This window comes from Pseudomonas sp. TE31087 (assembly GCF_057284075.1).
In genome coordinates, this window is record NZ_JBXVNN010000001.1 from 4,326,643 (window position 1) to 4,439,467 (window position 112,825).

At 64.5% G+C, this 112,825-nt stretch carries 103 protein-coding genes and 3 pseudogenes (2 of these 106 running past the window's edge); 57 read left to right on the forward strand and 49 right to left on the reverse strand.

Annotation, left to right across the window (positions count from 1 at the left end; translation table 11 throughout):
- From atpG to hcnC, 9 genes are all read left to right on the forward strand, one after another.
- Positions 1–786, forward strand: the 3' portion of a protein-coding gene (gene atpG / locus ACZ899_RS19545; RefSeq protein ID WP_028690020.1) for a F0F1 ATP synthase subunit gamma. It extends 75 nt beyond the left edge of the window; only the last 786 of its 861 coding nucleotides appear in the window; its start codon lies off the left edge, out of view; the stop codon is at positions 784–786.
- Positions 787–813: 27 nt separating this feature from the next.
- Positions 814–2,190: a F0F1 ATP synthase subunit beta gene (atpD, locus tag ACZ899_RS19550; RefSeq protein ID WP_028690019.1), complete on the forward strand. Its 1,377-nt coding sequence runs from the start codon at positions 814–816 to the stop codon at positions 2,188–2,190.
- A gap of 44 nt (positions 2,191–2,234) precedes the next feature.
- Entirely contained in the window at positions 2,235–2,654 is a 420-nt protein-coding gene (locus ACZ899_RS19555) for a F0F1 ATP synthase subunit epsilon (protein WP_011536500.1), read from the forward strand.
- A gap of 122 nt (positions 2,655–2,776) precedes the next feature.
- Positions 2,777–4,144, forward strand: a complete 1,368-nt coding sequence (gene glmU, locus ACZ899_RS19560) for a bifunctional UDP-N-acetylglucosamine diphosphorylase/glucosamine-1-phosphate N-acetyltransferase GlmU (RefSeq protein ID WP_234560800.1) — start codon at positions 2,777–2,779, stop codon at positions 4,142–4,144.
- Between the two features lie 215 nt (positions 4,145–4,359).
- Positions 4,360–5,127 (forward strand): DeoR/GlpR family DNA-binding transcription regulator, encoded by a 768-nt coding sequence (locus ACZ899_RS19565; RefSeq protein ID WP_234560801.1) that lies wholly within the window; start codon positions 4,360–4,362, stop codon positions 5,125–5,127.
- Positions 5,128–5,139: 12 nt separating this feature from the next.
- Positions 5,140–6,975 (forward strand): glutamine--fructose-6-phosphate transaminase (isomerizing), encoded by a 1,836-nt coding sequence (gene glmS, locus ACZ899_RS19570; RefSeq protein WP_234560802.1) that lies wholly within the window; start codon positions 5,140–5,142, stop codon positions 6,973–6,975.
- 220 nt (positions 6,976–7,195) lie between these two features.
- Positions 7,196–7,510, forward strand: coding sequence for a cyanide-forming glycine dehydrogenase subunit HcnA (gene hcnA, locus ACZ899_RS19575; protein WP_234560803.1), 315 nt, complete (start codon positions 7,196–7,198; stop codon positions 7,508–7,510).
- On the forward strand, positions 7,507–8,901 hold the full coding sequence (gene hcnB, locus ACZ899_RS19580; protein ID WP_186712253.1) for a cyanide-forming glycine dehydrogenase subunit HcnB: 1,395 nt from the start codon (positions 7,507–7,509) through the stop codon (positions 8,899–8,901). Before hcnA ends, hcnB begins: the two co-directional genes overlap by 4 nt.
- A 2-nt stretch (positions 8,902–8,903) precedes the next feature.
- A complete protein-coding gene (gene hcnC / locus ACZ899_RS19585) occupies positions 8,904–10,154 on the forward strand; it encodes a cyanide-forming glycine dehydrogenase subunit HcnC (protein ID WP_234560804.1) in 1,251 nt (416 codons plus the stop codon).
- A 155-nt stretch (positions 10,155–10,309) separates the two neighbouring features.
- Here hcnC and lpdA read toward each other — a convergent pair whose 3' ends face one another.
- Positions 10,310–11,710, reverse strand: coding sequence for a dihydrolipoyl dehydrogenase (gene lpdA, locus ACZ899_RS19590; protein ID WP_234560805.1), 1,401 nt, complete (start codon positions 11,708–11,710; stop codon positions 10,310–10,312).
- Between the two features lie 216 nt (positions 11,711–11,926).
- Here lpdA and cfaB point away from each other — a divergent pair, with 216 nt between their 5' ends.
- Positions 11,927–13,111: a C17 cyclopropane fatty acid synthase CfaB gene (cfaB, locus tag ACZ899_RS19595; protein ID WP_186712255.1), complete on the forward strand. Its 1,185-nt coding sequence runs from the start codon at positions 11,927–11,929 to the stop codon at positions 13,109–13,111.
- Positions 13,112–13,146: 35 nt separating this feature from the next.
- Here the strand turns inward: cfaB and cls are convergent, their stop codons facing one another.
- Positions 13,147–14,586, reverse strand: coding sequence for a cardiolipin synthase (gene cls, locus ACZ899_RS19600; RefSeq protein WP_234560806.1), 1,440 nt, complete (start codon positions 14,584–14,586; stop codon positions 13,147–13,149).
- 129 nt (positions 14,587–14,715) lie between these two features.
- On the opposite strand from cls, the gene ACZ899_RS19605 reads away from it, so the two are divergent.
- Positions 14,716–15,243, forward strand: coding sequence for a DUF3617 domain-containing protein (locus ACZ899_RS19605; RefSeq protein WP_234560807.1), 528 nt, complete (start codon positions 14,716–14,718; stop codon positions 15,241–15,243).
- 4 nt (positions 15,244–15,247) lie between these two features.
- Here ACZ899_RS19605 and folE2 read toward each other — a convergent pair whose 3' ends face one another.
- Together folE2 and ACZ899_RS19615 are read right to left on the reverse strand one after the other, a co-directional pair.
- The gene (gene folE2, locus ACZ899_RS19610; protein WP_234560808.1) at positions 15,248–16,129 is read right to left on the reverse strand and encodes a GTP cyclohydrolase FolE2; all 882 of its coding nucleotides are present in this window, start codon (positions 16,127–16,129) and stop codon (positions 15,248–15,250) included.
- A gap of 24 nt (positions 16,130–16,153) precedes the next feature.
- The gene (locus tag ACZ899_RS19615) at positions 16,154–16,531 is read right to left on the reverse strand and encodes a glutamine synthetase (RefSeq protein ID WP_203649300.1); all 378 of its coding nucleotides are present in this window, start codon (positions 16,529–16,531) and stop codon (positions 16,154–16,156) included.
- Between the two features lie 110 nt (positions 16,532–16,641).
- On the opposite strand from ACZ899_RS19615, the gene zigA reads away from it, so the two are divergent.
- The 3 genes from zigA to ACZ899_RS19630 are packed head-to-tail and all read left to right on the forward strand — an operon-like array spanning position 16,642 to position 19,491.
- Positions 16,642–17,850 (forward strand): zinc metallochaperone GTPase ZigA, encoded by a 1,209-nt coding sequence (zigA, locus tag ACZ899_RS19620; protein WP_203649302.1) that lies wholly within the window; start codon positions 16,642–16,644, stop codon positions 17,848–17,850.
- Positions 17,847–18,464, forward strand: coding sequence for a DUF1826 domain-containing protein (locus ACZ899_RS19625; protein WP_234560809.1), 618 nt, complete (start codon positions 17,847–17,849; stop codon positions 18,462–18,464). Before zigA ends, ACZ899_RS19625 begins: the two co-directional genes overlap by 4 nt.
- 52 nt (positions 18,465–18,516) lie before the next feature.
- Positions 18,517–19,491: a CobW family GTP-binding protein gene (locus ACZ899_RS19630; protein WP_234560810.1), complete on the forward strand. Its 975-nt coding sequence runs from the start codon at positions 18,517–18,519 to the stop codon at positions 19,489–19,491.
- Positions 19,492–19,499: 8 nt separating this feature from the next.
- Here ACZ899_RS19630 and ACZ899_RS19635 read toward each other — a convergent pair whose 3' ends face one another.
- Positions 19,500–19,892, reverse strand: a complete 393-nt coding sequence (locus tag ACZ899_RS19635; protein ID WP_023629680.1) for a DUF3301 domain-containing protein — start codon at positions 19,890–19,892, stop codon at positions 19,500–19,502.
- Positions 19,893–20,012: 120 nt separating this feature from the next.
- Between ACZ899_RS19635 and pdxY the strand changes: the two genes are divergently transcribed.
- Positions 20,013–20,885: a pyridoxal kinase PdxY gene (gene pdxY, locus ACZ899_RS19640; protein WP_203649315.1), complete on the forward strand. Its 873-nt coding sequence runs from the start codon at positions 20,013–20,015 to the stop codon at positions 20,883–20,885.
- Here pdxY and ACZ899_RS19645 read toward each other — a convergent pair.
- Positions 20,882–21,367 carry an acyl-CoA thioesterase gene (locus tag ACZ899_RS19645; protein WP_050707577.1) on the reverse strand — a complete coding sequence of 162 codons (486 nt, stop codon included), beginning with the start codon at positions 21,365–21,367 and terminating at the stop codon, positions 20,882–20,884. The two genes, pdxY and ACZ899_RS19645, sit on opposite strands and share 4 nt — an antisense overlap.
- Positions 21,368–21,693: 326 nt before the next feature.
- On the opposite strand from ACZ899_RS19645, the gene ACZ899_RS19650 reads away from it, so the two are divergent.
- Entirely contained in the window at positions 21,694–23,454 is a 1,761-nt protein-coding gene (locus tag ACZ899_RS19650; protein ID WP_203649317.1) for a cation:proton antiporter, read from the forward strand.
- 143 nt (positions 23,455–23,597) lie between these two features.
- On the opposite strand, the gene ACZ899_RS19655 is transcribed toward ACZ899_RS19650, so the two are convergent.
- The 3 genes from ACZ899_RS19655 to uvrD form a co-directional block, all read right to left on the reverse strand.
- Complete coding sequence (locus ACZ899_RS19655) at positions 23,598–24,005, reverse strand: SMI1/KNR4 family protein (protein ID WP_028689999.1); 408 nt, start codon at positions 24,003–24,005, stop codon at positions 23,598–23,600.
- A gap of 113 nt (positions 24,006–24,118) precedes the next feature.
- Entirely contained in the window at positions 24,119–24,967 is an 849-nt protein-coding gene (locus ACZ899_RS19660; protein ID WP_062360080.1) for a Tim44 domain-containing protein, read from the reverse strand.
- A gap of 232 nt (positions 24,968–25,199) precedes the next feature.
- A complete protein-coding gene (gene uvrD / locus ACZ899_RS19665; protein ID WP_203649319.1) occupies positions 25,200–27,383 on the reverse strand; it encodes a DNA helicase II in 2,184 nt (727 codons plus the stop codon).
- Between the two features lie 239 nt (positions 27,384–27,622).
- On the opposite strand from uvrD, the gene ACZ899_RS19670 reads away from it, so the two are divergent.
- Positions 27,623–30,499: an EAL domain-containing protein gene (locus tag ACZ899_RS19670; RefSeq protein WP_234560811.1), complete on the forward strand. Its 2,877-nt coding sequence runs from the start codon at positions 27,623–27,625 to the stop codon at positions 30,497–30,499.
- Between the two features lie 89 nt (positions 30,500–30,588).
- On the opposite strand, the gene zwf is transcribed toward ACZ899_RS19670, so the two are convergent.
- On the reverse strand, positions 30,589–32,031 hold the full coding sequence (gene zwf, locus ACZ899_RS19675) for a glucose-6-phosphate dehydrogenase (RefSeq protein ID WP_203649326.1): 1,443 nt from the start codon (positions 32,029–32,031) through the stop codon (positions 30,589–30,591).
- A 103-nt stretch (positions 32,032–32,134) separates the two neighbouring features.
- Here zwf and hexR point away from each other — a divergent pair, with 103 nt between their 5' ends.
- Both hexR and ACZ899_RS19685 read left to right on the forward strand, forming a co-directional pair.
- Positions 32,135–33,001, forward strand: a complete 867-nt coding sequence (gene hexR, locus ACZ899_RS19680) for a transcriptional regulator HexR (protein WP_023630201.1) — start codon at positions 32,135–32,137, stop codon at positions 32,999–33,001.
- A 160-nt stretch (positions 33,002–33,161) separates the two neighbouring features.
- Positions 33,162–33,380 (forward strand): PA3496 family putative envelope integrity protein, encoded by a 219-nt coding sequence (locus tag ACZ899_RS19685; RefSeq protein WP_203649329.1) that lies wholly within the window; start codon positions 33,162–33,164, stop codon positions 33,378–33,380.
- Here the strand turns inward: ACZ899_RS19685 and ACZ899_RS19690 are convergent.
- On the reverse strand, positions 33,322–34,269 hold the full coding sequence (locus tag ACZ899_RS19690) for a LysR family transcriptional regulator (RefSeq protein ID WP_203649331.1): 948 nt from the start codon (positions 34,267–34,269) through the stop codon (positions 33,322–33,324). The two genes, ACZ899_RS19685 and ACZ899_RS19690, sit on opposite strands and share 59 nt — an antisense overlap.
- A gap of 204 nt (positions 34,270–34,473) precedes the next feature.
- Here ACZ899_RS19690 and ACZ899_RS19695 point away from each other — a divergent pair, with 204 nt between their 5' ends.
- The 4 genes from ACZ899_RS19695 to ACZ899_RS19710 all read left to right on the forward strand — a co-directional run bounded on the left by ACZ899_RS19695 (position 34,474) and on the right by ACZ899_RS19710 (position 39,526).
- On the forward strand, positions 34,474–35,889 hold the full coding sequence (locus ACZ899_RS19695) for an acetyl-CoA carboxylase biotin carboxylase subunit (protein WP_203649333.1): 1,416 nt from the start codon (positions 34,474–34,476) through the stop codon (positions 35,887–35,889).
- A gap of 11 nt (positions 35,890–35,900) precedes the next feature.
- Positions 35,901–37,709 (forward strand): sodium-extruding oxaloacetate decarboxylase subunit alpha, encoded by a 1,809-nt coding sequence (oadA, locus tag ACZ899_RS19700; RefSeq protein ID WP_203649335.1) that lies wholly within the window; start codon positions 35,901–35,903, stop codon positions 37,707–37,709.
- 216 nt (positions 37,710–37,925) lie between these two features.
- Complete coding sequence (locus ACZ899_RS19705) at positions 37,926–39,251, forward strand: type II toxin-antitoxin system HipA family toxin (RefSeq protein WP_232855416.1); 1,326 nt, start codon at positions 37,926–37,928, stop codon at positions 39,249–39,251.
- A complete protein-coding gene (locus ACZ899_RS19710) occupies positions 39,248–39,526 on the forward strand; it encodes a helix-turn-helix domain-containing protein (protein ID WP_186712271.1) in 279 nt (92 codons plus the stop codon). The genes ACZ899_RS19705 and ACZ899_RS19710 overlap by 4 nt, the downstream gene beginning before the upstream one ends.
- Positions 39,527–39,645: 119 nt before the next feature.
- On the opposite strand, the gene ACZ899_RS19715 is transcribed toward ACZ899_RS19710, so the two are convergent.
- The 3 genes from ACZ899_RS19715 to ACZ899_RS19725 are packed head-to-tail and all read right to left on the reverse strand — an operon-like array spanning position 39,646 to position 41,412.
- Positions 39,646–40,317: a GNAT family N-acetyltransferase gene (locus ACZ899_RS19715; RefSeq protein WP_234562241.1), complete on the reverse strand. Its 672-nt coding sequence runs from the start codon at positions 40,315–40,317 to the stop codon at positions 39,646–39,648.
- A gap of 7 nt (positions 40,318–40,324) precedes the next feature.
- On the reverse strand, positions 40,325–40,771 hold the full coding sequence (locus ACZ899_RS19720; protein WP_203649339.1) for a GNAT family N-acetyltransferase: 447 nt from the start codon (positions 40,769–40,771) through the stop codon (positions 40,325–40,327).
- An 11-nt stretch (positions 40,772–40,782) separates the two neighbouring features.
- Positions 40,783–41,412 carry an FMN-binding negative transcriptional regulator gene (locus ACZ899_RS19725; protein WP_234562239.1) on the reverse strand — a complete coding sequence of 210 codons (630 nt, stop codon included), beginning with the start codon at positions 41,410–41,412 and terminating at the stop codon, positions 40,783–40,785.
- Positions 41,413–41,502: 90 nt separating this feature from the next.
- Here ACZ899_RS19725 and pdxR point away from each other — a divergent pair, with 90 nt between their 5' ends.
- Complete coding sequence (gene pdxR / locus ACZ899_RS19730; protein ID WP_234562237.1) at positions 41,503–43,029, forward strand: MocR-like pyridoxine biosynthesis transcription factor PdxR; 1,527 nt, start codon at positions 41,503–41,505, stop codon at positions 43,027–43,029.
- Positions 43,030–43,102: 73 nt separating this feature from the next.
- On the opposite strand, the gene ACZ899_RS19735 is transcribed toward pdxR, so the two are convergent.
- The 4 genes from ACZ899_RS19735 to aspA all read right to left on the reverse strand — a co-directional run bounded on the left by ACZ899_RS19735 (position 43,103) and on the right by aspA (position 48,036).
- Entirely contained in the window at positions 43,103–44,206 is a 1,104-nt protein-coding gene (locus ACZ899_RS19735; protein WP_234562235.1) for an extracellular solute-binding protein, read from the reverse strand.
- 2 nt (positions 44,207–44,208) lie between these two features.
- On the reverse strand, positions 44,209–45,249 hold the full coding sequence (locus ACZ899_RS19740) for a histone deacetylase family protein (protein WP_203649347.1): 1,041 nt from the start codon (positions 45,247–45,249) through the stop codon (positions 44,209–44,211).
- A gap of 189 nt (positions 45,250–45,438) precedes the next feature.
- The gene (locus tag ACZ899_RS19745) at positions 45,439–46,431 is read right to left on the reverse strand and encodes an AraC family transcriptional regulator (protein WP_186712278.1); all 993 of its coding nucleotides are present in this window, start codon (positions 46,429–46,431) and stop codon (positions 45,439–45,441) included.
- Positions 46,432–46,611: 180 nt separating this feature from the next.
- Positions 46,612–48,036 (reverse strand): aspartate ammonia-lyase, encoded by a 1,425-nt coding sequence (gene aspA, locus ACZ899_RS19750; RefSeq protein WP_110736208.1) that lies wholly within the window; start codon positions 48,034–48,036, stop codon positions 46,612–46,614.
- A 181-nt stretch (positions 48,037–48,217) separates the two neighbouring features.
- Here aspA and ACZ899_RS19755 point away from each other — a divergent pair, with 181 nt between their 5' ends.
- The 5 genes from ACZ899_RS19755 (at position 48,218) to ACZ899_RS19775 (ending at position 51,829) form a co-directional block, all read left to right on the forward strand.
- The gene (locus ACZ899_RS19755) at positions 48,218–49,147 is read left to right on the forward strand and encodes a LysR substrate-binding domain-containing protein (RefSeq protein WP_050707560.1); all 930 of its coding nucleotides are present in this window, start codon (positions 48,218–48,220) and stop codon (positions 49,145–49,147) included.
- A 171-nt stretch (positions 49,148–49,318) separates the two neighbouring features.
- On the forward strand, positions 49,319–49,810 hold the full coding sequence (gene purE / locus ACZ899_RS19760; RefSeq protein WP_050707559.1) for a 5-(carboxyamino)imidazole ribonucleotide mutase: 492 nt from the start codon (positions 49,319–49,321) through the stop codon (positions 49,808–49,810).
- Positions 49,811–49,820: 10 nt separating this feature from the next.
- A complete protein-coding gene (locus tag ACZ899_RS19765; protein WP_186712279.1) occupies positions 49,821–50,903 on the forward strand; it encodes a 5-(carboxyamino)imidazole ribonucleotide synthase in 1,083 nt (360 codons plus the stop codon).
- A gap of 96 nt (positions 50,904–50,999) precedes the next feature.
- Positions 51,000–51,245: a GlsB/YeaQ/YmgE family stress response membrane protein gene (locus ACZ899_RS19770; RefSeq protein ID WP_050707557.1), complete on the forward strand. Its 246-nt coding sequence runs from the start codon at positions 51,000–51,002 to the stop codon at positions 51,243–51,245.
- A 50-nt stretch (positions 51,246–51,295) separates the two neighbouring features.
- On the forward strand, positions 51,296–51,829 hold the full coding sequence (locus tag ACZ899_RS19775) for a DUF3299 domain-containing protein (protein ID WP_234562233.1): 534 nt from the start codon (positions 51,296–51,298) through the stop codon (positions 51,827–51,829).
- A 116-nt stretch (positions 51,830–51,945) separates the two neighbouring features.
- Here the strand turns inward: ACZ899_RS19775 and ACZ899_RS19780 are convergent, their stop codons facing one another.
- Positions 51,946–52,842 (reverse strand): D-hexose-6-phosphate mutarotase, encoded by an 897-nt coding sequence (locus tag ACZ899_RS19780; protein WP_234562231.1) that lies wholly within the window; start codon positions 52,840–52,842, stop codon positions 51,946–51,948.
- Between the two features lie 73 nt (positions 52,843–52,915).
- Positions 52,916–53,314 carry an acyl-CoA thioesterase gene (locus ACZ899_RS19785; protein ID WP_003253317.1) on the reverse strand — a complete coding sequence of 133 codons (399 nt, stop codon included), beginning with the start codon at positions 53,312–53,314 and terminating at the stop codon, positions 52,916–52,918.
- A gap of 362 nt (positions 53,315–53,676) precedes the next feature.
- Between ACZ899_RS19785 and ACZ899_RS19790 the strand changes: the two genes are divergently transcribed.
- The 8 genes and pseudogenes from ACZ899_RS19790 (at position 53,677) to ACZ899_RS19825 (ending at position 64,234) form a co-directional block, all read left to right on the forward strand.
- Positions 53,677–54,966, forward strand: a complete 1,290-nt coding sequence (locus ACZ899_RS19790; protein WP_062360101.1) for an MFS transporter — start codon at positions 53,677–53,679, stop codon at positions 54,964–54,966.
- Between the two features lie 168 nt (positions 54,967–55,134).
- Positions 55,135–56,133 (forward strand): phosphate ABC transporter substrate-binding protein PstS, encoded by a 999-nt coding sequence (locus ACZ899_RS19795; protein ID WP_062575623.1) that lies wholly within the window; start codon positions 55,135–55,137, stop codon positions 56,131–56,133.
- Positions 56,134–56,276: 143 nt separating this feature from the next.
- The gene (locus ACZ899_RS19800) at positions 56,277–58,565 is read left to right on the forward strand and encodes an ABC transporter permease subunit (protein ID WP_234562229.1); all 2,289 of its coding nucleotides are present in this window, start codon (positions 56,277–56,279) and stop codon (positions 58,563–58,565) included.
- 17 nt (positions 58,566–58,582) lie between these two features.
- Entirely contained in the window at positions 58,583–60,253 is a 1,671-nt protein-coding gene (gene pstA, locus ACZ899_RS19805) for a phosphate ABC transporter permease PstA (RefSeq protein WP_050707551.1), read from the forward strand.
- 72 nt (positions 60,254–60,325) lie between these two features.
- The gene (gene pstB / locus ACZ899_RS19810; protein ID WP_110736314.1) at positions 60,326–61,159 is read left to right on the forward strand and encodes a phosphate ABC transporter ATP-binding protein PstB; all 834 of its coding nucleotides are present in this window, start codon (positions 60,326–60,328) and stop codon (positions 61,157–61,159) included.
- Between the two features lie 122 nt (positions 61,160–61,281).
- Complete coding sequence (gene phoU / locus ACZ899_RS19815) at positions 61,282–62,052, forward strand: phosphate signaling complex protein PhoU (protein ID WP_023630537.1); 771 nt, start codon at positions 61,282–61,284, stop codon at positions 62,050–62,052.
- A 163-nt stretch (positions 62,053–62,215) separates the two neighbouring features.
- A pseudogene (locus ACZ899_RS19820) lies at positions 62,216–63,128 on the forward strand (response regulator).
- Between the two features lie 206 nt (positions 63,129–63,334).
- Positions 63,335–64,234, forward strand: coding sequence for a peptidoglycan DD-metalloendopeptidase family protein (locus tag ACZ899_RS19825; protein ID WP_234562227.1), 900 nt, complete (start codon positions 63,335–63,337; stop codon positions 64,232–64,234).
- A gap of 96 nt (positions 64,235–64,330) precedes the next feature.
- Here the strand turns inward: ACZ899_RS19825 and ACZ899_RS19830 are convergent, their stop codons facing one another.
- From ACZ899_RS19830 to phoB, 3 genes are all read right to left on the reverse strand, one after another.
- On the reverse strand, positions 64,331–65,671 hold the full coding sequence (locus ACZ899_RS19830; protein WP_203649361.1) for a hemolysin family protein: 1,341 nt from the start codon (positions 65,669–65,671) through the stop codon (positions 64,331–64,333).
- 184 nt (positions 65,672–65,855) lie between these two features.
- Positions 65,856–67,127 (reverse strand): phosphate regulon sensor histidine kinase PhoR, encoded by a 1,272-nt coding sequence (phoR, locus tag ACZ899_RS19835; RefSeq protein WP_232855495.1) that lies wholly within the window; start codon positions 67,125–67,127, stop codon positions 65,856–65,858.
- 72 nt (positions 67,128–67,199) lie between these two features.
- Positions 67,200–67,889 (reverse strand): phosphate regulon transcriptional regulator PhoB, encoded by a 690-nt coding sequence (gene phoB, locus ACZ899_RS19840; protein ID WP_003253341.1) that lies wholly within the window; start codon positions 67,887–67,889, stop codon positions 67,200–67,202.
- Positions 67,890–68,063: 174 nt separating this feature from the next.
- Here phoB and ACZ899_RS19845 point away from each other — a divergent pair, with 174 nt between their 5' ends.
- Entirely contained in the window at positions 68,064–68,432 is a 369-nt protein-coding gene (locus ACZ899_RS19845; RefSeq protein WP_203649365.1) for a COG4315 family predicted lipoprotein, read from the forward strand.
- Positions 68,433–68,534: 102 nt separating this feature from the next.
- Here ACZ899_RS19845 and ubiA read toward each other — a convergent pair whose 3' ends face one another.
- Both ubiA and ACZ899_RS19855 read right to left on the reverse strand, forming a co-directional pair.
- Positions 68,535–69,425, reverse strand: coding sequence for a 4-hydroxybenzoate octaprenyltransferase (ubiA, locus tag ACZ899_RS19850; protein ID WP_232855401.1), 891 nt, complete (start codon positions 69,423–69,425; stop codon positions 68,535–68,537).
- Entirely contained in the window at positions 69,425–69,982 is a 558-nt protein-coding gene (locus ACZ899_RS19855; protein ID WP_234562225.1) for a chorismate--pyruvate lyase family protein, read from the reverse strand. Before ACZ899_RS19855 ends, ubiA begins: the two co-directional genes overlap by 1 nt.
- 221 nt (positions 69,983–70,203) lie before the next feature.
- Here ACZ899_RS19855 and ACZ899_RS19860 point away from each other — a divergent pair, with 221 nt between their 5' ends.
- The 4 genes from ACZ899_RS19860 (at position 70,204) to ACZ899_RS19875 (ending at position 72,547) form a co-directional block, all read left to right on the forward strand.
- On the forward strand, positions 70,204–70,371 hold the full coding sequence (locus ACZ899_RS19860) for a rubredoxin (RefSeq protein ID WP_028689962.1): 168 nt from the start codon (positions 70,204–70,206) through the stop codon (positions 70,369–70,371).
- A 33-nt stretch (positions 70,372–70,404) separates the two neighbouring features.
- Positions 70,405–71,553 (forward strand): NAD(P)/FAD-dependent oxidoreductase, encoded by a 1,149-nt coding sequence (locus ACZ899_RS19865; RefSeq protein WP_234562223.1) that lies wholly within the window; start codon positions 70,405–70,407, stop codon positions 71,551–71,553.
- A gap of 188 nt (positions 71,554–71,741) precedes the next feature.
- Complete coding sequence (locus ACZ899_RS19870; protein WP_027917040.1) at positions 71,742–72,038, forward strand: HU family DNA-binding protein; 297 nt, start codon at positions 71,742–71,744, stop codon at positions 72,036–72,038.
- A gap of 134 nt (positions 72,039–72,172) precedes the next feature.
- Positions 72,173–72,547, forward strand: a complete 375-nt coding sequence (locus ACZ899_RS19875; RefSeq protein ID WP_050707542.1) for a hypothetical protein — start codon at positions 72,173–72,175, stop codon at positions 72,545–72,547.
- Positions 72,548–72,759: 212 nt separating this feature from the next.
- Here the strand turns inward: ACZ899_RS19875 and ACZ899_RS19880 are convergent, their stop codons facing one another.
- From ACZ899_RS19880 to exbB, 6 genes are all read right to left on the reverse strand, one after another.
- A complete protein-coding gene (locus tag ACZ899_RS19880) occupies positions 72,760–74,169 on the reverse strand; it encodes an aminoacyl-tRNA deacylase and HDOD domain-containing protein (RefSeq protein ID WP_234562221.1) in 1,410 nt (469 codons plus the stop codon).
- Positions 74,170–74,246: 77 nt separating this feature from the next.
- Positions 74,247–76,325: an ATP-dependent DNA helicase RecG gene (gene recG / locus ACZ899_RS19885; protein WP_234562219.1), complete on the reverse strand. Its 2,079-nt coding sequence runs from the start codon at positions 76,323–76,325 to the stop codon at positions 74,247–74,249.
- A gap of 4 nt (positions 76,326–76,329) precedes the next feature.
- Complete coding sequence (locus tag ACZ899_RS19890) at positions 76,330–77,256, reverse strand: hydrogen peroxide-inducible genes activator (protein ID WP_028689956.1); 927 nt, start codon at positions 77,254–77,256, stop codon at positions 76,330–76,332.
- Positions 77,257–77,350: 94 nt separating this feature from the next.
- Complete coding sequence (locus tag ACZ899_RS19895; protein ID WP_028689955.1) at positions 77,351–78,085, reverse strand: energy transducer TonB; 735 nt, start codon at positions 78,083–78,085, stop codon at positions 77,351–77,353.
- Positions 78,082–78,510, reverse strand: a complete 429-nt coding sequence (gene exbD / locus ACZ899_RS19900; protein WP_023632733.1) for a TonB system transport protein ExbD — start codon at positions 78,508–78,510, stop codon at positions 78,082–78,084. Before exbD ends, ACZ899_RS19895 begins: the two co-directional genes overlap by 4 nt.
- Positions 78,511–78,513: 3 nt before the next feature.
- Positions 78,514–79,500 (reverse strand): tonB-system energizer ExbB, encoded by a 987-nt coding sequence (gene exbB, locus ACZ899_RS19905; RefSeq protein ID WP_186712293.1) that lies wholly within the window; start codon positions 79,498–79,500, stop codon positions 78,514–78,516.
- Positions 79,501–79,692: 192 nt separating this feature from the next.
- Here exbB and ACZ899_RS19910 point away from each other — a divergent pair, with 192 nt between their 5' ends.
- Positions 79,693–80,550 carry an SDR family oxidoreductase gene (locus ACZ899_RS19910; protein ID WP_234562217.1) on the forward strand — a complete coding sequence of 286 codons (858 nt, stop codon included), beginning with the start codon at positions 79,693–79,695 and terminating at the stop codon, positions 80,548–80,550.
- Positions 80,551–80,623: 73 nt separating this feature from the next.
- On the opposite strand, the gene ACZ899_RS19915 is transcribed toward ACZ899_RS19910, so the two are convergent.
- The 5 genes and pseudogenes from ACZ899_RS19915 to ACZ899_RS19935 form a co-directional block, all read right to left on the reverse strand.
- Positions 80,624–81,349 (reverse strand): hypothetical protein, encoded by a 726-nt coding sequence (locus ACZ899_RS19915; protein WP_234562103.1) that lies wholly within the window; start codon positions 81,347–81,349, stop codon positions 80,624–80,626.
- Between the two features lie 59 nt (positions 81,350–81,408).
- Positions 81,409–81,789 (reverse strand): RidA family protein, encoded by a 381-nt coding sequence (locus ACZ899_RS19920; protein ID WP_028689951.1) that lies wholly within the window; start codon positions 81,787–81,789, stop codon positions 81,409–81,411.
- A gap of 23 nt (positions 81,790–81,812) precedes the next feature.
- A pseudogene (gene spoT, locus ACZ899_RS19925) lies at positions 81,813–83,922 on the reverse strand (bifunctional GTP diphosphokinase/guanosine-3',5'-bis pyrophosphate 3'-pyrophosphohydrolase).
- Positions 83,923–83,981: 59 nt separating this feature from the next.
- Positions 83,982–84,245, reverse strand: coding sequence for a DNA-directed RNA polymerase subunit omega (gene rpoZ / locus ACZ899_RS19930; RefSeq protein WP_008091595.1), 264 nt, complete (start codon positions 84,243–84,245; stop codon positions 83,982–83,984).
- Positions 84,246–84,523: 278 nt separating this feature from the next.
- Complete coding sequence (locus ACZ899_RS19935; protein WP_203649385.1) at positions 84,524–85,399, reverse strand: LysR family transcriptional regulator; 876 nt, start codon at positions 85,397–85,399, stop codon at positions 84,524–84,526.
- A 208-nt stretch (positions 85,400–85,607) separates the two neighbouring features.
- Between ACZ899_RS19935 and ACZ899_RS19940 the strand changes: the two genes are divergently transcribed.
- The 3 genes from ACZ899_RS19940 to ACZ899_RS19950 all read left to right on the forward strand — a co-directional run bounded on the left by ACZ899_RS19940 (position 85,608) and on the right by ACZ899_RS19950 (position 89,422).
- On the forward strand, positions 85,608–86,990 hold the full coding sequence (locus ACZ899_RS19940; protein WP_203649387.1) for a glutamine synthetase family protein: 1,383 nt from the start codon (positions 85,608–85,610) through the stop codon (positions 86,988–86,990).
- A 4-nt stretch (positions 86,991–86,994) separates the two neighbouring features.
- On the forward strand, positions 86,995–87,768 hold the full coding sequence (locus tag ACZ899_RS19945; RefSeq protein ID WP_203649389.1) for a gamma-glutamyl-gamma-aminobutyrate hydrolase family protein: 774 nt from the start codon (positions 86,995–86,997) through the stop codon (positions 87,766–87,768).
- Between the two features lie 112 nt (positions 87,769–87,880).
- Entirely contained in the window at positions 87,881–89,422 is a 1,542-nt protein-coding gene (locus tag ACZ899_RS19950) for an APC family permease (protein WP_203649391.1), read from the forward strand.
- Positions 89,423–89,556: 134 nt separating this feature from the next.
- Here the strand turns inward: ACZ899_RS19950 and gmk are convergent, their stop codons facing one another.
- A complete protein-coding gene (gene gmk / locus ACZ899_RS19955) occupies positions 89,557–90,177 on the reverse strand; it encodes a guanylate kinase (protein ID WP_234562101.1) in 621 nt (206 codons plus the stop codon).
- A gap of 13 nt (positions 90,178–90,190) precedes the next feature.
- Positions 90,191–91,054, reverse strand: a complete 864-nt coding sequence (locus tag ACZ899_RS19960) for a YicC/YloC family endoribonuclease (protein WP_186712300.1) — start codon at positions 91,052–91,054, stop codon at positions 90,191–90,193.
- A 224-nt stretch (positions 91,055–91,278) separates the two neighbouring features.
- On the opposite strand from ACZ899_RS19960, the gene rph reads away from it, so the two are divergent.
- Complete coding sequence (gene rph, locus ACZ899_RS19965; protein WP_009681991.1) at positions 91,279–92,001, forward strand: ribonuclease PH; 723 nt, start codon at positions 91,279–91,281, stop codon at positions 91,999–92,001.
- A gap of 61 nt (positions 92,002–92,062) precedes the next feature.
- Here rph and ACZ899_RS19970 read toward each other — a convergent pair whose 3' ends face one another.
- On the reverse strand, positions 92,063–92,842 hold the full coding sequence (locus ACZ899_RS19970; RefSeq protein WP_203649402.1) for an exodeoxyribonuclease III: 780 nt from the start codon (positions 92,840–92,842) through the stop codon (positions 92,063–92,065).
- Positions 92,843–92,922: 80 nt separating this feature from the next.
- Between ACZ899_RS19970 and pyrE the strand changes: the two genes are divergently transcribed.
- Positions 92,923–93,564 (forward strand): orotate phosphoribosyltransferase, encoded by a 642-nt coding sequence (gene pyrE / locus ACZ899_RS19975; RefSeq protein ID WP_011536401.1) that lies wholly within the window; start codon positions 92,923–92,925, stop codon positions 93,562–93,564.
- Between the two features lie 179 nt (positions 93,565–93,743).
- On the opposite strand, the gene argB is transcribed toward pyrE, so the two are convergent.
- From argB to coaBC, 4 genes and pseudogenes are all read right to left on the reverse strand, one after another.
- Positions 93,744–94,649, reverse strand: a complete 906-nt coding sequence (gene argB, locus ACZ899_RS19980; protein WP_028689938.1) for an acetylglutamate kinase — start codon at positions 94,647–94,649, stop codon at positions 93,744–93,746.
- Positions 94,650–94,679: 30 nt separating this feature from the next.
- A pseudogene (locus ACZ899_RS19985) lies at positions 94,680–96,053 on the reverse strand (phosphomannomutase/phosphoglucomutase); the annotation flags it as partial.
- 134 nt (positions 96,054–96,187) lie between these two features.
- Positions 96,188–96,643, reverse strand: coding sequence for a dUTP diphosphatase (dut, locus tag ACZ899_RS19990; protein WP_050707525.1), 456 nt, complete (start codon positions 96,641–96,643; stop codon positions 96,188–96,190).
- 5 nt (positions 96,644–96,648) lie between these two features.
- Positions 96,649–97,860: a bifunctional phosphopantothenoylcysteine decarboxylase/phosphopantothenate--cysteine ligase CoaBC gene (coaBC, locus tag ACZ899_RS19995; RefSeq protein ID WP_203649404.1), complete on the reverse strand. Its 1,212-nt coding sequence runs from the start codon at positions 97,858–97,860 to the stop codon at positions 96,649–96,651.
- Positions 97,861–97,987: 127 nt separating this feature from the next.
- On the opposite strand from coaBC, the gene radC reads away from it, so the two are divergent.
- Entirely contained in the window at positions 97,988–98,668 is a 681-nt protein-coding gene (gene radC / locus ACZ899_RS20000) for a RadC family protein (RefSeq protein ID WP_234562099.1), read from the forward strand.
- Positions 98,669–98,762: 94 nt separating this feature from the next.
- On the opposite strand, the gene ACZ899_RS20005 is transcribed toward radC, so the two are convergent.
- Entirely contained in the window at positions 98,763–100,352 is a 1,590-nt protein-coding gene (locus ACZ899_RS20005) for an ABC transporter substrate-binding protein (RefSeq protein ID WP_234562096.1), read from the reverse strand.
- Positions 100,353–100,714: 362 nt separating this feature from the next.
- Here ACZ899_RS20005 and rpmB point away from each other — a divergent pair, with 362 nt between their 5' ends.
- Positions 100,715–100,951, forward strand: coding sequence for a 50S ribosomal protein L28 (gene rpmB / locus ACZ899_RS20010; RefSeq protein ID WP_003258972.1), 237 nt, complete (start codon positions 100,715–100,717; stop codon positions 100,949–100,951).
- 10 nt (positions 100,952–100,961) lie between these two features.
- Positions 100,962–101,117, forward strand: a complete 156-nt coding sequence (gene rpmG / locus ACZ899_RS20015; protein WP_003253507.1) for a 50S ribosomal protein L33 — start codon at positions 100,962–100,964, stop codon at positions 101,115–101,117.
- A gap of 95 nt (positions 101,118–101,212) precedes the next feature.
- Here the strand turns inward: rpmG and ACZ899_RS20020 are convergent, their stop codons facing one another.
- Complete coding sequence (locus ACZ899_RS20020; protein WP_050707521.1) at positions 101,213–101,572, reverse strand: cupin domain-containing protein; 360 nt, start codon at positions 101,570–101,572, stop codon at positions 101,213–101,215.
- Positions 101,573–101,768: 196 nt separating this feature from the next.
- On the opposite strand from ACZ899_RS20020, the gene ACZ899_RS20025 reads away from it, so the two are divergent.
- The gene (locus ACZ899_RS20025; RefSeq protein WP_203649416.1) at positions 101,769–103,262 is read left to right on the forward strand and encodes an aldehyde dehydrogenase; all 1,494 of its coding nucleotides are present in this window, start codon (positions 101,769–101,771) and stop codon (positions 103,260–103,262) included.
- Positions 103,263–103,362: 100 nt separating this feature from the next.
- Entirely contained in the window at positions 103,363–104,502 is a 1,140-nt protein-coding gene (locus ACZ899_RS20030) for an MFS transporter (RefSeq protein WP_203649418.1), read from the forward strand.
- An 80-nt stretch (positions 104,503–104,582) separates the two neighbouring features.
- Here ACZ899_RS20030 and ACZ899_RS20035 read toward each other — a convergent pair whose 3' ends face one another.
- Together ACZ899_RS20035 and ACZ899_RS20040 are read right to left on the reverse strand one after the other, a co-directional pair.
- Positions 104,583–106,127, reverse strand: coding sequence for a phospholipase D family protein (locus ACZ899_RS20035; protein WP_234562812.1), 1,545 nt, complete (start codon positions 106,125–106,127; stop codon positions 104,583–104,585).
- Between the two features lie 60 nt (positions 106,128–106,187).
- The gene (locus tag ACZ899_RS20040) at positions 106,188–107,618 is read right to left on the reverse strand and encodes an aminotransferase-like domain-containing protein (protein WP_203649422.1); all 1,431 of its coding nucleotides are present in this window, start codon (positions 107,616–107,618) and stop codon (positions 106,188–106,190) included.
- Positions 107,619–107,796: 178 nt separating this feature from the next.
- Between ACZ899_RS20040 and ACZ899_RS20045 the strand changes: the two genes are divergently transcribed.
- Positions 107,797–108,027: a DUF1127 domain-containing protein gene (locus ACZ899_RS20045; protein WP_186712306.1), complete on the forward strand. Its 231-nt coding sequence runs from the start codon at positions 107,797–107,799 to the stop codon at positions 108,025–108,027.
- A 146-nt stretch (positions 108,028–108,173) separates the two neighbouring features.
- Here ACZ899_RS20045 and ACZ899_RS20050 read toward each other — a convergent pair whose 3' ends face one another.
- Positions 108,174–109,466, reverse strand: a complete 1,293-nt coding sequence (locus ACZ899_RS20050) for an NAD(P)/FAD-dependent oxidoreductase (RefSeq protein WP_234562811.1) — start codon at positions 109,464–109,466, stop codon at positions 108,174–108,176.
- A 124-nt stretch (positions 109,467–109,590) separates the two neighbouring features.
- On the opposite strand from ACZ899_RS20050, the gene ACZ899_RS20055 reads away from it, so the two are divergent.
- Positions 109,591–109,944, forward strand: coding sequence for a YkgJ family cysteine cluster protein (locus ACZ899_RS20055; protein ID WP_234562810.1), 354 nt, complete (start codon positions 109,591–109,593; stop codon positions 109,942–109,944).
- A gap of 4 nt (positions 109,945–109,948) precedes the next feature.
- On the opposite strand, the gene dadR is transcribed toward ACZ899_RS20055, so the two are convergent.
- Positions 109,949–110,437 (reverse strand): transcriptional regulator DadR, encoded by a 489-nt coding sequence (dadR, locus tag ACZ899_RS20060; RefSeq protein WP_003258963.1) that lies wholly within the window; start codon positions 110,435–110,437, stop codon positions 109,949–109,951.
- Between the two features lie 156 nt (positions 110,438–110,593).
- On the opposite strand from dadR, the gene dadA reads away from it, so the two are divergent.
- Together dadA and alr are read left to right on the forward strand one after the other, a co-directional pair.
- Positions 110,594–111,895 carry a D-amino acid dehydrogenase gene (gene dadA / locus ACZ899_RS20065; RefSeq protein WP_186732204.1) on the forward strand — a complete coding sequence of 434 codons (1,302 nt, stop codon included), beginning with the start codon at positions 110,594–110,596 and terminating at the stop codon, positions 111,893–111,895.
- Positions 111,896–112,089: 194 nt separating this feature from the next.
- A protein-coding gene (alr, locus tag ACZ899_RS20070) for an alanine racemase (RefSeq protein WP_234562809.1) crosses the window boundary here: on the forward strand, positions 112,090–112,825 show its 5' portion. It continues 338 nt past the right edge of the window; only the first 736 of its 1,074 coding nucleotides appear in the window; the start codon lies at positions 112,090–112,092; its stop codon lies beyond the right edge, outside the window.

Consider the following 112,825-nt stretch of genomic DNA (forward strand, 5'->3'; position numbering starts at 1 on the left):
AAAGTGGCGGTCAGCAAGATGCGCAAGGCACAAATGCGCATGGCTGCTAGCCGTCCTTACGCGGAGCGTATCCGCCAGGTGATCGGTCATCTGGCCAACGCCAACCCGGAATACCGCCACCCGTTCATGATCGAGCGCCCTGTAAAGCGCGCTGGTTATATCGTGGTGAGCAGTGACCGTGGTCTGTGCGGTGGCTTGAACACCAACCTGTTCAAGGCCCTGGTCAAGGACATGAACGAAAACCGCGAACAGGGCGTTGAAATCGACCTGTGCGTGATCGGCAGCAAGGGTGCGACTTTCTTCCGCATCTTTGGCGGTAACGTCGTAGCCGCGATCAGCCATCTGGGCGAAGAGCCTTCGATCAATGATCTGATCGGCTCCGTCAAGGTGATGCTGGACGCCTACCTGGACGGCCGCATCGATCGCCTCTCGGTGGTTTCGAACAAGTTCATCAACACCATGACCCAAAAACCGACGGTCGAGCAATTGGTACCGTTGGTGGCAACCCCGGATCAGGAACTCAAGCACCACTGGGACTACCTGTACGAACCCGACGCAAAAGAGCTGCTGGACGGCTTGATGGTGCGTTACGTGGAGTCGCAGGTCTACCAGGCGGTGGTCGAGAACAACGCTGCTGAACAAGCGGCCCGGATGATCGCCATGAAAAACGCCACAGACAACGCCGGTGATTTGATCAAAGAGCTTCAGTTGATCTACAACAAGGCGCGTCAGGCTGCGATCACCCAGGAGATCTCGGAAATCGTCGGCGGCGCTGCCGCGGTTTAACGGTTCAAAAATTCAGAGGATCCAGCTATGAGTAGCGGACGTATCGTTCAAATCATCGGCGCCGTCATCGACGTGGAATTCCCACGTGATGCCGTGCCGAGTGTTTACAACGCGCTGAAAGTACAAGGCGCGGAAACCACCCTGGAAGTTCAGCAGCAGCTGGGCGACGGCGTGGTTCGTACCATTGCGATGGGCTCGACCGAAGGTCTGAAGCGCGGTCTGGATGTCGTCGACACCAAGGCTGCCATCTCGGTACCTGTCGGCAAGGCAACCCTGGGCCGTATCATGGACGTCCTGGGCAACCCGATCGACGAAGCCGGTCCAATCGGCGAAGAAGAGCGTCGCGGTATCCACCAGCCAGCGCCTTCGTTCTCCGACCAGGCGGGCGGCAACGACCTGCTGGAAACCGGCATCAAGGTTATCGACCTGGTCTGCCCGTTCGCCAAGGGTGGTAAGGTTGGTCTGTTCGGTGGTGCCGGCGTCGGCAAGACCGTGAACATGATGGAACTGATCCGTAACATCGCCATGGAACACAGCGGTTACTCCGTGTTCGCTGGTGTGGGTGAGCGTACTCGTGAGGGTAACGACTTCTACCACGAGATGAAGGACTCCAACGTTCTCGACAAGGTAGCGCTGGTCTACGGTCAGATGAACGAGCCACCAGGAAACCGTCTGCGCGTAGCGCTGACCGGCTTGACCATGGCTGAGAAGTTCCGTGACGAAGGTAACGACGTTCTGCTGTTCGTCGACAACATCTATCGTTACACCCTGGCCGGTACCGAAGTATCCGCACTGCTGGGCCGTATGCCTTCGGCAGTAGGTTACCAGCCGACCCTGGCCGAAGAGATGGGCGTTCTGCAAGAGCGTATCACTTCGACCAAAGAAGGTTCGATCACCTCCGTCCAGGCCGTATACGTACCTGCGGACGACCTGACCGACCCGTCGCCAGCGACCACCTTCGCCCACCTGGACGCCACCGTCGTTCTGTCCCGTGACATCGCTTCCCTGGGTATCTACCCAGCGGTCGACCCACTGGACTCGACTTCGCGCCAGCTGGACCCGAACGTGATCGGCACCGAGCACTACGAGACCGCTCGTGGCGTTCAGTATGTTCTGCAGCGTTACAAAGAGCTGAAGGACATCATCGCGATCCTGGGTATGGACGAGCTGTCCGAAGCCGACAAGCAACTGGTTGCCCGCGCTCGTAAGATCCAGCGCTTCCTGTCGCAGCCGTTCTTCGTGGCCGAAGTCTTCACCGGCTCGCCAGGCAAGTACGTTTCGCTCAAGGACACCATCGCTGGCTTCAGCGGCATCCTCAAAGGTGACTACGACCACCTGCCAGAACAAGCGTTCTACATGGTCGGCAGCATCGACGAAGCGATCGAGAAAGCCAAGAAACTGTAATCCCGGCGCCCCGCAAGGGGCGCTAATCAGGTTGAGGCAAGCAGATGGCTATGACAGTCCATTGCGATATCGTCAGCGCGGAAGGAGAGATCTTCTCCGGCCTGGTCGAGATGGTAGTCGCGCACGGTAACCTGGGTGATCTTGGTATCGCTCCGGGCCACGCGCCGCTGATCACCAATCTCAAGCCTGGTCCGATCACGCTGACCAAGCAAGGTGGCGATCGTGAGGTGTTCTACATCTCCGGTGGCTTCCTCGAAGTGCAGCCGAACATGGTCAAGGTTCTTGCCGACACCGTGCAGCGCGCTGCCGACCTGGACGAAGCTCAGGCTCAGGAAGCCCTCAAGGCTGCTGAGAACGCGCTGAACGCGAAAAGCTCGGACTTCGACTACGGTGCTGCTGCCGCACGTCTGGCCGAGGCTGCAGCTCAGCTGCGTACTGTCCAGCAATTGCGCAAAGGCAAGTAATCCGGCCTTGGCCGCTTACCGCCGTTGCGATTGAGTTAAAGGGTAGCCTCGGCTACCCTTTTTCTTTTTCAGAATTTCCCCTTCGGTCACGTCCCTGACCGCCCAGGATTGGTAGCCAGTCAATGTCCCTCGATATCGTCATTCTCGCCGCAGGCCAAGGCACCCGCATGCGCTCCGCGCTGCCGAAGGTACTGCACCCGGTCGCCGGCAATTCCATGCTTGGCCACGTTATCCACAGCGCGCGCCAGTTGCAGCCCGAAGGTATTCACGTGGTAATCGGCCATGGCGCCGAGCTGGTACGTGAGCGCCTGGCAGCCGACGATCTGAACTTCGTCATGCAGGACAAGCAACTGGGCACCGGCCATGCCGTGGCCCAGGCGTTGCCGGCCATCACCGCCGATACCGTGCTGGTGCTCTACGGCGATGTGCCGCTGATCGAGGTAGAGACCCTGCAGCGTCTGCTGGCCAAGGTCAGCGAGCAGCAGCTCGGTCTGCTCACCGTGACCTTGCAGGACCCGACCGGCTACGGCCGCATTGTCCGAGATGCAGCGGGCAACGTGACCGCGATTGTCGAGCACAAGGATGCCAGCGAAGCGCAGAAGGCGATCAAGGAAGGCAACACCGGCATCCTCGCCATGCCTGCCGCACGCCTGGCCGACTGGATGGGCCGGTTGTCCAACAACAACGCCCAGGGCGAGTACTACCTCACCGACGTGATCGCCATGGCCGTGGCCGATGGCTTGGTGGTCGCCACCGAGCAGCCCCACGATCCGATGGAAGTGCAGGGCGCCAACGACCGCCGCCAGCTGGCGGAGCTCGAGCGTCACTATCAACTGCGTGAAGGCCTCCGCCTGATGGCCCAGGGTGTCACGCTGCGTGATCCGGCGCGCTTCGATGTACGCGGCGAGGTGACGGTCGGCCGCGACGTGCTGATCGACATCAACGTCATTCTCGAAGGCAAGGTGGTGATCGAGGACGACGTGCAGATCGGCCCCAACTGCGTGATCAAGGACAGCACCCTACGCAAGGGCGTGGTGGTCAAGGCCAACAGCCACCTTGAAGGCGCGATGCTGGGCGAGGGCAGCGATGCCGGCCCGTTCGCCCGTCTGCGTCCAGGTAGCGTCCTGGAAGCTCGTGCCCATGTGGGTAACTTCGTCGAGCTGAAGAACGCGCACCTGGGCGAGGGCGCCAAGGCCGGTCACCTGACCTACCTGGGTGATGCCGAGGTTGGTGCCCGTACCAATATCGGTGCTGGCACCATCACCTGCAACTACGACGGCGCCAACAAGTTCCGTACGGTGATGGGCGAGGATGTGTTCATCGGTTCCAACAACTCGCTGGTGGCACCTGTGGAAATCCAGGCGGGGGCCACTACCGCGGCGGGCTCTACCATCACCCAGACGGTTGAAGCCGGGCAGCTGGGCGTGGCCCGTGCGCGCCAGCGCAACATCGAAGGCTGGAAGCGGCCGGAGAAGATCAAGAAGAGCTGAGTTATCCACAGCGCTTTCGATCGAAAGCCGGCTTATGTGAATAAGCCGGCTTTTTATTGGGTGCCAAGGTGAATTCCATTGGGGCCGCTGCGCGCCCCATCGCGGCACAAGGCCGCTCCTACAGGGACCGTGCCGAAGCAGAGATAAACTTGACGAATCGTCCATCTTAGGTTTTGATTGCACCACTTATCTTTCGAATCGAAACTTAAACCGACATGTCGAAACGAAACACCCCCCAGCGCCGCCACAATATCCTGGCCTTGCTCAACGAGCAGGGCGAGGTGAGCGTCGATGCCCTGGCCAAGCGTTTCGAAACTTCCGAAGTGACCATCCGCAAGGATCTCCACGCCCTGGAGGCCAACGGTCTGCTGCTGCGCCGCTACGGTGGCGCGGTGACCATGCCCCAGGAGCTGTTGGGCGATACGGTCCAGCCGGTGTCCCTCTACAAGCAGGCCATCGCCCGGGCAGCGGTCGATCGCATTCGCGAGCATGCACGCATCATCATCGACAGTGGCAGCACCACGGCAGCGATGATCCCGCAGCTCGGGCGCCAGCCAGGCCTGGTGGTGATGACCAACTCGCTCAATGTGGCCCGCGCCATCAGCGAGCAGGAACATGAGCCCGTGCTGCTGATGACCGGTGGCACCTGGGACCCGCACTCTGAGTCCTTCCAGGGCCAGGTGGCCGAGCAGGTACTACGCTCATACGACTTCGACCAGCTGTTCATCGGTGCCGACGGCATCGACCTGGAGCGTGGCACCACCACCTTCAACGAGCTGCTGGGGCTGAGTCGGGTCATGGCCGAGGTGGCGCGCGAGGTGATCGTCATGGTCGAGTCGGACAAGGTCGGTCGCAAGATCCCCAACCTCGAGCTGCCCTGGGGCAGCGTCAACACCCTGATTACTGATGATCGCCTGCCCGCCGAGGCGCGCGACCGGATTCAAGCCCGCGGCATCACCCTTATCTGCGCCGCTATCAGCTAGGAGCAACATCTTATGTGTGGAATCGTTGGTGCCGTTGCCGAGCGCAATATCACAGCCATCCTCATCGAAGGCCTCAAGCGCCTGGAATACCGTGGTTATGACAGCGCTGGCCTGGCCGTGCTGAACCAGCAAGGCGCGCTCGAGCGTCGCCGCCGTATCGGCAAGGTCAGCGAACTGGAAGGCGCCGTGAGCGCCGACCCGCTGGCCGGCCAGCTGGGCATTGCCCACACTCGCTGGGCGACCCATGGCGCGCCGACCGAAAACAATGCCCACCCGCATTTCTCCGGGCACGACGTGGCGGTGGTGCACAACGGCATCATCGAGAACCACGAAGAGCTGCGTGAAGAGCTCAAGGGCCTGGGCTATGCCTTTGTCTCGCAGACCGACACCGAAGTCATCGTCCACCTGATCCACCACCTGCTCAAGGACATTCCCGACCTGACCGACGCGCTCAAGGCCGCGGTCAAGCGCCTGCACGGCGCCTATGGCCTGGCGGTGATCAGCGCCAGCCAGCCGGATCGCCTGGTCGCCGCCCGCAGCGGCAGCCCGCTGGTGATCGGCCTGGGCCTTGGCGAAAACTTCCTGGCCTCGGACCAACTGGCCCTGCGCCAGGTCACCGACCGCTTCATGTACCTGGAAGAAGGCGATATCGCCGAGATCCGCCGTGACCAGGTGCAGATCTGGGATCAGGCCGGTCATCCGGTCCAGCGCGAGACGGTGCAGTACCACGAAGGCGCCGAAGCCGCCGAGAAGGGCAACTACCGCCACTTCATGCTCAAGGAAATCCACGAGCAGCCCACCGTGGTGCAGCGTACCCTGGAAGGGCGCCTGGGCAAGGACCACGTGATGGTCCAGGCCTTCGGTCCACAGGCCGCCGAGCTGTTCGCCAAGGTGCGCAACGTGCAGATTGTCGCCTGCGGCACCAGCTATCACGCCGGCATGGTCGCCCGTTACTGGCTGGAAAGCCTGGCCGGCATCCCATGCCAGGTGGAAGTGGCCAGCGAATTCCGCTACCGCAAGGTGGTGGTGCAGCCGGACACCCTGTTCGTCTCCATCTCGCAGTCCGGCGAGACCGCCGACACCCTGGCAGCCCTGCGCAATGCCAAGGAGCTGGGTTTCCTCGGCAGCCTGGCGATCTGCAACAAGGGCATCAGCTCGCTGGTGCGCGAATCCGACCTGACCCTGCTGACCCTGGCCGGGCCGGAGATCGGCGTCGCCTCGACCAAGGCCTTCACCACCCAGCTGGTGTCGCTGATGCTGCTGACCCTGGCCCTCGGCCAGGTGCGCGGCACCCTCGAAGCTGGTGTCGAAGCCGAGCTGGTGGACGAGCTGCGCCGCCTGCCGGCCCGCCTGAGCGAAGCGCTGGCGATGGATGGCGTGGTCGAGAAGATCGCCGAGCTGTTCGCCGACAAGCACCACACCCTGTTCCTCGGCCGCGGTGCCCAGTATCCGGTGGCGATGGAAGGCGCGCTCAAGCTCAAGGAGATCTCCTACATCCACGCCGAAGCCTACCCGGCCGGCGAGCTCAAGCATGGCCCGCTGGCGCTGGTGGACAACGACATGCCGGTGGTGACCGTGGCGCCGAACAACGAGCTGCTGGAGAAGCTCAAGTCGAACCTGCAGGAAGTGCGCGCCCGTGGCGGCGAGCTGGTGGTGTTCGCCGACGAGCACGCTGGCATGAGCAACGGCGAGGGCACCCATGTGATCAACGTGCCGCACATCAACGATGCGCTGGCGCCGATCCTCTACACCATTCCGCTGCAACTGCTGTCGTACTACGTCGCCGTGCTCAAGGGCACCGACGTCGACCAGCCGCGTAACCTGGCCAAGTCGGTGACCGTGGAGTAACCCCACGGCTGTCGAAGCAAGGCTACCGAACGCCCCTGGTCCGCCAGGGGCTTTTTATTTCTGAGTGTTCGACAATGGATTTGTAGCGCTCTTATCCTACGCGATTGTACGTCTGTCGCTGTAGGACATTTCTTAAGCGTGCCTCTGGCATGGATCAATGTTTTCCCTCGTTGTTTGCCCTAACGTCGCCCGACCCATCAGTCATCAAGGACGACAGGAAATGCAGACGCTGCAACGAAAGCACGATATCCAGCCATTGGAAGGCGCTGAAATTACCCTGCTGGTCAATGGCCTGCCTGCGGTCGCCAGTGCCGGCGAAACCGTACTCAGCGTGCTCAACGCCGTTGGCCTGCGCCAGCTGGCGCGTAACGATCATGGCCAGCTCAGCGGTGCCTACTGCGGCATGGGCGTCTGCCATTGCTGCCTGGTGCAGATCGATGGTCGTCCCAAGCGTCGCGCCTGCCAGACCATCGTCAAGCCGGGCATGAGCATCGAGACCGAGGTCAACCGCGTGCAAGAGGAGGCCCACCCATGAGCCTTCGTCCCGTGATCGTCGGTGGTGGTTCGGCCGGAATGGGCGCCGCCATCGAGCTGGCTGAACATGGCGTGGATTGCCTGCTGTTCGACGAGGCCTCGCGCCCCGGTGGCGTGGTCTATCGTGGCCCGCTGCGCGCGGGTGTCGACCTGGGCTACCTGGGGCCGCGCTACACCAAGGCCCTGACCAAGCTGCATGAAGATTTCGCCGCCTGCGCCGAGCGCATCGACCTGCGCCTGAACCATCGCGTGGTGGGCGGGGACGATCAACGGCTGATGGTCCTCGACGCTGACGAGCAACTGCACGAGATCGACTACTCGCACCTGCTGCTGGCCGCCGGATGCCACGAGCGCAACGTGCCGTTCCCCGGCTGGACCTTGCCCGGTGTGATCCTGCTCGGCGGCTTGCAGCTACAGATCAAGAGCGGCGTGGTCAAGCCACTGGGTAGCACGCTGATTGCCGGTACCGGGCCGTTGCTGCCGCTGGTCGCCTGCCAGCTGCACGCCGCCGGCGCCAAGGTAGCCGGCGTGTACGAAGCCTGCTCGTTCAACCGTATCGCCAAGGAAAGCCTGGCGTTGATGAACAAGCCGCAGCTGTTCCTCGATGGCCTGAGCATGCTGGCCTACATGAAGCTCAACGGCATCCCCATGCATTATGGCTGGGGCGTGGTGGGCGCCACGGGTGACGGCGAGTTGCAGGAGGTCCAGGTCGCCCCTTACACCCAGGACTGGCAGCCGGACATGACCCGCATCCAGCGCGAGCAGGTGCGCACCCTGGCGGTAGGCTACGGCTTCATTCCGCGGACCCAGCTCAGCCAGCAACTGGGCCTGGCCCATGGTTTCAGCGAGGACGGCTACCTGCGCGCCGAGTGCAACGTGTGGCAGCAGAGCAGCCAGCCGAACATTCACCTGGCCGGCGACATGGCCGGTATTCGTGGTGGTGAGGCAGCGATGCTCACCGGGCGTATCGCCGCGGTGTCGATGCTGCAGCAGATGGGCAAGCTCGATGCCGAGCAGGCGATCGAGCGCCGTGAGCGTTTCCTCGGCAAGCTGGCGGCGATCAAGCGCTTCCGCTCTGGGGTGGAACGCTACACCGCGCGCGGCGCGGCGCAGATCCAGCTGCCTCAGGCCGACACGGTGATCTGCCGTTGCGAAAACGTCACTCGCGATCAGATCGACCTGGCCCTGGAGCAGGGCGTGGAGGACATGGCCAGCCTGAAGATGCGTACCCGGGTAAGCATGGGCGACTGCCAGGGGCGCATGTGCGTCGGCTACTGCAGCGACCGCTTGCGCAGCGCCACTGGACGTCCGGACGTGGGCTGGCTGCGTCCGCGCTTCCCGGTGGACCCGATCCCATTTTCCGCATTCGAACAACTCGGCACGGAGGCCTGAGCATGAACAAGCATTACGACATCATCATTGCCGGTGGCGGCGTGATCGGCGCGTCCTGTGCCTACCAGCTGTCCAAGCGGCACAACCTGAAGATCGCCCTGATCGACTGCAAGCGCCCGGGCAACGCCACCCGTGCCTCGGCCGGCGGCCTGTGGGCCATCGGCGAGTCGGTGGGACTGGGCTGCGGGGTGATCTTCTTTCGCATGATGTCCTCGCGCAACAAGCGTGAGGCCAACGGCGCGGCGGTGGTGGTTGACTCGAGCACGCCGCACATCCTGCCGGAGTGCTTCTTTGACTTCGCCCTGCAGTCCAACGCGCTTTATCCACAGCTGCACCAGGAGCTGATCGAGCGCCACGGGATGGACTTCAAGTTCGAACGCACCGGGCTCAAGTACATCATCCAGGATGAAGAAGACCAACTGTACGCCGAGCACATCGTCAAACAGATCCCGCACCTGGCCGACCAGGTACGCTGGCTCGACCGCGACGCGCTGCGGGCCTCGGAGCCGGCGGTGACGCTCAAGGCCAATGGCGCGCTGGAGTTTCTCTGCGACCATCAGGTCAGCCCGTTCCGCCTGGGCGATGCCTACATGGAGGCGGCGCGGCAGAACGGCGTCGATTTGTACCCGAACGTGAACATCACCGGCGTGCTGCATGAAGGCTCGCGGATCAAGGGCGTGCGCACCGCCGAGGCCGGCGAGTTCCATTGCGCCACCTTGATCAATGCCGCTGGCGCCTGGGCCGCCGAGCTGAGCGAATGGGCGACCGGGGAGAGCATTCCGGTCAAGCCGGTGAAGGGCCAGATCGTGCTGACCGAACGCCTGCCCAAGCTGCTCGATGGTTGCATCACCACCAGCGATTGCTACATGGCGCAGAAGGACAATGGCGAGATCCTGATCGGCAGTACCACGGAAGAGAAGGGCTTCGATGTCAGCAACACTTTCCCGGAAATCAGCGGCCTGGTGCAGGGTGCGATTCGTTGCGTGCCGCAGCTGGCGCAGGTGAACCTCAAGCGCACCTGGGCCGGCCTGCGCCCGGGGTCACCGGACGAGCTGCCGATTCTCGGGCCTGTGGATAATGTGCAGGGCTATTTCAATGCCTGTGGACATTTCCGTACAGGGATCCTCACGTCGGCCATTACCGGTGTGCTGTTGGACAAGGTTGTCCACAATGAGACGTTACCGCTGGATATCACGCCATTCCTGGCGTCGCGCTTCCGTGAGGGTGTGGATAAACAACTGGCCCACGGCTAGGTCGAGCACTCGTGGGGCAAGGCCGCTCCGACAGGTTGGCGTAGTACCTGTGGGAGCGGCTTTAGCCGCGAACACCGGCGAAGCCGGTGCCATCCACCGAGTCGCTTGCTTCGCGGCTAAAGCCGCTCCCACACGGTTTAACGCAAGGCTTTGCGTCAGATCTGCATCGCTTTCCCATCCACATTCATCGCCGCCTGGCGCAGGGCCTCGGAGCGGGTCGGGTGTGGGTGGCAGGTGAGGGCGATGTCCTCGGCCGAGGCCGAGAATTCCATGGCCACGCAGAACTCGCCGATCATCTCGCTCACGCTCGGGCCCACCAGGTGCACGCCCAGCACCTCGTCGGTGACGGCGTCGGCGATGACCTTGGCGAAGCCTTCGGTCTCATGGTTGATCTTGGCCCGGCTGTTGGCGGTGAAGGGGAATTTGCCGACCTTGTAGGCACGGCCTTCGGCCTTGAGCTGCTCTTCGGTCTTGCCGACACTGGCCAGTTCCGGACGGGTATAGATGACGCCGGGGATCAGGTTGTAGTTGACCTCGTGGGGCTTGCCGGCGATGCGCTCGATGCACGCCACCGCTTCGTCCTCGGCCTTGTGCGCCAGCATCGGGCCGGAGGTGACGTCGCCGATCACCCAGATGCCTGGGACCGCGCTGCGGTGATGGTCGTTGGCGAGCATGCCGCGCTTGTCGGTTTCCAGCCCCACGCTTTCCAGGTTCAGGCCCTTGGTATAGGGACGGCGACCGATGGCCACCAGCACGTAGTCGGCCTGCAGGGTTTCGGCGTTGCCACCGGCGGCGGGCTCCAGGGTCAGGCTGACGCCGTCGGCGCTGGATGTGGCCTGGGTCACCTTGCTGCCGAGCTTGAAGGTCATGCCTTGCTTGGCCAGGGCCTTCTGCAGGGTCTTGGCGGTTTCCTCATCGGTGCCCGGGCAGATGCGGTCCAGGTATTCGATCACCGTCACTTCGGCACCCAGGCGGCGCCACACCGAACCCAGCTCCAGGCCGATCACGCCGGCGCCGATCACGATCAGGTGCTTGGGCACCTGGGGCAGCGACAGGGCGCCGGTGGAATCGATGATGCGTTGGTTGTCGATGGTCACGCCGGGCAGCGGCGTGGGTTCGGAACCGGTGGCGATGACGATGTCCTTGGCCTGCAGGGTGGTTTCGCTGCCGTCCTCGGCCTTGACCACCACCTTGCCGGCGCCGTCCAGGCGGCCCCAGCCCTTGACCCAGTCGACCTTGTTCTTGCGAAAGAGGTACTCGATGCCCTTGGTCAGGCCAGTCACGCTTTCGTCTTTCTGCTTCATCATCTGGCCCAGGTTGAGGGTCGGCTTGACCTCGATCCCCAGGTGGGCGAACTCTTCGCCGCTGGCCGCCTCGTACAGCTCGGATGCATGCAGCAGCGCCTTGGACGGCATGCAGCCGACGTTCAGGCAGGTGCCGCCCAGGGTCGAGCGACCCTCGACACAGGCCACGCTCAGGCCCAGCTGGCCGGCACGGATCGCTGCGTTGTAGCCGCCGGGGCCGCCGCCGATGATCACCACGTCATAGGATTTCATGGGTTTCGTTACTCCGAGAGTGTGAGGAAGCGAAGAGGGGCACAAGGTTAGTCTGAGAGATGTAAATTGTATACAATCTGTTGTGCGGCCCGGACCAGATAGTTCTAGACTATGGTCGCGATTAACGGAAACTTCGCACGAATGAACTACCCTGATCCGGTGACGTCCGACACCTTGAGGCCTGACGTCCCGTATCAATGAAAGGGAGGGTCATGAATGCTTGCGCAACTTCCACCCGCATTGCAGAGCCTGCACTTACCTTTGCGCGTCAAGCTGTGGGACGGCAACCAGTTCGATCTGGGGCCGAGCCCGCAGGTCACCATCCTGGTCAAGGAACCCCAGCTGATCGCCCAGCTCACCCACCCGAACCTGGAAGAGCTTGGCTCCGCCTTCGTCGAGGGCAAGCTGGAGCTGGAAGGTGATATCGGCGAAGTGATTCGGGTCTGCGACGAGCTCAGCGAAGCCTTGCTCAAGGATGAAGACGAGTTCTTGCCGGAGCGCACGTCCCATGACAAGCGCACCGACGCCGAAGCCATTTCCTACCACTACGACCTGTCCAACGATTTCTACCAACTGTGGCTCGACCCGGACATGGTCTATTCCTGCGCCTACTTCAAGGAGCCGGACAACACCCTGGCCCAGGCCCAGCAGGACAAGTTCGATCACCTGTGCCGCAAGCTGCGCCTGCAGGCCGGCGATTATCTGCTGGATGTCGGTTGCGGCTGGGGCGGGCTGGCGCGATTCGCCGCCCGTGAGTACGGCGCCAAGGTGTTCGGCATCACGCTGAGCAAGGAGCAGCTGAAGTTGGGCCGCCAACGGGTCAAGGAGGAGGGCCTGGCCGACAAGGTCGACCTGCAGATTCTCGACTACCGCGACCTGCCCCAGGATGGCCGCTTCGACAAGGCGGTCAGCGTCGGCATGTTCGAACACGTCGGACATGCCAACCTCGAGCTGTATTGCCAGCGGCTATTTGGCGCGGTGCGTGAAGGTGGGCTGGTGATGAACCATGGCATCACCGCGAAGCACGTCGATGGTCGCCCGGTCGGCCGTGGCGCGGGTGATTTCATCGACCGCTATGTGTTCCCCCACGGCGAGTTGCCGCATATCTCGATGATCACGGCGCGGATCTGCGAGGCGGGCCTGGAGGTGGTCGATATCGAGAGCCTGCGCCTGCACTACGCCAAGACCCTCAACCACTGGAGCGAGAACCTGGAGAACCAGCTGCACCGCGCTGCCGCGCTGGTGCCGGAGAAGACCCTGCGCATCTGGCGCCTGTACCTGGCCGGTTGCGCCTACGCCTTCACCAAGGGCTGGATCAACCTGCACCAGATCCTTGCGGTGAAGCCCTACGCCGACGGCCACCACGACCTGCCATGGACGCGTGAGGACCTCTATCGCTGATCGGGTAGCCCGGCGTGCCGACAAGGCTCGCCGGGCTACAGGATCGGTGAAATCAGCCGCGCGATGCGCATCCCCAGCTGTTGCAGGCGATGGGTGTCGCGGCTGTCCTCCGCGGTGATCTCCCGGGCTTGCTCGAAGTCATTCTCCAACATCCGTTCGACCTGGTCGGCGAATGCGCGGTCCACAGTGAGCAGGGTGATCTCGAAGTTCAGTCGGAACGAGCGGTTGTCGAGGTTGGCGCTGCCGATGGCGCTGACCTCATCGTCCACCAGCACCACCTTCTGGTGCAGGAAGCCCGGCAGGTAGCGGAACATGCGCACCCCGGCGCGCACCGCCTCGAAGGCGAACAGGCTGGAGGCGGCGTAGACGATGCGGTGGTCGGGGCGCGAGGGAATCAGGATGCGTACGTCGACACCCCGCAGCACTGCCAGGCGCAGGGCGGCGAAGATGGCTTCGTCGGGGATGAAATAGGGACTGGTGATCCAGACCCGTCGGGTGGCCGAGTGAATCGCCTCGAGGAAGAACAGCGCACAGGTTTCCTGTGGATCGGCCGGGCCGCTGGCCAAGGCCTGGCACAGCACGCCGTTCTCCGGGTAGACGTCGGGCAGGATCAGCGGCGGCAGCTGGCGCGTGGCCCAGTACCAGTCTTCGGCGAAGGACTCCTGCAGGCAGGCCAGCACCGGGCCGCCGATCTGTACATGGGTGTCGCGCCACGGTGACAGCTTGGGGTGTGCCCCGAGGTATTCGTCTCCTACGTTATGGCCGCCGAGAAACCCGAGCAGGCCATCGACCACGACGATCTTGCGGTGGTTGCGAAAGTTGACCTGGAAGCGGTTGAACCAGCCGCGCCGGGTGGCGAACGCCTCGATCTGCACGCCGCCGTCGCGCAGCACCTGGCTGTAGCTGGCTGGCAGGGCATGGCTGCCGACGCGGTCGTACAGCACGAACACCCGCACGCCTTCGGCGGCCTTGCGCAGCAGCAGTTGCTGCAACTCCCGGCCGAGGGCGTCGTCATGGATGATGAAGAACTGCACCAGCACGGTGTCGCGCGCGGTGCGGATGGCCGAGAAGATCGCCTCGAAGGTGGCGGCGCCATCGATCAGCAGCTTCACCTCGTTGTTGGCCAGGCACGGCATGCGCCCCAGCTTGGGCATGGCGCGCAGGGCGGCGTAGCTGTCGGACTCGCGGGCGGTCAACGCTTCCTCCACCCAGGGCCGCCAGTTCAGGTTGGCCATGGCCACGTGCATTTCCTGGTTGGCCTGGCGCCGCGCCTGGATATAGGCGTAGAAGGAACGGGCGCCGAACACCAGATAGGGGATGAGGGTGAGGTAGGGGATGAACAGCAGTGACATGGCCCAGGCGATCGCACCCTGGGCGGTGCGCACGGTGAACACCGCATGCAGCGCGGCGATGAGGCCGAGCAGATGAATCAGGCCGAGCAAGTAACCGAAGAAGTAGGGGCTGTGGAAATCCATACGCATCCTGCTTGCCGAGAGCACTGCTGCTAACAGACCACGTTCGAGGGTATGCCTGCAACCCACAGGCGATTTTGACGTCTAACGGCTCAGTCCGGCCGGAGCCGGTATTTCGAGGAGCTTTCATCCATGAAGATTCGTCTGCCACTGCTCGCCCTGGTACTGGGGCTGGGCAGCCCGCTGGTTCATGCGCAGATGCTGCAACCCGGCCTGTGGGAACTGACCACCAGCAACATGCAGGTCGATGGCAAGCCGTTGCCGGACATGGAGTTCATGCTCGGTCAGTTGAAGAACCTGCCGCCCGAGCAACGGGCGATGATGGAGGGTGCCCTGGCCAAGCAGGGCATCACGGTGGGGGGCAAGGGGGTGCGTTCGTGCCTGACTGCGGAGCAGGTCAAGACCAATGACATTCCGCTGCAGGATCCGCAGTCGGGGTGCACGCAGAAGATCACCGAGCGCAATGGCAATGTCTGGAAATTCCAGTTCAGTTGCCCCAAGGCCCAGGGCAACGGCCAGGCCACCTTCCTCAGCGACCGGGAGTTCCTGACCAAGGTCAACGGCACCTTCAATGCCTCCGGGGTCCAGCAGCAGGGCAGCATGGACACCCGGGCGGTGTGGCTTGGGAATGACTGTGGAACCGTCAAGCCGCGTATCTGATCTGTCACCAGCGATAACGACTGACCGCCACTGCGTCGTGGGCATGCAGGCTCTCTGCATGTTCCACGCGCACGCTGAAGCCGCTCACGCCCGTTAGCGTTCGCAAGGCCGCATGCAGGCGGCGGGCGGCATCCTCGCAGAACATCAGGTTCTGTCCGTTGGCCAGGGCAAAGGCCTGCTCATCGGCGCGCTTTACTGCCGTCTGTACGGCCGTGCCCAAAGCTGCCTCCGCAGTCTCGATCAACTCGGTCAGTCTGAACTCGTCGCCGTCCAGGCGGACTTGCAGCTTGGCCAAGCTCCTCTGGCTGTGGGGTGTCGCAACGATGCCGTCGCTGCTGCCAAGCCACTGGCGAACACGTTCCCGCTCCAGCGACTGGCCAGCGAAGTCCCGGTCGAACTGCGTCTGGATCAGCTGCCTGGCCAGCGCCGCCGAGCACGGGCAGGTCGAGGAATAGGGAATGTGCACCGATAGTTCCACGTGGAACATTTCATCTTTTAGCCGAGCTTCGATATTCACCGGGTAACGTTTCCAGCCTGCCAGCGGGCTGACCAGCGCTGGGCGCTTTAACAGGTGATCGAATGCCAGGCGCAGGTAGGCGGTGTTCGAAAGGCCTTCGTGGCTGGCGAGAAAATGCTCGAGCGTCCGGCGAATCAGCTGCGGGCTCAACGCTCGCTGTTCCAGCGCTTCCAGCGCCAGGTACAGCCGTGACATATGGATGCCCCGGGCTGCGCCGTCATCCAGGCTCACGCCGGCATCGGCGTGTGCGCCGAGGCTGCGTCCGTCGACCAGCAGTGGCAGGGCGATACCGCACATGCCGACCCAGTCCAGCGGAAGTGCCTGCTGGCTGCTCTGTGCGGCGATGTCGGGAAGGGCGAGGCTAGACATGAAAGGATCCTGAAGTGATGGCAATCAACGGCAACCGCCGACAAGGCTGCAGTGCAGGTTGAAGCGTTGACCACTGGAGCTGGAGACACGGTTGAGGGTGGTCCAGCCGATGCGGCGGCTGTAACCCACCCAGGCTTCACCGTCACTGGCCAGCCCGGTGAAGAAGGTCAGCGTGCCGTAGCGGCTGTTGGTCTGAGCCCACAGGCGTTTGCCTGCCACTTCGTAGCCACGCAGGTAGAAGGTGCTGCCTTCGGTACGCACGCTGTAGTAGTTGCCTTGGCCATCCTGGCAGGCGAGCAAGGTCGCGCTGCGGGTGCACAGAGCGAGGTCGGTGTGAGGCATGGCGAAGAGCTGCGTGGGTGTTGCGAGCAGCAGCAAGGCAGCGAGGCCGGATGATTTCATGACGCTCTCCAGACAACCGTTCGGTCGACACGGCTTGGCGAAATTGTATTGTTATAATATAACATTGTGCAATGCATCGATTCGAATGCGCCTGCCCGATGAGGTTAGTCATGCCCAACCGTCTCCCTGTCACCGTGCTGTCCGGCTTCCTCGGCGCCGGCAAGAGCACGCTGCTCAACCATGTGCTGCGCAACCGCGACAACCTGCGCGTCGCCGTGATCGTCAACGACATGAGCGAAATCAACATCGATGCCAGCGAGGTCCAGCGCAACGTCAGCCTGAACCGGGCCGAAGAAAAACTGGTGGAGATGAGCAACGGCTGCATCTGCTGCACCTTGCGCGAGGACCTGCTGGAAGAGGTGGCGCGGTTGGCGAGTGAGGGCCGCTTCGATTACCTGCTGATCGAGTCGACCGGAATATCCGAGCCGCTGCCGGTTGCCGAGACTTTCACCTTTCGCGACGAACAGGGGCGCAGCCTCTCCGACATGGCGCGCCTGGACACCATGGTCACCGTGGTCGACGGGCTGAACTTCCTGCGTGACTACCAGGCCGCCGAGAGTCTCGCCAGCCGTGGCGAGACCTTGGGTGAGCAGGACGAGCGCTCGATCAGTGACCTGTTGATCGAGCAGGTCGAATTCGCCGACGTGCTGTTGCTGAGCAAGATCGACCTGATCAGCCAGTCTGACCGCGAGGAGCTGGTGGCCATCCTGCGCAGCCTCAATGCCCGGGCGCAGATCGTGCCGATGGTGATGGGCCAGGTGGCGCTGTCGCGCATCCTCGATACCGGCCTGTTCGATTTCGACCAGGCAGCCCAGGCTCCGGGGTGGCTGCGCGAACTGCGGGGCGAGCATGTACCCGAAACCGAGGAATACGGCATCGCCGCCAGCACCTGGCAGGCTCGTCGGCCGTTCCACCCGCAGCGCTTCTTCGATTTTATCCACACGCCCTGGAGCAACGGCCGGTTGCTGCGTTCCAAGGGCTTCTTCTGGCTGGCCAGCAAGTATCAGGAGGCCGGGAGCTGGTCCCAGGCCGGTGGCATGATGCGTCACGGCCTGGCGGGGCGCTGGTGGCGCTTCGTGCCACGCGAGCAATGGCCGCAGGACGAAGAGAACACCGCGGCGATCCTCAAGCAGTGGTCGGTGGAAAGCGGCGATTGCCGCCAGGAACTGGTGTTCATCGGGCAGAACATCGACTTCCAGCGGTTATCCACAGAGTTGGAGGCCTGCCTGCTCACGGACGAGGAGATGGAAACTGGACCGATGGCCTGGCTGCGGCTACCCGATCCTTTCGGTGCCTGGCATGAGGACGCGGTGGCATGACTGTGGATATCCGCCAGGTGTTCGGTGAATCGCCCCAGGTGATGACCGACATTCTTCAGGATGGCGTCAACCTGGCGGTCTGGCAGCGCCGCCTGCCGGCCCAGGTGGAGGACTTCGCCAACCTGGTGCTCAGTCTTGGCCAGTCCCTGGCCGATGAGCGGGTGATCGAGGTGGATGAACGCCACCCGCCGGCCTTGCCCGGTTTGCTCAGGGAGGCCGCTGATCTGCACGGCTATGACGGTTTCGTCGCGGATGTGGCCTGGCTGGTGGCCGCCTATACCTGCCTGCTGGGAGCCCGTCGTCTCGGTGTACGCGTGCGGGTACTGGACGGGGCGATGTGTCCGCGCATGCATGTGGACCATGTGCCGGTGCGCCTGCTCAGCACCTATGCCGGCGCGGGCAGCGAATGGCTGGCGGAGGGAGCGATCGATCGCGCGCGCTTGCAGCAGTCGTTACCGCCTGTGGATAACGTTCGGCGCCTGACGGTGGGAGAGGTGGCCCTGCTCAAGGGCGAGAAGTGGCTGGGCAACGAGGGCGCGGGATTGGTGCACCGATCACCGCTGACGCCTGCCGGGGAGCGCCGATTGTTGCTGAGCCTGGACTGGTTGGCATGAATCGCGGGGCCCGGCGGTATAGACTGCCATCAATCCCCCCCGATACCGAGCCATGCTGCAGGACATTCCCACCCATGTGATCGCCGGCCCCCTCGGCGCCGGCAAGACCAGCCTGATCCGCCACCTGCTGGAGCAGCGTCCAGCCGGCGAGCGCTGGGCCGTGCTGGTCAACGAGTTCGGCCAGGTCGGCCTCGATGCCGCCTTGCTCAGCCGCGACGAGGTGGGCATCGCCATCGGTGAAGTGGCGGGAGGCTGCTTGTGCTGCGTCAATGGCGCGCCGTTCCAGGTGGGGCTTGGCCGTTTGCTGCGCAAGGCGCGCCCGGACCGTCTGTTCATCGAACCGTCCGGCCTTGGTCACCCGCTCGAGTTGCTGGAGCAACTGGGACGCCCACCCTGGACTGGCGTACTGTCGGTCCAGCCACTGCTGATGGTGCTGGATGCCGCAGCCCTGTCCCGGGGCGGCGTCCTGCCTGAGGCTCAGCACCAGGCACTGGCGAAGGCGGGGATGCTGGTGTTCAACAAGGCGAGCGTTGTGGATGAAGCCGAACGCTTGTTGATAACTGCATCACTACCCGCAATACCGTCATGCTGGACGGATCACGGGGTACTGCCGCTTGCTGTATTGCCTGTTTCAACCCCCGTAGCAGTAGGCACTCTCGACCTTGGCAGCCTGCCTGTGGATAACGGTGCAGTGCCGTTGCCCACCCTGTGGACCGATCCACGACAGCCGATCTGCCAGTTTCAGCAGGGGGAGGGAGGTTGGAGCGTCGGCTGGCGCTGGCATCCCGACCAATGCCTCGACAATGCGGTGCTGCGCGGTGTTCTCGAGCAATGGGTGTGGCGCCGGGCGAAGGGTGTTATCCACAGCACGGAAGGCTGGCAGTCGTTCAACGGCCTGGAAGGCGGGACGCTGGAGTGGCGTTCCAGCGAATGGCGCAAGGACTCGCGTATCGAGCTGATCTTCGATCGACCGCAACCCTTGCAGGCCCTGCAAGCGGCCATCGGCGGCTGCCAGCTGATCCGTTGATCCGTTGATCAATTGCGCCAGCGGTTATGTTCCTGGCGCCACTGCTGCATCTCGATGACGTTGTCGGTACGCGGCGGGGTCTTGATCTCGAACGGATAGGGCGCGAGTTCAATCTGCATGGTGTGGGCGCCGAACTGGGTGACGGTGCCGGGGTGGCGTTGTTCACCGGTGACGGTGAACTCGAAGTTGTAGATGCGCGCCAGGCGCTTCCTGCCATTGGCGTCACGCACGAAGGCGATGCGTTTGAGCGCCACGGCGTCGTCGAGCAGTTCCAGGTCGAGCTTGGCGCAATGCTGCTTGACCCGTGCCAGGGCCTTTTCGCGCAGCCCGTGGTTGTGCCACAGCCAGGCGCCTGCGGTCGCCACCAGCATCAGGACGAAGAGGTTTTCCAGGGTCAGCATTTGCGTAAGCTCCAGACAGGTCGATCCAGCTTAACTGCGTCTCTGGCCTGTCGTACAGATGGCAATCGGGTTCATACTGCGGGCCGCACACTTATTCACACAGTTTCGGAATCGTCCCGCATGAAACGTACGCCGCACCTGCTCGCCATTCAGTCCCACGTGGTCTTTGGACACGCCGGAAACAGCGCCGCGGTGTTTCCCATGCAGCGGGTTGGGGTCAACGTCTGGCCGCTCAACACCGTACAGTTCTCCAACCATACTCAGTATGGACAGTGGGCTGGGGAAGTGCTTGCCCCAGCGCAAATTCCCGCGTTGGTGGAAGGCATTTCCAATATCGGTGAGCTGGGCCACTGCGATGCGGTGTTGTCGGGCTACCTGGGCAGTGCCGAGCAGGGGCGGGCGATCCTGGCCGGCGTCGAGCGGATCAAGGCGGTCAATCCCAAGGCCTTGTACCTGTGCGACCCGGTCATGGGGCATGCCGAGAAGGGCTGCATCGTACCGGCAGAGGTCAGCGAGTTCCTGCTCGAGGAGGCCGTCGCCAAGGCCGATATCCTGTGCCCGAACCAGCTCGAGCTGGATAGCTTCTGTGGCCGTCGCGCGCAGTCCCTGGACGATTGCGTGAGCATGGCGCGCGGGTTGCTGGAGCGCGGGCCGCAGGTGGTGCTGGTCAAGCACCTGAATTATCCACAGCGGGCGGACGACGCCTTCGAGATGCTGCTGGTGACCCGTGATGCCAGCTGGCACCTGCGCCGGCCCTTGCTGGCCTTCCCACGCCAGCCGGTGGGCGTGGGCGACCTGACCTCCGGGCTGTTCCTCGCCCGCGTGCTGCTGGGTGACGACTGGTTGCAGGCTTTCGAATTCACCGCCGCCGCGGTACATGAGGTGCTGCTGGAAACCCAGGCCTGTACCAGCTATGAACTGCAGCTGGTGCGGGCCCAGGATCGCATCGCCCATCCACGGGTGCGCTTCGAGGCGCAGCGCCTGATGTACTAGATCGAATCAGCCTTGAGGTTCTGGTAACGCTGTTCCAGCTCCTGGCGGATCTGGCGGCGTTGCTGGCCTTGTAGGAAGCGGCGCTTCTCCTCGCTGCTCTGCGGCTGGCGCGGCGGCACCTTCACCGGGCGACGGTCGTCGTCCACCGCGACCATGGTGAAGAAGCAGCTGTTGGAGTGGCGTACCGAGCGCTCGCGGATGTTCTCGGTGACCACCTTGATGCCCACCTCCATCGAGGTGTTGCCGGTGTAGTTGACCGAGGCGAGGAAGGTCACCAGCTCGCCGACATGCACCGGTTCGCGGAAAATCACCTGGTCCACCGACAGGGTCACCACATAAGTGCCGGCATAGCGGCTGGCGCAGGCATAGGCGACTTCGTCGAGGTACTTGAGCAGGGTGCCGCCGTGTACGTTGCCAGAGAAATTGGCCATGTCCGGTGTCATCAGGACGGTCATGGTCAGCTGGGCGTTTCCAGGTTCCATAGAGAGCTCACGGTGAATTTGCACGGATTCGGGGCGGGTATCTGCAGACACTTCTGTTTCCCCTCGTTGAGGTTTCCCATCCTGGTACGGGACGTCGGCTGACGCTCCATCGTCACGCCAATCTTGCCATCGGCGGTGTCGAATCGGCCGATCTGTTTCTGCATATTGCATCGGCAATTTGTGGCAAGGCGCGATGTTAACCTGACGACGCCCATGCAACGTGGGCTTTTGCGTCTATCACAAGAGTATGTGCCTGCTCCGCGCCGAAGGATCGTCCGGCAGAGGAGCGGTTCGCCCCGAGCACTGAAAACAAGGAGTATCACGCCATGCATGCCATCAGCTTCATCCAGGACCTGGCGGTGATCATGCTGGTTGCCGGGGTGGTCACCATCCTCTTTCATCGCCTCAAGCAGCCGGTGGTGCTGGGTTATATCGTCGCTGGTTTCATCATCGGCCCGCATACGCCGCCGTTCGGCCTGATCCACGACGAAGACACCATCAAGACCCTGGCCGAGCTGGGGGTGATCTTCCTGATGTTCTGCCTGGGCCTGGAGTTCAGCCTGCGCAAGCTGTTCAAGGTCGGCGCCACGGCCTTCATCGCGGCCTTCCTGGAAATCGTGCTGATGATCTGGATCGGTTTCGAGATCGGTCGCTGGTTCGGCTGGAACACCATGGATTCGCTGTTCCTCGGGGCGATCCTGGCGATCTCCTCGACCACCATCATCGTCAAGGCGCTCAACGACCTGAAGATGAAGAACGAGCGTTTCGCCCAGCTGATCTTCGGCGTGTTGATCGTCGAGGACATCCTCGGCATCGGTATCATCGCACTGCTGTCGGGCATCGCCGTCAGTGGCTCGGTGAGCTCTGGCGAAGTGTTCTCCACCGTGGGCAAGCTGTCGCTGTTCATGATCGTCGCGCTGGTCATCGGCATCCTGCTGGTGCCGCGGCTGCTGGCCTACGTGGCGAAATTCGAAAGCAACGAGATGCTGCTGATCACCGTGCTGGGCCTGTGTTTCGGCTTCTGCCTGCTGGTGGTCAAGCTCGAGTACAGCATGGTGCTCGGCGCCTTCCTGATCGGTGCGATCATGGCCGAGTCGCGCCAGCTGCTGAAGATCGAGCGCCTGATCGAGCCGGTTCGCGACCTGTTCAGCGCCATCTTCTTCGTCGCCATCGGCTTGATGATCGACCCGTCGATCCTGGTCGAGTACGCCTGGCCGATCGTGGTCATCACCCTGGCGGTGGTACTGGGCAAGATGCTCTCCTGCGGCTTGGGCGCGTTCATCGCCGGCAACGACGGGCGCACCTCGTTGCGCGTGGGGATGGGGCTTTCGCAGATCGGCGAGTTCTCCTTCATCATCGCCGCCCTGGGGGTGACCCTGCAGGTCACCAGTGACTTTCTCTATCCGGTCGCAGTGGCGGTGTCGGCCATCACCACCTTGCTGACACCGTACCTGATCCGTGCCGCCGATCCGTTGTCGATCAGGCTGGGCAAGGTGGTGCCGAGCCGCGTGGCACGGGTGCTGTCGTTGTACGGCGAGTGGTTGCGCAGCATCCAGCCGCAGGGCGAGGGGGCCATGCTGGCGGCGATGATCCGACGCATTCTGCTGCAAGTCGGGGTCAACCTGGCGCTGGTGATCGCGATCTTCTTCAGTGGCGGCTACTTCGCCGGGCGCATCGGCAGCTGGTTGAGCGAGTGGGTGGCGGACGCCGGCCAGCAGAAGGCGATGATCTGGGGCGCGGCATTGCTGTTGTCGCTGCCGTTCCTGATCGCGGCGTATCGCAAGCTCAAGGCGTTGTCGATGCTGCTGGCGGAGATGGGCGTCAAGCCCGAGATGGCCGGGCGGCATACCCAGCGGGTACGGCGGGTGATCGCCGAGGTGATTCCGCTGCTGTCACTGCTGGTGATCTTCCTGCTGCTGTCGGCCTTGTCGGCAAGCATCCTGCCGACCAGCGAACTGCTGCTGGTCATCGTGGTGGTGGCGGCGGTGGTGGTGGCGCTGCTGTGGCGCTGGTTGATCCGGGTGCATACGCGGATGCAGGTGGCGTTGCTGGAGACGCTGGAGAACAGCCGCGATCATTCGCACTGAGCGGGCGGTTAACGCTTTCTGCGCAAGATTTCACCGTCGTCCGAGGGGATGGAGCGGTAGCAGTGTCGCCAGGCGCAGAGAGCCTGGCGATTCTACGAGTGATTGGTAGCTATAAGCCATCACTTTATGCGGGCATTTCTCATTCAGCTTTCCAGCCAGACATCCCGTGCCCAGTGCCAGACCGATTCCCAGCTTTCCTCGGTGACGATTTCTTCTTCGCCGGACCACAGCACCACGGTGCCGTCCTCTTCGACGCAGTAGTAGTCGTCTCCGTCCTGGCAGATGGGAATGAGATCGCGGGGCACACCGGCGTCCCAGGCGTTGGCCGCCACTTCCGGCAGGTAGGTGTGGGATTGCGGATCGGTCACGGTCACCGGCTCGAGGCTACCGTACACCACGTCGCTGACGGTCAGCAGGTATTCCTTGAACACGAACGGGATGTTGATGAACAGCTCTTCCTCGATCTCGACCAGCTGATCCTCGTCCGGCAGCTCCAGCGGCACCGGTACCGGCTCGTTGGCTTCACGGAGTTGTTCGATCACTTCTTCCACGGTTCACATCCTCTGACCTTATGACAACGCTGCGCGTTATACCCTAGTAGGCCGCTCTGGCAAAAGCAAAAACCCCGGGACAGGCCCGGGGTTTTTTCTGCAACGTGCGACGGTTAACCGTTTTGGCGGATACCGGCCAGCAGCCAAGGCTGGTTTTCGCCATGGGCGCGAACCATGTGCCAGCTTTCGCTGAAGGCTTCGCCCTGGTCGAAGCGCGAGGTCTTCGACACGCCACGGAAGGTCAGGGTGGCGTCGGTCTGGTCGGCGCGCTCGTCGACGCCGTCCAGTTGCACATCGAGGTCGTCGATGTAGGTGGACTGGAAGCCTTCACCCTGCTCGGCGCGCTCGCGCTTGAGGAACTCGAGCATCTGCGGGGTGACGAACTCGGCGATTTTGTCCATCTCGTTGGCGTCCCAGTGCTGCTGCAGCGACTGGAAGTGCGAACGGGCGGCGGACAGGAAGCTGGCTTCGTTGAACCAGGCCGGGGCGTTGATCACAGGCGAGGCGACCGGTGCGGCGGAGCCGCCGAAGATCGACTGCGGTGCGGCCTGCGGCTGTGCTTCGCGCTGGTACGGGGCGTGGCCGGCGGCAGCGTGTTGCGGCTGCTGCTGGCGACGGCGCGCGGCGATGAAGCGGAAGACCAGGAAGGCGATCAGGCCCATGATCAGGAAATCGAGGATCTGCATGCCGTCGAAGCCGTCGCCCATGAACATGGAGGCCAGCAGGCCACCGGCGGCGAGGCCGGCGAGTGGGCCCAGCCAGCGCGAGGCACCGCTGGCGGCAGCGGGTGCGCGGCCAGGAGCGGTCGGGGCGGCGGCAGGCGTGGTCGGGGTGGCCTGGCGGGTCTGGTGGATAGGTGCGGAGCCCGAGCTCTTGCCACCACCGAAGCGCTTGGCGTTGGCGTCGAGGCTCAGCGTCAGGCCGACGCAGAGCGCCAGAGCGATGCTAAGAAAACGTTGCATAAGATGGGGATTCCCGTTTGTGTGGATTGCACGCGCGTCATGGTGCACATGAACTGGCAGACATAGCCAGCGACAAGATGTTTCGAGCTTTTGCCTGATCGTAAGGATGGTCAGGGTCGTGTGGGAGCGGGTTTACCCGCGAAGAAGGCGGCGCGGTGCCTGGCACGGGCTTCGCCCGTGTTCGCGGGTAAACCCGCTCCCACAGGATCCGCGAGGCCTGTGGGAGCGGCAGTCAGATAGCTTCCAGCTTGGCGTAGCCCAGCATCAGCCATTTGCTGCCCTCGGAGAAGTTCACCTGCACCCGTGCCTGGGCCCCGGAGCCCTCGAAGTTGAGGATTACGCCCTCGCCGAACACCGCATGCTGCACCCGCTGGCCGAGGCTGAAGGCGGTCTGCGGGATGCTGGCGTTGGCGAACAGGCTGCTGGCCGGCGTCTTCGCGCCACCGAACGGACGGCTGACGGTGTTCGACAGGCGCACCTCCTGCACCAGTCCGGCGGGGATCTCCCGGACGAAGCGCGACACCTTGTTGTAGGTCTCGCTGCCATATAGTCGACGGGTCTCGGCGTAGGTCATGACCAGCTGGCGCATGGCCCGGGTAATCCCCACGTAGGCCAGGCGGCGCTCCTCTTCAAGACGACCGGGCTCTTCCAGGCTCATCTTGTGCGGGAACAGGCCTTCCTCCATGCCTACCAGGAACACGTACGGGAACTCCAGGCCCTTGGCACTGTGCAGGGTCATCAGCTGGATGCTGTCCTCGTGCTCGTCGGCCTGGGTGTCGCCAGCCTCCAGCGAAGCGTGGCCGAGGAACGCCGACAGCGGCGAGAGGTCGGCGTCTTCGTCACTGGTCTCGAAGTTGCGCGCCGCGCTGACCAGTTCCTCAAGGTTTTCCACCCGGGCCTGGCCTTTCTCGCCTTTTTCTTCCTGGTGATAGACGATCAGCCCGGACTGCTCGATGACCGTCTGGGTCATCAGGTGCAGCGGCATGTCCAGCACCTTGGCGGCGAGGTTCTCGAGCAGCTCGATGAACGCGCCCAGGGCGCTGGCGGCGCGGCCCTTGAGGGCCTTGGCGGCGAGCAGCTGGCACATGGCTTCCCACATCGACAGCTGGCTGTGGCGGGCGTGGTCGCGGATGGCCTCAACGGTCTTTTCGCCGATGCCCCGTGGCGGCACGTTGATCACCCGCTCTAGCGCCGCGTCGTTGCCGCGACCTTCGAGCAGGCGCAGGTAGGCCATGGCGTTCTTGATCTCGGCGCGCTCGAAGAAGCGCTGGCCGCCATAGATGCGGTACGGGATGCGTTCGCGCAGAAGGGCCTCTTCCAGCACCCGCGACTGGGCGTTGGAGCGGTACAGGATGGCCACTTCGTTACGCGCGTTGCCCTGCTTGATCAGGCTTTCGATGGTCTCGACCACGTAGCGCGCTTCGTCATGCTCGTTGTAAGCGGCGTAGAGCGTCAGCGGCTCGCCTTCGCCCATGTCGGTCCACAGTTCCTTGCCCAGGCGCCCGCTGTTGTTGGCGATCAGGGCGTTGGCGGCCTTGAGGATGCCGCCGGTGGAGCGGTAGTTCTGCTCCAGGCGGATCAGCTCGGCGTCCGGGAAGTCGGCGGTGTACTGGTGGATGTTCTCGATCTTGGCGCCACGCCAGCCGTAGATCGACTGGTCGTCGTCGCCCACCGCCATCAGGCTGTCGCCACCGGAGGCCAGCAGGCGCAACCAGGCGTACTGCACGGCGTTGGTGTCCTGGAACTCGTCCACCAGCAGGTGGCGGAAGCGGCGCTGGTAGTGCCTGAGCAGGTCCGGGTGGTCTCGCCACAGATCGAGGGCGCGCAGCAGCAGCTCGGAGAAGTCGATGACCCCGGCGCGGTCGCAGGCCTGCTCGTAGGCGACATAAATGTCGCGCATGGTGGCCAGGAACAGGTCGCCGCTGGCCTGGATATGGCGTGGGCGCAGGCCTTCGTCCTTCTGCCCGTTGATGAACCACTGGACCTGGCGCGCCGGCCATTTCTGCTCGTCCAGGCCCATCTCGCGGATCACCCGCTTGATCAGGCGCTGCTGGTCGTCGCTGTCGAGGATCTGGAAGTTCTGCGCCAGCCCCGCCTCCTGCCAGTGCGCCCGCAATAGGCGGTGGGCCAGGCCGTGGAAGGTGCCGACCCACATGCCGGCCGGGTTGATGCCCAGCAGTTGCTCGATCCGCTGGCGCATTTCCGCCGCGGCCTTGTTGGTGAAGGTCACCGACAGGATCGAGTGCGGCGAGGCCTGCTCGACCTGGATCAGCCAGGCGATGCGGTGCACCAGCACGCGGGTCTTGCCCGAGCCGGCGCCGGCCAGAACCAGTTGGCGCCCCACCGAGGCCGCCACGGCCTGGCGTTGAGCGTCGTTGAGGGAGTTCAGCAGGAGGGAGAGGTCGTCATTATGCATCCGGGCATTCTATGGCCGCGCGAAGGCAGGGGCAAACGCCCCGGGTGCAAATCGCCGGGCGGACGCTCGACCGTTCATCGGTGGTCTTGCCCGGCACCCGTGGTTGAGCGGTCAGACCTGGACGCAGCAGACATTTTCGAAATCATGACGCAGAGCAGTTTGGTCCGACGCGGTGCTTGTGTATGCTCCCTGCACATTTGCGGTCAGCCATAACAAGAACACAAAAGAAACCAGCCAATATGACCCAGGATTGCGGGGCGATCGGAGCATCGCCGGAGACGACAAGGAGCGTTCGCAGGCAATTCGCCACCCAGCTGTCGATCGAGCGTACTCGCCTGCTATACCAGGGCTCGTTGTTGCCCACCTTGTTCATGCTGCTCAACGGCCTGCTCTGCGCCTGGCTGCTGTGGAGCCCTGCGCGCTATCTGCTGGTCGGGGTGTGGCTGGCCTGGTTGCTGGCGCTGGTGGCGCTGCGGGTGATCCAGGTGGCGGCCTTCGACGCGGCGACGCCGGCGCGCCAGGCCAAGCCGACCTGGCGGCGCATGTTCCTGCTCGGCTCGGCGTTCAGCGGCCTGACCTTGGCCAGCGCGGTAATCGCCCTGGCGCCGGCGGACAACTTCGTGCAGCAGGCCTGGGTCTTCGGCCTGCTCGGCGCGGCGGCGTTGTCCGCCAGTGTCGCCTACGCGGTGAGCCTGCCGGCGTTTCTCAGCTTCGCCCTGCCGTGCCTGCTGCCGCCGATCGCGTTTCTGTTCGTCTATGACGCCGGGCACCAGCGCGGCTGGGGCTGGCTGGGGCTGATCCTGCTGGTGGCGCTGATGGTGGTGGCCTGGCAGGTCAATCGCCTGATCGAGCGCGGCCTGCTGCGCCGCTTCCAGAACCAGGCGCTGATCGAGCACCTGCAGAACGCCCAGCGCCATGGCGAAGGGCTCAACCGTCAGCTCAGCGCCGAGATCGCCCAACGACGCCGGGCCGAGGACGACCTGCGCAAGGCCCATGCCGGCCTCGAGCAGCGGGTGGCCCAACGCAGTCATGAGCTGGACCTGGCCAACCAGGCCCTGAGCAAGAGCGAGCAGCGCCTGGCCCTGGCCTTGCAAGCCAGCGAACTCGGGCTGTGGGACTGGAACCTGGAAACCGACGAGGTCCACCACACCCAGTTGCACACTTTATTTGGCCTGGATCCGGAGCAGGTGCGCTTGGTGCGCGCCGACCTCAAGCCACGGCTGCATCCTGATGATCTGCCTGTGCTGCGGCGCACGCTGGTCGAGCACCTCAAGGGGCGCACCGAGGACTACCGGGTCGAGTACCGGGTACGCCACGCCCAGGGGCACTGGTGCTGGATCGAGGACCGTGGGCGGGCGGTGGAGTCCGATGACCAGGGCAAGGTCCTGCGCATGCTCGGCACCCGCCGCGACATCACCGCGCAGAAGGAACAGGAAGAGCAGCAGCGCTTGGCCGCGACGGTATTCGAGGCGGCCAGCGAAGGGATCGCCATTCTCGACGCGGACTTCCAGTTGCTGGCGGTGAACCAGGCCTTCTGCGATGTCACCGGCTACGGCCGGGCCGAGCTGATCGCCCGCAATGCCCTGGAACTGCCCTGCAGCCGCGATGCCCGGCGCCACAGCCAGGCTATCGATCAGGCGTTGGAGCAGCAGGGCCGCTGGCAGGGCGAGCTGGTCGAGGCGCGCAAGAACGGCGAGCTCTACCCGCAGTGGCTGCAACTGAACAGCGTGAATGACCCTCGGGGACGGATCGTCAACATCGTCGGCTTCTTCACCGACCTGTCCGCACGCCGCGAATCCGAGGAGCGCCTGCGCTACCTGGCGCATTACGACGACCTCACCGGGCTGGCCAATCGAGCGCTGTTCCGCCTGCGCCTGCACGAGGCGGCGCAGCGCATGCGCCTGAACGGCCGCAGCCTGGCGCTGCTGCATGTGGACCTGGACCGTTTCAAGCTGCTCAACGAGAGCCTGGGCCATGAACTGGCGGACCAGCTGCTCAAGAAGATGGCCCAGCGCCTGGCCAACGCGGTGCCGGAGGCCGACACCGTGGCGCGCCTGTCCGGCGACGAATTCGCCGTGCTGTTCGACGGCTACACCAACCTGTCGAGCCTGGTGCGCGTCACCACCCGGCTGCTCGACAAGCTGCGCGTACCCCAGCGCGTCGGTGGGCACGAGGTGGTGATCAGCGCGTCGGTGGGCATCAGCCTGTTGTCCGACGCCACCCTGGACCTCAATGCCCTGGTCAGCCAGGCCGACATGGCCAAGCAGCATGCCAAGCACCTGGGCGGCGACAGCTTCCAGTTCTACACCGAGAGCCTGCGCGCCAGCACCCTGGAGCGCCTGCAACTGGAGAACCAGCTGCGCAAGGCCATCGACGAGCGCCAGTTGCTGGTCTACTACCAGCCCAAGCTGTGCCTGCGCACCGGCCAGCTGCATGCGGCCGAGGCGTTGGTGCGCTGGCTGCACCCCGAGTGGGGCATGGTGCCGCCCGGTGAGTTCATCGGCCTGGCCGAGGAGACCGGGCTGATCGCGCCCATGGGTGAGTTCGTGCTGCGCCAGGCTTGCTGGCAGGCGTGCGAATGGTTGCGCCAGGGCCTGGAGGTGCGCGTTTCGGTCAACCTGTCGGTGTACCAGCTGCGCCAGGGCAAACTGGTCAGCCTGGTGCGCCAGGTCCTGCAGGAGTCAGGCCTGGCGCCGCACCTGCTGGAGTTGGAGCTGACCGAAAGCCAGTTGCTGGACAGCGTCGAGCACATCATCACCACCTTCGAACAGCTGCACGCGTTGGGGGTGAAGCTGGCCATCGACGATTTCGGCACCGGCTACTCGTCGCTGAGCTACCTCAAACGGTTCCCGGTCGACTACGTGAAGATCGACCAGGCATTCATCCGTGGTCTGTTAGAAGGGACTCAGGACGCGGCGATCACCCGGGCGATCATTGCCATGGCCAAGAGCCTGCGACTGAAGGTAGTGGCCGAAGGGGTGGAAACCCGCGAGCAATTGCAGTTCCTGCGCGAGCACGGCTGTGACGAGGTGCAGGGTTACCTGATCAGCCGGCCGGTGGACGCGACCTCGTTCCGCGCGCTGCTTGATCGCTCGACGGCCGACCTGTTGCGCTGAAGGTCGGCCTTTTCAAGGCGTTGATAATAGGCGCCCGGCTTGGAGTTGCCGGGGCTGCTTTGCAGCCCGTTCGCGACACAAGGCCGCTCCTACAGGTGCCAGGCCTGGCCCTGGCGTGCCAACAGGCTGTTGGCCTGTTCCGGGCCATTGCTGCCGGCGGGGTAGGGACGTGGCGCCTGGAAGTGCTCCTCCCAGCCCTGCAGGATCGGGTCGATCCAGGCCCAGGCGGCCTCGACCTCGTCGCGGCGCATGAACAGTGTCGAGTCGCCTTCCAGCACATCCAGCAGCAGCCGCTCGTAGGCGTCCCAGCGGCGGGTCTGGGCGAAGGCCTGGGCGAGGTTCAGGTCCAGTTCGACCGGTGCCAGGCGCATGCCCTTGCCCGGGCTCTTGGTCATCATGCGCAGGCTGATGTGTTCGTCAGGCTGTAGCTGGATCAGCAACTGGTTGACCTGGCCGCCGCTGAACAGCTCGTGGGGCACCGGCTTGAACTGGATGACGATCTGCGACGAGCGCCGCGCCATGCGCTTGCCGGTGCGCAGGTAGAAGGGCACGCCGGCCCAGCGCCAGTTGTCGATGTGCGCCTGCACCGCGACGAAGGTCTCGGTGTCGCTGTCGTTGTCCACGTCCTTCTCGAAGTAGTAGGCCGGTACTTCCTGGCCGCCGATCTTGCCGGCGCCGTACTGGCCGCGCACGGTCTTGTCCTGCACGTCCTGGCCGGTGATGGGCTTGAGCGCGCGGAGGATCTTCACCTTTTCGTCGCGCACCGCCTCGGCCTCGAACTGCGCCGGCGGCTCCATGGCCACCAGGCAGAGCAATTGCAGCAGGTGGTTCTGCAGCATGTCGCGGGTGGCGCCGGCACGGTCGTAGTAGGCGCCGCGGTTTTCCACGCCAAGGGTCTCGCAGACGCTGATCTGCACATGGTCGACCTGGCCGTTGCGCCACACCGGCTCCAGCAGGGCATTGGCAAAGCGCAGCGCCATGAGGTTCTGCACGGTTTCCTTGCCCAGGTAGTGGTCGATGCGGAACACCTGCGGTTCGCTGAACACCGCACCGATGGCCTCGTTGATCGCGGTGGCCGACTCCAGCGAGTGACCGATGGGCTTCTCCAGCACGATGCGCGCCTCGCTGTCGGCAAGGCCGGCGATGCGCAGGTGGTTGGCGATGGGCACGAACAGCTTGGGCGCGGTGGCCAGATAGAAGATCCGGGTCAACCCGCCAGGTTCGCCCAGGTAGCGGGCCAGGCGACCGAAGTCGGCGCTTTGCGCGGCGTCCATGGGGAAATAGTCCAGGCGTGCGCAGAAGCGCTGCCAGACGTCCTCGTCGAAGTCCTGGCGGGCGATCTGCGCCCGGCAGTGGCGTTCGGCGAGCTTGAGGTAGTCGTTGCGCGAAAGGTTGCGCCGGGCCAGGGCAATGATTCGCACGGCGTTGTGTAGGCGGGCCTCGCGATACAGGTGGTAGAGCGCCGGGAGCAGTTTGTGCAGGGCCAGGTCGCCCGTGCCGCCGAAGACCAGGATGTCGCAAGGAATCGTCAAACCACCACTCTCCACGTTCGTTTAGCTGGGCGGGTTGGCAAGCATGTAGTATAACTACAAGAAAGCTACATCCCGGCACGCCGATCATAACCGAGTCCAGCCCGTGAATCTGTTGCAACATATCGACCAATCGCGGCACCTGCTGCGTAAATCGGAACTAAAAGTGGCCGACCATGTGCTGCTCGATCCGGCTGCCGTCATGCACAGCTCGATGGCCGACCTGGCGCACAGCGTGGGGATCAGCGAGCCAACCATCGTGCGCTTCTGCCGGGCGATAGGCTGTTCGGGCTTCCAGGACCTCAAGCTCAAGCTGGCGCAGAGCCTGGCCGCCGGCGCCAGTTTCGGCCAGTTTGCCATCCATGAAGACGACTCGGTCGCCGACTACAGCCTGAAGATCTTCGACACCACCCTGCACACGCTGATGGAAGTGCGCGAGCACCTCGACCCGCAAGCGCTGCAGCAGGCGGTGACCGCCATGGCCCAAGCCCAGCGCGTGGAGTTCTACGGCTTTGGCGCTTCCGGCGCGGTGGCTGCCGATGCCCAGCACAAGTTCTTCCGCCTGCTGCTCAGCGCCGCGGCCTATTCCGACCCGCACATGCAGGCGATGTCGGCGGTCACCCTGAAGCCGGGCGATGTGGCGGTGTGCATCTCGCAGTCGGGGCGCTCCAAGGACCTGCTGATCACCGCCAACCTGGTGCGTGAAAGCGGCGCCAACCTGATCACCCTGTGCCCGAGCCAGACGCCGCTGGCCGAATTGTCGACGGTCAACCTGGCCATCGATGTGCATGAAGACACCGAGATCTACACCCCGCTGACCTCGCGTATCGCCCACCTGGTGGTGATCGACGTGCTGGCCATGGGCGTGGCCATGGCCCGTGGGCCAAGCCTGGTCAACCACCTCAAGAGCGTGAAGCGCAGCTTGCGCAGCCTGCGTTTGTCGCCGAAGTCGATCAAGGCCACCGACGACTGAGCAATGCAGAGGTTCCGTGGGAGCGGGCTTGCCCCGCGATTGCAATCGCGGGGCAAGCCCGCTCCCACGCAGATTTCATCATTTCGTCACCATTCCTCCGCCAAACCGTAAACCGCCAAGGCCAGTCTGAAACTCCCGCATCCTATCTGGGAGACAGGCAATGGCACATGATCACGCAGGTGTGTACCAACCCAACGCCAAGGCTCGCAAGCAACAGGAAAAGGATCAGCGCCGCATGGAGTTCCGTCGCGCGATCGAAAGCTACTGCGACCAGCGCCAGCTGCTGCGCGAACTGGCCGACTACCCCGACCTGCAGGACATCACGGTGTGGCAGGTATCGGCGGCAACTTCCCCGAGAAACGCTCAACAAGCCCACTGATTTGCGCACGTTCGCCGCGGATGAACGCCTGGAACGCCAAGGCGACCGGCGACTGGCGCTTGCTTTTGGATTGCACCAGGCACCAGCTGCGGTACAGCGGCAACTCCTCCACCGGCAGTTCCCTGAGCACGCCGGTGGCCAGCTCCAAATTGACTGCGTGGCGGGTCAGCAGGGCGATGCCCAGGCCGGCCACCACGCATTCGCGCTGGGCATCGGTTGAGGCTACCTCGAGGGTCTGGGTGAAGTGCACGCGCTTGTCCTTGAAGAACTCCTCGCAGGCCTTGCGCGTGCCCGAGCCCTGCTCGCGAACCAGCAGGGTATGAGGTTCGAGGTCCTGCAGGCGCAGTTGCTCCAGCTTGCACAGCGGGTGGTCCGGCGGTGCCACGGCGATGATCGGGTTGTTGAGGAAGGGCAGGAATTCCAGACCCATGTCCTGGGGCACCATGGACATGATGGTCAGGTCGTCGCGGTTGTCCGAAAGGCGCCGGATCGCCTGGGCCCGGTTGACCACCGTGAGGGTGAGGTTGACCTCCGGGTGGCGCTGCTTGAAGGCGGCGAACAGGTGTGGCACGAAGTACTTGGCGCTGGACTCGATCGCCAGTTTCAGCTGCCCCTGCAATGAGCCCTGCAGGTCCGACAGCTGCATGTCGAGGTTCTCCAGGCGCCCGAAGATATCCCGGCTGGCGCGTTGCAGCGCCTCGGCCGCCTCGGTCAGGTAGAGCTTCTTGCCGACGTACTCGAACAGCGGCTGGCCGACCAGCTCCTCGAGTTGGCGGATCTGTAGACTAACGGCGGGTTGCGTCAGCGCCATCTCCTCGGCCGCCCGGCTGTAGGAGCGCAGATCACACACCTCGTTGAACACCTGCAGTTGACGTAAAGTCATACGCATCAAGGACTTACGCATTTTTTCCGGGGCTCCAGCAAAACCTTGTTACCTCACTATAAGCTTTTGCTAATACTGCCCCTAACAAATATTGATTTTTGTTTATCGATCTTCAGCGCTAGGGTGAATATGCGACTGGCCAGCGACGTCTGGTCACGCGCCGACCGGTAAAACCGGATCGTCTGTTCCTACGGCTTTGGGAAGACTCCAGTGATAACAAAAATCCTGATCGCCAACCGGGGTGAGATCGCAGTTCGGATCGTGCGTGCCTGCGCCGAGATGGGCATTCGCTCCGTCGCGATCTATGCCGACGCCGACCGTCACGCCCTGCACGTCAAGCGCGCCGACGAGGCCTACAGCATCGGTGCCGAGCCCCTGGCCGGCTACCTGAACCCGCGCAAGCTGGTGAACCTTGCTGTCGAGACCGGCTGCGATGCCCTGCATCCAGGCTACGGTTTCCTGTCGGAAAACGCCGAACTGGCAGAAATCTGCGCCGAACGTGGAATCAAGTTCATCGGCCCGTCCGCTGATGTCATTCGCCGCATGGGCGACAAGACCGAAGCGCGCCGCACCATGATCGCGGCCGGTGTCCCGGTCACCCCCGGCACCGAAGGCAACGTCGCCGATATCCATGAAGCCCTGCGCGAGGGTGACCGCATCGGTTACCCGGTGATGCTCAAGGCCACCTCCGGTGGCGGCGGGCGTGGCATCCGCCGCTGCAACAGCCGTGAAGAGCTGGAGCAGAACTTCCCCCGTGTCATCTCCGAGGCCACCAAGGCCTTCGGCTCGGCGGAAGTGTTCCTGGAAAAATGCATCGTCAACCCCAAGCACATCGAGGCGCAGATCCTCGGTGACAGCTTCGGCAACGTGGTGCACCTGTTCGAGCGCGATTGCTCGATCCAGCGCCGCAACCAGAAGCTCATCGAGATTGCTCCGAGCCCGCAGCTCACCCCCGAGCAGCGCGCCTATATCGGCGACCTGGCGGTGCGCGCAGCCAAGGCGGTGGACTACGAGAACGCCGGTACCGTGGAGTTCCTGCTCGCCGATGGCGAGGTGTACTTCATGGAAATGAACACGCGGGTGCAGGTGGAACACACCATCACCGAGGAAATCACCGGCATCGACATCGTCCGCGAACAGATTCGCATCGCCTCCGGCCTGCCGCTGTCGATCAAGCAGGAAGACATCCAGCACCGCGGCTTCGCGTTGCAGTTCCGCATCAACGCCGAAGATCCGAAGAACAACTTCCTGCCCAGCTTCGGCAAGATCACCCGCTACTACGCTCCCGGCGGCCCCGGCGTGCGCACTGACACGGCGATCTATACCGGCTACACCATCCCGCCGTTCTACGACTCCATGTGCCTGAAACTGGTGGTCTGGGCACTGACCTGGGAAGAAGCCATGGACCGCGGCCTGCGAGCCCTGGACGACATGCGCGTGCAGGGGGTGAAGACCACCGCCGCGTATTACCAGGAAATCCTGCGCAACCCGGAATTCCGCAGCGGGCAGTTCAACACCAGCTTCGTCGAAAGCCACCCTGAACTGACCAACTACTCGATCAAGCGCAAACCCGAAGAGCTGGCCCTGGCCATCGCCGCCGCCATCGCCGCGCACGCAGGCCTGTGAGGAACCGAACAATGTCCAAGAAAATCTTTGTTACCGACACGATCCTGCGCGACGCCCACCAGTCCCTGCTGGCTACCCGCATGCGCACCGAAGACATGCTGCCGATCTGCGACAAGCTCGACAAGGTCGGCTACTGGTCGCTGGAAGTCTGGGGCGGCGCCACCTTCGACGCCTGCGTGCGCTTCCTCAAGGAAGACCCGTGGGAGCGCCTGCGCAAGCTGCGCGCCGCATTGCCCAACACCCGCCTGCAGATGCTCCTGCGCGGCCAGAACCTGCTGGGCTACCGCCACTACAGCGACGACGTGGTCAAGGCCTTCGTCGCCAAGGCGGCGGTCAACGGCATCGACGTGTTCCGCATCTTCGACGCCATGAACGACGTGCGTAACCTGCGCGTGGCCATCGAGGCGGTGAAGGCCGCCGGCAAGCACGCCCAGGGCACCATCGCCTACACCACCAGCCCCGTGCACACCATCGATGCCTTCGTGCAGCAGGCCAAGCAGATGGAAGCCATGGGCTGCGACTCGGTGGCGATCAAGGACATGGCCGGCCTGCTGACCCCGTTCGCCACCGGCGAGCTGGTCAAGGCGCTGAAGGCCGAGCAGTCGCTGCCGGTGTTCATCCACTCCCACGACACCGCCGGCCTGGCCGCGATGTGCCAGCTCAAGGCGGTGGAAAACGGCGCCGACCATATCGACACCGCGATTTCCAGCTTCGCCTGGGGCACCAGCCACCCGGGTACCGAATCGATGGTCGCCGCGCTCAAGGGCAGCGAGTTCGACACCGGCCTGGACCTGGAGCTGCTGCAGGAGATCGGCCTGTATTTCTACGCCGTGCGCAAGAAGTACCACCAGTTCGAGAGCGAGTTCACCGCCGTGGACACCCGCGTGCAGGTCAACCAGGTGCCGGGCGGGATGATTTCCAACCTGGCCAACCAGCTCAAGGAGCAGGGCGCGCTCAACCGCATGAACGAAGTGCTGGCGGAGATCCCGCGGGTGCGTGAAGACCTCGGCTTCCCGCCGCTGGTGACCCCGACCTCGCAGATCGTCGGCACCCAGGCGTTCTTCAACGTGCTGGCCGGCGAGCGCTACAAGACCATTACCAACGAAGTGAAGCTGTACCTGCAGGGCGGTTACGGCAAGGCTCCGGGCGTGGTCAACGAGCAGCTGCGCCGCCAGGCCATCGGCAGCGAGGAAGTGATCGACGTGCGCCCGGCCGATCTGCTCAAGCCGGAGATGGCCAAGCTGCGTGCCGATATCGGCAGCCTGGCGCACTCCGAGGAAGACGTGCTGACTTTCGCCATGTTCCCCGACATTGGCCGCAAGTTCCTCGAGGAGCGCGAAGCCGGCACCCTCAAGCCCGAAGCCCTGCTGCCGATTCCGGAAGCCGGCGCGGTGGGCTCGGTGGGCGGTGAGGGCGTACCGACCGAGTTCGTCATCGACGTGCACGGCGAGACCTACCGCGTCGACATCACCGGCGTGGGCGTCAAGGCCGAAGGCAAGCGCCACTTCTACCTGTCCATCGACGGCATGCCGGAAGAAGTGGTGTTCGAGCCGCTCAACGACTTCGTCGGCGGTGGCGGCAGCAAGCGCAAGCAGGCCAGCGAACCGGGCCATGTCAGCACCACCATGCCGGGCAACATCGTCGATGTGCTGGTCAAGGAAGGCGATGTGGTCAAGGCCGGCCAGGCAGTGCTGATCACCGAGGCGATGAAGATGGAGACCGAAGTCCAGGCGGCCATCGCCGGCAAGGTCGTGGCCATCCACGTGGCCAAGGGCGACCGGGTAACCCCGGGCGAGATCCTGATCGAGATCGAAGGCTGACAGAAGCCTTCATCTGCAAGCGGTTAACCTCTGGGGAGCGAATGCTCCCCTTTTTTTGTCATTCCATCTGCACTATTTTGCAGAACAAGACATGGAGGCTTTAAGGCTTATGTATTTTGATGCAGATTATTTGTTGAACCTTTGTAAAAATCTGCACTATGCTGCATATCGAAGGAATGGTTGACCCCTTCACATGCAGTCAATCACAGGCGGCCCATGCACAGACTTACGCTCCAGCTCCATGACGACGGCAAGTGGCAGGACGCTCTGGCGATGGCCTTCGCACAGCCGGAGCACAGCCTCGCCAGCCCTTGCGAGTTTGGCTATCTGTCCGATTACGTCAGGGCGAATCCGGATGGCTATGACAGCCTGTTCTGCCGGGCGGCGAGTGCAATGCTGCCGGTGGATTTTGGCAACCATCGCCTGCCCCACGCCCCTGCATTCCTTTACGACATCGCGCCTGCTGGTGCCGCCAAGCGTTTCCTGCTCAAGCATATTGGCCGCGAGAAGCCGGCCGGCATGGGAGAGGACCTGTTTCTGCTTGGGCGCTCCACCCCTGCGCCGATCGGCAACCTGCGCATCAAGGAGTCCTTCGAGCAACTGGATCTGGCAAGCCCCATCGGTTTTACCCGCGAGGATGTCGTTTCCCGGGATCAGCGCTTTCTCGAGTACGCCTATGAGCAGGGAGCGGCCATTGGCGGTGCGACCGGTGCTGGCGGAGAAGCGCCGAAGCTGTTGATGACCGAGGACGAAAGCGGGCAGTTGTACCCGGATGCCGTGCTTGCCGACGAACACGCTCGCCGTCACTGGTTCATCAAATTTGCCAGAAACCAGGCACTGGTCGATGACCAGGAGATTCTGCGAGCCGAGCACCTCTACTACAAAGCCTTGCAGCGTTTAGGTATTGATACGGTCGCCAGTGAACATATGGCGTTGGAGGAGGGCCGCAAGCCCAGCCTCTGGATGGCGCGCTTCGATCGTAAGGTGTCCGCAGGGGGGGTGCAGCGCCTTGCGGTGGAGTCGGTCTACTCGTTGTGCGGCGTGACCGAGCCCGGCAGCCGCATGGGTCACCTGGAAGTGATCGATACCCTTGTCGCCCTATGGCATGAGGCTGGGCAGTCGGATCAGGTGCCTGGGCTGATTGCGGACTACCTGCGCCGCGACCTGATCAACAAGATCCTGGGCAACTCCGACAACCATGGACGCAATACCGCCATCATCCGCACCCGCGATACGGTGCGCCTGGCGCCAATCTATGACCTTGCGCCGATGGTGATGGATCAGGAGGGGGTAACCCGGACAACCAAATGGCCAGTGCCGATCGAGCGGGCTGGTGAAATCGACTGGATGGCGGTGTGCGACGCCCTGGCCTCGGTCATTGACCCGGAGCAGGCGTACCAGCGTTTGCGCGAGGATGCCCGCCAGTTGCTGGCATTGCCCGATATCCTGAGCGGACTGGGGTTGGCAAGCCGGGTCATGAATCACCCGGCGATTGCGCTGGGCAAGCTTGAGCGGCGGATGGCCGAGTGGGGGTTGGCATGACGGTATCCATCGATGCCCGCGGGTTGTTGATTGACGGTGTGCGTGAGGGAATCGCCGACGGCAGCCTGGAGCTGGGCGCAGCGGTCAGGCGCTTGCGTACGGAAGTGGCGAAGATGCAGCAGACCCAGTTTGCGCGGATGTGCAAGGTTTCGGTTCGCACGTTGATCCAGATCGAACAGGGGGAGGGCAACCCCACGCTCAAATCGCTGAATGCGGTCTTCAAGCCGTTCGGGCTGCAGATGGGCGTCGTCAGGCGTCATCGTCAGATCAGATGAGGACCTTGGGGCAAGTCTGCTCCCACGCATTACCGTGGGAGATCGCCCAGCCCTTCAGGCTACGCTGTCGCGCAGGTAACAGAGTTCCAGCGTGGGAGCGGGCTTGCCCCGCGATAAGGTCAGCCCTGGCGACAGGCCTCCAGCGTCCTCGCCTGACCTTCAGGTTGCTGGTTATCCACACTCAACCATCGCTCGAACCCCGCCGCCACCGCCGGCCATTCGCCGTCGGTAATCGAATACCACGCCGTATCCCGGTTGCGGTCCTTGACCACCATGTGCTGACGGAACACACCTTCGAAGACGAAGCCGAAGCGCTCCGCCGCGCGTTTGGAGCGGGCATTGGTGTCGTTGCACTTCCATTCCAGACGGCGGTTGCCCAGCTCGAAGCCCAGCTTGCCCAGCAGGTACACCGCCTCGGTGCCTTTCGGCGTGCGTTGCATGGCGGCGCCGAAGGCGATGTGGCCGATCTCGAAGCGGCCCTGTTCCGGGACGATCGACATGTAGCTCAGGATGCCTTGAACCTGGCCGCTGGCGCGGTCGATCACGCTGTAGAACAGCGGATCGCGGCTGGCGGCGTTGCCTTGCAGCCAGTGGTCGAAGCCGGCGCGCTCGGCAAACGGGCCGTAGGGCAGGTAGTCCCACAGCACCGGGTCCGAACCCGGACCTTGCAGTACTTTCCAGAGGTCGTCGCCATGGCGGGCCGGATCGAGCTTTTCCAGGCGGATGAAACGGCCTTCCATAGGGTCGGCCTTGGGTGTGCCGGCGGGCTTCCAGTTCAATGCGTCGTTCATCTTCGGCCTACAGTGCTTTGCGAAATTGAATGAAGCCTGGCCGCTCGGCGACCTGTTCGTACAGGCTGATGGCGGTGGCGTTGGTCTCATGGGTCAGCCAGTGCACCCTCGTGCAGTCGGCGGCCTTGGCCGTCGCGTAGACATGCTCGATCAACTGGCGGCCAATACCCAGACCGCGTTGCTCGCTGTCCACGTAGAGGTCCTGCAGGTAGCAGGAATTCTGGATGCTCCAGTTGGTGCGATGGTAGATGAAGTTGACCAGGCCCACTGCCTTGCCGTCGACCCAGGCAAGGGTCGAATGGGTGGGCTCGTTGGGGTCGAGCAGGCGTTGCCAGGAGCTGAGGTAGATCTCGTCGGCCAGTTCGGTCTGGTAGAAGCGCAGGTAGGCCTGCCACAGGGAGCGCCAGGCGGCGTGATCGTGGGCGCCGACCGGGCGCAGGGTAACGTGGCTCATGGGCTTTTCCTTCAGAGATCGCGCATGTGCGCGGCGAGTTGGTTGTCCAGGTGGTCATTGCTGGCGCCGAGGCCTTCGCGCACGCCGGCAATGTCCTGCGCCGAGCGGTTCTGGCTCAGCTTGCGCGCACCTTGCAGGCGGCTGATGGGCAGGCGGATGCCGACGATGGCGCGGAGCATGCTGTCGAGGTAGTCGCTGGGGGCGTCAGACACTTTCCAGGGTTCGTTGCGGTGTTGTTCATGGCGTTCGGTGAGGCGGGTGACGATGCCCAGCAACGACTGGGCGTTGTGGATAACTTCGACCGGGCCGTAGGCGTGCACAGCTAGGTAGTTCCAGGTCGGCACCACCTTGGGGTTGTCCGCCTTGCTCGGGTAGTAGCTCGGGCTGACGTAGGCATCGGCACCGGGAAACACCAGCAGCGCCTCGCCCCCTTGCTCCAGGTCCTGCCACTGGCGGTTGGCCCGAGCGAGGTGGGCGTAGACCGTGCCGAACTCGCCTTCGCCGGTCTCGACCAGTACCGGCAGGTGGGTGGCCAGCAGGCCCTGTTCACCCTGGCTGACCAGCAGCGCCAGGCGGGTTTGCAGCATGTGCCGGTGCAGGCGGTCGAGGTCGTGTTCCTGGTGGGGCTTGTTGTTGTACATGCTGGATGTCCTTGTTGAATGGCTCCATGCTAGGCAGGCTATTGGCTCTGGGTAAGAGCCATTCACGGCTGTTTTCATAGGTCCAATGCCATGATCGAACGTTGCCATCCTCTGCCTTTCGACCCCACGGGTATCGTCCTGGACCGCCGCCGCGGGCTGAGCCAGCAGCTCTACCATGCCTTGCGCGCCAGGGTTTTGGATGGGCGTTTGGGCAGCGGCACGCGGTTGCCGGCCACCCGCGACCTGGCGGCGATGCTGACGCTGTCGCGAAACAGCGTGGTGCGGGCCTACGACCAGCTGTATGCCGAAGGCTTCATCGAGAGCCGGGTCGGCGATGGCACCTATGTGAGCCAGCTACCGAAACTATCCACACAATTATCAACAGGGTTATCCCTGGGTTTATCAACAGACTTATCCACATTTCGCACTGCGGATACTGAGGATTTATCCAGTCAGGCTGTCATCAGCGAGCCCCTGCAACGTCTGAAAAATCATCATTTGCCGCTGCCCAGGGGCGGGGCACCCAGGGCTTTTCGCGTGGGTGTGCCGGCGTTCGACCTGTTCCCGTTCGAGGTGTGGGCCAAGCTGCAAGCGGGTTTCTGGCGAAATCCCGACCCGGCGATGCTGGGTTATGGCGACCCGGCGGGTGAGTGGCAGCTGCGCGAACTGATTGCCACCTACCTGCGACGTTCACGGGGGCTTTCCTGCACGGCTGAACAAATTGTGATCACCAGTGGCGCGCAGGAGGCCATCAGCCTTTGTGCACAGCTGCTGTTGCAGCCTGGCGATGGCGTGGCTGTGGAAAACCCGGGGTACCGGGCTGCCGGGCATGCGTTCGCGATGGCCGGGGCTAGGCTCAGGGGTGTGCCGGTGGATGCCGAGGGCATGGACTGCGCGAGACTGGCCGAGATGCCCGAGTGCCGGCTGGCCTACGTGACGCCTGCTCACCAGTACCCCACGGGTGTCACCATGAGCCTGGCCCGTCGCCTGTCGTTGCTGGCCTGGGCCGAGCGCCAGGATGGCTGGATCCTCGAGGACGACTACGACGGCGAGTACCGTTACAGCGGTGCGCCGCTGGCGCCACTGGCCGCGCTGGACCGCCAAGGGCGCGTGTTGTACGTGGGGACCTTCGGCAAGATCGCCCTGCCGGCCCTGCGCCTGGGATACCTGGTGCTTCCCGGGCGCCTGGTGCAGGCGTTCAGTCGATGCCGTGCGCTGGCGGTGCGCCATTCGGAGGTTGGTACCCAGTGCGTGATGGCGCAGTTCATGGCCCAGGGGCACTTCCAGCGGCATGTCCGCCGCATGCGTCGGGCTGCGCTGGCGCGGCGCAATGTGCTCCAGGCTGGCTGGCCACAGGATGTGCCGGGGCTGGGGGCCATGCCGGTGGTGGCGGCGGGGCTGCATGTGAAGGTGGATGTGGATAGCTTCACGCGGGAACAGGAGCTGGTGGCGCGGGCGGAAGCGGTGGCGGTGGAGGTCAATCCGTTGAGCAGCTACTGGCTGGAGGACAGCGAGGAGCCTGTGGATAAAAGGGCAGGGCTGGTGCTGGGGTTTGCGGCGGTGCCGGAGGGGGAGATTGCGCAGGCTTTGATGCGCCTGCGCAAGACCTGGCGCTAGCCATCGCGGGGCAAGCCCGCTCCCACGCAGCCAACACAATCGGCGTGGGAGCGGGCTTGCCCCGCGATGGTGTTCAGGTACCGGACTTGATCTTGGTCCAGGCCCGAGTCCGTGCCCGCTCGGCATCCCGCGGCAACGGCTTCAAGGTATACAGCTTGGCCATCGCCTCCGCCGTCGGGTACAGGTTCGGGTTGTTGCGGATCGCCGGGCTGACCTTGTCGGTCGCATCCTTGTTCGGGTTCGGGTAGCCGACGAAATCGCTGATCGGCGCGATCACCTCAGGCCGCAGCAGGTAGTTGATGAAGGCATGGGCATCCTCCGGATTGGCGGCATTCTTCGGGATTGCCAGCATGTCGAACCAGATCGGTGCGCCTTCCCTGGGCAGGCGCATGTCCACCACCACGCCGTTCTTCGCCTCGTGGGCGCGGTTGGCGGCCTGGGAGAAGCTGCCCGAATAGCCCACCGCCACGCAGATGTCGCCGTTGGCAATGTCGGCCATGTACTTGGAGGAGTGGAAGTAGGTGACATGCGGGCGAATCTTCAGCAGCAGGTCCTGGGCCTTCTGGTAGTCGGCCGGCTTGCCGCTGTTGGGGTCCAGGCCCAGGTACGACAGGGCCAGTGGCAGGATCTCCGACGGCGAGTCGAGCAGTGCCACGCCGCATTGCTTGAGCTTGGCGATGTTCTCCGGCTTGAAGATCAGGTCCCAGCTGTCCACCGGAGCGTTGTCGCCGAGCACGGCCTTGACCTTGTCCGGATTGAAGCCGATCAGCACGGTGCCGTACATGTAGGGCACGGCGAACTGGTTGCCGGGATCGTTGGCCTCGATCAGCTTCATCAGCGCCGGGTCCAGGTGCTGCCAGTTGGGCAGCTTGGTGCGATCGAGCGGCTGGAACACGCCGGCCTCGATCTGCTTGGCGAGGAACACGTTGGACGGCACCACCACGTCGTAGCCGGAGTTGCCGGTCAGCAGTTTGGCCTCCAGCGCCTCGTTGGTGTCGAAGATGTCGTAGACCAGTTTCACCCCGCTGTCCTTCTGGAAGTCGGTGAGGGTCTGCGGGGTGATGTAGTCGAACCAGTTGTAGACCCGCAGGGTGCGCTGGTCGGCGTGGGCCTGGAGCGCGCCGGCGAGCAGGCCGGCGGTGATGAGCGGGGCGAGCAGACGCTTGAGTCGGACCATGTTCAGGCTCCTGGCTGGGCGCGCTGGAAGCCTTCCAGCACATTGACCGCGTTGATGCCGATTTCCTCCACAGCGTAGCCGCCCTCCATCACGAACAAGGTCGGCTTGCCCAGCAGGGCGATGCGCTTGCCCATCTCCAGGTAGTCCGGGCTGTCGAGCTTGAACTGGGAGATCGGGTCGTCCTTGAAGGTGTCGACGCCGAGCGAGATCACTAGTACATCCGCATCGTAGGTGGCGATGCGCTGGCAGGCGGCTTCCAGTGCCGCGCTCCAGGCCGCCCAGTCACTGCCGGCGGGCAGTGGGTAATTGATGTTGCAGCCTTCACCCGCGCCTTCGCCGACCTCGTCGGCATAGCCCAGGAAGAATGGGAACTCGTCCTGCGGGTCGCCGTGGATCGAGGCGAAGAACACATCGTTGCGGGTGTAGAAGATGTCCTGGGTGCCGTTGCCGTGGTGGTAGTCGACATCGAGGATGGCCACCTTGCGCCGGCCCTGGTCGAGGAAGGCCTGGGCGGCGATGGCGGCGTTGTTCAGGTAGCAGTAGCCGCCCATCACCTCGGCGGCGGCGTGGTGTCCCGGCGGGCGGCACAGGGCGAAGGCCGCGTGGGCGCCTTGCTGGATCGCGGCCTGGGCGGTCAGGGCCACTTGCGCTGCGCTGTAGGCGGCCTGCCAGGTACCGGCGGTGATCGGCGCGCCGGCATCGAAGCTGTAGTAGCCGAGTTCGCCGTGCAGGCCGGTGGGCTTGACCTGGCGCAGGGTGCGCGCCGGCCAGGTGAAGGGCAGCAGGTCGCCGTCGTGGCCCAGTGCGGCCCAGCGGGCCCAGGCGCCTTCGAAGAAGTTCAGGTAGTCGGTGCTGTGGATGCGTTGCAGCGGAGCGCGGCCGAAATCGGTGGGGCCTTGCACAGGGCCGAGGTTGCGCCTTTGCACCTGCTCCAGGACGTGGTCGGCGCGGGAGGGCATTTCAAAGCAGGGCATCAGCTGGCCGTCGATCAGCTCGCAGCGGCCATGGTGCAGGCGGTGGTCATCGGAATAGACCGTCAGCATTTGTTGTTCTCCGTTTATGACTGGCGTGAGGCCATTCTGCTGGGTGGGCCAGTGAGGAGAGAACGGTGCGGATGGCCAAAAGGGGATCGATGTGGCCAAGGCATGTGCTGGCCTCATCGCGGGGCAAGCCCGCTCCCACGCCAGATCTTCCGTGGGAGCGGGCTTGCCCCGCGATAGGGTCGGCTCAGATCAACCGCGGAAATGACTGGGCGCCACGCCACTCCAACGCTGGAAGGCATGCCTGAAACTCGCCGTCTCGCTGAACCCCAGCGATTCGGCAATGCGATAGATCGGCATCTGGTCTTCGGCCAGCAGTTGCTTGGCCCGCTCGAAGCGCAGCTCATCCAGCAGTTGTTGATAACTGCTACCCAACGCCTGCAGGTGCCGGCGCAAGGTGCGCGACGAGCAGTTCATCTGCCGTGCCAGGCCCTCCAGCCCGGGAGCGGCATCCAGCTGTTGGACCAGCAACTGGCGAATGCGCCCGAGCCAGGCTTGGCGTCCGGTGAACTCCAGGTTCAGCCGTCGGCAGCGTTCGCCCATGGCCTTGTGGGTGATCGGGTCGGCCAGCGGCAGCGGCATGTCCAGCCAGCGGCGCTCGAAGGCGAAGGCGTTGTCGCCGGCCTCGAAGCCGAGCGGGCACTGGAACGCACCGTCGTAGAGCGCGTGGTAGCCGGGGCGCGAGTGTTCGAAGCGCGCCGCCAGCAGTGGCAGCGGGCGGCCGAGCAGGTCATCGCATATCACTTTAAGCGACACCAGGCAGAACTCGGCGTTGAAGGCGGCAAGGCCGGGGGCGTCGTAATGATCGCTGGCGCAGAGCCAGACCCGCTGGCCGTCGTCCACCAGGCGCAGTTGGAAGACTGTTCCCAGTAGTGCCGGATAACTCAGCGCCAGGCGCAGGGCGTCACCCAAAGTGGCACTGGAGAGCAGGGCGTAACCCAGCATCCCATAGCACGACACATGCATCCGCCGGCCCAGTTCCAGGCCGATGTCCTCACGCCGGACCACAGCGTTGGCGCACACCTGCAGCTCCTGTTGGGTGGTGATGCGCGCATCGGCGTGGCCCATGTCCGCCGGGCCTATGCCGCTGCCGGCGAGCAACTGCCGCGGGTCGACGCCGGCCTCCTGGAACACCTGGAGGATCAGCGAAACCGCGTTGAGGGTGGTGAGGTGGCTGTGCAGCATGCTCGGCGTCCCATTGGGCTGAGAAGCTTTAGTGAGCAAGTTGTATGCCGCTCCTACAGGGACCGCGCAGGGATTGAAGCGCAGGCATAAAAAAAGGGCCCGGAGCGTGCGCTCGGGCCCTTGAAAGGTTGAGAGGTGTCTAGTCCCTCGACCTGGTGAGACTGTTTGCAGCGGTCTGGGTTAAGCCTTCAGCGGAACCAGACGGGGAGCGATCATGTTTTCCGGACGCAGGATGTCGTTGAGCATCTCTTCGTCCAGCAGCTTCTCCTCGCGCACCAGTTCCAGCACGCCGCGGCCGGTTTCCAGGGCGACGCGGGCGATACGGGTGGCGTTTTCGTAGCCGATGTACGGGTTCAGGGCGGTGACCAGGCCGATCGAGTGCTCGACCAGTTCACGGCAGCGCTGTTCGTTGGCGGTGATGCCGACGATGCAGTGCTCGCGCAGCATGTCCATGGCGCGTTGCAGCAGGCGGATCGAGTCGAAGATCTTGTAGGCGATCAGCGGTTCCATCACGTTCAGCTGCAGCTGGCCACCTTCGGCGGCGACGGTCAGCGCCAGGTCGTTGCCCATGATGGCGAAGGCCACCTGGTTGACGGCTTCCGGGATTACCGGGTTGACCTTGCCTGGCATGATCGAGCTGCCTGGCTGGCGCGCCGGCAGGTTGATCTCGTTGATGCCGGTGCGTGGGCCGCTGGACAGCAGGCGCAGGTCGTTGCAGATCTTCGACAGCTTGACTGCGGTGCGCTTGAGCATGCCGGAGAACAGCACGAAGGCGCCCATGTCGGAGGTGGCTTCGATCAGGTCGGCAGCCGGGACCAGCGGCTGGCCGCTGATGATCGCCAGGCGCTGAACGGCCAGCATCTGGTAGCCCGGGTCGGCGTTGATGCCGGTACCGATGGCGGTACCGCCCAGGTTGATTTCGGTCAGCAGTTCCGGAGCCAGCGAGCGCAGGCGCTGCAGGTCTTCGGTCATGGTGGTGGCGAAGGCGCGGAATTCCTGGCCCAGGGTCATCGGCACGGCGTCCTGCAGCTGGGTACGGCCCATCTTCAGTACGTGGTCGAACTCTTTACCTTTGGCGGCGAAGGCCTGGATCAGGCTGTCGAGGCTGGCCAGCAGGGCGTCGTGGCCCAGCAGCAAGCCCAGACGGATCGCGGTCGGGTAGGCGTCGTTGGTCGACTGCGCCATGTTCACGTCGTTGTTCGGGTGCAGGTACTGGTACTCACCTTTCTGGTGGCCCATGTGCTCCAGCGCGACGTTGGCGATGACTTCGTTGGCGTTCATGTTGGTGGAGGTGCCAGCACCGCCCTGGATCATGTCCACGACGAACTGATCGTGGAAGTCACCCTTGATCAGTCGGGCGCAGGCTGCAGTGATGGCAGCGTGCTTGGCATCGCTCAGGTGCCCCAGCTCACGGTTGGCGTCAGCAGCAGCCTGCTTGACCATCGCCAGGCCGACTACCAGTTTCGGGTAGTGCGACAGCGGAACGCCGGAGAGGTGGAAGTTGTTGGCAGCGCGCAGAGTCTGGATGCCGTAGTAGGCATCGGCAGGGACTTCAAGGGTACCAAGCAGATCTTTTTCGACGCGGAACGATGCAGCGGAGGACATGATGGATATCATCTCGATTTTGACCCGGCACCTGCCGGAATGGCGCCAATGCTAGGGCTGCCCGGATTTTGCGGCCAATGCTGTTGCACGCTAACCTATGCACAAACGGCATACGGTTTGATGTGACGCCGATTGACAATCGAGCGTGTTCCATTTTGGTGCACGCGTTGCGGAGTAGTCGATGAACCTCGAAAGCAAATGGCTGGAGGACTTCAGTGCCTTGGCCTCCACCCGCAGTTTTTCCCAGGCGGCCGAGCGCCGTTTCGTCACCCAGCCGGCCTTCAGTCGACGCATACGCAGCTTGGAGGCGGCGCTGGGGCTGACCTTGGTGAATCGTTCCCGCACCCCCATCGAACTGACCGAGGCCGGTCAGCTGTTTCTCGTCACCGCGCGTACCGTTGTCGACCAGTTGAGCGAAGTTCTCCGCCATTTGCATCACCTCGAAGGCGGGCAGGGCGAGGTGATCCAGGTGTCGGCGGCGCACTCCCTGGCGTCGGGCTTTTTCCCGCGCTGGGTGGCGCAGTTGCGCAACGATGGCCTGAACATCGCCACGCGCCTGGTGGCCACCAACGTCGGTGATGCCGTTCATGCATTGCGCGAGGGTGGCTGCGACCTGATGCTGGCCTTCTATGACCCGGACGCTGCCCTGCAGATGGACGCCGAGATCTTCCCCTCATTGCACATGGGCACCACCGAAATGCTTCCGGTGTGCGCCGTGGGTCCGGATGGCAAGCCGCTGTTCGACCTGGAGGGCGAGGGCAGCGTGCCGCTGCTGGCCTACAGCGCCGGCGCCTTCCTCGGCCGTTCGGTCAACCTGCTGCTGCGCCAGCGCAACCTGCGCTATACCACTGTCTATGAAACCGCGATGGCCGACAGTCTCAAGAGCATGGCGCTCGAAGGCATGGGTATCGCCTGGGTGCCGAGGCTGTCGATGCGTGGCGAGCTGGAACGTGGCGAACTGGTGATCTGTGGCGGCAGCCAGTGGCATGTGCCGCTGGAAATCCGCCTGTATCGCTGCGCGCTGGTGCGCAAGGCCAACGTGCGGTTGCTGTGGCGCAAGCTGGAGGGCGGTTCAGTTGACCCGAAAGTCAGCCAAACCCCCGAAAAATAAGGGCGACAGTTGGTCGCCGGGGGTGCCGTGATCGCCTCGCGTTACGCTATACTGCGCGGCCCCTCGACCGGATAGATTCGGTCATGATCAGCAAACAAGCCACGCCGGTCGTCCCGCGTGGCTTGTTGTTTTTTGACGCGCCCGCGGGCGCACAAGCGAAGAGGCTCGACGATGAGTGCACTGGTTGGCGTGATCATGGGCTCCAAGTCCGATTGGTCCACCCTTAGCCACACCGCCGATATGCTGGAAAAACTCGGCATTCCCTACGAGGTGAAGGTGGTTTCCGCCCACCGTACCCCGGACCTGCTGTTCCAGTACGCCGAGGAGGCCGAAGGCCGCGGCATCGAGGTGATCATCGCCGGTGCTGGCGGCGCCGCCCACCTGCCGGGCATGTGCGCCGCCAAGACCCACCTGCCGGTGCTGGGCGTGCCGGTGCAGTCGTCGATGCTGTCGGGTGTCGATTCGCTGCTGTCGATCGTGCAGATGCCAGCTGGTGTTCCCGTGGCCACCCTGGCCATCGGCAAGGCCGGCGCGATCAACGCCGCGCTGCTGTCGGCGAGCATCCTGGGCGCCAAGTACCCGCAGTTCCACGCGGCGCTCAAGCAGTTCCGCACCGAGCAGACCGACACCGTTCTGGACAATCCAGATCCGCGCCAGGCTTGAGGTTGACGCTATGAAGATCGGTGTAATCGGTGGCGGCCAACTGGGCCGCATGCTGGCCCTGGCGGGCACCCCGCTGGGCATGAACTTCGCCTTCCTCGACCCGGCCCCGGACGCCTGCGCCGCCCCGCTGGGCGAGCACCTGCGCGCCGACTACGGCGACCAGGACCACCTGCGCCAGCTGGCCGACGAAGTCGACCTGGTGACCTTCGAGTTCGAGAGCGTGCCGGCGGAAACCGTCGCCTTCCTTTCGCAGTTCGTGCCGGTCTACCCGAGTGCCGAGGCCCTGCGCATCGCCCGTGATCGTCTGTTCGAGAAGAGCATGTTCCGCGACCTGGGGATTCCGACCCCGGCTTTTGCCGACATCCTCTCGCAAGCGGACCTGGATGCCGCCGTCGCCAGCATCGGCCTGCCGGCCGTGCTCAAGACCCGCACCCTGGGGTATGACGGCAAGGGCCAGAAGGTCCTGCGCAAGCCTGAGGACGTGGTCGATACCTTCGCCGAGCTGGGTAGCGTGCCTTGCCTGCTGGAAGGTTTCGTACCGTTCACCGGCGAAGTGTCGCTGGTGGCCGTGCGTGCCCGCGATGGCGAAACCCGCTTCTACCCGCTGGTGCACAACACCCACGACAGCGGCATCCTGAAACTGTCGGTGGCCAGCGACGCGCACCCGCTGCAGGCCCTGGCCGAAGACTACGTCGGTCGGGTGCTGCAGAAGCTGGACTATGTCGGCGTCATGGCCTTCGAGTTCTTCGAAGTCGACGGCGGCCTGAAGGCCAACGAGATCGCCCCGCGCGTGCACAACTCCGGGCACTGGACTATCGAAGGCAGCGAGTGCAGCCAGTTCGAGAACCACCTGCGTGCCGTCGCCGGCCTGCCGCTGGGTTCGACCGCCAAGGTCGGCGAGAGCGCCATGCTCAACTTCATCGGCGAAGTACCGCCGGTGGACAAGGTCGTGGCCATCGACGATTGCCACCTGCACCACTACGGCAAGGCATTCAAGGTCGGGCGCAAGGTCGGCCATGCCACCCTGCGCTGCGCCGACATGGCCACCCTCAAGGCCAAGATCGCCGAAGTAGAGGCGTTGATCGCCGGCTGATCGAACTTCTGGCCGGCAATGCCGCTCTGAGATGGCAACATGCCAAAGCGCTGACTAGGCTTTGGCATGTTTCATGTTCATCACAGAGGGATTGCCATGGGCATCATTGGAACCATCTTCATTGGCCTGATCGTCGGCCTGCTGGCGCGTTTCCTGAAACCGGGTGACGACAGCATGGGCTGGATCATGACCATCCTCCTTGGTATCGCCGGCTCCCTGGCCGCCACCTATGGCGGGCAAGCCCTGGGCATCTACCAGGCCGGGCAGGCCGCAGGCTTCTTCGGGGCCCTGGTCGGCGCGATCATCCTTCTGGTGATCTACGGCTTCATCAAGAAGAACTGAACACAGGCTAGAATGCCCGGCAATTCAATCCCGAGTTGCCGAGCATTCCCATGCGTGCGTTATTCCTCGTCCCCCTGCTGCTGGCCAGCGCCCTGGCCCATGCCGAACTGCCCGAGACCGACTGGCTGGAGCTGATGCCCAAGTCGGACCAGAAAGCCCTCGAGCAGATGCCCGAGATCGACCACGACTCCCCGGAAGCCCAGGGGACCTTCACTGCCAAGGGTGGCCTGAAGCAGAGCAAGGGCTTGCCTGCGGTAATGTACTCGACCAAGACCGTGGCAGCGATGAACGGCAAGCAGATCCGCCTGGGCGGGTATCCGGTGCCGTTGGAGAGCGATGCGAAAGGCAACAGCACGTTGTTCTTCCTGGTGCCGTACCCGGGCGCCTGTATCCATGTTCCGCCACCGCCGCCGAACCAGCTGGTGCTGGTGCGTTATCCGAAAGGTTTGAAGATCGACGACATCTACACGCCGTTGTGGGTGACCGGCACGCTGAAGGTGGAGGCGGTCAGCAATGACCTGGCGGATGCGGCGTATGCGCTGGAGGCGGGGCAGGTGAGGGTGGTGGAAGACGCCGACCTGTAACGCATTCTGGGTTGCTTGCAGCCCATCGCGACACAAGGCCGCTCCCACAGGGATCACGCGAATCCTGTGGGAGCGGCCTTGTGTCGCGAAAGGACCGCGTAGCGGTCCCGGAAACCTCAGAGCACTTCGCTACCGATCGCCACGCTCATCGCATGACTCGCCCCCGGCTTGAGCACCACCAGGTCATCCATCACATTCGCCGTCTCGATGCACAGCATGCGCTGCCAGCCATCGTCGGCCATGTCCGGCAGGTCGCGAGCGCGCTCGGTCCAGGGGTTCCAGATCACCGCGGTGCGTGAGCCGCCGGCCTGCAGGGTGATGCGTCGGTTCCAGTGGGGGTCGACGATGGCCAGGCGCTCGGGGGCGTTCAGGTAGATGCGATCGGTCTCGCCCGTAAAGCCCAGGTTGCCCTGCTGCTGGCGCTGCTCCCAGTTGGCCAGGGTTTCGATATAGGCCAACCCGTCCACGCCTTCCACCTGCACCTGACGCACGTCGCTTACCGCGAAGTAGCTGTGCAGGGCCTGGCTCAGGGTGACGTCGGTATTGCCGAGGTTGTAGCTGGTCAGGGTCAGCTTCAGCTGGTCGCCCAGTTCCACCAGCAGCTTGAGCTGGACCTCGTGGGCCCAACCGGGCAGGTCGCCCTGGGCTTCGGGCAGTTCGAATTCGATCCGCAGGTTGTCGCCTTGCTCCTCGGCCCCCAGCAACTGCCAGTCGCGCCCGCGCACCAGGCCGTGGGCCGGTGGTTGTTCGCCCTTGAACATGGCTTTGACCGACTCCGGGTTGCGCTCGAAGATGCCGAACCACGGCCAGCATACCGGCGCGCCAGCGCGCACCGACTTGCCCTTGCGGAAGATGGCCTGGTCGCTCAGCCACAGCAGCGGCGGTTCGCCGATCCGCTGGTAGCTAAGGACTTGCGCGCCCTGCTGGGCGATCAATAGTTCGGCATGCTCGCTGGTGATGCGCCAGCAATTGAGTTCGCCGTGAAGCTCGGTCTCGACCGTGAAGTTAGCCATTGCGCTCGTCTCATTGATTGTCTGTCAGGCCGTTGGACCCGGTGACGTGCAATGAGTTTACCGCTCGCTCGGCTCAGCGACGAGGCACCGAGCGGGTGCGACCGCTGCCATCGATGGCGACGAACACGAACACGGCTTCGGTGACCTTGCGCCATTCGCTGGACAGCGGGTCGTCACTCCACACTTCGACCATCATCTGGATCGAGCTGCGACCGATCTCCAGGGTCTGGGTATAGAAGGACAGCTGCGCGCCCACCGCCACCGGCACCAGGAAGGCCATGCGGTCGATGGCCACCGTGGCCACCCGGCCACCGGCGACGCGGCTGGCCATGGCGGTGCCGGCCAGGTCCATCTGGGCGACCAGCCAGCCGCCGAAGATATCGCCGAAACCATTGGTCTCGCGTGGCAGCGCGGTGATCTGCAAGGCCAGGTCGCCCTGCGGGATAGGATCTTCTTGTTCGAGCTCAATCATGCCGTGGGGCCTCTGACCCGTGAAGCTTCGTTGGTGGCGCAATGAAGGACGCCGTAAAAACGATTCAGCAACACGCATACTACGCTGATTTCGCTTCGCGAGGCGGCCAAAGGGAAACTCTGCGAAACAGTCTGACAACAATGACCGACGTTTTCGCACAACTTCCCACAATGGAAGCAACCTTTTCCTACGAGCGGGCAGTATATATACCTGCACAGCCAGCGACGACCGCACATTCATGAATATCTGTATGGATTTTGTACCGCTATGAGCGCGGCTCGGCAATTTGCTATCTTCGCTGCCTAGCCAATCCAGAAGCCGCATGCCAAGCGGTCCGCAGACCTACAAGAGAAAGAACAGCGATGACCTCCGTGCAGAGCAGTATCGAGCAGCCGTCCCGGCCGTTGTCCCGCAGTGACTACAAGACCCTCTCGCTGTCCGCCCTCGGCGGAGCCCTGGAGTTCTACGACTTCATCATCTTCGTGTTCTTCGCCACGGTGGTCGGCAAACTGTTCTTCCCCGCCGACATGCCCGAGTGGCTGCGCCTGATGCAGACCTTCGGCATCTTTGCCGCCGGCTACCTGGCGCGCCCCCTGGGCGGTATCGTCATGGCCCACTTCGGCGACCTGCTCGGGCGCAAGAAGATGTTCACCCTGAGCATCTTCCTGATGGCGGTGCCGACCCTGGTGATGGGCCTGCTGCCCACCTATGCGCAGATCGGCCTGTGGGCGCCGATCCTGCTGCTATTGATGCGGGTGATTCAGGGCGCGGCCATCGGCGGCGAGGTGCCGGGGGCCTGGGTGTTCGTTTCCGAGCACGTGCCGGCGCGCAACACCGGCTATGCCTGCGGCACCCTGACTGCGGGCCTGACCTCGGGCATCCTGCTTGGCTCGCTGGTGGCGACCCTGATCAACACGCTCTACACCCCCGAGGAAGTGGCTGATTACGCCTGGCGTATCCCGTTCCTGCTCGGTGGGGTGTTCGGCTTCTTCGCGGTCTACCTGCGCCGCTGGCTGCATGAGACCCCGGTGTTCGCCGAGATGCAGGCGCGCAAGGCGCTGGCCGAGGAACTGCCGCTGCGCGCGGTGCTGCGCGACCATCGCGGCGCGATCATCCTGTCGATGCTGCTCACCTGGCTGCTGTCGGCCGGCATCGTGGTGATCATCCTGATGACCCCGGCCTTGCTGCAGAGCCTCTATCACGTCAGCCCCACCGACTCGCTCAAGGCCAACAGCCTGGCCATCGTGCTGCTCAGCCTGGGCTGCATCGGGGCTGGCAGCCTGGCCGACCGTTTTGGCGCCGGGCGCGTGTTCATCGTCGGCAGCCTGGCGCTGCTGGCGTCGTCCTGGGCCTTCTACCACAGCCTGCCGACCCGCCCGGACCTGCTGTTCCCGCTGTACGCCCTGACCGGCCTGTGCGTGGGCATTGTCGGTGCCGTGCCGTACGTGATGGTCAAGGCGTTCCCGCCGGTGGTGCGCTTCAGCGGCCTGTCGTTCTCCTACAACCTGGCCTACGCGATCTTTGGCGGGCTGACGCCGATGGTGGTGACCGCGCTGCTCAAGTTCAGCCCGATGGCGCCAGCCTACTACGTGGCGTGCCTGTGTGCCGTTGGTCTGCTGGTGGGCACCTATTTGCTCGCTCGTAAACGCTGACACCCGCTCTAAACTCCTCCTCTGCAACATCCTGTAAAGGCCATCCCGGTTCCCGGTGATGGCCTTTCATCCAATTGTCATATTCGAGTCATAGAGTGTTCATGCGGCCTGCAGATACTTGGGCCCGTTCCATCTCACAACCCACGATATTCCTGCTAGGAGCAAGGCATGAAACTGAAGCGTTTGATGGCGGCCCTGACCTTTGCCGCCGCTGGCGTCGCTGCCGCCAATGCGGTCGCCGCTGTCGATCCTGCAATCCCGACCTACACCAAGACCACCGGTGTATCGGGCAACCTCTCCAGCGTCGGTTCCGACACCCTCGCGAACCTGATGACCCTGTGGGCCGAGGCCTACAAGAAGGAATATCCGAACGTAAACATCCAGATCCAGGCCGCCGGCTCCTCCACCGCGCCACCCGCGCTGACCGAAGGCACCGCCAACCTGGGCCCGATGAGCCGCAAGATGAAGGACGTCGAGCTGCAGGCCTTCGAGCAGAAGTACGGCTACAAGCCGACCGCCATCCCGGTCGCCGTCGACGCCCTGGCCGTGTTCGTGCACAAGGACAACCCGATCAAGGGCCTGACCATGGCTCAGGTCGACGCCATCTTCTCCTCCACCCGCCTGTGCGGTGGCAAGAGCGAGATCAAGACCTGGGGTGACGTCGGCGTGACCGGCGACCTGGCCAACAAGCCAATCCAGCTGTTCGGCCGCAACTCGGTATCGGGCACCTATGGCTACTTCAAGGAAGAAGCCCTGTGCAAAGGCGACTTCAAGCCTAACGTCAACGAACAACCTGGCTCGGCCTCGGTCGTGCAGTCGATCAGCTCCTCGCTGAACGGCATCGGCTACTCGGGCATCGGCTACAAGACCGCCAGCGTCAAGACCGTGCCTCTGGCCAAGAAAGACGGCGGCACCTTCGTCGAAGACAACGAAGCCAACGCCCTGAACGGCACCTACCCGCTGTCGCGCTTCCTCTACGTCTACGTCAACAAGGCCCCGAACAAGCCTCTGGCCCCGCTGGAAGCCGAGTTCGTCAAGCTGGTGCTGTCGCAGGCCGGCCAGCAAGTTGTCGTGAAGGACGGCTACATCCCGCTGCCAGCCAAAGTGGTCGACAAGACCCTGGCCGACCTGGGCCTGTCCCACGCGGGTAACGTTGCAAAGAAGTAAGTAACTGAGGATGAGGCCGGTGCCAACTATGCCCGGCCTCCTCCACGAATTCCTTAGTCCGAAGCCAGGGCTCCTGAGCGGCGGGCTTTTTTGCGTCACTGCACTGTCATGTTTTTGTCATACGGGACCGCTAGGGTGTGCGCATGAATGATCTGGCCAACTCCACAATGACCCAAAATTCTCCTCCCGTGCGCATTGATTTCAATACGCCCGAGTTGCAACGCAAGCGCCGCATGCGCGCCCTCAAGGACCGCCTGACCCGCTGGTACGTCCTGGTGGGCGGCCTCGCCGTGCTGGCAGCGATCACGCTGATCTTCTTCTACCTGGCCTATGTGGTGCTGCCGCTGTTCCAGGGTGCCGAACTGACCAGCAAGAAGGCCCTGGAGCCGACCTGGCTGCAACAGGACGCCGGCAAACCCCTGATGATCGCCCTCGAGGAGCAGAACCTCGTGGGCATGCGTGTGTCCGACAAGGGCCAGGCGCTGTTCTTCGACACCAAGACCGGCAACGAACTGAAGCGCGTCGACCTGCCGCTGCCCGCCGGCGCCCAGGTCAGCTCGATCAGCACCGACCAGCCTGGCAGCCCGCTGGTGGTGCTGGGCCTGTCCAATGGCCAGGCGCTGGTGTTCCACCACACCTACAAGATCACCTATCCGGACAACAAGAAGACCATCGAGCCGGGTATCGACTACCCCTATGGTCAGGACCTGTTCACCCTGGATGACCAGGGCCGCGCGCTGGAACACGTGAGCGTCAACGTCAATGGCGACACCCTGCTGTTGGCCGGCTCCACCGGCGCGCACCTGCAGGTGGTCGAACTGTCTCGCACCGAAAACATGATGACCGACGAGGTCACCATCGAGCAGAACCGCATCGAGTTGCCGCAGATGACAGAGGCGGTGAAGAACATCTTCATCGACCCGCGCCAGCAGTGGTTGTACGTGGTCAACGGCCGCGCCACCGCCGATGTGTTCAGCCTGCGCGACAAGAGCCTCAATGGCCGCTACAAGCTGCTGGAAGACGGCAACGCCGAAATCACCGCGACCGCCCAGCTGGTCGGCGGCATCTCGCTGATCTTCGGTGACTCCAAGGGCGGCCTGAGCCAGTGGTTCATGGCCCGCGATCCGGATGGCGAGTCGCGCTTCAAGCTGATCCGCAGCTTCCAGCTGGGCAAGGCCCCGGTGGTGCAGATCGACGCCGAAGAGCGTCGCAAGGGCTTCATCGCCCTGGACAGCGAAGGCAAGCTCGGTGTGTTCCACAGCACCGCGCACCGCACCCTGCTGGTCGAGCCGGTCGCCGAAGGCGCGGGCGTGCTGGCCCTGTCGCCGCGCGCCAACCGCATCATCATCGAGGAAGGCGGCAAGCTGCTGCCGCTGAGCCTGCGCAACCCGCACCCGGAGATCTCCTTCAGCGCGCTGTGGGGCAAGGTCTGGTACGAGAACTACGACGAGCCTAAGTACGTCTGGCAGTCGACCGCCTCGAACACCGACTTCGAACCCAAGCTGAGCCTGTCGCCGCTGACCTTCGGTACGCTCAAGGCCGCGTTCTACGCGATGATCCTGGCCGCGCCGCTGGCCATCGCCGCCGCCATCTACACCGCCTACTTCATGGCCCCGGGCATGCGCCGCAAGGTCAAGCCGGTGATCGAGCTGATGGAAGCGATGCCGACGGTGATCCTCGGCTTCTTCGCCGGCCTGTTCCTCGCGCCGTACCTCGAAGGTCACCTGCCGGGCGTGTTCAGCCTGTTCGTGATCATGCCGATCGGCATCCTGCTCGCCGGCTTCAGCTGGAGCCGCCTGCCGGAGTCGATCCGCCTGCGCATCCCGGATGGCTGGGAAGCGGCGATCCTGATCCCGGTGATCCTGGTGATCGGTTGGTTTGCCCTGTACATGAGTCCGTTCCTCGAGAGCTGGTTCTTCAAGGGCGACATGCGCCTGTGGATCAGCAACGACCTCGGCATCACCTACGACCAGCGCAACGCCCTGGTGGTCGGTATCGCCATGGGCTTCGCGGTCATCCCGAACATCTACTCCATCGCCGAAGACGCCGTGTTCAGCGTGCCGCGCAGCCTGACCCTGGGTTCGCTGGCGCTGGGCGCCACGCCGTGGCAGACCCTGACCCGCGTGGTCATCCTCACCGCCAGCCCGGGCATCTTCTCGGCGCTGATGATCGGCATGGGCCGTGCGGTGGGCGAGACCATGATCGTGCTGATGGCCACCGGCAACACCCCGGTGATGGAGATGAACCTGTTCGAGGGCATGCGCACCCTGGCCGCCAACGTGGCCGTGGAAATGCCCGAATCGGAAGTCGGCGGCAGCCACTATCGTGTGCTGTTCCTCGCCGCCCTCGTGCTGCTGATGTTCACCTTCGTGATGAACACCCTGGCCGAGCTGATTCGCCAGCGCCTGCGCAAGAAATACTCGTCGCTTTGATAGAAAGGTAGAGATCCGTGAAAAAGGATTCCCTCAAAGGCTGGTTCAAGAGCGGCGCCCCCGGCGTCTGGATCAGTGGTGGCGCGGTCGCCATGGCGGTCATCATGACCGTCGGCCTGCTGGCCGTGATCGCCGTGCGCGGCCTGGGCCACTTCTGGCCGGCCGACCTGGTCCAGGCCACCTACAAGGTGCCGGGCCAGGCCGACCACGTGGTCATCGGTGAAGTGGTACAGAAGGAAGAAGTACCCCGCGAACGCCTCAAGGGTGCCGGCCTGCCGGTGCCCGAGCAGGGCCCGGAGTTCATGACCCGCGAGCTGATCAAGGTCGGTAACCGTGACCTCAACGGCACTGACTTCACCTGGGTCGTGGGCGAGTGGCTGGTCGACCAGCAAAAGCCTGTCGATCTGATCGCCCTGGAGCGCCGCGAGTGGGGCAACTTCTATGGCTACCTGGTCAGCGTCAAGGAAGAAGGCCGCGTGGTCGCCCAGGGCCCCGAGGCCTGGACTGAGCTGCAGACGCGCCTCAAGCGCGCCAGCGAACTCAACGACCAGCTGGTGAAGCTGGAGAAGAAGGATATCGGCGCCATCAACCATGGCCTCGAGCGCCTGCGCCTGCACGGCCGCAAGCTGGAACTGGATGGCAAGCTGGATGCCGCCGCCCAGGCCGACATGGACGCCGAGCGCGCCGAGCTGAACAATCGCTACAAGGCCATCGAGGAGCGTCTGACCGGCCTGCACCAGGCCTTCGCCCGCGACAGCCTGGTAGCCCGCGACGGCAACGGCCGCGAGGTGGAGATCAACCTGAGCAAGGTGGTCCACGCCATCCAGCCGAACGCCATGTCCGGCCTGACCAAGATGGGCGCCTACTTCGCCAAGGTGTGGGAGTTCCTCAGCGACGACCCGCGTGAGGCCAATACCGAGGGTGGTATCTTCCCGGCCATCTTCGGCACCGTGATGATGACCCTGATCATGGCCGTGATCGTCACCCCGTTCGGCGTGCTGGCGGCGGTGTACCTGCGCGAGTACGCCAAGCAGGGCCCGGTGACCCGCTTGATCCGCATCGCGGTGAACAACCTGGCCGGCGTTCCGGCGATCGTCTACGGCGTGTTCGGCCTGGGCTTCTTCGTCTATGTGCTGGGTGGCTCGATCGACCGGCTGTTCTTCCCCGAGTCGCTGCCGGCGCCGACCCTCGGCACCCCAGGCCTGCTGTGGGCCTCGCTGACCCTGGCGCTGCTGGCGGTGCCGGTGGTGATCGTGGCCACCGAGGAAGGCCTGGCGCGGATTCCGCGGACCGTGCGCGAGGGCTCGCTGGCCCTGGGCGCGACCAAGGCCGAGACCCTGTGGAAGATCGTCCTGCCGATGGCCAGCCCGGCCATGATGACCGGCATGATTCTCGCCGTGGCTCGCGCCGCCGGCGAAGTGGCGCCGCTGATGCTGGTGGGTGTGGTGAAGCTGGCGCCGTCGCTGCCGGTGGATGGCAACTACCCGTACCTGCACCTGGACCAGAAGATCATGCACCTGGGCTTCCACATCTACGACGTCGGCTTCCAGAGCCCCAACGTCGAGGCCGCGCGGCCGCTGGTGTACGCCACCGCGCTGTTGCTGGTGCTGGTGATCGCCACCCTCAACCTCTCGGCGGTGTGGATCCGTAACCACCTGCGCGAGAAGTACAAGGCCCTCGACCACTGATCCTGATTGCAAGCGTGCCGCCCGAACACCGGGCGGCCCTTTGAAACGAATTGATAGCGTATGGAGTTGACCATGCAGCATGAATCCCACGCCCACGGCATCGACATGTCGGCCCTGGGCCGCGACAAGCAGAGCCTGCGCCTGGCCGAAGAGACCGTGGCCATCGAAGTACCTGGGCTGTCCCTGTTCTACGGCGACAAGCAAGCGCTGTTCGACGTCAGCCTGAACATCCCCAAGCAGCGCGTGACTGCCTTCATCGGCCCGTCCGGCTGCGGCAAGTCCACGCTGCTGCGGACCTTCAACCGCATGAACGACCTGGTCGATGGCTGCCGCGTGGAAGGCGCCATCAACCTGTACGGCAACAACATCTACCGCAAGGGCGAGGACGTGGCCGAGCTGCGCCGCCGCGTGGGCATGGTGTTCCAGAAGCCCAACCCGTTCCCCAAGACCATCTACGAGAACGTGGTCTACGGCCTGCGCATCCAGGGCATCAACAAGAAGCGCGTGCTCGACGAAGCCGTCGAGTGGGCGCTGAAGGGCGCGGCGCTGTGGGACGAGGTCAAGGACCGCCTGCATGACTCGGCCCTGGGCCTGTCCGGTGGCCAGCAGCAGCGTCTGGTGATCGCCCGTACCATCGCCGTGGAACCGGAAGTGCTGCTGCTCGATGAACCGTGTTCGGCGCTGGACCCGATCTCGACGCTGAAGGTCGAAGAGCTGATCTACGAACTGAAATCCAAGTACACCATCGTCATCGTCACCCACAACATGCAGCAGGCGGCCCGCGTTTCGGACTACACCGCGTTCATGTACATGGGCAAACTGGTCGAATTCGGTGATACCGACACCCTGTTCACTAACCCGGCGAAGAAGCAGACCGAAGACTACATCACCGGTCGCTACGGCTAACGGCGCCTTTGGCGCAGCTGCAAGCTTCAAGCTGCGAGCTGCAAGAAGAAGCGGCCAGGGAATGACACGAACCACTTGAAGCTTGCAGCTTGAGGCTTGCAGCTTCTTCGCGGAGCGAAAGCATGATCAACAAAGAAAGCCTTACCCACCACATCTCCCAGCAGTTCAACGCCGAGCTCGAGGAGGTGCGCAGCCACCTGCTGGCCATGGGCGGCCTGGTCGAGAAGCAGGTGAACGACGCCGTCACCGCGCTGATCGAGGCCGATTCGGGCCTGGCCCAGCAGGTGCGCGAGGTCGATGAACAGATCAACCAGATGGAGCGCAACATCGACGAGGAGTGCGTGCGGATCCTAGCCCGTCGCCAGCCGGCGGCCTCCGACCTGCGCCTGATCATCAGCATCTCCAAGTCGGTGATCGACCTGGAGCGCATCGGTGACGAATCGACCAAGATCGCCCGCCGCGCCATCCAGCTGTGCGAGGAAGGCGAGTCGCCACGCGGCTACGTCGAGGTGCGCCACATCGGCGACCAGGTGCGCAACATGGTCCGCGACGCGCTGGACGCCTTCGCCCGTTTCGACGCCGACCTGGCGCTGTCGGTGGCCCAGTACGACAAGACCATCGACCGCGAATACAAGACCGCGCTGCGCGAGCTGGTCACCTACATGATGGAAGACCCGCGCTCGATCTCCCGCGTGCTCAGCGTGATCTGGGCCCTGCGTTCGCTGGAGCGCATCGGCGACCACGCGCGCAACATTTCGGAGCTGGTGATCTACCTGGTGCGCGGCACCGACGTGCGCCACATGGGCCTCAAGCGCATGAAAGCCGAGGTGCAGGGCGAAGCGTTCGATGAGGGCGAAATCGCTAATGTTCCGGCTGAACCGGACGATAAATAGGATTGCTCCCGAGCATGAACGCCCGGCAACCGCCGGGCGTTTTCGTTTGCGGTCGAGCACCAGCAGGCACCCGCGAACCGTGTGAGAAGTCCCGGCGTGACCAGTGGTTTGGCAAATGGCCATCAGTCGGCGGTATGCTAGCCGGGATTCAAGAGGAGTATCGATGAGTAAAGTGAATGTGCTGGTCGTGGACGATGCCCCGTTCATCCGCGACCTGGTAAAAAAGTGCCTGCGCAACGCCTTTCCCGGCGTGGTGATCGAGGACGCGGTCAACGGTCGCAAGGCCATGGCCATGCTGAGCAAAGGAACGTTTCGACCTGGTCCTGTGCGACTGGGAGATGCCCGAGATGTCCGGCCTCGAGCTGCTGACCTGGTGCCGCCAGCAGGAAGAGATGAAGACCATGCAGTTCATCATGGTGACCAGCCGTGGTGACAAGGAAAACGTGATCCAGGCCATCCAGGCCGGTGTTTCCGATTTCGTCGGCAAGCCGTTCACCAACGAGCAGCTGCTGACCAAGGTGAAGAAGTCGCTGACCAAGATCGGCAAGCTCGATGCCCTGATGTCCAGCGCGCCGGCGCGGGTCAACTCGGCGTTTGCCAACGACTCGCTCAGCGCCCTGACCGGCGGTCGTCCAGACGCGGCCAAGGTAACCGCGCCCGCCGCCGCGCCCGTGGCAGCGGCGGCCAAGCCGCTGATCAACGCCCCCACGCCGAAGACTGCCGCCGCGGCGGCCCAGACCGGCCGTGGCCAAGGCCAACTGCGCCTGTCCAGTGGCACCCAGCCGTGCATGATCAAGGCCCTGAGCCTCAAGGAAGCCCTGCTGGTGGTGCGCCGCGGCACCAACCTGCCGCAAGTGCTCGAAGGCGCGGTGCTGGACCTGGAGCAAGGCGAGAATGCCGAAACGGCGCGGCTGAACGGCTACCTGCACGCCATTGCGGCGCTGGAACCCAAGCCTGAGAGCGACTGGCTGCAACTGACCTTCAAGTTCGTCGACCAGGATGCGCAGAAGCTCGACTACCTGTCGCGGCTGATCGCTCGCGGCACGGCGCAGAAGCACTTCACGCCCGGCGCCTGATGGCCGCTTGAGCACCGCGACAGGTCGGAGCGGATTTTGTGGGAGCGGGCTTGCCCCGCGATAGTGGTGGTATGGCCACCGTCGTCATCGCGGGGCAAGCCCGCTCCCACGTTACCCATCCGGCACTTCGCCCGACCAACTGTCATATCCCTCTCAAATCCGGCTGCTAGGCTTCGACAGAACACAACTGTCAAAAAGCCACCATCATGCCGCCCGCCCGCCTGCTGCTGTTCTGTGCCTTGCTCACGGCCTCGGCGTCGTGCCTGGGCATGACCGTCTACAAGACTACCGACACCTTCGGCGTGGTCTCCTACTCCGACCGACCGAGCCCTGGGTCGAAAGCCTTTGTGTTCCGTGAGCCCATGGTCGAGCGCCTGGATGGCCAGGTTCGCCTGAAGACCGAGTCCTTTGCCGGTGGCGTGCGCTTTGTCGCCCGCAACGAACTGTTCGTGCCCATGGAGGTAGAGCTGCGCGTGGAGCGCCTGGCCAATGCCCAGGGCGGCAACGCCCCGCGCATCGTCCGACGGCTGGTGCCGCCGCGCTCTACCCAGGTGCTCAGCGTGGTCCAGGCCCGCCAGGGGAGCAGCCTCAGGTACGACACCAAGTTTCGCTATGCCATGGGCGACCCGGGCCAGCGCCCGCAGGGCTATCGCTATCCCTTCCCCTGGAAGGGCGGGCCGTTTCGTCTGAGCCAGGGTCCCAACGGCCGCTTCAGCCACTTCGGGCCCAAGGGGCGCTATGCCATGGACATCGCCATGCCCGAGGGCACGCCGATCATCGCGGCGCGGGGTGGGGTGGTGGTGAAGATCGAGAACAACCAGAGCGGGCGGGGCAACAACCCGGCGGGCAACTTCGTCAGGATCCTGCACCCGGACGGCACCATGGGCGTGTACCTGCACCTGATGCGCGGCTCGGTGGTGGTGGGCGAGGGGCAGCGGGTGGCCCAGGGGCAGGCGCTGGCCAAGTCGGGCAACACCGGCAACAGCAGCGGGCCGCACCTGCATTTCGTGGTGCAGCGCAATGTGGGGTTGGCGCTGGAGTCGATACCGTATCAGTTCGACCGGCCGATTGGCGGGTTACCGGATTTTACTGCCGGCAACCCTTGAGGCTTTCGCGGCACAAGGCCGCTCCTACAGGGGAATGCGATCTATTGTAGGAGCGGCCTTGTGCCGCGATAGGGCTGCAAAGCAGCCCCAGGGATATCAATCGAGCTTGAGCACCTTGGCCAGCACGATCTTCGGCCCTTTCATCTTCTTGATGATGATGCGCAGGCCGTCGACCTCCAGCACTTCCTCTTCCTCGGGCACGCGCTTGAGGGTCTCGTAGACCAGGCCGGCCAGGGTTTCCGCCTCGATATGGTCGAGGTCGACGCCCAGCAGGCGCTCGACCTTGAACAGCGGCGTATCACCGCGTACCAGCAGCTTGCCCGGCTGGTAGGCGAGGATACCGCGCTCGGTCTTGCGGTGTTCGTCCTGGATATCGCCGACCAGCACCTCCAGCACGTCTTCCATGGTCAGGTAGCCGATCACCTTGCCATCGGCTTCCTCCACCAGCACGAAGTGCGCGCCACCCTTGCGGAACTGCTCCAGCAGCTGGGACAACGGCATGTGCCGCGACACGCGCTCCAGCGGGCGGGCGAGGTCCTCGAGGTCGATGGTCTCGGGCAGGTGGTCCAGCTCGGCCAGCTCCAGCAGCAGGTCCTTGATGTGCAGCAGGCCGGTGAACTCCTCGCGCTCGGCGTCATACAGCGGATAACGGCTGAACTTGTGACGGCGCAGCAGGGCGAGGATTTCCTTCAGCGGCGCATGGGCGTCGATGCTGACCATGTCTTCGCGGGAGTTGGCCCAGTCGACCACTTCCAGCTCGCCCATCTCCACGGCCGAGGCCAGCACGCGCATGCCCTGGTCGCTCGGATCCTGGCCGCGGCTGGAGTGCAGGATCAGCTTGAGCTCCTCGCGGCTGTAGTGGTGCTCGTGGTGCGGCCCGGGCTCACCTTGGCCGGCGATGCGCAGGATGGTGTTGGCGCTGGCGTTGAGCAGGTAGATGGCCGGGTACATTGCCCAGTAGAACAGGTACAGCGGCACGGCAGTCCACAGCGACAGCAGCTCGGGCTTGCGGATCGCCCACGACTTCGGTGCCAGCTCGCCGACCACGATGTGCAGGTAGGAGATCACGAAGAAGGCGACGAAGAACGAGATCGCCTTGATCAGCTCGGGGCTGTCCACGCCCACGGCGGCCAGCAGCGGCTCGAGCAGGTGGGCGAACGCCGGCTCGCCGACCCAGCCCAGGCCCAGGGAGGCGAGGGTGATGCCCAGCTGGCAGGCCGACAGGTAGGCGTCGAGCTGGTTGTGCACCTTGCGCAGGATGCTGCCACGCCAGCCGTGCAGCTCGGCGATGGATTCGACCCGGGTGGAACGCAGCTTGACCATGGCGAACTCGGCGGCAACGAAGAAGCCGTTGAGCAGCACCAGGAACAAGGCGAAGAGAATCATGCCGAAATCGGCGAACAACGAGGTGAGGCTGATACCAGGGGAAGGGTCCATGATGGAGTTTTTACGGGGTCCGTCTTTGAATTGAAGAGAAAAAAAGTGCCAGCGATGGCTGGCACGGGGGATCCAATGTAGCGGCTGGAGCCGCAAAAGCAAAGGGGATGCGTCCCATCGCGGGGCAAGACCGCTCCCACGATCGCTTAGGCAGTGCGTGGGAGCGGGCTTGCCCCGCGATGACTCAGGCTTTGCTTGACACCAATTGCGCCGGCGCGAAGTGGCAGGTAAAGGTGCTGCCATGCCCCGGCACGCTGCTGATTTCCAGGCGTGCGCGATGGCGCATCAGCACATGCTTGACGATCGCCAGCCCCAGCCCGGTGCCGCCGGTATTGGACGCACGGCTTGAGTCGACCCGGTAGAAGCGTTCGGTCAGGCGCGGCAGGTGCTTGGCCTCGATCCCCACCCCCGAGTCCTGCACGCTCAGGTGCGCGCCCTGTTCGTCGGCCCACCAGCGGATGCGGATATTGCCTTCGTCCTGGGTGTACTTGACCGCGTTGAACACCAGGTTGGAGAACGCGCTGCGCAGCTCCGATTCACTGCCCTTGAGACGAATGCCGGGCGTCGCCTCCAGGCTGATGCGCTGGTTGCGCGGGCCGGACAGGGCCTGGGCGTCGTTCTTGATGGCGCCAAGCAGGGTGTCGACCAGCACCGGCTGGTTGTCCGAGGGGTAGTCGGTGGCCTCGAGCTTGGCCAGCAGCAGCAGGTCGTTGAGCAGGGTCTGCATGCGCGAGCCTTGCGCGCTCATCTGCTGCAGGGCGCGGCTCCAGCGTGGGTTCACGTCCTCGACGTTGTCCAGCAGCGTCTCCAGGTAACCGGTGATCACCGTCAGCGGCGTGCGCAGCTCGTGGGAAACGTTGGCGACGAAGTCTTTGCGCATCTGTTCCAGCTGGTGGATGCGGGTCACGTCGCGCACCAGCATCAGGTGTTCGTTGTTGCCGTAGCGGGTCAGGTGCAGTTGCACGCGCAGGCGGTCGTTGATCGGCGAGGGAATCTCCAGCGGCTCGGCGTAGTTGTCCGACTCGAAATACTCCTTGAAGCGCGGGTGGCGCACCAGGTTGGTCACCGGCTGGCCACCGTCCTGCGGCGTCTTGAAGCCCAGCAGGGTCTCGGCGGCGCGGTTCCACCACTCCAGGTTGCCTTCGCTGTCGAGCATGATCACCGCGTCGCGCAGGGCGGCGGTGGACTCCTGGACCCGGTCGATCACTGCTTGCAGGCGGCCGCGCACGCGCTGGTCGCGGCGTTGCAGGTGGTAGATGCTGTCGAACACCTCGCCCCACAGGCCGTAGCCATCGGGGGGCGCTTCGTCGGGCTGGTGGTTGCGCAGCCAGTCGTGCAGGCGCAGCAGCTGCTTCAGCGTCCAGCCCAGGTACAGGGCCAGGCCGATGGCCAGGCTCCAGCCGTAGTAGCCGCTGACCAGCCCGCCGATCAGGCAGACGGTGATCAGCAGGAGCATGTGGCGAATCAGGGTCGCGTGCCAGTTCTGGTTCAATTGACAGTCCTTGTACAGCGGGCGCTGGGGCTTCGATCAGCTCTTGGTCGAGAAGCGATAGCCGGTGCCGCGGACGGTTTGTACCAGATTTTCATAGGCTTCACCCAGCGCCTTGCGCAGGCGACGGATGTGCACGTCGACGGTGCGTTCCTCGACGTAGACGTTGCCGCCCCAGACCTGGTCGAGCAGTTGGCCACGGGTGTAGGCGCGCTCCTGGTGGGTCATGAAGAACTGCAGCAGGCGGTATTCGGTGGGACCCATCTCGGCCGGCTTGCCGTCGATGGTCACGCGGTGGCTGATCGGGTCGAGCAGCAGGCCACCGACTTCGATCGGCGCCTCGCTGTCGCTCGGGCCGGTGCGGCGCAGCACGGCCTTCAGGCGCGCCACCAGCTCGCGGGGGGAGAACGGCTTGGTGATGTAGTCGTCGGCGCCGACTTCCAGGCCCTGGATCTTGTTGTCCTCTTCACCCTTGGCGGTGAGCATGATGATCGGGATGTCGCCGGTCAGTTCGTCGCGCTTGAGGCGGCGGGCCAGCTCGATGCCCGAGGTGCCCGGCAGCATCCAGTCGAGCAGGATCAGGTCCGGCTTGCGGTCGACGATGATGGCGTGGGCCTGTTGCGAGTTCTCGGCCTCGAGGCAGTCATAGCCGGCCATTTCCAATGCAACGGCGATCATCTCGCGGATAGGCGCTTCGTCGTCGACGATCAGAATGTTTCTGCCAACCATGCTCAATTACCTCTCCCAGGAACGGTGTCTTGGCCCGCATTAGATAACGGAATTATTGCAGCTGTGTGACAGGGTGTTGGCCATTCTGGCGACATTGCGTGACTGGGCTAGGCTTCAGGGGGCCGCGAAGGCGGCGCGGACATTCAATCCACCCCCTAAACAATGGTGATTCCAATGACACGACATACGCTGAGCTGGATGGCCCTTTGCGCTGCGCTGGCAGTGCCGGGGGTGGCGTCGGCTCATCACGCCACGGAAAAGGACGGCATGTGGGTCGATCACAACGGCATGACGCTGTACACCTTCGACAAGGATGCCGGCGGCAAGTCCATGTGCAACGGCGAGTGCGCCAAGAACTGGCCGCCGTTGATGGTCAGCGATGGTGAGAAGGCCGAAGGCAAGTGGACGCAGATCAAGCGTGACGACGGCAAGATGCAGTGGGCCTACGACGGCAAGCCGCTGTACACCTTCGTCAAGGACAAGCAGGCCGGGGAGACCACCGGTGATGGCATGAAGGACGTCTGGCATATCGCCAAGCCCTGAAGGTTGATATTTGACCCTGTGGGAGCGGGTTTACCCGCGAATGCTGCGGTGCCGCCGCCATCGCATTCGCGGGTAAACCCGCTCCCACAGAGACGGTGAGCCTCAGCGCAACGCGTAATCCAGCACCACCCCGCCAAAAATCAGCATCCCCGCCCAATGGTTGTGCAGAAACGCCTTGAAGCACGACTCCCGATCCAGCTTGCGCGTCGACCAGAACTCCCAGGCAAAGCACACCGCCGCCGCCAACAGCCCCAGGTGGAACCAGCCGCCCAGCTCGAAACGGTTACCCGCCAGCAACAGGCAGCCCAGCGACAGCAACTGCAAGGTCAGGATGATCACCCGGTCGGCCTCGCCGAACAGGATGGCGGTGGATTTCACGCCGATCTTCAGGTCGTCGTCACGGTCAACCATGGCGTAGTAGGTGTCGTAGCCCACCGTCCATAGCAGGTTGGCGATGTACAGCAGCCAGGCGCTGGCCGGCAGCTCGCCGCCCGCGGCGGTGAAGGCCATGGGGATACCCCAGGAGTACGCCGCGCCCAGCACCACCTGTGGATAGTAGGTGTAGCGCTTCATGAACGGGTAGCAGAACGCCAGGGCGACCGCGCCGAACGACAGCCATACCGTGGTAGCGTTGGTGCACAGCACCAGCAGGAAACTCAGCCCCACCAGCAGGGCGAACAGCGCCAGCGCTTCGCGGGGTTTCACCCGGCCGCTGGCCAGTGGCCGGTCAGCGGTGCGCTTGACGTGGCCGTCCACCTTGCGGTCGGCGAAGTCGTTGATGCAGCAGCCGGCGGCGCGCATCAGCACCACGCCCAAACCGAAGATCAGCACGTTGGCCAGGGTCGGCGAACCGTTGCCGGCGATCCACACCGCCACCAGCGTCGGCCACAGCAGCAGGTAGATGCCGATCGGGCGGTCCATGCGGCTCAGCTGGATGAAGTCCCAGGCCCGTGGGTGCAGGCGGTTGAGCGACTTGAGCAGTTGCAGGTACATCAGCGGTTCTCCTCCTTGGCCGCGTGCCACAGGGCGGGCAGGAACACCTCGGCCACCAGCAGGTCGAGGCCGTCGCGCTCGAAGCGCGAGCGCCGCCCCCACAATCCGGCGCCGGCGACCTCGGCGGGCAGCCAGCCCTGTGGATAACTGCACACTTCGATCGGGTGGCGGACGAACGCCTGGTCACAGAACAGCAGCTCGCCCAGCGAGCGGCTGCCCAGGGTCTCCAGGTCCAGCCCGCCGCGTTCCAGCGCCGTGCGACTGGCCACGCTGCGGGCGAACACCCACGGATGGCCGTGGCCGCGCAGGTAGACCTCGCGCACCCAGCCCTGCGCGCCAGGCGCCAGGCCCAAGGCGGCGCACTCGTCGTCGCGCAGGGGCTGCCAGCCCTCGAACAGGGGAGTGACGCTGAAGTGGTCGTGGGAGAGGCGGGTCAGGCGACGGGTCAGGGAGCCTTCGTCGAACAGCCAGCCCAGGGTCGGCTGGTCGAGGCTGGTCGCCAGCTGCGGATACGCCAGCCACGCGACAGCGGCTGCTTGCGGGGTTTCGTACGGCACGTCGGTATGCTTGATACAGGCCAGAGAGGCGGCGAGCTTAGCATGTTTGCCCGGACTGCTTGCATACTGCTGGCAGGGCCAGTACAAAGCCCCCACGAATTGCGCGGTGGCCCCTTCGCGGGCAAGCCCGCTCCCACAGGTCCCCTGTAGGAGCGGGCTTGCCCCGCGATGAGGCCGTCAGCTGCAACGCCCCCCTAAGCCTGACCGAGGAACAGCAGTAAATGAAGAAGTGGCAATGTATTGTCTGCGGCCTGATCTACGACGAGGCCCAAGGCTGGCCGGACGACGGCATCGCCCCCGGCACCCGCTGGGAGGATGTACCGGAAGACTGGCTGTGCCCCGATTGCGGCGTGGGCAAGAGTGATTTCGAAATGATCGCCATCGGCTGATCACAACCCTGGCTTGAAGAAGGAATGCACGACATGACGTCCCCCGTGGTGATCATCGGTACCGGCCTTGCCGGCTACAACCTGGCGCGAGAGTTTCGCAAGCTCGACGGCGACACGCCGCTGTTGCTGATCACCGCCGACGACGGTCGCTCCTACTCCAAGCCCATGCTGTCCACCGGCTTTGCCAAGCAGAAGGACGCCGATGGCCTGTGCATGGCCGAACCGGGCGCCATGGCCGAGCAGCTAAAGGCCGAGATTCGCACCCACACCCGCATCAGCGGCATCGACCCGGGCCACAAGCGCCTGTGGATCGGCGAGGAAGCGGTGGAATACCGCGACCTGGTGCTGGCCTGGGGTGCGCAGACCGTGCAGGTGCCGGTCGAAGGCGATGCGGGTGAGCTGATCTTCCCGATCAACGACCTGGAGGACTACGCACGCTTTCGCGCCGCCGCCGCGGGCAAGCAGCGTGTGCTGATCCTCGGTGCCGGCCTGATCGGTTGCGAGTTCGCCAACGATCTCAGCCTGGGTGGCCTGCAGTGCGAGGTCCTCGCCCCCTGTGAGCAGGTGATGCCGACCTTGCTGCCCCCAGCTGCCGCGGCGGCCGTGCAGGCGGGTCTGGAAGGGCTGGGTGTGCGCTTTCACCTCGGCCCGGTGCTGACCCGCCTGCAGCGTGCAGGGGAGGCACTCGAGGCGCACCTGTCCGATGGCAGCGTGATTCCCTGCGACCTGGTGGTCTCGGCCATCGGCCTGCGTCCGCGCACCGACCTGGCGGCGGCGGCGGGGTTGCAGGTCAACCGTGGCGTGGTGGTGGACCGTCAGCTGCGCACCTCCCATGCCAACATCTTCGCCCTGGGCGACTGCGCCGAGGTCGACGGCATCAACCTGCTGTACGTCATGCCGCTGATGACCTGCGCCCGTGCCCTGGCCCAGACCCTGGCCGGCAACCCGACCGCGGTGGCCTACGGCCCGATGCCGGTCACCGTGAAGACCCCGGCCTGTCCACTGGTGGTATCCCCGGTGCCGCCCGGCCATGAGGGCACCTGGGTGGTCGAAGGCAGCGGCGCCGACCTGAAAGTGCTCTGCCACGGTGCCGATGGCCAGCTGCTGGGCTACGCCCTGACCGGCGGCGCGGTCATGGAGAAACTGGCGCTGAATCGCCAGTTACCGCCCTTGATGGCGTAAATAGCGGGCGTTCTGTCGGAATTATCCTGTTCTTGCCGCGACAATGGCCGCCCAGATACTGGCGCGGCCCCGGTCGGCGTGCCATCCTCACTGGCGTCTGCCGCAGCCTAGAGCCTGCGGTGCCTTGAACGCTGCTCCCTTCGGCAGCACGGCATAACAACAAGAAATCCCGTCAAAGAGGCTTCACTATGCGTAAACCAGAACTCGCCGCCGTCATCGCCGAAAAGGCCGATCTGACCAAGGAAAAGGCCAACCAGGTCCTCAACGCGATTCTCGACAGCATCACCGGCGCGCTCGACAAGGACACCGTCACCCTGGTCGGTTTCGGCACCTTCGAAAAACGCCACCGTGGCGCCCGCACCGGCAAGAACCCGCAGACCGGCCAGCCGGTGAAGATCAAGGCCAGCAATACCGTCGCTTTCAAACCAGGCAAGAACCTGCGTGACAGCGTCAACGTCCCGGCCAAACCTGCCAAGAAAAAGTGATCGAACAGTTTCACCCGACGGGCGCCAGGAGGCGCCCGTTGCGTTTCTGGTAAGCAAATGCGGCGAACTTGCATAAACAGGGCGAGAAACGGATAAACTGCGCGACTCAGTCACTTTTCATTCGAGGCGTGTTGATGAAGTTTCGCTTTCTTCTCTGGGCCATGGGCTTGCTGATGGCCAAGGCCAGCCGCAACAACCCGGCGTTCCAGCAGCAGCTGCAGGACAAGGACCTGGTCTTCCAGATGCAGACGCTCGACGGCAAGGTCGCCCGGCACTTCATCGTCAAGGACCTGCGCATCAGCAGCAAGGGCGGCCTGCACCCGCAGCCGGCCTTCGCCATCGCCTTCAAGGACGCCGCCTACGGCTTCGCCACGCTGCAGGCCGGTAACAAGCAGCTGGCGTTCATGCAGGGGATTCAGGAGAAGAACATCCAGATCAAGGGCAATCCGGCGCTGGTGATCTGGTTCCAGGGCTTGATGAAGTACCTGAAGCCGAAGAAGAAGGCCTGAGCCCCAGGCGCAGAAGCTGCCTGTAGGAGGAACTGTGTCTTGCCCAACCGCTAAAGCTAGCGCGATTCCCGTGGGAGCGGGCTTGCCCCGCGATGCGGTGTTTGGCACCAGCTTCGCTGGTGATCGCGGGGCAAGCCCGCTCCCACGCTGGAACGCTGTTCCCTGCGCGACAGCGTAGCCCGAATGGCTGGGAGATCTCCTACAGGGTGATCTTAATGCGAATGCGGCGCGTGGAACTGCGACGCCAGCTCGCGCAGCAGGGCCTCGGCCTCCAGCACCTTGTTCACCACCTCTTCGGCCTTGTCCCGGGTCAGCCCCAGGCGCTCGAGCAGGGCATCCGGGATCTCGTCCCTTGGCCCCGAACCGATCCCCCGGGCGCGGAGCAGGCGCGTCGCCAGGCACACCAGGTTGGGGAACGCCGCATAATCGCCGTCGTACGCCGGATCGTGCTGGAAACGCAGGGCCGTGGACAGCTCATCGGGCATGTCCCACAGCTTCATCAGCCAGGCCCCGATCTGTTCACGGCTGATCCCCAGCAGGTGCTGTTCCACATAGCTGTGGCATAGGTGCGGGTTGACCTCCAGGTGGCGGCAGATCAGCGAGAAGTGCGGCGGGAAGACGTGGGCCAGCAGCAGGTAGCCGAAGTTGTGCAGCAGGCCGGCCAGGTAGGTCAGGCCCGCTTCCGGGCGCTCGGCGCGCGGCATGGCGCGGGTCAGGCCCTCGATCACCGCGGCGGTGTAGATCGACTGTTGCCAGTACGGCGTGGCCTGTTGCGGATGGTCCTTGGGCAGGCTCAGGGTCTTGCCCAGCGCCAGGCCGAGGGCCAGGTTGATCACCAGGTCGAAGCCCAGCACACGGACGATGGCGTCCTCCACCGAGCGAATCTTGCCGGGCGAGGCGTAGTACGGGGAGGCAGCCCAGCTGACCACCTGCGCGGCCAGGGCCGGGTCGGTCTCCACCACGCCGGTGATGTCGTCGATGCTGGCATTGGGGTCGACGCGCAGCTTGATGATCTTCTGCGCAGTGTCGGCCAACGGCGGAATCTCGATGGTCTGTTCCAGGCGTTGCTGGATGCGGCGGGCAGTGAAGGCCTGGACGGCGCGGATGACTTCCTTGGGAGGGCCGTCCAACTGATCGAAACTCAGGCGAATATCGCTGATCTGCTGGCCGAAGGTGCTGGCGCTGGCCTTGAACAGCATCTTCTTGAAGGCTGTCCTGCCGATTTCCAGGAGCAGGCCGGCTTCGCCGGACTGGATCAGCAGCGTCTCGTTGTCGAGCAGGCTCTTTTCGTACTGGCACGGCGAGCTGGTCAGGGCGGGAATCGCCGGCAGGGCCTTGAGGTGATGCTTGTCGAGCATCTGCTTCAGGCGCTCCAGCGGCACGGCCTTGAGCTTGCGGCCGGTCAGCTCTTCAAGGCGCTTGAGGTCCAGCAACTGGCTTTGCGGGAACAGCACCATCAAGGCACCGATCTCGTCATCGAGCAGAACGGCCTGTACCCGCGAGGCGGCCGGCAGCCCCGGGTGCTCGGGCACCTCGCGGAAGCTGACGCCGAGCTTGTCGAGCAACAGCCGGATGACAGACGGTGCGTGTAGGGTTGCGGTATCCAGGGCAACTTCAGTCATGGCCTGTATCCAATCATTCTGTAAACGCGAAGTATAACCAGCCTGTCCGACAAGCTGGATCCATTATGGGACGGGCGTCACACCTGGCCATATTGTTGACCGTGGCGCAGCCAGCGATCGAGCAACGGGCTGACGTGGTCGGGCCAGCGTGCCAGCAGGGCCTGGGCGGCGTCGCGCACGGCCGGCAGCAGGTCGGCGTCGCGCATCAGGTCGGCGACCTTGAACTGTAGCAGGCCGGTCTGGCGGGTCCCGAGCATCTCGCCGGGGCCACGCAGCTCCAGGTCCTTCTCTGCTATGACGAATCCGTCGTTGGTTTCCCGCATGATGCCCAGGCGCTCACGGCCGATCTGCGACAGCGGCGGGTGGTACAGCAGCACACAGTAACTCACCGCGCTACCCCGGCCGACCCGGCCGCGCAGCTGGTGCAACTGGGCCAGGCCCAGGCGCTCGGGGTTCTCGATGATCATCAGGCTGGCATTGGGCACGTCGACGCCGACCTCGATCACTGTGGTGGCCACCAGCAGTTGCAGGTCGCCAGCCTTGAACTCGGCCATCACCGCGGCCTTTTCCGCAGGCTTCATGCGCCCATGGATCAGGCCCACGCGCAGTTCGCCCAGGGCGCTGCCCAGCTCTTCGAAGGTGCTCTCGGCGGCCTGGCAGGTCAGCTCTTCGGACTCTTCGATCAGGGTGCACACCCAATAGGCTTGGCGGCCTTCGGCACAGGCGGCGCGGACCCGCTCGACCACCTCGAAGCGGCGGCTGTCGGCGACCAGCACGGTGTTCACCGGGGTACGTCCGGGCGGCAGCTCGTCGAGGACCGAGGTGTCGAGGTCGGCATAGGCGCTCATGGCCAGGGTGCGCGGGATCGGCGTGGCGGTCATGATCAGCTGGTGCGGGCACAGCTGGCCCATGACGCCCTTCTTGCGCAGGGCCAGGCGCTGCTGCACGCCGAAGCGGTGCTGTTCGTCGATGATCGCCAGGGCCAGGTGCTTGAACTGCACCTCGTCCTGGAACAGCGCGTGGGTGCCGACCACCATGGGCACGCCATTGGCGATCTGCTCCAGGGCGCTGGCGCGGGCCTTGCCCTTGAGTTTGCCTGCCAGCCAGGCGACCTCGATGCCCAATGGCTCGAGCCAGCGCTTGAAGGTGATGAAATGCTGCTCGGCGAGGATCTCGGTGGGCGCCATCAACGCCACCTGGTAGCCGGCCTCCAGGGCCTGCAGCGCCGCCAGGGCGGCGACCACGGTCTTGCCGGCGCCGACATCGCCCTGCACCAGGCGCATCATCGGCTCCGCCTGGCTGAGGTCGTAGGCGATCTCGTTGCCGACCCGCTGCTGGGCACCGGTCGGGCTGAAGCCGAGGTTGGCCAGGTACTGCGCCGGCAAGCGCGTGGCCTTGGGCAGTACTGGCGCGCGCAGGGCACGCTGGCTTTCGCGCAGGCGTTGCTGCGAGAGCTGGTGGGTCAGCAGCTCTTCGAAGGCCAGACGATGCTGGGCCCAGTGATGGCCCTCGGCGAGTTCCTCGAGGTCGGCGTCTGCTGGCGGGTTGTGCAGGTAGCGGATGGCGTCGCTGAGCGGCGCCAGCTGGTAGTCGCGGGCCAGTTCGTCGGGCAGCCAGTCGGGCAGGCTGCGCGGACCGAGCAGGCCGAGGCTCTGCTGGCATAGCAGGCGCAGGCGCTGCTGGGTCAGGCCTTCGGTGGTCGGGTAGATCGGCGTCAGCGTCTGTTCGACCGGCGGCGGCGCTTCGTCACCGTTCAGCGCCCGGTATTCCGGGTGGTAGATCTCCAGCCCAGAGGCGCCGGGGCGGGCTTCGCCATAGCAGCGCAGGTGGGTGCCACGCTTGAGGCCCTCCTTCTGCGCATTGCTGAAATGGTAGAAACGCAGGCTCAGCGTGCCGCTGCCGTCGCCCAGGCGCACCACCAGGCTGCGGCGCTTGCCCATGGTCACGTCGGCCCCGCTGACCACGCCCTCGATCACCGCGTCCTGGCCTGGACGCAACTGGCCGATGGGCACCACGCGGGTGCGGTCCTGGTAGCGCAGCGGCAGGTGGAACAGCAGGTCCTGCAGGTTCTCCAGACCGACCTTGGCGAGTTTTTCCGCCATGGCGTCGCCTACGCCCTTGAGCGTGGTGACCGGGACGTTCGACAGCTCGGTCATGGGTTCAGGCCGGTTGTTCCACCGGCGGCTTGGCCACCGAGCAGAGGCGGATCGAGTCGGCGAGGATCTCGATGGCCTTCGGCCGCGGGAAGCTGGCGCGCCAGGCGATGGCCACGGTACGGAACGGTGCGGGCGCGGTCAGCGGACGGACTTCGATGACGCCCGGCGCGTAATGATGGCTGTGCACCGCCGACAGCGGCAGGATCGACACGCCCAGGCCCGAGGCGACCATGTGGCGGATGGTTTCCAGCGAGCTGGACTCGACCGTGGTGTGCTTGGAACCCTCGCCGCCCTTGTTCAGCGTCGGGCAGGCCTCGAGCACCTGGTCGCGGAAGCAGTGGCCCTCGCCGAGCAGCAACAGGCTCTTGTCGTTGAGCATGGCGGTGTCGATGGTGTCCTTGGCGGTCCACGGGTGGTCGGCTGGCATCAACGCGCAGAACGGCTCGTCGTACAGCGGCAGGGTCAGCACGTCGGCCTCGTTGAACGGCAAGGCAATGATCACCGCGTCCAGTTCGCCGTTGCGCAGCTTTTCGCGCAGCACGTGGGTGAAGTTCTCTTCGATGTACAGCGGCATCTGCGGCGCCACGCGGTGCAGCTGCGGGATCAGGTGCGGGAACAGATAGGGGCCGACGGTGTAGATGGCGCCTACCTTGAGTGGCGCGGTCAGCTGGTTCTTGCCGGCCTGGGCCAGCTCGCGGATACCTTGGGCCTGCTCCAGTACCTTCTGCGCCTGGGCGACGATGCTCTCGCCGACCGGCGTGAGGCGCACCGCGCTCTTGCTGCGCTCGAAGATCAGCACGCCGAGTTCGTCCTCGAGCTTCTTCACGCCCACCGACAGGGTCGGCTGGCTGACGTGGCAACGCTCGGCCGCGTGGCCGAAGTGCTGCTCTTGCGCGAGGGTGACGATATAGCGAAGTTCGGTGAGGGTCATAACGTGCGTCCATGAAGTTGCGGCCCCAGCATAGCGGCTGCAATTGATAGACGCACGTTATCAGACTTGCCGTTTTGTGACAGAAACAAAAACGTCAGCGTCGGTCCAGCGAGTAGACGAACGGCGCGACGACTTCGATCGTGCCATTGTTCAGCAACTCCGCCGGAGGCTTGGGCACCGTGCCGGCACGGCGGATCATCTCCAGCGTGGCCCGGTCCAGCGCCGCGCTGCCTGAACCGCCGGCCAGCGCGTACGAGACCACCTTGCCTTCGGCGTCGACCACAAAGCGCAGGCGGTTGATGCCCTGCAGTCCGCGACGGCGAGCGTCCTCGGGGTACTTCTTGTACTTGGCCAGGTGACGCAGCAGGTCGCTCTGCCAGCTTGGCAGGGCATTGCTGTTGGACGCGATGCTCGGCTGTGGCGCCGCCGACTTCTGCGGTGGCGTGTTGCTCGGCGGCGTATCCGCGACGTCGTCCTTGGCCGGTGGTTCGTCCTTTGGCGGCTCAAGCTTCTTCTCGGGCTTGGGCGGCTGTGGCTTGGCCTTGGGCTTGGGCGGCTTGGGAATGGCGATCTTCGGCTTCGGTGCTTCTGCCAGCTTCGGCAGTGGCGGTTCCTCGACCGGCGTCGGCGGTTTCGGGGCGGCCTTGGGCGGTGGCGGCGGCGCGGGCTCGGGCAGCGGTGCCAGCTCGACCATCATCGCTGCCGGCGGCAGCTCGAGGGCCTGGGGCACCGACCAGTTGAGCGTCAGCAGCACGGCGACCGCGTGCACACCCAGCACGATCGCCAGGCTGCCACCGTAGCGCGCCATGTTTGAGCGCGTTTTCGTCATTTCTTGGCTGCCGTCTCGAGTCCGACCAGGCCGACCTTGAGGTAGCCGGCGGCGCGCATGGTGTTCATCACTTCCATCAGGTCGCCGTAGTCGACGCCCTTGTCAGCCTGGAAGAAGATGGTGGTTTCCTTGTCGCCCTTGGTCTTGGCGTCGAGCATGGCGCCAAGCTGGTCGCGCTGGGCCACCTCGTCGTCGCCGAGGTAGAGCTTCTTGTCGGCCTTGACGCTGACGAACACCGGCTTCTCGGGCCTCGGCGCGGGCTTCGCGGTCGAGGCGGGCAGGTCGACCTTGATGTCGACCGTGGCCAGGGGCGCCGCGACCATGAAGATGATCAGCAGCACCAGCATCACGTCGATGAACGGCGTGACGTTGATTTCGTGGTTCTCGGCGAGGTCATCGCCACCTTCGTTGAGATGCAGGCCCATGGCTTACCCCACTTTCACCATGTGCGGGGCGGCGCGCTCGCTGCCCTGGTGGTCCAGATCGCGGCTGACCAGCAGCAGGACCTGGGCGGAGGCGTCGGACACCTGTGCCTTGTAGCCGGCGATGGAGCGGGCGAAGACGTTGTAGATGACCACGGCCGGGATCGCGGCGACCAGGCCCAGGGCGGTGGCCAGCAGGGCTTCGGCGATGCCCGGGGCGACCACGGCGAGGTTGGTGGTCTGGGTCTTGGCGATGCCGATGAAGCTGTTCATGATGCCCCACACGGTGCCGAACAGGCCGACGAACGGCGCGGTGGAACCGATGGTGGCCAGCACGCCGGTGCCGCTGCTCATGGTCCGGCCGCTGGCGGCCACCAGGCGCTCCAGGCGGAAGCTGACGCGTTCCTTGATGCCTTCCTTCTCGCGAGCGTTGGCCGACAGGCGCATCTCTTCGAGGGCGTCATGCACCAGGGTGTGGGCCAGGGTGCCTTCCTTGTTCGAGACCTCGCTGGCCTCTTTCAGGCTCACCGAGCGCTTCAGGGCGGCGATCTCGCCACGCAGGCGGCGCTTGGCGCCCATCAGCTCGAAGCCCTTGGCGATCCAGATGGTCCAGGTGATGATCGAGGCGATGGCCAGGCCGATCATCACGGCCTTCACCACCACGTCGGCGTTCTTGTACATGCCCCATGGGGACAGGTCGTGGGCCATGCCCAGCGAGGTGTCTTCGACCATCGCCTGCACGTTCTCGTCGGCTGGGGCCTGGCCATCCACCGGAGCATTTGCGTCAGCAGGCGCTGCGACTGGCGCGGCAACCGGGGCCTGGCCTTCGGCGGCAGGCGTGGCCGGGGCGGCGGCAGCGGCGGGTGCCGGGGAAGCGGCGACAGGCTCATCGGCCATGGCTGCCGGGGCCAGTACCAGGCTGAACATCAGCGCGGCAATGGCGCGCCAGGCGCGCGACGGGGTTGGCGAAGCGGAAGGTTGAGTACGTGTCATGCTGGCCGGACCTGATGAAGAGAAATGGGTTGAGTTCTTCAAGGCCTCGAAGCAGGCCGAGAACAGACAGGGTCGCCATTATTGCAAGTAATTCTTGTTAACAAAAGTAATACTGTTGCTTTTTTTGACCTTGGTATAGCCGTTTATCGCGCTAACCCGATAGCCTGTGCCTTTCGCATTAGGAGGTTTGGTATGTCAGACGTTTCAGCTTTGATCGTGGGTTGCGGTGATGTGGGCAGCCGCCTGGCCCGCCAACTGCTTGCTCAAGGCTGGCAGGTCAGCGGCTTGCGCCGTTCGGTCGATCAGCTGCCCGAAGGGGTTCGGCCGATCGCCGCCGATCTGGCCGAGCCGCAGATACCGAGCGCCTGGCCTGAGCAGGGGCCTGATTACCTGGTGTATTGCGTGGCGGCCAGCCAGCACGATGAAGCCGGCTACCAGGCGGCCTATGTCGAAGGCTTGCGCCATGTGCTGGGATGGCTGGTGGCGAAAGGGCAGCGGCCGCGACGCCTGGTGTTCGTGTCCAGCAGCAGCGTGTATGCGCAGCAGGACGGTGAATGGATTGCCGAAGCGGCAGCCACGCAGCCCGAGGGCTATTCCGGCAAGGTGATGCTCGAGGCCGAGCGGCTGGCGCTGGACAGCGGCATTCCCGCGACGATCGTGCGCCTGACCGGCATCTATGGTCCGGGGCGCGAGTGGTTGCTGAGCCAGGTGCGCCAGGGTTATCGCGTGGCCGAGGAGCCACCGTTGTACGGCAATCGCATCCATGCCGAGGATGCCGCCGGCCTGATGGCGCACCTGCTGCGGGCCGATGCCCGGGGTGTTGCGCTGGATGACTGCTATATCGGCGTCGATGACGACCCTGCGCCGCTGGCCGAGGTGGTGGCCTGGCTGCGTGAATACCTGGGCGTTACCCAGTGGTCGGATGAGCAGCGGGTGCGGCGCACCGGCAGCAAGCGTTGCAGCAATGCGCGGGCGCGGGCGTTGGGATGGGTGCCGCAGTACCCGAGCTATAAAGAGGGGTATGCGGCCATTCTGCAAGGGCGTGGTTGAGACTGCCGGCCCTATCGCGGGGCAAGCCCGCTCCCACGCATATCGTGGGAGCGGGCTTGCCCCGCGATGTTGGCTAATCCTTTTCCAGCACCCACTGCCGCGCACCGGCGGTCAGTTGCGGCATTTCATCCGGCTGGGCGCGGTTCACCGCCTGGAAGATTTCCAGGGTGTCGCCGTCGCGCTTGAAGATCCACGGCGCGCCGCGCTGGTTGCGCTCCAGCCACAGGCTGTCGTTGCCATCGCCCATGGTCGCGCAGTCGCCCGCCAGGCACAGGGCGAAGCGGTCGGGGCCGGGCAGGCCGGTGACGTTGCCGGTGTCGCTGAAGCGCACCACGGCGCCCTTGCCCTGGCCTTCGACGATCTTCCAGTCGCCGCCCAGGTACTGCTGGTACAGCGCCTTCTCGAAGCTGCCGCCCAGCGGCGCATTCTGTGGGCCTTCGCTGCGCACGAAGGTTTGCTGGTGACCGGACGGGTCGATCGCCAGCAACTCGTCGCCGTCGAGCTTGAGCTGTTCGACCAGGCCACCTTCGAAGCTGACCTGCCAGTCCTTCTCGTTGGCGCTCAGACGCCCGTCGGCCGCCTCGAAGCCATTGCTGAAGCTGGCCTGCTGGTTCTTGACGTCGATCTTCCATTCGAACACCGGGCCCTGGGCGTCGAGGGCCTGGCGCAGGCTGGTGCCTTTGCGGGCGGCGTCGATGGCGGCCTGGTTGATCCAGGTGCCGTTGAAGTCTTCGGGTTTGTGGCTGGCGCAGCCGCCCAGGAGCAGGGCTGCCAGCGCGAGAGGCAATGCGTGGCGCATGGGGGAAACCTTGGGGCAGGAGAGGGTGGTGACGGGCGTGGCGCCCGTCACCGGGGGTATTACTCGAGGACCAGGATGGCGTCCATTTCGACCTGGGCACCCTTCGGCAGCGCGGCTACGCCGATGGCGGCGCGGGCTGGGTAAGGCTGTTCGAAGTAACGGCCCATGATTTCGTTGACCTTGGCGAAGTGGCTCAGGTCGGTGAGGAAGATGTTCAGCTTGACGATGTCCTTGAACGAGCCGCCAGCGGCTTCGGCCACCGACTTCAGGTTCTCGAACACCTGGACGGTCTGGGCTTCGAAGCCTTCGACCAGTTCCATGGTCTTTGGATCGAGCGGGATCTGGCCCGACATGTACACGGTGTTGCCAGCCTTGATCGCTTGCGAGTAGGTGCCGATGGCGGCAGGGGCCTTGTCGCTGGTGATGACGGTCTTGCTCATGATGACTCCTTGCGGTTGGCGGACTACGCACGCATCCGGGTGATGCGGACCACGCCGGTCAAGGTCGCGCAGCTTCTTGATCACACGGGCCAGGTGCACGCGGTCGTGCACGCTGACCACCAGTTGGACCACGCTGATACGGCCGTCGCGTTCGTCCATGCTGATTTTCTCGATGTTGCCGTCGGCGGCGTTGACGCTGCTGGCCAGCAGCGCGATCAGGCCGCGCTGGTGCTCCAGCTCGACGCGCAGCTCGACGTTGAACTCGCCGGTGATGTCCTTGGCCCAGGAGAGCTGCAGGCACTTCTCCGGGTTGTGGCGGACTTCACTGATGTTGCGGCAGTCTTCCAGGTGCACGACCATGCCCTTGCCGGCCGACAGATGGCCGACGATAGGGTCGCCCGGGATCGGGGTGCAGCACTTGGCGTAGCTGAGCACCAGACCCTCGGTGCCGCGGATCGCCAGCGGGCCTTCCGGCGCCGGCAGCTGCTCGCCTTCGGCGGACAACAGGCGGCGGGCGACCACGTAGGCCATGCGATTGCCCAGGCCGATGTCTTCGAGCAGGTCCTCGAGCAGTTCCAGGCGGTACTCGGCGAGGATCGACTGGATGCGTTCCTGGGGGATCTTCTCCAGGCTGCTGTCGAAGCCGGTCAGCACCTTGTTCAGCAGGCGCTCGCCAAGGCTGATGGACTCGGAGCGACGCTGCTGCTTGAGGGCGTGGCGGATGTGCGTGCGTGCCTTGCCGGTGACCACGAAGTTGAGCCAGGCCGGGTTTGGCCGGGCGCCCGGTGCGCTGACGATCTCGACGGTGGAGCCGCTCTGCAGCGGCTCGGAAAGCGGCGCCAGGCGGCGGTTGATGCGGCAGGCGATGCAGCTGTTGCCAACGTCGGTGTGCACCGCGTAGGCGAAGTCGACGGCGGTGGAGCCCTTGGGCAGCTCCATGATCCGGCCTTTGGGGGTGAAGACGTAGACCTCGTCCGGGAACAGGTCGATCTTCACGCTCTCGATGAATTCCAGCGAGTTGCCGGCACGCTGCTGCAGCTCGAGGATGCCCTTGACCCACTGACGGGCGCGGGCGTGGCTGCCCTTGGGCTGCTCTTCCTCGTTGGACTTGTACAGCCAGTGCGCGGCGATGCCGTTGTTGGCCATCTCTTCCATTTCGCGGGTGCGGATCTGGATCTCGATGGGCACGCCGTGCATGCCGAACAGCGTGGTGTGCAACGACTGGTAGCCATTGGCCTTGGGGATCGCGATGTAGTCCTTGAACCGACCCGGCAGCGGCTTGTACAGGTTGTGCACGGCGCCGAGCACGCGGTAGCAGGTGTCGACCTTGTCGACGATGATGCGGAAGGCGTACACGTCCATGATCTCGGTGAAGGCGCGGCGCTTGCCGCGCATCTTCTTGTAGATGCCATAGAGGTGTTTCTGCCGGCCGCTGACCTCGCCCTGGATGCCGTCGGCGGCCAGGCAGTTGGCCAGCGAGGTCTCGATCTTGGCGACGATTTCCTTGCGGTTGCCTCGCGCGCTCTTGACCGCCCGGTGGATCAGCGACGAACGCATCGGGTGCATGGCCTTGAAGCCGAGGTCCTCGAACTCGACGCGCACGGTGTGCATCCCCAGGCGGTTGGCGATGGGGGCGTAGATTTCGAGGGTTTCCTTGGCGATGCGCCGGCGTTTTTCGCCGGACAGTACTTCCAGGGTGCGCATGTTGTGCAGGCGGTCGGCCAGCTTGACCAGGATCACGCGGATATCGCGGGCCATGGCCATGGCCATCTTCTGGAAGTTCTCGGCCTGCGCCTCGGCCTTGGTCTCGAAGTTCATCTGGGTCAGCTTGCTGACCCCGTCGACCAGCTCGGCGACGGTCTCGCCGAATTGCTGGCTCAAGGCTTCCTTGGCGATGCCGGTGTCTTCGATCACGTCGTGCAGCATGGCCGCCATCAGGCTCTGATGGTCCATGTGCATGTCGGCGAGGATGCTGGCGACCGCCAGCGGGTGGGTCACGTAGGGCTCGCCGCTGCGGCGGCGCTGGCCATCGTGGGCCTGCTCGGCGTAGAAGTAGGCCCGGCGAACCAGGTTGACCTGTTCGGGGCCCAGGTAAGTCGACAGCCGTTCGGCGAGGGCTTCTATACCCGGCATGGTTTCACCTCTTGCTGAAGAAGAGGGCCTTGCGCCGCACGGTGTCGACTGGGCATCAATCAGACGGCCTCGTTGTTCTCGTCCTCGAACGCGGCGAATACCGGATCCTCGGTGACGATCTCTTCGGCGGCGATGAACTCTGGCGTGACGATGCCTTCGGCGATTTCACGCAGGGCGACGACGGTCGGCTTGTCGTTTTCCCACGCAACGCGTGGCTCTTTGCCGCCGGTAGCCAGCTGGCGGGCGCGCTTGGTCGAGAGCATGACCAGCTCAAAGCGGTTATCCACGTGTTCCAGGCAGTCTTCAACAGTTACGCGGGCCATGGTCTTCCTCAGTAGCAAATGCGGTAGGCGTGCGCCCAGAATGGGCAGGCGGACTCGATAGTTTAAAAAATCACCAGCCAATAGGGAAGGGCTGTTTTGTCGGGTGTGCCTGTGGCGCTTCTATCGCGGGGCAAGCCCGCTCCCACGAATGTGTTCCCGAAACGGGCAACGTGGGAGCGGGCTTGCCCCGCGATAGGGCCGATCCAGACAACTGGAGCCAACCGCCGATGCCCGACAATAGCGTGCCGTCCATCGCCGACACAACCGCCCCTGACGCGTTAACGCAACATTGCGTCGCGCAGGCGCGGGGTCAGCTCCTCGAACAGCGTCTGCACCGAGCGCAGGGCGCGGCAATCGGGTCGGGTCAGCAGCCACAACTGGGTGTCGCAGCCGGGCAGCGGGCCGCTCAGCGCCTCGACGCCGGGCAGGTCGTGGACCATGTAGTCGGGCAGTGCCGCCACGCCCAGGCCGGTGGTCACCAGTTGGGCGATGGTCGACATGCCGCTGCACTGGTAGCGCGGGATCAGCCCCGGGTGATGCTGGTTACGCCAGACCACCGTGGCGTGGTCCTGCATGGAATCGTCGGGGGCGATCCATGGCACGTTGGCGGCGGACTCCTGCAGGCGCTCGCGCAGCACCGGTAGGCCGCAGACCACGTAGGAGGTCGAGCCCAGGCAGCGGCCCACCAGGTGTTCCGGCGGCGTGTTGGTCAGGCGCAGGGCGATGTCGGCATCGCGGCGACTGAGATTGGCGAAGGTGTTGGAGGTGCCCATTTCCAGCGACAGCGCCGGGTAGTTGGGCATGAACTCGGCCAGCGCCGGCAGCAGCAGGCTGTGCAGCACCGCCTCGGTGCAGGTCAGGCGCACGGTGCCGCTGACCACCTGCTCACCGCTGGTCAGGGCGATGCGCGCCGCGTCCAGCGCCTGTTCGGCGCGCTCGGCCTGCTCGGCCAGGGCCTGGGCGGTATCGGTGGGCAGGTAGCCCTTGCGGCTCTTGACGAACAGCGCGGTACCCAGCGCCGATTCCAGCCGGCGGATCGAGCGGAAGACCGTGGAAACGTCGACCTTGAGCAGTTCGGCGGCCTTGGCCAGGGAGCGGCCGCGCTCCAGCGCCAGGACCAGTGAGAGGTCTGCATGGTTGATCTGATATTGCATCGGTGCACGCTCTGCTTGCCAAAATGCCAATGTCTGTTGCGTTGAGGCCATTTTATAGTGGAACGGCCCCCGGGAATCAATGCAGCCGGTCGGCAACAAGCCCCCCACGATGGGCCAGTTAAAAGAACAACAGCAGCACCATCGTCGCCTGCCAAGGCGTCATCCGCAGTTCCCCACATCGCCGCTCCAAATCGAAGGATGTACAGCCATGACGTCGGTCTCCCCGTGCGCCAGTTCTTCCCGCGAGATGAATGAGTTCCTGGATGCCCATCCGGATACCCAGTACGTCGACCTGCTGATCTCCGACATGAACGGGGTGGTGCGCGGCAAGCGCATCGAGCGCGCTAGCCTGCACAAGGTGTACGAGAAGGGCATCAACCTGCCAGCCTCGCTCTTCGCCCTGGACATCAACGGCTCGACCGTCGAAAGCACGGGCCTGGGCCTGGATATAGGCGACGCCGACCGTATCTGTTTCCCGATTCCCGGCACGCTCTGCGACGAGCCATGGCAGAAGCGCCCGACCGCGCAGTTGCTGATGACCATGCACGAACTGGACGGCGCGCCGTTCTTCGCCGACCCGCGCGAGGTGCTGCGCCAGGTGGTGAGCAAGTTCGACGACCTGGGCCTGGATATCTGCGCCGCGTTCGAACTGGAGTTCTACCTGATCGACCAGGACAACCTCAACGGCCGTCCGCAGCCGCCGCGCTCGCCGATCTCGGGCAAGCGCCCGCAGTCGACCCAGGTGTACCTGATCGACGACCTCGACGAATACGCCGACTGCCTGCAGGACATGCTCGAAGCGGCCAAGGAGCAAGGCCTGCCTGCCGACGCCATCGTCAAGGAAAGCGCCCCGGCGCAGTTCGAGGTCAACCTGCACCACGTCGCCGACCCGATGAAGGCCTGCGACTACGCGATCCTGCTCAAGCGCCTGATCAAGAACGTCGCCTACGACCATGAGATGGACTCCACCTTCATGGCCAAGCCCTATCCGGGCCAGGCGGGCAACGGCCTGCATGTGCACATCTCGCTGCTGGACAAGAAGACCGGCAAGAACATCTTTGCCAACGACGACCCGCTGCAGAGCGACACCCTGCGCCACGCCATCGGCGGCGTATTGGAGACCATGCCGGCGTCGATGGCCTTCCTGTGCCCGAACATCAACTCCTACCGCCGCTTCGGCGCCCAGTTCTACGTGCCCAACGCACCGAGCTGGGGTCTGGACAACCGCACCGTGGCGGTCCGCGTGCCGACCGACAGCAGCGAGAACGTGCGCATCGAGCACCGCGTGGCCGGCGCCGACGCCAACCCGTACCTGATGCTCGCGGCGATCCTCGCCGGCATCCATCACGGCTTGACCAACAAGGTCGAGCCGGACGCGCCGATCGAGGGCAACTCGTACGAACAGCTGGAACAGAGCCTGCCGAACAACCTGCGCGACGCCCTGCGCGCGCTGGACGACAGTGAAGTCCTCAACCAATACATCAGCCCGGACTACATCGACATCTTCGTGGCCTGCAAGGAGAGCGAGCTGGCCGAATTCGAAGTGTCGATCTCCGACCTCGAGTACAACTGGTACCTGCACACGGTGTAAGCCCATGAGCGCAATTGCGGTCCCCTTGATCGGTGTCAGCGCCTGCCGCCAGCAGGTGGGGAAGAACTCGTCGCACACGGTGGGCGACAAGTATGTCGAGGCCGCAGGCTTTGCCGGGCTGCCGCTGATCCTGCCGGCGCGTGATGGCGGCAGCGACACCCAGGCGCTGCTGGCCCGGCTCGATGGCATTCTTTTTACCGGTTCGCCTTCAAATGTCGAGCCGCATCATTACAATGGCGCCCCCAGCGCGGAAGGTACCCGGCACGATCTTGCACGTGACCGCCTGACCTTGCCGCTGCTGCAGGCGGCCATTGCCGCCGGTGTGCCGGTGTTGTGCATCTGCCGTGGCTTCCAGGAACTGAACGTGGCCCTTGGCGGCAGCCTGCACCAGCGGGTGCAGGAATTGCCCGGCTACCTGGACCACCGTGAACCTGAGGACGCACCCCTGGAGGTGCAATACGGCCCTCGTCACCCTGTCGGCATCGAGCCGGGTGGGGTGTTCGAGCGCCTGGGCCTGGCTGCGCGGTTCGAGGTCAACTCGCTGCACAGTCAGGGCATCGACCGTCTGGCCCCGGGCCTGCGTGTCGAAGCACGGGCCCCGGATGGCCTGATCGAAGCGGTGTCGATGCCTGATGCGCCGGGCTTTGTTGTCGGCGTGCAGTGGCACCCTGAATGGCGTTTCGCCGAAAACCCGGTTTCGCTGCGCCTGTTCGAGGCGTTCCGCGAGGCCTGCATTGCCCATGCTGCACGGGAGGGTGCGCGCCAGGAGCGATTCTGACGTCACCCGAAAGTCTCGGATGACTCACCCCCAAAGCGAGCTTTCAATGAGTGGAAGCGGGCCCTCTACGGCGGGTCTGTGACAACAATTCCAATAGTTACGGCAAATACTCATGAGCGATTACACAGAAGCCGGACGCCCACCCGACGTGGCGTCCGACTCGGGCAACACCCAGCGCGGCAAGGGCCTGGCCAAGGGCCGCCTCGGCCTGCTGGCCAGCGTCGTGCTGGGCATTTCCACCATCGCCCCGGTCTACACCCTGACCGGCGCGCTCGGCCCGACCGTGCGCGAAGTCGGCGCCCACCTGCCGGCGGTGTTCATTGTCGGCTTCCTGCCGATGCTGCTGGTGGCCCTGGGTTACCGCGAGCTGAACTCGGCAGAGCCCGACAGCGGCACCTCCTTCACCTGGTCGGCCCGGGCTTTTGGCCCGATGATCGGCTGGATCGGCGGCTGGGGGCTGGTGGTCGCCACCACCATCGTGCTGTCCAACCTGGCGGGCGTGGCGGTGGACTTCTTCTACCTGTTCCTGGCCCAGATCACCGGCAACCAGGAGCTGGCGGCACTGGCGGACAACCTGTTGGTCAACGTCACCACCTGTTGCGTGTTCATTGCCCTGGCGGTGTGGATCTGCTGTCGCGGCATGGCCACCACCATGACCGTGCAGTACGGCCTGGTGGCCTTGCAACTGCTGGTGCTGATCGGCTTCGCCTTCGCCGCCTTCGGCGAGACCACCGCGCCGCCGCCGCTGGCATTCGATCTTGCCTGGTTCAACCCGTTCGGCGTCGAGTCGTTCTCGGCGTTCGCTGCGGGCCTGTCGTTGTCGATCTTCATCTTCTGGGGTTGGGACGTGTGCCTGACCGTCAGCGAAGAGTCGGTCGGCAGTGAAGAAGTGCCCGGCAAGGCCGCCACCTGGACCGTGCTGCTGATTCTCGGCCTGTACCTGCTCACCGCCATCGCCACCCTGCAGTTCGCCGGGATCAGCGAGGATGGCCTGGGCCTGGGCAATCCGCGCATCCAGGAGAACGTGTTCGCCCACCTGGCCGGCCCGGTCATGGGGCCGCTGGCGATCCTGATGTCCATCGCCGTGCTGGCCAGCACCGCCGCCTCGCTGCAGTCGACCTTCGTCTCGCCGGCGCGCACCTTGCTCGCCATGGGTTACTACGGCGCCGTGCCGCAGCGCTTCGCCACGGTCTGCCCGCGTTCGCAGACGCCACGTTACGCAACCATCTGCGCCGGTATTGCCGCGGGCCTGTTCTACGTGACCATGCGGACCCTGAGCGAGAACGTGCTGGCGGACACCATCACCGCGCTGGGCATGATGATCTGCTTCTATTACTCGCTGACCGCGTTCGCCTGCGTGTGGTACTTCCGCCGCAGCCTGTTCGACAGCGTGCGCCACTTCTTCATGCGCGGCGTGTGCCCGCTGGTGGGCGGGGTGATCCTGTCGGTGATCTTCATGCGCACGGCGATCGACAGCGCTTCGCCGGACTTCGGCAGCGGCTCGCATGTGGGCGGGCTGGGGCTGGTATTCGTGATCGCGGCGATCATCTCGGCACTGGGGATCGTGCTGATGATGCTGTCGCGGTTGCGGGCGCCGGCGTATTTCCTGGGGGCGACCCTGCGTCAGCAGGCGACCATTCAGTTGCAGGAATGAAGCTGGGGGCGCTCTGCGCCCCTTTCGCGACACAAGGCCGCTCCCACAGGTACAGCGCAGTTTTCAGGTTCTGCACCGTACCTGTAGGAGCGGCCTTGTGTCGCGAAAGGGCCTCGTAGAGGCCCCGGCAATCGTCAGCCGATCAGTTGTTCCAGCAGCGCCCCATGGCGCTGTTGCTGTTTCTTCAGCAGCAGGCGATTAGCCTTGAACACGGTTTTCAACTCTTCCAGCGCCACGTCGAAGTCATCGTTGATGATGACGTACTCGTATTCGTCGTAGTGCACCATCTCGCTGACGGCTTCCTTCATGCGTCCGGCAATGATCTCCTCACTGTCCTGGCCTCGACTATCCAGTCGTTGGCGCAGGGCCTCCTGGCTTGGCGGCAGGATGAAGATCGAACGCGCCTCGGGCATCAGCTTGCGCACCTGCTTGGCGCCTTGCCAGTCGATTTCCAGGATCAGGTCGAAGCCCTGGTCGAGAGTTTCCTGCAACGCGCTGCGCGACGTGCCGTAGAAGTTGCCGAACACTTCGGCGTGCTCGAGGAAGTCGCCCTGGGCGATCAATGCCTTGAACTCCTCGTGGACGACGAAGTGGTAGTTCACCCCGTGCTCCTCGCCCGGACGCATGGCGCGGGTGGTGTGGGAGACCGAGACGCGCACGTTGGTGTCGTCCTTGATCAGGGCCGTGACCAGGCTGGTCTTGCCGGCGCCGGACGGGGCCGAAACGATGTAGAGGGTGCCGCTACTGTGGTTCATGGTGGGGGTGGCCTTACTCGATATTCTGTACTTGTTCACGCATCTGTTCGATCAGCACCTTCAGGTTGACCGCCGCCTGCGTGCTGCGCGGGTCGAAGGCCTTGGAACCGAGGGTGTTGGCTTCGCGGTTGAGCTCCTGCATCAGGAAGTCCAGGCGCCGGCCGGCGGCGCCGCCGGACTTGAGCACCCGGCGCACCTCGGTGACGTGGGTGCTGAGGCGGTCCAGCTCCTCGGCGACATCGCTCTTCTGCGCCAGCAGGACCATTTCCTGCTCCAGGCGCTGCGGATCGAGCTCGGCCTTCATGTCGCCGAAGCGATCGAGGACCTTCTGCCGTTGCGCGGCCAGCATCTGCGGCACCAGGGTGCGCAGGGTGGCGACTTCGCCGGCCATGCTGTCCAGGCGTTCGTTGATCAGCCGGGCCAGCTCGGCGCCTTCGCGCTCACGGCCCGCCTTGAGTTCGGCCAGCGCCTCGTCGAACAGGGCAATGGCTTCGGCATTGAGCGCCTGCGGGTCGCTGGCGTCGGCCACCAGCACGCCTGGCCAGGCCAGCACTTCCAGCGGGTTGAGCGGCGCTGGCTGCTTGATCAGGCCGGCGACGGTCTCGGCGGCGGCCACCAGCTGCGCGGCGCGCTCGCGGTCGACCTGCAACGGCTTGCCGGCGTTGTCCTCGCTCAGGCGCAAGGTGCACTCGACCTTGCCGCGGGACAGGCCCTGGCGCAGGCCCTCGCGTACCGCGCCTTCGAGGTCGCGCAGCGCTTCGGGCAGGCGCAGGTGGGGTTCGAGATAGCGGTGGTTGACCGAGCGCAGCTCCCAGACCAGGGTGCCTTGGCTGCCAGCGCGCTCGACACGAGCAAAAGCGGTCATGCTATGCACCATGGGGAGTACCTCGCGTATTCAGGTGAACGGGGAGCCTGTCGGCTGCAAGGCGCAGGATTGTAGCGCAGTGCGGCCCGGGCGCCCAATCCACCCATGCTACCGACCCTCTTCTGGCCTGTCGGAAAAGGCGACAGGCTGCGCGGGTACGACGACAGGCGTGCCTTCGGCGGGCGGCGGGCTCTATAATGCTCGGCAGATTCAAAGTCCCGGTACAGGTATCCCAGATGAAACGTCCAAGTGGTCGCGCCGCCGATCAGCTCCGCTCGATCCGCATTACCCGCAACTACACCAAGCACGCCGAGGGATCGGTACTGGTCGAGTTCGGTGACACCAAGGTCATCTGCACGGTCAGCGTCGAGAATGGTGTTCCCCGCTTCCTCAAAGGTCAGGGCCAAGGCTGGCTCACCGCCGAATACGGCATGCTGCCGCGTTCGACCGGCGAGCGTAACCAGCGTGAGGCCAGCCGCGGCAAGCAAGGTGGCCGCACCCTCGAAATCCAGCGCCTGATCGGCCGCTCCCTGCGCGCCGCGCTGGACATGAGCAAGCTCGGCGACATCACCCTGTACGTCGACTGCGACGTGATCCAGGCCGACGGCGGTACCCGTACCGCCTCGATCACCGGCGCCATGGTCGCCCTGTGCGACGCCCTGGCGGTGATCAAGAAGCGTGGCGGCCTCAAGGGCGGCAACCCGCTCAAGCACATGATCGCCGCAGTGTCGGTGGGCATGTACCAGGGCGAGGCCGTGCTCGACCTCGACTACCTCGAGGACTCCGCCGCCGAGACCGACCTGAACGTGGTCATGACCAGCGCCGGTGGCTTCATCGAAGTGCAGGGCACCGCCGAAGGCGCGCCGTTCCAGCCTGAAGACTTCAACGCCATGCTGGCGCTGGCGCAGAAGGGCATGACCGAGATCTTCGAACTGCAGCAGGCCGCATTGGCTGACTGACTGTTCCTGTAGACACGAAAAAGCCGACATCAATGTCGGCTTTTTCGTGTCTGGACAGCACTCAGATGGTCAGCGTCCAGTCGTAGTCCACGATCAGCGGCGCATGCTGGGAGAAGCGCGGCTGGCGCGGCAGACGGGCGTTGCGCACGAAGCGGCGCAGGCCTGGGGTGAGGATCTGGTAGTCGAACCGGTAACCCAGGTTGAGCATCTCGGCCTGCTCGTTGTCCGGCCACCAGCTGTACTGGTCGCCTTCACGGCTGACTTCGCGCAGGGCGTCGACATAGCCCATGTCGCCGACGATGGCGTCCATCCAGGCGCGTTCCGGCGGCAGGAAGCCGACCGACTGCTGGCTGTCGCGCCAGTTCTTGATGTCGAGCTTCTGCTGCGCCACGTAGAACGAGCCGCAGTAGATGTATTCGCGACGCTTGCGACGCTGCTTGTCCAGGTACTTGGCGAAGTCGTCCATCAACTTGAACTTCTGGTTCAAGTCTTCGTCGCCGTTCATGCCCGAAGGCAGCAGCAGGCTGGCAATACTGACTTTGTCGAAATCTGCTTGCAGATAACGCCCGTAGCGGTCGGCTGTCTCGAAGCCCAGGCCGGTGATGACTGCCTTGGGCTGCATGCGCGAGTACAGTGCCACGCCACCTTGGGTGGGCACCTCCGCGTCGCAGGCGTAAAGGAAATAGCCATCGAGCTGGAAAGCTGGGTCGTCGAGTTCAAAGGCCGAGGCGCGGGTATCCTGAAGGCAGATGACGTCGGCATTCTGGGCTTGCAGCCAGCTGAGCAATCCACGCTCGGCCGCAGCCTGAATGCCATTTACGTTCACACTGATGATCCGCATAAATGGCCCCAAAAATCTCGTGCGTGTATGATACCCGAGCTCAACACATTTAGCTAAATCCGTGGTGTCCGGGACCTTTCATGCAGCCGTATCAGCGCGACTTCATCCGTTTTGCCATCGATCGCGGCGTTCTGCGCTTCGGTGAGTTCACTCTGAAATCGGGGCGTACCAGCCCGTACTTCTTCAATGCCGGCCTGTTCAACACAGGTTCCGCGCTGGCCCAGCTGGGGCGTTGCTACGCGGCGGCCATCGTCGACAGCAAGATCCCCTTCGACGTGCTGTTCGGCCCGGCCTACAAGGGCATTCCCCTGGCGGCGGCCACTGCCGTGGCCCTGGCCGAACAGCACCAGCTCGACGTGCCGTGGTGCTTCAACCGCAAAGAGGCCAAGGATCACGGCGAGGGCGGCAGCCTGGTCGGCGCCCCGCTGGCCGGTGACGTGCTGATCATCGACGACGTGATCACTGCCGGTACCGCCATCCGCGAGGTCATGCAGATCATCAACGCCCAGCAGGCCAAGGCCGCCGGCGTGCTGATCGCGCTGAACCGCGAAGAGCGTGGCAATGGCGAGCTGTCGGCGATCCAGGAAGTGGAACGCGACTTCGGTATCCCGGTGGTCAGCATCGTTTCGCTGACCCAGGTGCTGGAGTTCCTGGCTGACGATCCGCAGCTCAAGCAGCACCTGCCGGCTGTAGAGGCGTATCGGGCGCAGTACGGGATCTGATCCTGGCCTGGAAATGAAAAAGGCGACCTTCTTGTGAAGGTCGCCTTTTTTGTGTCGCCTGTTCCGGCCCTTTCGCGGGTGAACCCGCTCCCACAGGATCGCCACAGCCCTCAAAGGCGGTGCTATCCCTGTGGGAGCGGGTTTACCCGCGAAGAGGCCAGAACAGGCTAACCGATCACTCAGCGTGGCTTGCGGTTGGTGATCAGGGTGCCCACGCCGCTGTCGGTGAAGATCTCCAGCAGCACCGCATTCGGCACGCGGCCGTCGATGATGTGCGAGCTGTTGACGCCGCCCTGGACTGCGTCCAGCGCGCATTTGATCTTAGGCAGCATGCCGCCGTAGATGGTGCCGTCGGCGATCAGTTCGTTGACCTGCTCGGTGGTCAGGCCGGTGAGGACCTCGCCCTGCTTGTCCATCAGGCCGGCGATGTTGGTCAGCAGCATCAGCTTCTCGGCTTTCAGCGCCTCGGCCACCTTGCCGGCCACCAGGTCGGCGTTGATGTTGTACGACTCGCCGTTGGCGCCCACGCCGATCGGTGCGATCACTGGAATGAAGTCGCCTTTGACCAGCATGTTCAGCAGGTCGGTGTTGACGCTCACGACCTCGCCGACATGGCCGATGTCGATGATTTCCGGGGTGGTCATCTCCGGGGTCTGACGGGTGACGGTCAGCTTCTTGGCGCGGATCAGCTCCGCGTCCTTGCCGGTCAGGCCGATAGCGCTGCCGCCGTGGCGGTTGATCAGGTTGACGATGTCCTTGTTCACCTGGCCGCCCAGGACCATTTCCACCACGTCCATGGTCGCCGCGTCGGTGACGCGCATGCCGTCGATGAAGTGGCTGTCGATCGACAGGCGCTTGAGCAGGTCGCCGATTTGCGGCCCGCCGCCGTGCACCACCACCGGGTTGATGCCCACGGCCTTCATCAGCACGATGTCACGGGCGAAGCCGGTCTTGAGCTCCTCGCTCTCCATCGCGTTGCCGCCGTACTTGATCACCAGGGTCTTGCCGACGAAGCGGCGGATGTAAGGCAGTGCTTCGGACAAAACCTCGGCTACATGGGAAGCGGCATCGCGATCGAGGGTCATGCAGGGCTCCAGGTAAGGAACGTATAGTCGTCAGAACGGCAGTTGCAGGCCGGGTTGGACCCGCAGCAACTGCGTGCGGAATACAGCCTTGATTCGGTCGAGCTCTGCCGCGCTGTCGGCCTCGAAGCGCAGCACCAGCACCGGCGTGGTGTTGGAGGCGCGGACCAGGCCCCAGCCGTGGGGATAGTCGACCCGCACACCGTCGATGGTGGTCAGGTTGGCTTCGCCCCAGTCGGCGTCGCGTTGCAGTGCATCAATGATGCTGAATTTACCCTCGTCGGTCACATCAATGTTGATTTCCGGCGTGGAAATATCATTGGGGAACGCGGCGAACAGGCTTTCGGCGTCCTGCCCGGCCTTGCTGAGGATCTCCAGCAGGCGCGCGGCGCTGTAGATGCCGTCGTCGAAACCGTACCAGCGTTCCTTGATGAAGATGTGTCCGCTCATCTCGCCGGCCAGCAGCGATCCGGTCTGCTTCATCTTCTTCTTGATCAGCGAGTGGCCGGTCTTCCACATCAGCGCACGGCCACCGTGCTGCTCGATCAGCGGGGTCAGGCGGCGGGTGCACTTGACGTCGAAGATGATCTCGGCGCCCGGGTTGCGCGACAGCACGTCCTGGGCGAACAGCATCAGCAGGCGGTCGGGATAGACGATGCTACCGGTGTTGGTCACCACGCCGACGCGGTCGCCGTCGCCGTCGAAGGCCAGGCCGATGTCGGCACCGGTCTCTTTCACCTTGGCGATCAGGTCTTCCAGGTTCTCGGGCTTGCCCGGGTCCGGGTGATGGTTGGGGAAGTTACCGTCGACCTCGCAGAACAGCGGGATGACGTCGCAGCCCAGGGCCTCGATCAGTTGCGGGGCGACCACGCCGGCGGCGCCGTTGCCGCAGTCGACCACCACCTTCAGGCGCTTGGCCAGCTTCACGTCGGCGGTGATCTGCTGGAAGTAGCGGTCGAGGATCTCGACTTTTTCCACACGGCCTTCGCCGCGGGTCAGGTCGTTGGTCTTCAGGCGCGTCAGCAGGGCCTGGATCTGTTCATTGGCCAGGGTGTCGCCGGCGATGACGATCTTGAAACCGTTGTAGTCCGACGGGTTGTGACTGCCGGTGAGCATCACCCCCGACTTGCCGGCCAGCACGTTGGCGGCGTAGTACAGCGCCGGAGTGGGTACCAGGCCGACATCGCTGACCTGGCAACCGGCGTCGGCCAGGCCCTTGATCAGTTGCTCGACCAGCATCGGGCCGGACAGGCGGCCATCACGGCCGACCGAAATCTGTGGCTCGCCCTGGGCGAGGGTCTGGGCGCCGATGGCGCGACCGATCCAGTAGGCGGTCTCGGCATGCAAGGTCTTGCCAACCACACCACGGATGTCATAGGCGCGGAAGATGCTGTCGGGCAGTGCGGGGACCAGCTGGGCCATGTCGTTCATCTCTGGGGACTCCATAAGTCAAAGGCTTCTGGGCAAGCGCAAACTGAACGCTTGGACGGCGGTTTCGCCAGAGAGTTCGCCATCCATGGCCCGAGCGGTCTGCTGTCGGCTCAGCGGGTGCCGGAGTGCCCGAAGCCGCCGGCACCGCGCTGGGTCTCGTCGAACTGCTCGACGATGTCGAAGTGCGCCTGCACCACCGGCACCAGGATCAGCTGGGCGATGCGCTCGCCGACGGTGATGGTGAACGGCGTATTGCCGCGGTTCCAGCAGGAAACCATCAGCTCGCCCTGGTAGTCCGAGTCGATCAGGCCGACCAGGTTGCCCAGCACGATGCCGTGCTTATGGCCCAGGCCCGAGCGCGGCAGGATCATGGCCGCCAGGCCCGGGTCGCCGATGTACACCGACAGGCCGGTGGGAATCAGCAGGGTCTGGCCCGGCTCGAGGACGGTGTCCTCCTTGAGCAGGGCGCGCAGGTCCAGGCCGGCGGAGCCGGGGGTGGCGTACTGCGGAAGGGGGAATTCGGTGCCCAGGCGTGGGTCGAGGATCTTGGCTTGAAGAGCGTGCATGTAACTTATTGAACCTGGTTGAGCCGTTCGGCGATGAAGGCAACCAGCTGGCGGGCGATCTTGCCCTTGCTGGTCTGCGCGAAGAGGGTCTGGTGCTGCTGGCGGTCGATCACGGTCAGGGCGTTCTCCTCGCTGTTGAAGCCGATGCTGGGGTTGGCCACATCATTGGCGACGATCAGGTCGAGGTTCTTGTCCTTGAGCTTGCGCGTGGCGTAGTCGAGCAGGTGCTCGGTCTCGGCGGCGAAGCCCACGCTGAACGGGCGATCAGGCCGACCGGCAATGGTCGCAAGGATATCGGGATTGCGCACCATCTGCAGCAGCATGCCGTCGCCTGTGGTGGGATCCTTCTTGAGCTTCTGTGGGGCGACGACTTCCGGGCGGTAGTCTGCGACCGCGGCCGAGGCGATGAACAGGTCGCAGGGCATGGCCGCCTCGCAGGCCGCGAGCATGTCCCGCGCGCTGACCACGTCGATGCGGTTGACCCGGTCGGGCGTCTGCAGGTGCACCGGGCCGGTGACGAGGGTCACCCGGGCCCCGGCTTCGGCGGCGGCCTCGGCCAGGGCGAAGCCCATTTTCCCTGAGCTATGGTTGGTGATGTAGCGCACCGGGTCGATGTTCTCTTGCGTCGGACCGGCGGTGATCAGCACATGCTTGCCGGTCAGGGCCTGGCGCTTGAAGCTCTCGGCGGCGCACCAGGCCAGGTCCGTGGCTTCGAGCATGCGGCCGAGGCCGACGTCGCCACAGGCCTGGCTACCGGAGGCCGGGCCGAACACCTGGATGCCGCGACTTTTGAGCAGCTCGAGGTTGGCCTGGGTGGCCGGGTCGCGCCACATGGCCTGGTTCATCGCCGGGGCGACGGCCACGGTGGCGTCGGTGGCCAGCACCAGGGTGGTCAGCAGGTCGTCGGCCATGCCTTGGGCCATGCGCGCCATCAGGTCGGCGGTGGCCGGGGCGATCAGCACCAGGTCGGCCCACTTGGCCAGCTCGATATGGCCCATGGCCGCTTCGGCGGCGGGGTCGAGCAGGTCCATGTGTACCGGGTGGCCGGACAGCGCCTGCAGCGTGAGCGGGGTGATGAACTCGGCGCCACCACGGGTCATGACCACGCGCACCTGCGCGCCGTGTTCCAGGAGTCGGCGAATCAGCTCGGCGCTCTTGTAGGCGGCGATGCCGCCACCCACGCCGAGAACGATGCGCTTGCGATACAACCGCTGCATAGGCCTTGCCTTATTCCAGTGAAAGCGGGTGGCGACGATAGCTGCCTGCGGCAGATCGTCGCATTTTCGAAGCGAACTAGATTAACACAGCGCCCAAATGGGCCGTAGTGGCAGGCGAGGAGGGGAAATGAACATCAGGGAGTGGCCGGCTGAGGAGCGGCCGAGGGAGAAGCTGTTGCAGCGCGGGGCGTCGATTCTTTCGGACGCGGAATTGCTGGCCGTGCTGCTGGGCTCGGGGGTTGCCGGGCGCAATGTGCTCGATCTCGCCCGTGGCCTGCTGGCGAAGTTCGGCGGGCTTCGGCAGTTTCTCGAGGCGGACCGGACCAAGGTGCTGCGCGAGCCAGGCCTTGGGCCGGTGCGGTATGCGCAGTTGCAGGCATTGCTGGAGATCGGCAGGCGCTATCTGGACGAACACATCGAGCGTGCCTCGGTCCTGGAGAGCCCGGCCTCGGTGAGGCGTTATCTCAAGTCCATGCTGCGGCACGAGTCCAGCGAGGTGTTCGGCTGCCTGTTCCTGGATACCAAGCATCGACCGTTGGCGTTCGAGATACTGTTCCGCGGCACCATCGACCGCGCGAGCATCTACCCACGCGAGGTCGTGCGCCGGTCATTGCTGCACAACGCGGCGGCACTGATCCTCTGCCATAACCATCCGTCGGGCAATTGCGAGCCGAGCCAGGATGACGTGCATCTGACGCTGATGCTCAAGCGCTCGCTGGCGCTGATCGATGTGCGGGTGATGGACCATGTCATCGTCGGTGATGGCGAGCCGCTGTCGATGCTCGAGCATGGGTGGTTGGCGGGTTAGTCGTGGGCAAGCTGCACCGGCCTCTTCGCGGGTAAACCCGCTCCCACAGGATTTGCGCGTAACCTGTGGGAGCGGGTTTACCCGCGAAAAGGCCTCAACGGCTGACGGAGACCTTGCTGAAGTCCTGCCGCCCGAACGGGCTCACCTGATAACCCTCGACCCCTTTGTGCAGCAGCGCCGCCGCCGTCGGATGCGCCAGCGGCAGCCACAGCGCCTGCTGCTGGATCAGCGTCTGCGCCTGCTGGTACAGGCGACTGCGCACGCTCTGGTCGTTGGTGGTGCGTCCGGCATTGATCAGTTGGTCCAGGCGGCTGTCGCAGAAGCGCGCGAAGTTGGTCCCGGACTTGACCGCCGCGCAGGCAAACTGCGGGCTGAGGAAGTTGTCCGGGTCGCCATTATCACCGGCCCAGCCCATGAACAGCAGGTCGTGCTCGCCGGCCTTGGCGCGGCGGATCAACTCGCCCCATTCGATGGTGCGGATCTCGGCCTTGATGCCGACCTTGGCCAGGTCCGCCTGGAGCATCTGTGCGCCGAGGCTGGGGTTGGGGTTGAGCAGGCTGCCCGCCGGGCGGGTCCAGATCGTGGTCTCGAAACCCTTGGCCAAGCCAGCCTTGGCCAGCAACGCCTTGGCCTTCTTCTGGTCCTGGGCATAGCCGGGCAGGTCCTTGGCGTAGCTCCAGGTGTTCGGCGGGTAGGGGCCGTTGGCGGCGGTGGCGGTGTCTTCGAACACCGCCTTCAGGTAGGCGGCCTTGTCGAAGGCCAGGTTGATCGCCTGGCGCACCTCAGGCTTGTCCAGTGGCGGGTGCTGGCTGTTGATGGCGACGAAGGCGGTCATGAACGCTGGCGTGGTGACCACCTTGAGGTTGCCGTCCTTGCCGGCTTCGGCGATGTCCAGCGGCTTGGGCGACAGGGCCACCTGGCACTCGCCGCGCTTGAGCTTCTGCAGGCGTACGTTGGCGTCCGGGGTGATGGCGTAGATCAGCGGGTCGACGGACGGTTTGCTGGCGAAGTAGTCGGGGTTGGCGCGGTAGCGCACCACGGCGTCCTTCTGGAAGCGCTGGAAGACGAACGGCCCGGTACCCACCGGCTGGCTGTTGAGCTTGTCCGGGGTGCCGGCCTTGAGCAGCTTGTCGGCGTACTCGGCGGAGTAGATCGAGGCGAAGCCCATGCTCAGGGTGGCCAGGAAGGTGGCGTCGGCGTGGGTCAGGGTGAAGCGCACGGTGTGCGGATCAGGGGCGTCGATCGCCTTGATCAGGCTGCCCAGTTGCAGCGACTGGGCGTGCGGGTAGCCGCCCGGGGCGGTCTTGTGCCAGGCGTGGGCGGGGTAGAGCATGCGCTGGAAGCTGAACAGCACGTCGTCGGCGTCCAGCTCGCGGCTCGGCTTGAAGTACGCCGTGGTGTGGAACTGCACGCCCTGGCGCAGCTTGAAGTCGTAGATCAGGCCATCGGGCGATACCGACCAGCCTTCGGCCAGGCTCGGCACCACCTTGCCGAGGCCGGCGTCGAACTCGACCAGGCGGTTCATCAGCACATCAGCCGAAGCATTGGTGGTGGTCAGCGAGTTGTACTGCACCACATCGAAGCCCTCCGGGCTGGCTTCGGTGCACACCGACAGCGGTGCGGCCTGGGCCAGGCCGGCGGCGCACAGGGCGGTGAAAAACAAGGAAAGGGCGGCGGCACGCATGGTGGCTCCTTGGCTGGTCGGTGGCCCATCTGCCGGTGCAGTCTGGAAATGGCCCTACCCTAGTGCGCGCTACACGAAATGACCACCTTCTTTTTCAGGCGCTTGGCGACGAGCGGTCGACAGTGCGGCGGGCGAGTCGTTATGCTGCTCCCCCGCAATTTGCAGCACGTGGATGCTCACTTTCTGTTGTTGCGGCGTAGTCTTTCTGGTATAAAGCAGCGCTCTTTTCTAGGGGCTCGGCCTGTCGCATCAGCGAATCCGGTCGATAAGACCTCCAGAATCACGGCGCCTGGCGCCAAAGACTGAGAGATTAAGCGGCCAACCCATGCCGGGTTGGGCATGTGGTTTTAGAGGGCTGAGTCATGTCGAGAGTCTGTCAAGTTACTGGTAAGGGTCCAGTAACCGGGAACAACATTTCCCACGCAAACAACAAAACCCGTCGTCGTTTCCTGCCGAACCTGCAGCACCACCGTTTCTGGGTTGAGTCCGAGAAGCGTTTCGTGCGTCTGCGCGTATCCGCCAAAGGCATGCGCGTCATTGACAAGCGTGGTATCGACGTAGTGCTGGCCGAGCTGCGCGCTCGCGGCGAAAAGTTCTAAGGAGAACGTCATGCGTGAATTGATCCGTCTGGTTTCGAGTGCCGGCACCGGCCACTTCTACACCACCGACAAGAACAAGCGCACCACCCCGGACAAGATCGAGATCAAGAAATACGATCCGGTCGTCCGTAAGCACGTGGTGTACAAGGAAGCCAAGATCAAGTAATTGATCGGCGACCTGAGAAAACCCGCTACCGCAAGGTGGCGGGTTTTTTTATGCCTGCGAATCGGCAATCGCGGGGCAAGCCCGCTCCCACAAGGTTACTTCTGCTCGAACAGCACATAGATCTTGCGGCAGGGCTCCAGCACTTCCCAGGTGCCCTTGAAGCCGGCCGGGATGACGAACCGATCACCGGCACGCAGGGTCTTGGCGTTGCCTTCCTGGTCGCGCAGCACCGACACGCCCTGGACGATCTCGCAGTACTCGTGTTCGGTATAGCTCACCGTCCACTGGCCCACCTCGCCCTCCCAGACGCCGGCGGCGAACTGGCCGCAAGGGCTGGAATAGTGGTTGTAGACAGCCTGGTCAGGCTCGCCCTTGAGGATTTTCTCCGCCGCCGGGCGGTAGCGTTCGGCCTCGGTGAGAACCTGGGCAAAGTCGACGATACTGGCGATGCTCATGGTGATTACCCTGTTGTTGTTTAATAAAATGCACATCAGTAGGCGTTTAGGCCATTCGTGTCAAATATATTGATAGTTTGTCCGCCCTGGTTTAGGGTGTCGGATGCCGGTGTGCGTTCGTCGCCCGGCCAGAATTTCTGACAGCGCCCGTGAGTCCTCAGTGCGGCGTTGCACCTTAACAAGAGAGGAGTTTCCTATGACCACCCTGACTCGTGCGGACTGGGAACAGCGTGCCCAGCAACTGAAGATCGAAGGCCGTGCCTTCATCAACGGCGAATACACCGATGCCGCATCCGGTGAAACCTTCGACTGCCTGAGCCCGGTGGACGGACGCTTCCTGGCCAAGGTCGCCAGCTGCGACCTGGCCGACGCCAACCGCGCCGTCGACAACGCCCGCGCCGTGTTCGAATCCGGCGTCTGGTCGCGCCTGGCCCCGGCCAAGCGCAAGGCCAAGCTGATCCGCTTCGCCGACCTGCTGCGCAAGCACGTCGAGGAACTGGCCCTGCTCGAAACCCTCGACATGGGCAAGCCGATCGGTGACTCCTCCTCCATCGACATTCCGGGCGCGGCCCAGGCCATCCACTGGACTGCCGAAGCCATCGACAAAGTCTACGACGAAGTCGCCCCGACCCCGCACGATCAGTTGGGTCTGGTGACCCGTGAGCCAGTAGGCGTGGTCGGCGCCATCGTACCGTGGAACTTCCCGCTGCTGATGGCCTGCTGGAAGCTGGGCCCGGCCCTGGCCACCGGTAACTCCATCGTCCTGAAACCGTCGGAAAAATCGCCGCTGACCGCCATCCGCATCGCCCAACTGGCCATCGAGGCCGGTATCCCGGCAGGCGTGCTGAACGTGCTGCCAGGCTACGGCCACACCGTGGGCAAGGCCCTGGCCCTGCACATGGATGTCGACACCCTGGTGTTCACCGGCTCCACCAAGATCGCCAAGCAGCTGATGGTCTACGCGGGCGAGTCGAACATGAAGCGCGTCTGGCTGGAAGCTGGCGGCAAGAGCCCGAACATCGTCTTCGCCGACGCCCCTGACCTGCAGGCCGCCGCCGAGGCCGCCGCCAGCGCCATCGCCTTCAACCAGGGCGAGGTCTGCACCGCGGGTTCGCGCCTGCTGGTCGAGCGTTCGATCAAGGACAAGTTCCTGCCCATGGTGGTCGAGGCCCTCAAGGCCTGGAAACCGGGCAACCCGCTGGATCCGGCGACCACCGTCGGTGCGCTGGTCGACACCCAGCAGATGAACACCGTGCTGTCGTACATCGACGCCGGTCACCAGGACGGCGCCAAGCTGCTGGCCGGTGGCAAGCGTATCCTCGAAGAGACTGGTGGCACCTATGTCGAGCCGACCATCTTCGACGGCGTGACCAACGCCATGAAGATCGCCAAGGAAGAGATCTTCGGCCCGGTGCTGTCGGTGATCACCTTCGACACCGCCGAGGAAGCCATCGCCATCGCCAACGACACGCCGTATGGCCTGGCCGCCGGCATCTGGACCGCGGACATCTCCAAGGCCCACAAGACTGCCCGCGCCGTGCGCGCCGGCAGCGTCTGGGTCAACCAGTACGACGGCGGCGACATGACCGCGCCGTTCGGTGGCTTCAAGCAGTCGGGCAACGGCCGTGACAAGTCGCTGCATGCGCTGGATAAGTACACCGAGCTGAAGGCGACCTGGATCAAGCTGTAATCAGGTAGCGTCTTTTCGCGGGGCAAGCCCGCTCCCACGTCAGTCGTGGGAGCGGGCTTGCCCCGCGATGCTTTTTGCCAGATTTTTTCCGGAGGCCGCTATGCGTTGGGGAACCTACTTTGCCGTCCTGGCGTCGGTGCTCAGTGTCGGGCTCGCGCTCGGTGTGAGCATGCCGCTGGTGTCCCTGCGCCTGGAGGGTTGGGGCTACGGCGGGTTCGCCATCGGCGTGATGGCGGCGATGCCGGCGCTTGGCGTGCTGGTCGGCGCTGCCATTGCCAGCCGTCTGGCCGGCTGGATCGGCGTCCCGGCCGCCATGCGCCTGTGCCTGTGGGGCGGGGCACTGTCCATCGGCTTGGTGGCGCTGTTGCCCAGCTACCCGCTGTGGCTGTTGCTGCGGCTGATGATCGGCATGTCGCTGACCGTGGTGTTCATCCTCGGCGAAAGCTGGATCAACCAGTTGGTGGTCGAGCAGTGGCGTGGCCGATTGGTGGCGCTGTACGGCAGCAGCTATGCCCTGAGCCAGCTGGCCGGCCCGCTGGTGCTGGGCTTTCTCGGTTCGGACGACGACTTTGGTTTCTGGGCGGCGACCGGGCTGTTGCTGGTTGCGCCGTTGATCCTGTTGGGCCGAGGTGGGGCACCGAGTACCGAGGCCTGTAGCGTTACTTTCCGCGACCTGTTCGGGTTCTGTCGGCGCTTGCCAGTGATCGCATGGGCCATTGCGCTGTTCGCGGCGTTCGAAGCGATGATCCTCACCCTGCTGCCGGTGTATTGCCTGCAACAGGGGTTCACCACGGAGGTGGCGCTGTTCATGGTCAGTACCGTGGTGGTCGGAGATGCGGTGCTGCAGTTGCCCATCGGCGCCTTGGCCGACCGCATGTCGCGGCGCACGCTGTTCAGTGGTTGCGCACTGACCTTGTTGGTTTCCAGTCTGGCGATTCCCTTGCTGTTGCATACCCCGGTGATCTGGCCGCTGTGGGTGCTGTTCGGTGCCAGTGCGGGTGGGTTGTTCACCCTGTCGCTGGTGCTGATCGGCGAGCGCTACCGGGATGACGAGCTGGTGCGGGCTAATGCCCACGTGGCGCAGCTGTGGGGCATCGGTTGCCTTCTTGGGCCGTTGCTGGCCGGGGCGGGGAGCCAGTGGATCAGCGGGCACGCGCTGCCGTTGCTGATGGCGGTGGGTGCGGCGGGGTTGGTGGTGTTGACCCGGCGGCGGGATGCCTTCGAGCCTGCTTCTGCCTGACCGATTGCAATCGCGGGGCAAGCCCGCTCCCACGCCAGAACGCAATCTGGCGTGGGAGCGGGCTTGCCCCGCGATGCGTTCTACAACATTTTCTCCAGCCCGACCGCCTTGCTGATCCAGGCGTTGAAGCGTCGCCATATCCCTCCGGGCTCGGTCACCAGCATATGCCGCTGGCCATTGTCCTCGGTCGCCCAGGCCAGTTTCCCGTCCACCAGCTTCACCTGGTAGCTCAGCGCAGGCGCCATGCCCTGCACGGCCAGGTCGCGGGTGTATTCGGCCAGCTCCGGGCTGTCCACCAGCACCCCGACCTCGGTGTTCCACAGCACCGAGCGCGGGTCGAAGTTGAACGAACCGATGAAGGTCTTGCGTCGGTCGAACACCATGGCCTTGCTATGCAGGCTCGAATCGGAGCTGCCATGCAAGCCCAGCCGTGGCCGTGGGGCGCCAGGCTGACGGCGTAGCTCGTATAGCTGCACGCCATGCTCGAGCAGGGCGCGGCGGTAGGGCGCATAGCCACCGTGCACGGCCGGTACGTCGGTGGCCTCCAGGGAATTGGTCAGCAGCTTGACCGAGGTGCCGGCGTCGGCGCGGCTGGTCAGGTACAGCAGCCCCGGTTCGCCCGGGACAAAGTAGGCCGAGACCAGGATCAGTTCCTTGTGCACACCGTTCAGCTCCGGGGCCAACTGCCGACTCATCAGCAATCGTGGATCTGGCTCATTGTCCGCAAGCACCTTGCTCGGCGCATCCCACAGGGCCTGGCTATGGGCCCAGATCAGCTCGTTGCGCCACACGTCCAGGCGCGGCTGCGACTGGTAGGCCATCAGGCGGTCATACAGCGCCTTGCGCTCGACCCGCGCCTCGGCCAGGGACACCTCCAGGCGCTGGCGGCTGGCGAACAGGTCGTCGGCATCGGGCCGGCGCCAGAGAAAGTCGCCGATGGGGCGGCTCAGGGCGCTGTTCCAGTACTGGTCGAAACTGTGGCCGAGCTGCTCGGCCACCGGGCCAACGCCCAGCAGGTCGATGTCGGTGAAGTTGAGGTTGGGCTCGGCGTCGAAGTACTCGTCGCCCAGGTTGCGACCGCCGACGATGGCCATGCTGTTGTCCACCAGGAACAGCTTGTTGTGCATGCGCCGGTGCTGGCGCGACAGGTTGAACAGTCGCCCCACGGCGCGGGTGACGCCGGTGCTGCGCCCCAGGTGCAGCGGGTTGAACACGCGGATGTGGATGTTCGGGTGGGCGGCAAGGGTACCCATCAGGCTGTCCAGGCCGTCGCTGGTGGTGTCGTCGAGCAGGATGCGCACACGCACGCCGCGGTCGGCGGCGCGCAGCAGTTCGTGGACCAGGGCGCGGGTACTGAGGCCGTCGTGGACGATGTAGTACTGCAGGTCGATGCTTTTCCGGGCGTTGCGGATCAGCTCGGCGCGGGCGCGGAACGCCTCGTTGCTGTTGGGTAACAGACGGAAGCCCGAGCGCCCCTCGTAAGGCGCGGCCTGGCGCTGCACCGAGCGACCGAACGCCGAGTCGGCTGCCGGTAATGCCTGGCTGACTTCACGCGGTGTACCGACGCTGGCGCAGCCAAACAGGCCGAGCGCCAGCAGCAGAGGCAGGGCTCGCTGGAGTCTCAAGGGTGGATCGTCCTGTGCAGCAAGGGCTTATGGGGTTGGACCGTGGAAGGCGGCGCAAAGTTACCCGCCGCCGTGCTCGGCCTCCAGTAGACGAAGGGCGGTTTCACCGACCTTGCGCACGGCGGCTTCGATCTGCGCCGTGGGCCGGGCGGCGAAGTTCATGCGCAGGCAGTTGCGGTACTTGCCCGAGGCCGAGAAGATGCTGCCCACGGCAATCTGCACGCCTTGCTCCAGTAAAGCGCGGTTCAGGCGCAGCGTATCGAAACTTTCCGGCAATTCAACCCACAGCATGAAGCCCCCTTGGGGCCTGCTGGCGCGGGTGCCCGGCGGGAAGTGGCGGGTCACCCAGTCGCACATCTGGTCGCGCCCGCGCTGGTACTGGCTGCGCATACGGCGCAGGTGCGGCTGGTAATGGCCTTCGGCGATGAAGTCGGCGATCGCCAGCTGCGGTTGGCAGGCGGTACTACCGGTGCTGATGTACTTCATGTGCAGCACCCGCTCCAGGTAGCGCCCCGGGGCTACCCAGCCGACCCGCAGGCCAGGGGCCAGGGTCTTGGAGAATGAACTGCAGAGCAGCACGCGGCCATCGTCGTCGAACGACTTGATGGTGCGCGGACGTGGATAGGTGTAGGCCAGGTCGCCATACACATCGTCTTCGAGGATCGCCACGTCGTAGCGCTGGGCGAGGGTCAGCAGGGCCTTCTTGCGCGCCTCAGGCATGATGTAGCCCATCGGGTTGTTGCAGCTGGGGGTGATCTGGATGAGCTTGATCGGCCACTGTTCCAGGGCCAGCTCCAGGGCCTCCAGGCTGATGCCGGTGATCGGGTCGGTGGGGATCTCCAGGGCTTTCATGCCCAGGCCCTTCAGCGTCTGCATGGCGCCGTGGAAGCTGGGCGAATCGACCGCGACGATGTCGCCGGGCTGGCACACCGCGCGAATGCTGCACGACAGCGCTTCGTGGCAGCCGGTGGTTACCACCAGGTCGGCTGGGCCCAGGCGGCAGCCGGAGTCGAGCATCAGTCGGGCGATCTGCTCGCGCAGCTGGGCGTTGCCGTGGATGTTGTCGTAGTACAGGCCAGGCATGTCCATGCGCCGGCTGATCTGCGCCAGGCTGCGCAGCAGCGGTTTGAGGGTGGGGCTGTCGACGTCGGGCATGCCGCGACCGAGCTGGATCACATCCGGGCGCGGGGTGGCGCGGACCAGCTCCAGCACCTGTTCCCACTGGGAGATATCCACAGGCCGCTGGGCCGGGCGACTGATGTCGGGCAGGGCCGGGAGCTGGCGATCCTCGGCGACGAAATAGCCGGACTTGGGGCGTGGCGATACCAGGCCGTTGTCCTCCAGCAGGCGGTAGGCCTGCTGTACGGTGCTCAGGCTGACACCGTGCTCGACGCTCAGGGCGCGCACCGAGGGCAGGCGCTGGCCGGGGCGGTAGAGGCCTTGCTCGATACGCGAGCCGAGCAGTTCGGCGAGGTTGAGGTATAGCGTCACGGCATACTCCTGCGCGTTTTGCGGCTCGATGACCGATACAGATGGCTGGAAAATACTTCATTCAGCCGACTTTTCGCCAATTCTGTATGGGAATAATAAGTCACGGTTGGCTCTGTATTGTCGAGGGCGCGAGCGCGCATGCTTTCTCCACGGTATCAACTGATGGGAGAACGCAGTGATGGGTGGCTTGAGCGATGTGCGCTTGCAACTGTTGCCTGGTGAACTCGAGGCTGGTCAGCGGCCCAAGGTCTTCAATGCGCCGGCCGGCTTGAGTCGTTGGGGCCTGATGCTGCATCGCTGGCGGACCCGCAGGGCGCTGCTGCAGCTGGATGATCGGCAGTTGCGCGATATCGGACTGACCTGGGAACAGGCGCGACAGGAAGGGCGCAAACCCTTCTGGAAGGATTGAGCCGATCTTCTGTAGGAGCGGCCTTGTGTCGCGAAAGGGCCGCAAAGCGGCCCCCGGGCTTCGGCTTATATGCATCTATTGCTGGGGCAGCTTTGCTGCCCTTTCGCGACACAAGGCCGCTCCTACAAGGCGGCACCCAATCAGTGTCAGATGAGCTCCTTGAGCCGGTACCAAAGCATCCCCAGCGCCAGCAGCGGCGAGCGCAGCAGCTTGCCGCCGGGGAAGGTGGTGTGCGGCACCTTGGCGAACAGGTCGAAACGACCACCCTGCTGGCCGCTGATGGCCTCGCCGAGCAGGCGCCCGGCCAGGTGGGTGGCGTTGACCCCATGGCCGGAATAGGCCTGGGCGTAGTAGACGTTGGGCTGGCTGGCCAGGCGGCCGATCTGCGGCAGGCGGTTGGCGCCGATGCCGATCATGCCGCCCCACTGGTAGTCGATGCGCACATCGGCCAGTTGCGGGAACACCTTGAGCATCTTCGGCCGCATGTAGGCGGCGATGTCCTGCGGGTCGCGTCCGGAGTAGTGGCAAGCGCCGCCGAACAGCAATCGGTGGTCGGCGGACAGCCGGTAGTAGTCCAGCGCCACGCGCTGGTCGCACACCGCCATGTTCTGCGGCAGCAACTGGCGGGCGCGCTCTTCGCCCAGGGGCTCGGTGGCGATGATGTAGCTGCCGGCGGGCAGCACCTTGCCGCCCAGCTCGCGGTTGAGGTCGTTGTGGTAGGCGTTGCAGCACAGCACCAGGGTCTTGGCGCGCACCCGGCCCTGGGCGGTGTGCACCTTCACCTCGGGGCCATACTCGATGCGGGTTACTTCAGACTGCTCGTACAGGCCAACGCCCAGGCGGCTGGCCACGGCGGCTTCGCCGAGTGCCAGGTTGAGCGGGTGCAGGTGGCCCGAACCCATGTCGACCAGGCCACCGACATAGCGGTCGGAGCCCACCACCGAGTGCATGTCGCCGGGCTGCACCAGGCGCAGTTCGTGGCGATAGCCCAGGCTGCGCAGTTCCTCGGCGTCCTCGGCGAAGCCTTGCAGTTCGGCGGGTTTGTTGGCCAGGTCGCAGTAGCCCCAGGTCAGGTCGCAGTCGATGCCATGGCGCTCGACGCGGTCGCGGACGATCTCCACGGCCTCCAGGCCCATGAGCTTCAGGCTGCGAACCCCTTCTTCACCGATCACCGGGAGAAACTGCTCCAGGCCGTGGCCGACGCCGCGGATAAGCTGGCCGCCGTTGCGGCCGCTGGCGCCCCAGCCGAGCTTGCGGGCTTCCAGGAGGATCACCGAGAAACCGCGCTCGGCCAGTTCGATGGCGGTGTTCAGGCCCGAGTAGCCGCCGCCGACGATGCATACGTCGGCGCTGTGCTCGCCTTGCAGGAACGGATGGTCTGGGTGTGACGCGCTGCTGGCGGCGTAGTAAGAGGCGGCGTGCTGCGCGCTGTGGACCATGGGTCGATTCCTGGGTTGAGACGAAAGGGGGAGGATAGGCAGCTGGCCTCTCGCGGGGCAAGTCGCATCGGCGCTCCGCGATTGGGCTTATAATCCAGCCACATTCATCGCTCTGTCTTCGGTCATGTCCTGCAACCGCCACAAGATCCACTTCCTGCGCGAACTCATTCCCTCGTTCGAGTGCGAGCCCGGCTGCCACGACTGCTGCGGCCCGGTCACCACGTCCGCCGAAGAGATGGCCCGCCTGCCGCGCAAGACCCAGGCCGAGCAGGACGCCGCCGTGGAGCGCCTGGACTGCGTGCACCTGGGCCCGAACGGCTGCACGGTTTATGAAGAACGTCCAATGATCTGCCGACTGTTCGGTACCACCCCGCGCCTGGCCTGCCCCCGCGGCCGAGGACCGGCGCAACCCATCGAGCCTGCGGCCGAGCAACTGGTCCACCAGTTCATCGCCACGACCCGTCAGGTGCTGGTCTGAGGGGTCAGTCCGGGATCGGCAGGCACAGGCTCTCTTTCACTTCTTCCATCACGATGTAGCTCTTCGACTCGCGCACATGGGGCAGCTTGAGCAGGATGTCGCCGAGCAGCTTGCGGTACGAGGCCATCTCCGAGATCCGCGCCTTCACCAGGTAGTCGAAGTCGCCCGACACCAGGTGGCATTCCAGCACATGGGGCAGCTTGAGCACGGCGCGGCGGAATTCCTCGAAGGTGTCGCCGGACTTGTAGTCCAGGCTGATCTCGACGAACACCAGCAGGCTGCCCTTCAGGTGCTGCGGATTGAGTCGGGCGTTGTAGCCCATGATGATCCCCTCGCGCTCCAGGCGCCGTACGCGCTCGGTGCAAGGGGTGGTGGACAGCCCGACCTTCTCGCCCAGTTCGGTGAAGGAAATACGCCCGTCATTCTGCAGGATCCGCAGGATGTTGCGGTCGATCTTGTCCAGTTCACGTTTGCTCTGGTGCTGGGTTCTCATAGGGGATGCCCCTCCGTGAAAGGCGATTTTGCCGAGAATTCTCGCCAAATATAGCTGCTTATATAGTGAATAGCACTGGCTTGAGATTCATATACTGCGCGCATCCATGCCATTTCAACAAAAGACTGCGGCGAGCCGCGTGCGAGGGATACAACAATGCGAGTTCTGGTACTTGGTAGCGGTGTGATCGGTACCGCCAGTGCCTACTATCTGGCCCGGCAAGGTTTCGAGGTCACGGTGGTCGATCGCCAGCCGGCGGTGGCCATGGAAACCAGCTTCGCCAACGCAGGCCAGATCTCGCCCGGCTATGCCTCGCCCTGGGCCGCCCCGGGCGTGCCGCTCAAGGCCATCAAGTGGCTGCTGGAGCGCCACGCGCCCCTGGCCATCAAGCTGACCGGCGACGTCGACCAGTACCTGTGGATGGCGCAGATGCTGCGCAACTGCACCGCCAGCCGTTATGCGGTGAACAAGGAGCGCATGGTGCGCCTGTCCGAGTACAGCCGCGACTGCCTCGACGAGCTGCGCGCCGAAACCGGCATTGCCTACGAAAACCGCAGCCTGGGCACTACCCAGCTGTTCCGCACCCAGGCCCAGGTCGACGCCGCGGCCAAGGACATCGCCGTGTTGGAACAATCCGGCGTGCCATACGAGCTGCTCGACCGCGATGGCATCGCCCGCGTCGAACCGGCCCTGGCCGGGGTGAAGGACATCCTCGCCGGTGCCCTGCGCCTGCCCAACGACCAGACCGGCGACTGCCAGCTGTTCACCACCAAGCTCGCCGAGATGGCCATCAAGCTGGGCGTCGAGTTCCGCTTCGGCCAGGACATCCAGCGCCTGGACGTCGCCGGCGACCGCATCAACGGCGTGTGGATCGACGGCAAGCTGGAAACCGCCGACCGCTACGTGCTGGCCCTGGGCAGCTACTCGCCGCAGCTGCTCAAGCCGCTGGGCATCAAGGCCCCGGTCTACCCGCTCAAGGGTTACTCACTGACCGTGCCGATCACCAACGGCGACATGGCGCCGACCTCGACCATACTGGACGAGACCTACAAGGTCGCCATCACCCGTTTCGACGACCGCATCCGTGTCGGCGGAATGGCCGAGATCGCCGGTTTTGACCTGTCGCTGAACCCGCGTCGGCGCGAAACACTGGAGATGATCGTCAACGACCTTTATCCTCGCGGCGGCGACCTGAGCCAGGCGAGCTTCTGGACCGGCCTGCGCCCGGCCACCCCGGACGGCACCCCGATCGTCGGGGCGACCAAGTTCCGTAACCTGTTCCTCAACACCGGTCACGGCACCCTGGGCTGGACCATGGCCTGCGGTTCCGGTCGCCTGCTGGCGGACCTGATCGCGCGCAAGAAGCCGCAGATCAGTGCCGAAGGCCTGGACATCTCGCGTTATGGCAACAGCCGCGAGATCGCCAAGCATGGCCAGCCGGCGCCTGCGCACCAGTAAGCGGGCGTCTGCGCCGGCCCTCTCGCGGGTAAACCCGCTCCCACAGGTTTGTGCTGCCCCCTGTGGGAGCGGGTTTACCCGCGAAGAAGTTCACACCGATTGACCTGTTCCCTCACCCCGGCGCGGTGGGTACCTACCCCCATCTGCCGCGTCGGGGCTTTATCGAAAACCAGAACTGCCAGAAGGCTGCCGCCATGCGTCCCGCCCGTGCCCTGATCGACCTCCAAGCCCTCCGTCACAACTACCGTCTGGCCCGTGAGCTGACCGGCGCCAAGGCCCTGGCCGTGGTCAAGGCCGACGCCTATGGCCATGGCGCGGTGCGTTGCGCCCTGGCGCTCGAGCCCGAGGCCGACGGTTTTGCCGTGGCCTGCATCGAGGAAGCCCTGGAGCTGCGCGCGGCGGGCATCAAGGCACCTCTGCTGCTGCTCGAAGGTTTCTTCGAGGCCAGCGAGCTGGCGCTGATCGCCGAGCATGACCTGTGGTGCGTGGTGCATTCGCTGTGGCAGCTGGAAGCGCTCGAGCAGACTTCGGTACGCAAGCCACTGACCATCTGGCTGAAGATGGATACCGGCATGCACCGCGTCGGCGTGCACCCCAAGGACTACCACGACGCCTACCAGCGCCTACTGGCCAGCGGCAAGGTGTCGCGCATCGTGCTTATGAGTCACTTCGCCCGCGCCGACGAGCTCGATGCCGCCGCCACCGATCAGCAGGTCGCCGTGTTCGAGGCCGCACGCCAGGGCCTGGCTGCCGAGTGCAGCCTGCGCAACTCACCGGCCGTGCTGGGCTGGCCGAGCATCAAGAGCGACTGGGTGCGCCCGGGCATCATGCTCTACGGCGCCACGCCGTTCGAGGTGGCGCAGGCCGAAGCGGCCCGCCTGCAACCGGTGATGACCCTGCAATCGCGGATCATCAGCGTGCGCGAGCTGC

Coding starts and splice junctions, on each gene's coding strand:
- phoB (WP_003253341.1), bottom strand. CDS start 67,889: ATGGTTGGCAGAAACATTCTGATCGTCGACGACGAAGCGCCTATCCGC.
- ACZ899_RS19740 (WP_203649347.1), bottom strand. CDS start 45,249: ATGCTGACGGTCTATTCCGATGACCACCGCCTGCACCATGGCCGCTGC.
- pdxR (WP_234562237.1), top strand. CDS start 41,503: ATGATCGAACGTTGCCATCCTCTGCCTTTCGACCCCACGGGTATCGTC.
- ACZ899_RS19715 (WP_234562241.1), bottom strand. CDS start 40,317: ATGAACGACGCATTGAACTGGAAGCCCGCCGGCACACCCAAGGCCGAC.
- ACZ899_RS19890 (WP_028689956.1), bottom strand. CDS start 77,256: ATGACCCTCACCGAACTTCGCTATATCGTCACCCTCGCGCAAGAGCAG.
- oadA (WP_203649335.1), top strand. CDS start 35,901: ATGTCCAAGAAAATCTTTGTTACCGACACGATCCTGCGCGACGCCCAC.
- ACZ899_RS19910 (WP_234562217.1), top strand. CDS start 79,693: ATGTCAGACGTTTCAGCTTTGATCGTGGGTTGCGGTGATGTGGGCAGC.
- ACZ899_RS19915 (WP_234562103.1), bottom strand. CDS start 81,349: ATGCGCCACGCATTGCCTCTCGCGCTGGCAGCCCTGCTCCTGGGCGGC.
- ACZ899_RS19860 (WP_028689962.1), top strand. CDS start 70,204: ATGAAGAAGTGGCAATGTATTGTCTGCGGCCTGATCTACGACGAGGCC.
- aspA (WP_110736208.1), bottom strand. CDS start 48,036: ATGTCCTCCGCTGCATCGTTCCGCGTCGAAAAAGATCTGCTTGGTACC.
- uvrD (WP_203649319.1), bottom strand. CDS start 27,383: ATGCATAATGACGACCTCTCCCTCCTGCTGAACTCCCTCAACGACGCT.
- ACZ899_RS19720 (WP_203649339.1), bottom strand. CDS start 40,771: ATGAGCCACGTTACCCTGCGCCCGGTCGGCGCCCACGATCACGCCGCC.
- ACZ899_RS20025 (WP_203649416.1), top strand. CDS start 101,769: ATGACCACCCTGACTCGTGCGGACTGGGAACAGCGTGCCCAGCAACTG.
- ACZ899_RS19710 (WP_186712271.1), top strand. CDS start 39,248: ATGACGGTATCCATCGATGCCCGCGGGTTGTTGATTGACGGTGTGCGT.
- ACZ899_RS19780 (WP_234562231.1), bottom strand. CDS start 52,842: ATGGCTAACTTCACGGTCGAGACCGAGCTTCACGGCGAACTCAATTGC.
- ACZ899_RS19670 (WP_234560811.1), top strand. CDS start 27,623: ATGACCCAGGATTGCGGGGCGATCGGAGCATCGCCGGAGACGACAAGG.
- ACZ899_RS19935 (WP_203649385.1), bottom strand. CDS start 85,399: ATGCAATATCAGATCAACCATGCAGACCTCTCACTGGTCCTGGCGCTG.
- ACZ899_RS19625 (WP_234560809.1), top strand. CDS start 17,847: ATGACTGTGGATATCCGCCAGGTGTTCGGTGAATCGCCCCAGGTGATG.
- hcnC (WP_234560804.1), top strand. CDS start 8,904: ATGAACAAGCATTACGACATCATCATTGCCGGTGGCGGCGTGATCGGC.
- glmS (WP_234560802.1), top strand. CDS start 5,140: ATGTGTGGAATCGTTGGTGCCGTTGCCGAGCGCAATATCACAGCCATC.
- ACZ899_RS19685 (WP_203649329.1), top strand. CDS start 33,162: ATGGCACATGATCACGCAGGTGTGTACCAACCCAACGCCAAGGCTCGC.
- radC (WP_234562099.1), top strand. CDS start 97,988: ATGAACATCAGGGAGTGGCCGGCTGAGGAGCGGCCGAGGGAGAAGCTG.
- ACZ899_RS19650 (WP_203649317.1), top strand. CDS start 21,694: ATGCATGCCATCAGCTTCATCCAGGACCTGGCGGTGATCATGCTGGTT.
- ACZ899_RS19830 (WP_203649361.1), bottom strand. CDS start 65,671: ATGGACCCTTCCCCTGGTATCAGCCTCACCTCGTTGTTCGCCGATTTC.
- ACZ899_RS19875 (WP_050707542.1), top strand. CDS start 72,173: ATGAAGTTTCGCTTTCTTCTCTGGGCCATGGGCTTGCTGATGGCCAAG.
- ACZ899_RS20005 (WP_234562096.1), bottom strand. CDS start 100,352: ATGCGTGCCGCCGCCCTTTCCTTGTTTTTCACCGCCCTGTGCGCCGCC.
- gmk (WP_234562101.1), bottom strand. CDS start 90,177: ATGAACCACAGTAGCGGCACCCTCTACATCGTTTCGGCCCCGTCCGGC.
- glmU (WP_234560800.1), top strand. CDS start 2,777: ATGTCCCTCGATATCGTCATTCTCGCCGCAGGCCAAGGCACCCGCATG.
- rpoZ (WP_008091595.1), bottom strand. CDS start 84,245: ATGGCCCGCGTAACTGTTGAAGACTGCCTGGAACACGTGGATAACCGC.
- zigA (WP_203649302.1), top strand. CDS start 16,642: ATGCCCAACCGTCTCCCTGTCACCGTGCTGTCCGGCTTCCTCGGCGCC.
- ACZ899_RS19770 (WP_050707557.1), top strand. CDS start 51,000: ATGGGCATCATTGGAACCATCTTCATTGGCCTGATCGTCGGCCTGCTG.
- hcnB (WP_186712253.1), top strand. CDS start 7,507: ATGAGCCTTCGTCCCGTGATCGTCGGTGGTGGTTCGGCCGGAATGGGC.
- ACZ899_RS19795 (WP_062575623.1), top strand. CDS start 55,135: ATGAAACTGAAGCGTTTGATGGCGGCCCTGACCTTTGCCGCCGCTGGC.
- ACZ899_RS19755 (WP_050707560.1), top strand. CDS start 48,218: ATGAACCTCGAAAGCAAATGGCTGGAGGACTTCAGTGCCTTGGCCTCC.
- ACZ899_RS19870 (WP_027917040.1), top strand. CDS start 71,742: ATGCGTAAACCAGAACTCGCCGCCGTCATCGCCGAAAAGGCCGATCTG.
- ACZ899_RS19845 (WP_203649365.1), top strand. CDS start 68,064: ATGACACGACATACGCTGAGCTGGATGGCCCTTTGCGCTGCGCTGGCA.
- ACZ899_RS19940 (WP_203649387.1), top strand. CDS start 85,608: ATGACGTCGGTCTCCCCGTGCGCCAGTTCTTCCCGCGAGATGAATGAG.
- dadA (WP_186732204.1), top strand. CDS start 110,594: ATGCGAGTTCTGGTACTTGGTAGCGGTGTGATCGGTACCGCCAGTGCC.
- atpD (WP_028690019.1), top strand. CDS start 814: ATGAGTAGCGGACGTATCGTTCAAATCATCGGCGCCGTCATCGACGTG.
- ACZ899_RS20045 (WP_186712306.1), top strand. CDS start 107,797: ATGGGTGGCTTGAGCGATGTGCGCTTGCAACTGTTGCCTGGTGAACTC.
- purE (WP_050707559.1), top strand. CDS start 49,319: ATGAGTGCACTGGTTGGCGTGATCATGGGCTCCAAGTCCGATTGGTCC.
- phoU (WP_023630537.1), top strand. CDS start 61,282: ATGATCAACAAAGAAAGCCTTACCCACCACATCTCCCAGCAGTTCAAC.
- pyrE (WP_011536401.1), top strand. CDS start 92,923: ATGCAGCCGTATCAGCGCGACTTCATCCGTTTTGCCATCGATCGCGGC.
- folE2 (WP_234560808.1), bottom strand. CDS start 16,129: ATGTCTAGCCTCGCCCTTCCCGACATCGCCGCACAGAGCAGCCAGCAG.
- ACZ899_RS19895 (WP_028689955.1), bottom strand. CDS start 78,085: ATGACGAAAACGCGCTCAAACATGGCGCGCTACGGTGGCAGCCTGGCG.
- phoR (WP_232855495.1), bottom strand. CDS start 67,127: ATGCTCCTGCTGATCACCGTCTGCCTGATCGGCGGGCTGGTCAGCGGC.
- ACZ899_RS19920 (WP_028689951.1), bottom strand. CDS start 81,789: ATGAGCAAGACCGTCATCACCAGCGACAAGGCCCCTGCCGCCATCGGC.
- ACZ899_RS19565 (WP_234560801.1), top strand. CDS start 4,360: ATGTCGAAACGAAACACCCCCCAGCGCCGCCACAATATCCTGGCCTTG.
- dut (WP_050707525.1), bottom strand. CDS start 96,643: ATGCACGCTCTTCAAGCCAAGATCCTCGACCCACGCCTGGGCACCGAA.
- ACZ899_RS19725 (WP_234562239.1), bottom strand. CDS start 41,412: ATGTACAACAACAAGCCCCACCAGGAACACGACCTCGACCGCCTGCAC.
- coaBC (WP_203649404.1), bottom strand. CDS start 97,860: ATGCAGCGGTTGTATCGCAAGCGCATCGTTCTCGGCGTGGGTGGCGGC.
- ACZ899_RS19735 (WP_234562235.1), bottom strand. CDS start 44,206: ATGGTCCGACTCAAGCGTCTGCTCGCCCCGCTCATCACCGCCGGCCTG.
- exbB (WP_186712293.1), bottom strand. CDS start 79,500: ATGACACGTACTCAACCTTCCGCTTCGCCAACCCCGTCGCGCGCCTGG.
- ACZ899_RS20050 (WP_234562811.1), bottom strand. CDS start 109,466: ATGGTCCACAGCGCGCAGCACGCCGCCTCTTACTACGCCGCCAGCAGC.
- rph (WP_009681991.1), top strand. CDS start 91,279: ATGAAACGTCCAAGTGGTCGCGCCGCCGATCAGCTCCGCTCGATCCGC.
- ACZ899_RS19785 (WP_003253317.1), bottom strand. CDS start 53,314: ATGATTGAGCTCGAACAAGAAGATCCTATCCCGCAGGGCGACCTGGCC.
- ACZ899_RS19960 (WP_186712300.1), bottom strand. CDS start 91,054: ATGGTGCATAGCATGACCGCTTTTGCTCGTGTCGAGCGCGCTGGCAGC.
- cls (WP_234560806.1), bottom strand. CDS start 14,586: ATGGATTTCCACAGCCCCTACTTCTTCGGTTACTTGCTCGGCCTGATT.
- ACZ899_RS20020 (WP_050707521.1), bottom strand. CDS start 101,572: ATGAGCATCGCCAGTATCGTCGACTTTGCCCAGGTTCTCACCGAGGCC.
- ACZ899_RS19950 (WP_203649391.1), top strand. CDS start 87,881: ATGAGCGATTACACAGAAGCCGGACGCCCACCCGACGTGGCGTCCGAC.
- ACZ899_RS20055 (WP_234562810.1), top strand. CDS start 109,591: ATGTCCTGCAACCGCCACAAGATCCACTTCCTGCGCGAACTCATTCCC.
- ACZ899_RS19945 (WP_203649389.1), top strand. CDS start 86,995: ATGAGCGCAATTGCGGTCCCCTTGATCGGTGTCAGCGCCTGCCGCCAG.
- argB (WP_028689938.1), bottom strand. CDS start 94,649: ATGACCCTCGATCGCGATGCCGCTTCCCATGTAGCCGAGGTTTTGTCC.
- ACZ899_RS19745 (WP_186712278.1), bottom strand. CDS start 46,431: ATGCTGCACAGCCACCTCACCACCCTCAACGCGGTTTCGCTGATCCTC.
- ACZ899_RS20030 (WP_203649418.1), top strand. CDS start 103,363: ATGCGTTGGGGAACCTACTTTGCCGTCCTGGCGTCGGTGCTCAGTGTC.
- ACZ899_RS19635 (WP_023629680.1), bottom strand. CDS start 19,892: ATGCTGACCCTGGAAAACCTCTTCGTCCTGATGCTGGTGGCGACCGCA.
- cfaB (WP_186712255.1), top strand. CDS start 11,927: ATGCTTGCGCAACTTCCACCCGCATTGCAGAGCCTGCACTTACCTTTG.
- ACZ899_RS19775 (WP_234562233.1), top strand. CDS start 51,296: ATGCGTGCGTTATTCCTCGTCCCCCTGCTGCTGGCCAGCGCCCTGGCC.
- pstB (WP_110736314.1), top strand. CDS start 60,326: ATGCAGCATGAATCCCACGCCCACGGCATCGACATGTCGGCCCTGGGC.
- ACZ899_RS19825 (WP_234562227.1), top strand. CDS start 63,335: ATGCCGCCCGCCCGCCTGCTGCTGTTCTGTGCCTTGCTCACGGCCTCG.
- ACZ899_RS19970 (WP_203649402.1), bottom strand. CDS start 92,842: ATGCGGATCATCAGTGTGAACGTAAATGGCATTCAGGCTGCGGCCGAG.
- exbD (WP_023632733.1), bottom strand. CDS start 78,510: ATGGGCCTGCATCTCAACGAAGGTGGCGATGACCTCGCCGAGAACCAC.
- ACZ899_RS19615 (WP_203649300.1), bottom strand. CDS start 16,531: ATGAAATCATCCGGCCTCGCTGCCTTGCTGCTGCTCGCAACACCCACG.
- ACZ899_RS19690 (WP_203649331.1), bottom strand. CDS start 34,269: ATGCGTATGACTTTACGTCAACTGCAGGTGTTCAACGAGGTGTGTGAT.
- dadR (WP_003258963.1), bottom strand. CDS start 110,437: ATGAGAACCCAGCACCAGAGCAAACGTGAACTGGACAAGATCGACCGC.
- ACZ899_RS19705 (WP_232855416.1), top strand. CDS start 37,926: ATGCACAGACTTACGCTCCAGCTCCATGACGACGGCAAGTGGCAGGAC.
- ACZ899_RS19880 (WP_234562221.1), bottom strand. CDS start 74,169: ATGACTGAAGTTGCCCTGGATACCGCAACCCTACACGCACCGTCTGTC.
- lpdA (WP_234560805.1), bottom strand. CDS start 11,710: ATGAAATCCTATGACGTGGTGATCATCGGCGGCGGCCCCGGCGGCTAC.
- ACZ899_RS19630 (WP_234560810.1), top strand. CDS start 18,517: ATGCTGCAGGACATTCCCACCCATGTGATCGCCGGCCCCCTCGGCGCC.
- ACZ899_RS19605 (WP_234560807.1), top strand. CDS start 14,716: ATGAAGATTCGTCTGCCACTGCTCGCCCTGGTACTGGGGCTGGGCAGC.
- rpmB (WP_003258972.1), top strand. CDS start 100,715: ATGTCGAGAGTCTGTCAAGTTACTGGTAAGGGTCCAGTAACCGGGAAC.
- ubiA (WP_232855401.1), bottom strand. CDS start 69,425: ATGTACCTGCAACTGCTCAAGTCGCTCAACCGCCTGCACCCACGGGCC.
- ACZ899_RS19800 (WP_234562229.1), top strand. CDS start 56,277: ATGAATGATCTGGCCAACTCCACAATGACCCAAAATTCTCCTCCCGTG.
- ACZ899_RS19660 (WP_062360080.1), bottom strand. CDS start 24,967: ATGCAACGTTTTCTTAGCATCGCTCTGGCGCTCTGCGTCGGCCTGACG.
- ACZ899_RS19645 (WP_050707577.1), bottom strand. CDS start 21,367: ATGGAACCTGGAAACGCCCAGCTGACCATGACCGTCCTGATGACACCG.
- hcnA (WP_234560803.1), top strand. CDS start 7,196: ATGCAGACGCTGCAACGAAAGCACGATATCCAGCCATTGGAAGGCGCT.
- ACZ899_RS19765 (WP_186712279.1), top strand. CDS start 49,821: ATGAAGATCGGTGTAATCGGTGGCGGCCAACTGGGCCGCATGCTGGCC.
- rpmG (WP_003253507.1), top strand. CDS start 100,962: ATGCGTGAATTGATCCGTCTGGTTTCGAGTGCCGGCACCGGCCACTTC.
- recG (WP_234562219.1), bottom strand. CDS start 76,325: ATGACCGAGCTGTCGAACGTCCCGGTCACCACGCTCAAGGGCGTAGGC.
- pdxY (WP_203649315.1), top strand. CDS start 20,013: ATGAAACGTACGCCGCACCTGCTCGCCATTCAGTCCCACGTGGTCTTT.
- ACZ899_RS19555 (WP_011536500.1), top strand. CDS start 2,235: ATGGCTATGACAGTCCATTGCGATATCGTCAGCGCGGAAGGAGAGATC.
- ACZ899_RS19790 (WP_062360101.1), top strand. CDS start 53,677: ATGACCTCCGTGCAGAGCAGTATCGAGCAGCCGTCCCGGCCGTTGTCC.
- ACZ899_RS19865 (WP_234562223.1), top strand. CDS start 70,405: ATGACGTCCCCCGTGGTGATCATCGGTACCGGCCTTGCCGGCTACAAC.